At 35.5% G+C, this 109331-nt stretch carries 97 protein-coding genes, 2 other RNA genes and 1 pseudogene; 36 read left to right on the top strand and 64 right to left on the bottom strand.

Annotation, left to right across the window (positions count from 1 at the left end; translation table 11 throughout):
• Positions 1-201: 201 nt before the first annotated feature.
• Positions 202-605: a transfer-messenger RNA gene (gene ssrA, locus ACN0U3_RS09185) on the bottom strand.
• 128 nt (positions 606-733) lie between these two features.
• On the opposite strand from ssrA, the gene priA reads away from it, so the two are divergent.
• A complete protein-coding gene (priA, locus tag ACN0U3_RS09180; protein ID WP_417265978.1) occupies positions 734-3217 on the top strand; it encodes a replication restart helicase PriA in 2484 nt (827 codons plus the stop codon).
• 219 nt (positions 3218-3436) lie between these two features.
• A complete protein-coding gene (locus tag ACN0U3_RS09175) occupies positions 3437-4993 on the top strand; it encodes a serine hydrolase (RefSeq protein WP_417265977.1) in 1557 nt (518 codons plus the stop codon).
• Between the two features lie 9 nt (positions 4994-5002).
• On the opposite strand, the gene ACN0U3_RS09170 is transcribed toward ACN0U3_RS09175, so the two are convergent.
• The 18 genes and pseudogenes from ACN0U3_RS09170 to ACN0U3_RS09085 all read right to left on the bottom strand — a co-directional run bounded on the left by ACN0U3_RS09170 (position 5003) and on the right by ACN0U3_RS09085 (position 20624).
• The gene (locus ACN0U3_RS09170) at positions 5003-5482 is read right to left on the bottom strand and encodes an SRPBCC family protein (RefSeq protein WP_417265976.1); all 480 of its coding nucleotides are present in this window, start codon (positions 5480-5482) and stop codon (positions 5003-5005) included.
• Positions 5483-5531: 49 nt separating this feature from the next.
• Entirely contained in the window at positions 5532-6008 is a 477-nt protein-coding gene (locus ACN0U3_RS09165) for a hypothetical protein (RefSeq protein ID WP_417265975.1), read from the bottom strand.
• Between the two features lie 97 nt (positions 6009-6105).
• On the bottom strand, positions 6106-6261 hold the full coding sequence (locus ACN0U3_RS09160; protein WP_417265974.1) for a hypothetical protein: 156 nt from the start codon (positions 6259-6261) through the stop codon (positions 6106-6108).
• An 18-nt stretch (positions 6262-6279) separates the two neighbouring features.
• Complete coding sequence (locus tag ACN0U3_RS09155; RefSeq protein ID WP_417265973.1) at positions 6280-7401, bottom strand: DEAD/DEAH box helicase; 1122 nt, start codon at positions 7399-7401, stop codon at positions 6280-6282.
• A gap of 103 nt (positions 7402-7504) precedes the next feature.
• Positions 7505-8107, bottom strand: a complete 603-nt coding sequence (locus tag ACN0U3_RS09150; RefSeq protein WP_417265972.1) for a leucine-rich repeat domain-containing protein — start codon at positions 8105-8107, stop codon at positions 7505-7507.
• A 108-nt stretch (positions 8108-8215) separates the two neighbouring features.
• Positions 8216-8743 carry a hypothetical protein gene (locus tag ACN0U3_RS09145; protein ID WP_417265971.1) on the bottom strand — a complete coding sequence of 176 codons (528 nt, stop codon included), beginning with the start codon at positions 8741-8743 and terminating at the stop codon, positions 8216-8218.
• Positions 8744-8827: 84 nt separating this feature from the next.
• Positions 8828-9074 (bottom strand): annotated as a pseudogene (locus ACN0U3_RS09140) (TMEM175 family protein); the annotation flags it as partial.
• Positions 9075-9145: 71 nt separating this feature from the next.
• A complete protein-coding gene (locus ACN0U3_RS09135) occupies positions 9146-9376 on the bottom strand; it encodes a DoxX family membrane protein (protein WP_417265970.1) in 231 nt (76 codons plus the stop codon).
• A gap of 79 nt (positions 9377-9455) precedes the next feature.
• Complete coding sequence (locus ACN0U3_RS09130; protein ID WP_417265969.1) at positions 9456-9833, bottom strand: hypothetical protein; 378 nt, start codon at positions 9831-9833, stop codon at positions 9456-9458.
• Between the two features lie 102 nt (positions 9834-9935).
• Positions 9936-10829 (bottom strand): tetratricopeptide repeat protein, encoded by an 894-nt coding sequence (locus ACN0U3_RS09125; protein ID WP_417265968.1) that lies wholly within the window; start codon positions 10827-10829, stop codon positions 9936-9938.
• A gap of 66 nt (positions 10830-10895) precedes the next feature.
• Entirely contained in the window at positions 10896-11390 is a 495-nt protein-coding gene (locus ACN0U3_RS09120) for a hypothetical protein (protein WP_417265967.1), read from the bottom strand.
• Between the two features lie 25 nt (positions 11391-11415).
• Positions 11416-12261: a hypothetical protein gene (locus ACN0U3_RS09115; protein WP_299206085.1), complete on the bottom strand. Its 846-nt coding sequence runs from the start codon at positions 12259-12261 to the stop codon at positions 11416-11418.
• 104 nt (positions 12262-12365) lie between these two features.
• Positions 12366-13142, bottom strand: a complete 777-nt coding sequence (locus tag ACN0U3_RS09110; RefSeq protein WP_417265966.1) for a LytR/AlgR family response regulator transcription factor — start codon at positions 13140-13142, stop codon at positions 12366-12368.
• Positions 13135-14205, bottom strand: coding sequence for a sensor histidine kinase (locus ACN0U3_RS09105; RefSeq protein WP_417265965.1), 1071 nt, complete (start codon positions 14203-14205; stop codon positions 13135-13137). The genes ACN0U3_RS09110 and ACN0U3_RS09105 overlap by 8 nt, the downstream gene beginning before the upstream one ends.
• 45 nt (positions 14206-14250) lie before the next feature.
• Positions 14251-14988, bottom strand: coding sequence for a hypothetical protein (locus ACN0U3_RS09100; RefSeq protein WP_417265964.1), 738 nt, complete (start codon positions 14986-14988; stop codon positions 14251-14253).
• A 212-nt stretch (positions 14989-15200) separates the two neighbouring features.
• On the bottom strand, positions 15201-15995 hold the full coding sequence (gene nagB, locus ACN0U3_RS09095) for a glucosamine-6-phosphate deaminase (protein ID WP_417265963.1): 795 nt from the start codon (positions 15993-15995) through the stop codon (positions 15201-15203).
• 173 nt (positions 15996-16168) lie between these two features.
• Positions 16169-16840, bottom strand: coding sequence for a hypothetical protein (locus tag ACN0U3_RS09090; RefSeq protein ID WP_417265962.1), 672 nt, complete (start codon positions 16838-16840; stop codon positions 16169-16171).
• A gap of 379 nt (positions 16841-17219) precedes the next feature.
• Positions 17220-20624 carry a caspase family protein gene (locus ACN0U3_RS09085; protein WP_417265961.1) on the bottom strand — a complete coding sequence of 1135 codons (3405 nt, stop codon included), beginning with the start codon at positions 20622-20624 and terminating at the stop codon, positions 17220-17222.
• Between the two features lie 204 nt (positions 20625-20828).
• On the opposite strand from ACN0U3_RS09085, the gene ACN0U3_RS09080 reads away from it, so the two are divergent.
• Positions 20829-21074: a hypothetical protein gene (locus tag ACN0U3_RS09080; protein ID WP_417265960.1), complete on the top strand. Its 246-nt coding sequence runs from the start codon at positions 20829-20831 to the stop codon at positions 21072-21074.
• A gap of 150 nt (positions 21075-21224) precedes the next feature.
• On the opposite strand, the gene ACN0U3_RS09075 is transcribed toward ACN0U3_RS09080, so the two are convergent.
• From ACN0U3_RS09075 to ACN0U3_RS09020, 12 genes are all read right to left on the bottom strand, one after another.
• Complete coding sequence (locus tag ACN0U3_RS09075; RefSeq protein ID WP_417265959.1) at positions 21225-21911, bottom strand: hypothetical protein; 687 nt, start codon at positions 21909-21911, stop codon at positions 21225-21227.
• Between the two features lie 181 nt (positions 21912-22092).
• The gene (locus ACN0U3_RS09070) at positions 22093-22638 is read right to left on the bottom strand and encodes a DUF5063 domain-containing protein (protein WP_417265958.1); all 546 of its coding nucleotides are present in this window, start codon (positions 22636-22638) and stop codon (positions 22093-22095) included.
• Positions 22639-22735: 97 nt separating this feature from the next.
• Positions 22736-23260, bottom strand: coding sequence for a hypothetical protein (locus ACN0U3_RS09065; protein WP_417265957.1), 525 nt, complete (start codon positions 23258-23260; stop codon positions 22736-22738).
• Between the two features lie 20 nt (positions 23261-23280).
• Entirely contained in the window at positions 23281-23754 is a 474-nt protein-coding gene (locus ACN0U3_RS09060; RefSeq protein ID WP_417265956.1) for a hypothetical protein, read from the bottom strand.
• 160 nt (positions 23755-23914) lie between these two features.
• Complete coding sequence (locus tag ACN0U3_RS09055; protein ID WP_417265955.1) at positions 23915-26239, bottom strand: CAP domain-containing protein; 2325 nt, start codon at positions 26237-26239, stop codon at positions 23915-23917.
• A 218-nt stretch (positions 26240-26457) separates the two neighbouring features.
• A complete protein-coding gene (locus ACN0U3_RS09050) occupies positions 26458-26841 on the bottom strand; it encodes a hypothetical protein (protein WP_417265954.1) in 384 nt (127 codons plus the stop codon).
• Complete coding sequence (locus ACN0U3_RS09045; RefSeq protein WP_417265953.1) at positions 26838-27200, bottom strand: hypothetical protein; 363 nt, start codon at positions 27198-27200, stop codon at positions 26838-26840. Before ACN0U3_RS09045 ends, ACN0U3_RS09050 begins: the two co-directional genes overlap by 4 nt.
• Before the next feature lie 97 nt (positions 27201-27297).
• Complete coding sequence (locus ACN0U3_RS09040) at positions 27298-28155, bottom strand: hypothetical protein (RefSeq protein WP_417265952.1); 858 nt, start codon at positions 28153-28155, stop codon at positions 27298-27300.
• A 194-nt stretch (positions 28156-28349) separates the two neighbouring features.
• On the bottom strand, positions 28350-29201 hold the full coding sequence (locus ACN0U3_RS09035) for a hypothetical protein (RefSeq protein ID WP_417265951.1): 852 nt from the start codon (positions 29199-29201) through the stop codon (positions 28350-28352).
• Positions 29202-29317: 116 nt separating this feature from the next.
• Positions 29318-29626 (bottom strand): tyrosine-type recombinase/integrase, encoded by a 309-nt coding sequence (locus tag ACN0U3_RS09030; protein WP_417265950.1) that lies wholly within the window; start codon positions 29624-29626, stop codon positions 29318-29320.
• A 281-nt stretch (positions 29627-29907) separates the two neighbouring features.
• Complete coding sequence (locus ACN0U3_RS09025) at positions 29908-30384, bottom strand: hypothetical protein (protein WP_417265949.1); 477 nt, start codon at positions 30382-30384, stop codon at positions 29908-29910.
• A gap of 81 nt (positions 30385-30465) precedes the next feature.
• Entirely contained in the window at positions 30466-31065 is a 600-nt protein-coding gene (locus ACN0U3_RS09020; protein WP_417265948.1) for a class I SAM-dependent methyltransferase, read from the bottom strand.
• Between the two features lie 139 nt (positions 31066-31204).
• Between ACN0U3_RS09020 and ACN0U3_RS09015 the strand changes: the two genes are divergently transcribed.
• Entirely contained in the window at positions 31205-33088 is a 1884-nt protein-coding gene (locus tag ACN0U3_RS09015) for a B12-binding domain-containing radical SAM protein (RefSeq protein ID WP_417265947.1), read from the top strand.
• A 47-nt stretch (positions 33089-33135) separates the two neighbouring features.
• On the opposite strand, the gene trhA is transcribed toward ACN0U3_RS09015, so the two are convergent.
• From trhA to ACN0U3_RS08990, 5 genes are all read right to left on the bottom strand, one after another.
• A complete protein-coding gene (trhA, locus tag ACN0U3_RS09010) occupies positions 33136-33768 on the bottom strand; it encodes a PAQR family membrane homeostasis protein TrhA (RefSeq protein ID WP_417265946.1) in 633 nt (210 codons plus the stop codon).
• 63 nt (positions 33769-33831) lie between these two features.
• Positions 33832-34164 carry a hypothetical protein gene (locus tag ACN0U3_RS09005; RefSeq protein WP_417265945.1) on the bottom strand — a complete coding sequence of 111 codons (333 nt, stop codon included), beginning with the start codon at positions 34162-34164 and terminating at the stop codon, positions 33832-33834.
• Positions 34165-34405: 241 nt separating this feature from the next.
• The gene (locus ACN0U3_RS09000) at positions 34406-35368 is read right to left on the bottom strand and encodes a tRNA dihydrouridine synthase (RefSeq protein WP_417265944.1); all 963 of its coding nucleotides are present in this window, start codon (positions 35366-35368) and stop codon (positions 34406-34408) included.
• Positions 35369-35471: 103 nt separating this feature from the next.
• Positions 35472-36524, bottom strand: a complete 1053-nt coding sequence (locus tag ACN0U3_RS08995) for a CNNM domain-containing protein (RefSeq protein WP_417265943.1) — start codon at positions 36522-36524, stop codon at positions 35472-35474.
• Positions 36525-36830: 306 nt separating this feature from the next.
• Positions 36831-37712, bottom strand: coding sequence for a hypothetical protein (locus tag ACN0U3_RS08990; protein WP_417265942.1), 882 nt, complete (start codon positions 37710-37712; stop codon positions 36831-36833).
• Positions 37713-37948: 236 nt separating this feature from the next.
• On the opposite strand from ACN0U3_RS08990, the gene ACN0U3_RS08985 reads away from it, so the two are divergent.
• Together ACN0U3_RS08985 and ACN0U3_RS08980 are read left to right on the top strand one after the other, a co-directional pair.
• Positions 37949-39244 carry a DEAD/DEAH box helicase gene (locus ACN0U3_RS08985; protein ID WP_417265941.1) on the top strand — a complete coding sequence of 432 codons (1296 nt, stop codon included), beginning with the start codon at positions 37949-37951 and terminating at the stop codon, positions 39242-39244.
• A 45-nt stretch (positions 39245-39289) separates the two neighbouring features.
• A complete protein-coding gene (locus tag ACN0U3_RS08980; protein WP_417265940.1) occupies positions 39290-40603 on the top strand; it encodes a DEAD/DEAH box helicase in 1314 nt (437 codons plus the stop codon).
• Here ACN0U3_RS08980 and ACN0U3_RS08975 read toward each other — a convergent pair.
• The 5 genes from ACN0U3_RS08975 to ACN0U3_RS08955 all read right to left on the bottom strand — a co-directional run bounded on the left by ACN0U3_RS08975 (position 40600) and on the right by ACN0U3_RS08955 (position 46354).
• On the bottom strand, positions 40600-41499 hold the full coding sequence (locus ACN0U3_RS08975; protein ID WP_417265939.1) for a sterol desaturase family protein: 900 nt from the start codon (positions 41497-41499) through the stop codon (positions 40600-40602). The genes ACN0U3_RS08980 and ACN0U3_RS08975 overlap by 4 nt on opposite strands.
• 133 nt (positions 41500-41632) lie before the next feature.
• Complete coding sequence (locus ACN0U3_RS08970) at positions 41633-41986, bottom strand: MliC family protein (protein WP_417265938.1); 354 nt, start codon at positions 41984-41986, stop codon at positions 41633-41635.
• 223 nt (positions 41987-42209) lie between these two features.
• On the bottom strand, positions 42210-42689 hold the full coding sequence (locus ACN0U3_RS08965; RefSeq protein WP_299206036.1) for a hypothetical protein: 480 nt from the start codon (positions 42687-42689) through the stop codon (positions 42210-42212).
• A gap of 306 nt (positions 42690-42995) precedes the next feature.
• Positions 42996-44438 (bottom strand): FAD-dependent oxidoreductase, encoded by a 1443-nt coding sequence (locus ACN0U3_RS08960; RefSeq protein ID WP_417265937.1) that lies wholly within the window; start codon positions 44436-44438, stop codon positions 42996-42998.
• The gene (locus tag ACN0U3_RS08955) at positions 44438-46354 is read right to left on the bottom strand and encodes a hypothetical protein (protein WP_417265936.1); all 1917 of its coding nucleotides are present in this window, start codon (positions 46352-46354) and stop codon (positions 44438-44440) included. Before ACN0U3_RS08955 ends, ACN0U3_RS08960 begins: the two co-directional genes overlap by 1 nt.
• Positions 46355-46444: 90 nt before the next feature.
• Between ACN0U3_RS08955 and ACN0U3_RS08950 the strand changes: the two genes are divergently transcribed.
• The gene (locus ACN0U3_RS08950) at positions 46445-47302 is read left to right on the top strand and encodes an OmpA family protein (protein ID WP_417265935.1); all 858 of its coding nucleotides are present in this window, start codon (positions 46445-46447) and stop codon (positions 47300-47302) included.
• Positions 47303-47311: 9 nt separating this feature from the next.
• Here ACN0U3_RS08950 and ACN0U3_RS08945 read toward each other — a convergent pair whose 3' ends face one another.
• Entirely contained in the window at positions 47312-47926 is a 615-nt protein-coding gene (locus tag ACN0U3_RS08945; protein WP_417265934.1) for an NUDIX hydrolase, read from the bottom strand.
• A gap of 8 nt (positions 47927-47934) precedes the next feature.
• Here ACN0U3_RS08945 and pyrE point away from each other — a divergent pair, with 8 nt between their 5' ends.
• The 8 genes from pyrE to radC all read left to right on the top strand — a co-directional run bounded on the left by pyrE (position 47935) and on the right by radC (position 56482).
• Positions 47935-48579: an orotate phosphoribosyltransferase gene (pyrE, locus tag ACN0U3_RS08940; protein WP_299206026.1), complete on the top strand. Its 645-nt coding sequence runs from the start codon at positions 47935-47937 to the stop codon at positions 48577-48579.
• 6 nt (positions 48580-48585) lie between these two features.
• Positions 48586-48993, top strand: coding sequence for an SRPBCC domain-containing protein (locus tag ACN0U3_RS08935; RefSeq protein WP_417265933.1), 408 nt, complete (start codon positions 48586-48588; stop codon positions 48991-48993).
• A 106-nt stretch (positions 48994-49099) separates the two neighbouring features.
• Positions 49100-51007: a polysaccharide biosynthesis protein gene (locus tag ACN0U3_RS08930; RefSeq protein ID WP_299206019.1), complete on the top strand. Its 1908-nt coding sequence runs from the start codon at positions 49100-49102 to the stop codon at positions 51005-51007.
• The gene (locus ACN0U3_RS08925) at positions 51008-51403 is read left to right on the top strand and encodes an acyl-CoA thioesterase (RefSeq protein WP_299206017.1); all 396 of its coding nucleotides are present in this window, start codon (positions 51008-51010) and stop codon (positions 51401-51403) included.
• Between the two features lie 2 nt (positions 51404-51405).
• Positions 51406-52509, top strand: coding sequence for a toxin-antitoxin system YwqK family antitoxin (locus tag ACN0U3_RS08920; RefSeq protein WP_417265932.1), 1104 nt, complete (start codon positions 51406-51408; stop codon positions 52507-52509).
• A 23-nt stretch (positions 52510-52532) separates the two neighbouring features.
• Entirely contained in the window at positions 52533-53297 is a 765-nt protein-coding gene (locus tag ACN0U3_RS08915; RefSeq protein ID WP_299206014.1) for an NYN domain-containing protein, read from the top strand.
• Between the two features lie 95 nt (positions 53298-53392).
• Positions 53393-55660 (top strand): aconitate hydratase, encoded by a 2268-nt coding sequence (locus ACN0U3_RS08910; RefSeq protein ID WP_417265931.1) that lies wholly within the window; start codon positions 53393-53395, stop codon positions 55658-55660.
• Between the two features lie 129 nt (positions 55661-55789).
• Entirely contained in the window at positions 55790-56482 is a 693-nt protein-coding gene (gene radC, locus ACN0U3_RS08905) for a RadC family protein (RefSeq protein WP_299206010.1), read from the top strand.
• Between the two features lie 11 nt (positions 56483-56493).
• Here the strand turns inward: radC and ung are convergent, their stop codons facing one another.
• From ung to ACN0U3_RS08875, 6 genes are all read right to left on the bottom strand, one after another.
• Positions 56494-57159, bottom strand: a complete 666-nt coding sequence (gene ung / locus ACN0U3_RS08900; RefSeq protein WP_417265930.1) for a uracil-DNA glycosylase — start codon at positions 57157-57159, stop codon at positions 56494-56496.
• A complete protein-coding gene (locus ACN0U3_RS08895) occupies positions 57156-58022 on the bottom strand; it encodes a diacylglycerol/lipid kinase family protein (protein WP_417265929.1) in 867 nt (288 codons plus the stop codon). The genes ung and ACN0U3_RS08895 overlap by 4 nt, the downstream gene beginning before the upstream one ends.
• A complete protein-coding gene (locus ACN0U3_RS08890; protein ID WP_417265928.1) occupies positions 58019-59899 on the bottom strand; it encodes an LTA synthase family protein in 1881 nt (626 codons plus the stop codon). The genes ACN0U3_RS08895 and ACN0U3_RS08890 overlap by 4 nt, the downstream gene beginning before the upstream one ends.
• A gap of 93 nt (positions 59900-59992) precedes the next feature.
• The gene (locus ACN0U3_RS08885) at positions 59993-63085 is read right to left on the bottom strand and encodes an ATP-binding cassette domain-containing protein (protein ID WP_417265927.1); all 3093 of its coding nucleotides are present in this window, start codon (positions 63083-63085) and stop codon (positions 59993-59995) included.
• A 24-nt stretch (positions 63086-63109) separates the two neighbouring features.
• Positions 63110-63541 carry a hypothetical protein gene (locus ACN0U3_RS08880; protein ID WP_417265926.1) on the bottom strand — a complete coding sequence of 144 codons (432 nt, stop codon included), beginning with the start codon at positions 63539-63541 and terminating at the stop codon, positions 63110-63112.
• A 53-nt stretch (positions 63542-63594) separates the two neighbouring features.
• The gene (locus tag ACN0U3_RS08875; protein ID WP_299206001.1) at positions 63595-64506 is read right to left on the bottom strand and encodes a hypothetical protein; all 912 of its coding nucleotides are present in this window, start codon (positions 64504-64506) and stop codon (positions 63595-63597) included.
• 152 nt (positions 64507-64658) lie between these two features.
• On the opposite strand from ACN0U3_RS08875, the gene hemB reads away from it, so the two are divergent.
• The 11 genes from hemB to ACN0U3_RS08820 all read left to right on the top strand — a co-directional run bounded on the left by hemB (position 64659) and on the right by ACN0U3_RS08820 (position 77882).
• Positions 64659-65633 (top strand): porphobilinogen synthase, encoded by a 975-nt coding sequence (hemB, locus tag ACN0U3_RS08870; RefSeq protein WP_367182443.1) that lies wholly within the window; start codon positions 64659-64661, stop codon positions 65631-65633.
• 344 nt (positions 65634-65977) lie between these two features.
• Positions 65978-66565 (top strand): bifunctional phosphoribosyl-AMP cyclohydrolase/phosphoribosyl-ATP diphosphatase HisIE, encoded by a 588-nt coding sequence (gene hisIE / locus ACN0U3_RS08865; RefSeq protein ID WP_417265925.1) that lies wholly within the window; start codon positions 65978-65980, stop codon positions 66563-66565.
• A gap of 58 nt (positions 66566-66623) precedes the next feature.
• Positions 66624-68963: a TonB-dependent receptor gene (locus ACN0U3_RS08860; RefSeq protein ID WP_417265924.1), complete on the top strand. Its 2340-nt coding sequence runs from the start codon at positions 66624-66626 to the stop codon at positions 68961-68963.
• Between the two features lies 1 nt (position 68964).
• Complete coding sequence (locus tag ACN0U3_RS08855; protein WP_417265923.1) at positions 68965-69762, top strand: DUF4249 domain-containing protein; 798 nt, start codon at positions 68965-68967, stop codon at positions 69760-69762.
• 105 nt (positions 69763-69867) lie between these two features.
• Positions 69868-72195 (top strand): T9SS type A sorting domain-containing protein, encoded by a 2328-nt coding sequence (locus ACN0U3_RS08850; protein WP_417265922.1) that lies wholly within the window; start codon positions 69868-69870, stop codon positions 72193-72195.
• 99 nt (positions 72196-72294) lie between these two features.
• Positions 72295-73074: an MBL fold metallo-hydrolase gene (locus ACN0U3_RS08845; RefSeq protein WP_417265921.1), complete on the top strand. Its 780-nt coding sequence runs from the start codon at positions 72295-72297 to the stop codon at positions 73072-73074.
• 123 nt (positions 73075-73197) lie between these two features.
• Entirely contained in the window at positions 73198-73923 is a 726-nt protein-coding gene (locus tag ACN0U3_RS08840; RefSeq protein WP_299205995.1) for a hypothetical protein, read from the top strand.
• Positions 73924-74076: 153 nt separating this feature from the next.
• Entirely contained in the window at positions 74077-74541 is a 465-nt protein-coding gene (locus ACN0U3_RS08835) for an FKBP-type peptidyl-prolyl cis-trans isomerase (protein WP_417265920.1), read from the top strand.
• Between the two features lie 213 nt (positions 74542-74754).
• Entirely contained in the window at positions 74755-76185 is a 1431-nt protein-coding gene (locus ACN0U3_RS08830; RefSeq protein ID WP_299205992.1) for a tetratricopeptide repeat protein, read from the top strand.
• Positions 76172-76987, top strand: a complete 816-nt coding sequence (locus tag ACN0U3_RS08825) for a phosphosulfolactate synthase (RefSeq protein ID WP_299205991.1) — start codon at positions 76172-76174, stop codon at positions 76985-76987. Before ACN0U3_RS08830 ends, ACN0U3_RS08825 begins: the two co-directional genes overlap by 14 nt.
• A gap of 1 nt (position 76988) precedes the next feature.
• Positions 76989-77882 (top strand): WD40 repeat domain-containing protein, encoded by an 894-nt coding sequence (locus ACN0U3_RS08820; RefSeq protein WP_417265919.1) that lies wholly within the window; start codon positions 76989-76991, stop codon positions 77880-77882.
• Between the two features lie 4 nt (positions 77883-77886).
• Here ACN0U3_RS08820 and ACN0U3_RS08815 read toward each other — a convergent pair whose 3' ends face one another.
• From ACN0U3_RS08815 to ACN0U3_RS08785, 7 genes are all read right to left on the bottom strand, one after another.
• Entirely contained in the window at positions 77887-78498 is a 612-nt protein-coding gene (locus tag ACN0U3_RS08815) for an L-threonylcarbamoyladenylate synthase (RefSeq protein ID WP_299205989.1), read from the bottom strand.
• 145 nt (positions 78499-78643) lie between these two features.
• Entirely contained in the window at positions 78644-80605 is a 1962-nt protein-coding gene (gene yidC / locus ACN0U3_RS08810; protein ID WP_417265918.1) for a membrane protein insertase YidC, read from the bottom strand.
• A gap of 16 nt (positions 80606-80621) precedes the next feature.
• Entirely contained in the window at positions 80622-82235 is a 1614-nt protein-coding gene (locus tag ACN0U3_RS08805) for a CTP synthase (RefSeq protein WP_417265917.1), read from the bottom strand.
• Positions 82236-82594: 359 nt separating this feature from the next.
• The gene (gene chrA, locus ACN0U3_RS08800; RefSeq protein WP_417265916.1) at positions 82595-83704 is read right to left on the bottom strand and encodes a chromate efflux transporter; all 1110 of its coding nucleotides are present in this window, start codon (positions 83702-83704) and stop codon (positions 82595-82597) included.
• Between the two features lie 135 nt (positions 83705-83839).
• Positions 83840-83937: signal recognition particle sRNA small type (ffs, locus tag ACN0U3_RS08795), an RNA gene on the bottom strand.
• Positions 83938-83992: 55 nt separating this feature from the next.
• Positions 83993-85222 carry a 4-hydroxy-3-methylbut-2-enyl diphosphate reductase gene (locus ACN0U3_RS08790; RefSeq protein ID WP_417265915.1) on the bottom strand — a complete coding sequence of 410 codons (1230 nt, stop codon included), beginning with the start codon at positions 85220-85222 and terminating at the stop codon, positions 83993-83995.
• Between the two features lie 123 nt (positions 85223-85345).
• Positions 85346-86443, bottom strand: coding sequence for a hypothetical protein (locus ACN0U3_RS08785; RefSeq protein ID WP_417265914.1), 1098 nt, complete (start codon positions 86441-86443; stop codon positions 85346-85348).
• A gap of 172 nt (positions 86444-86615) precedes the next feature.
• On the opposite strand from ACN0U3_RS08785, the gene ACN0U3_RS08780 reads away from it, so the two are divergent.
• The 3 genes from ACN0U3_RS08780 to ACN0U3_RS08770 all read left to right on the top strand — a co-directional run bounded on the left by ACN0U3_RS08780 (position 86616) and on the right by ACN0U3_RS08770 (position 88356).
• Positions 86616-87050: a hypothetical protein gene (locus tag ACN0U3_RS08780; RefSeq protein ID WP_417265913.1), complete on the top strand. Its 435-nt coding sequence runs from the start codon at positions 86616-86618 to the stop codon at positions 87048-87050.
• Positions 87051-87192: 142 nt separating this feature from the next.
• Positions 87193-87387, top strand: a complete 195-nt coding sequence (locus ACN0U3_RS08775) for a hypothetical protein (RefSeq protein ID WP_299205981.1) — start codon at positions 87193-87195, stop codon at positions 87385-87387.
• Positions 87388-87918: 531 nt separating this feature from the next.
• Positions 87919-88356 carry a helix-turn-helix domain-containing protein gene (locus tag ACN0U3_RS08770; protein ID WP_417265912.1) on the top strand — a complete coding sequence of 146 codons (438 nt, stop codon included), beginning with the start codon at positions 87919-87921 and terminating at the stop codon, positions 88354-88356.
• An 83-nt stretch (positions 88357-88439) separates the two neighbouring features.
• Here ACN0U3_RS08770 and mnmA read toward each other — a convergent pair whose 3' ends face one another.
• Positions 88440-89621, bottom strand: coding sequence for a tRNA 2-thiouridine(34) synthase MnmA (gene mnmA, locus ACN0U3_RS08765; protein ID WP_417265911.1), 1182 nt, complete (start codon positions 89619-89621; stop codon positions 88440-88442).
• A 239-nt stretch (positions 89622-89860) separates the two neighbouring features.
• On the opposite strand from mnmA, the gene ACN0U3_RS08760 reads away from it, so the two are divergent.
• The gene (locus ACN0U3_RS08760) at positions 89861-90577 is read left to right on the top strand and encodes a hypothetical protein (protein WP_417265910.1); all 717 of its coding nucleotides are present in this window, start codon (positions 89861-89863) and stop codon (positions 90575-90577) included.
• 82 nt (positions 90578-90659) lie between these two features.
• Here the strand turns inward: ACN0U3_RS08760 and ACN0U3_RS08755 are convergent, their stop codons facing one another.
• The 3 genes from ACN0U3_RS08755 to ACN0U3_RS08745 all read right to left on the bottom strand — a co-directional run bounded on the left by ACN0U3_RS08755 (position 90660) and on the right by ACN0U3_RS08745 (position 92952).
• Entirely contained in the window at positions 90660-91061 is a 402-nt protein-coding gene (locus ACN0U3_RS08755) for an RNA recognition motif domain-containing protein (protein WP_417265909.1), read from the bottom strand.
• Between the two features lie 122 nt (positions 91062-91183).
• A complete protein-coding gene (locus tag ACN0U3_RS08750; RefSeq protein ID WP_299205975.1) occupies positions 91184-91918 on the bottom strand; it encodes a LytR/AlgR family response regulator transcription factor in 735 nt (244 codons plus the stop codon).
• Positions 91915-92952, bottom strand: a complete 1038-nt coding sequence (locus ACN0U3_RS08745) for a sensor histidine kinase (RefSeq protein WP_417265908.1) — start codon at positions 92950-92952, stop codon at positions 91915-91917. The genes ACN0U3_RS08750 and ACN0U3_RS08745 overlap by 4 nt, the downstream gene beginning before the upstream one ends.
• Before the next feature lie 140 nt (positions 92953-93092).
• On the opposite strand from ACN0U3_RS08745, the gene ACN0U3_RS08740 reads away from it, so the two are divergent.
• The 4 genes from ACN0U3_RS08740 to ACN0U3_RS08725 all read left to right on the top strand — a co-directional run bounded on the left by ACN0U3_RS08740 (position 93093) and on the right by ACN0U3_RS08725 (position 99507).
• Positions 93093-93539 carry a MarR family winged helix-turn-helix transcriptional regulator gene (locus tag ACN0U3_RS08740; protein ID WP_417265907.1) on the top strand — a complete coding sequence of 149 codons (447 nt, stop codon included), beginning with the start codon at positions 93093-93095 and terminating at the stop codon, positions 93537-93539.
• 105 nt (positions 93540-93644) lie between these two features.
• A complete protein-coding gene (locus tag ACN0U3_RS08735) occupies positions 93645-96062 on the top strand; it encodes a TonB-dependent receptor domain-containing protein (protein ID WP_417265906.1) in 2418 nt (805 codons plus the stop codon).
• A 101-nt stretch (positions 96063-96163) separates the two neighbouring features.
• Positions 96164-97405 (top strand): NAD(P)-dependent oxidoreductase, encoded by a 1242-nt coding sequence (locus tag ACN0U3_RS08730; protein WP_417265905.1) that lies wholly within the window; start codon positions 96164-96166, stop codon positions 97403-97405.
• Between the two features lie 17 nt (positions 97406-97422).
• Positions 97423-99507 (top strand): hypothetical protein, encoded by a 2085-nt coding sequence (locus tag ACN0U3_RS08725; protein ID WP_417265904.1) that lies wholly within the window; start codon positions 97423-97425, stop codon positions 99505-99507.
• Between the two features lie 54 nt (positions 99508-99561).
• On the opposite strand, the gene ACN0U3_RS08720 is transcribed toward ACN0U3_RS08725, so the two are convergent.
• The 5 genes from ACN0U3_RS08720 to ACN0U3_RS08700 all read right to left on the bottom strand — a co-directional run bounded on the left by ACN0U3_RS08720 (position 99562) and on the right by ACN0U3_RS08700 (position 103593).
• On the bottom strand, positions 99562-100749 hold the full coding sequence (locus ACN0U3_RS08720) for a vWA domain-containing protein (RefSeq protein WP_417265903.1): 1188 nt from the start codon (positions 100747-100749) through the stop codon (positions 99562-99564).
• Positions 100750-100761: 12 nt separating this feature from the next.
• Complete coding sequence (locus tag ACN0U3_RS08715) at positions 100762-101574, bottom strand: AAA family ATPase (RefSeq protein ID WP_417265902.1); 813 nt, start codon at positions 101572-101574, stop codon at positions 100762-100764.
• A 129-nt stretch (positions 101575-101703) separates the two neighbouring features.
• Positions 101704-102159 (bottom strand): hypothetical protein, encoded by a 456-nt coding sequence (locus ACN0U3_RS08710; RefSeq protein ID WP_417265901.1) that lies wholly within the window; start codon positions 102157-102159, stop codon positions 101704-101706.
• Positions 102156-102632, bottom strand: coding sequence for a DUF4442 domain-containing protein (locus ACN0U3_RS08705; protein ID WP_299205965.1), 477 nt, complete (start codon positions 102630-102632; stop codon positions 102156-102158). The genes ACN0U3_RS08710 and ACN0U3_RS08705 overlap by 4 nt, the downstream gene beginning before the upstream one ends.
• The gene (locus tag ACN0U3_RS08700; protein ID WP_417265900.1) at positions 102619-103593 is read right to left on the bottom strand and encodes an NAD(P)H-dependent flavin oxidoreductase; all 975 of its coding nucleotides are present in this window, start codon (positions 103591-103593) and stop codon (positions 102619-102621) included. Before ACN0U3_RS08700 ends, ACN0U3_RS08705 begins: the two co-directional genes overlap by 14 nt.
• A 496-nt stretch (positions 103594-104089) precedes the next feature.
• Here ACN0U3_RS08700 and ACN0U3_RS08695 point away from each other — a divergent pair, with 496 nt between their 5' ends.
• Positions 104090-105985, top strand: coding sequence for a DNA topoisomerase IV subunit B (locus ACN0U3_RS08695; RefSeq protein WP_417265899.1), 1896 nt, complete (start codon positions 104090-104092; stop codon positions 105983-105985).
• A gap of 3 nt (positions 105986-105988) precedes the next feature.
• Positions 105989-109012 carry a DNA gyrase/topoisomerase IV subunit A gene (locus ACN0U3_RS08690; protein ID WP_417265898.1) on the top strand — a complete coding sequence of 1008 codons (3024 nt, stop codon included), beginning with the start codon at positions 105989-105991 and terminating at the stop codon, positions 109010-109012.
• Positions 109013-109331 lie beyond the last annotated feature (319 nt).

The raw sequence follows: 109331 nt of genomic DNA, 5'->3' as shown, positions 1-109331 counted from the left end.
TAGGAACCCGATAGTCTTGGTTAAAACTGCTTCAAAAGTTCTTTTTCGAAATCTCAATTGATTTCACCTCTATGCTCTTGCTGGATACTCACAACTGTCTTGCTCTTGCTCAATACTCAATACTGTTTTGGTCTTGAGGGACAAAACATTTTTTCACAAGAGTAAATCGCTGTATGCTTTTTACTCTTGCTCAAAACTGTTTTGTGGAGCTGGAGGGGTTCGAACCCTCGTCCAAACAATGAAACAACTAGCTTTCTACATGTTTATTTTGTGATTTGGTTTTCGATTATGGAACGGACACAAACACCCTGACCATAACTTAGCTTCGTTTAGTTTCGCTTGCAAACAGAAGCCGTTTACAAACTATTCTCAAATTGTTGATTTCTCGTGATCCAGTGCTCATGAGACGGGAGAACTGGCGAGAAACTTGTCCCTCTTACTGTGCTTCGGAGTGGATTAAGCAAATAACCTTAGGTTATTATGCTGCAAGATTATATGACGTGTTGTCAATTATCGTTTGTGACCAGAGATTAACGAGACTCACCACATGGCTCGACATGCTTACACCAATCATTCGCAGTTGCTGTCAAATCCAGGTCAGCCCCATTGAAAATTAGTACAGCAAAGATACGGAATTTAAAAGGATTTACAATGCAGATGGAGAAAATAAATAGAACTTATTTTTATCTCTCAAAATCCACTGAAATTTGCACTTCATTCTTAACTTTGAGACGTGGATGAAAGAAAGACATATTTTGTAGACGTAATTCTACCCGTGCCCATCAATAACGCCTTTACTTATCGTGTTCCTTTTGAGATGAATGGACATATAAAAGTAGGTGTGAGGGTCGTTGTACCTTTTGGTCGCTCAAAATTACAAACAGGAATTATTGTTCGTGTACATGAAGAGGTACCCGAAGGATACCAATCGAAGTATGTTGAAGCTGTATTGGATGATGCGCCCATTATTACTGGAAAGCAGTTCAAATTGTGGAACTGGATTTCCGAATACTACATGTCGCCACTCGGTGACGTGATGAATGCGGCCTTGCCTTCGAATTTTAAGCTGGGAAGTGAAACAAAAGTGCTGCTTCATCCGGAGTACGAAGGAAATCTTGATCATTTGACAGATCGTGAATATCAAGTATTTGAAGCACTCGAAATTCAAAGTGAACTTGATTTAAAAGAAATATCTGAAATTCTTGGAATCAAAACCATTCAACCGGTAATTAAGTCACTTATTGAAAAACGAGTGATCATTACTCAAGAAGATTTAAAACAGAAATATGCGCCTAAGACACAGTTGTTTGTGGAATTGGCGAAAGACTATCAATCTGATGAACAGTTGAAAGCTCTAATTGAGGTTTTGGGAGAAGATAAACGAAAGAAAAAACAATTGGATGCTTTGTTAACCTACATGCAAATGGGGGGATTCAAACAAGGAATTTCTGTTCCCTTATTGCGCTCTGAGTTGGTGGAGAAAGGAGCTTCTGCTTCTTCATTGAACACGCTTGATAAGGACGGGATTCTATGCATAAAACGAATGGAAATATCTCGTTTAGAAGATAAGGGTGAAGCCGATTCTGAATTTAAAGACTTGTCACAAGACCAGCAAAAAGCCTTAGATGAAATTCGCGCATCTTTTGTCGAAAAGGATGTCACACTTCTGCATGGAGTAACAGGTTCTGGTAAAACAGAGATTTATGTTGAATTGATTCAAGAACAACTTGATAGAGGTAAACAGGTGTTGTTCTTACTTCCAGAAATTGCACTGACTACTCAACTGATTCAACGTTTACAACGTTATTTTGGTGATAAAATAGGAGTGTACCATTCTCGTTTTAATCAAAATGAGCGTGTTGAAATTTGGAACGCCTTGTTGAATAATGATACTTCTAAGTTCCAGATTGTGCTTGGAGCACGTAGTGCAGTGTTCTTGCCGTTTAGAAGTTTAGGATTAATCATCGTCGATGAAGAGCATGAGTCTTCATTTAAACAATACGACCCAAGTCCAAGATACAATGGACGTGATACCGCTATTGTTTTACGTGCCTTTCATGATGCAAAAGTCCTTTTGGGTTCTGCTACGCCAGCAATGGAAACTTATTTCAATGCAGAAGAAGGAAAGTATGGTTTGGTTAGCTTGGATAAACGCTTCGGTGACCTAATGATGCCAGAAATATTCACGGCGAACATTAAGAAAGAAAAGATGCAAAAAACAATGCAATCTGATTTTTCTGGGTTCTTGGTGGAACACATGAAAGAAGCTTTAAATAACAAGGAGCAAATTATTCTTTTTCAAAACAGAAGAGGGTATAATCCAGTATGGGCATGTGAGGTTTGTGGGTGGAATCCACATTGTAAAAACTGTGATGTTTCCTTGACTTACCATAAGAACAGTAATGTATTGAAATGCCATTATTGTAGTTATTTTACACCGCCTGTTGGAGCTTGTCCTAAATGTCAAAGTAACCGCCTTAAGATGATTGGTTTTGGAACGGAGAAGATAGAGGATGAATTGTCAATTATTCTGCCCGGTGTAAGGGTTCAACGTTTGGATTTAGACACAACCCGTCAGAAAAATAGCTACGAAACCATTTTACGTGATTTTGATGAAAGGAAAATAGATATTCTTGTAGGAACACAAATGGTGACGAAAGGATTGGACTTCGACAATGTGAGTCTTGTCGGAATTCTAGATGCCGATATGATGTTGAACCGTCCAGATTTTCGTGCTTTTGAACGGAGTTATCAGTTAATGTCGCAAGTTGCTGGTAGGGCAGGAAGGAAAACGAAAAGAGGAACTGTTGTGATTCAGACTTATGATCCTGATCATTGGATTATCCAACATGTCATCAACCATGATTTTATTGGAATGTATAAGAATGAGTTGATAGAACGCAAGAATTATTTCTATCCACCTTTCTACAAAATGATTAATTTGACGCTTAAGCATAGAGATCCTAATAAGCTAGATATGATGGCGGCAGATTTAGCCGATCGAATGAAAGCTGTCTTCGGGAGTCGTGTGTTGGGTCCAGAATTTCCAGTGGTAAAAAGAATTCAGAACAGCTATCTCAAGGTTATTCGTTTGAAAGTGGAAAGAGATGCATCGAATAAAAAAGTCAAAAAGTTATTGCAACAAAAGATTGATGATTTCTATAGTGTCGCTTACAATAAATCGGTCAGAATTGTCATTGATGTCGATCCGTTATAAGAATTTGAGGTTTATAATTAATTTCGTTTATTTGAGTGTTTAATATATTGTTTGTCATTGATTTTGTTTAATTCAGTTAAAGCAAAGGTTTAATCTAATTGTCTGTGTCGGAGTGGTGTTTTTTTAGTTCGAACTTAAAGTAAAGCTTTAAGATGATTCTGATGATCTTACGAAATCTGAATTGAAGAAAGTTGTTATCTTTGGGTAAAACAAATAGCTATGACACGTCTTTTTAAACGCTTACTTGTAGTAATCACTTTTTTCCTTGCTCAACCTTTCTTTTTTTATGCACAAGAAGAAAGTCGTTTACCAGAAAATATTGATGATTGGATAGAGTCAAGTCGCCAAGATTGGAATATTCCAGGAATGGCAGTTGGCATTGTAAAAGACGGTAAAGTCATTTATGCCAAAGGTTTTGGTGAAAAACAATTGGGCAGTGGGGAATCAGTAGATGCCAATACGATATTCAGTATAGCTTCTGTAAGTAAAAACATGACTGCTGCAGCATTAGGTATTTTAGTTGACCAAGGAAAAATCGATTGGGATGACAAAATCACCGATCATATACCGTGGTTTCAATTAAAAGATCCTTGGGTGACCCAAGAGTTAACTCTACGTGATGCATTGACGCACAGGGTAGGATTGGGCAGAATACTAGGGAATAGACTGCAGTTCATGACAGAGAGCTCACGTGACAGTGTATTATACCGAATGCGCTACATGGAACTAGAAAAACCATTTAGATCTGAGTTTGTGTACAATAATATTATGTATTCACTGGCAGGTCAAATCATTGAATATGTTGATGGTCGTACATGGGATGTTTTTCTAAAAGAAGAGTTATTTGAACCACTAGAAATGAACTCAACAACCACAAGTATTTCAGCAATTAAAACAGAAGATAATCAGGCTTATCCACATCAAGAAATAGAAGGAAAGGTTGTGCCGATTCAGCGCAGAAACTGGGACAATGCAGGGCCTGCTGGTGGAGTCAACGCTTCGATCAACGATTTGAATAAATGGATGCTCTTCCAATTAGGAGTTCCTGGAAATTATAACGGAAAAAGTTTAATTAGCATTGAGCAAATGAATGAAATTCACCGTCCACAAATGCTGCGATCAAACAATAACGCAAAATCCGCACAAGCCAGTTATGGGTTAGGTTGGAGCATTACCGATTATAAAGGTAAGCGCGTTATTACACACGGTGGCGCAACAGATGGATTCAATACCGCAATGTACTTGATGCCAGAATTAGAGTTGGGGATCATTGTCGTTGGAAACACCTTTAATTCCCTCGGTAATGCTGTTGCTTATCAAGTGATGGATGCTTATTTAGGTGGAAACGATGTAGATTGGAGTGAACTCTATTTAAAATCTTATCAATCGTCTTATGAACGCGCAATGAAGATCAGAAAAGAAATTCACAATGCAAGGGTTAAAAAGACCAAGTCAAGCCTAGCAATCGATGAATATACTGGAGTTTATAAATCTTCAGCTTATGGAAAAGTTGAAATAAGAAAGGAAGGGAAGAACTTAATATTAAGATTTTGGGATTCAGAAGATTTAGAAGCGCAGCTTGAACATTGGCATTTTGACACCTACCGAGCGATATGGAAAAATCCAGCACAACGCGAAGAGTTTATGCAGTTTCATTTGAATAAAGAAGGAAAAATAGAAGCGTTAGATTTTGAATTTGCTTTACGTCCAATGTTATTGCAAGTGGGAGCTTACCCATCGAATTACACACGTTCAGTGCGATTTACAAAACAATAGTTAAAGCAATCATTCAATAGGTATTACTTCTTTCCATCGTTCGGATTCAGCAAATTCTTTAATGACTTGGTTTCGTTTCTGAAGTAGCCGGGTCATGTATTTTTTTAAGAATATTTGATCTGCAATTTTACCTAGAATACCTAAGGGAGCTGTGTAATCAAAAATGTCAGTCATAATGGTACGGTGATTCTCTACGGTGAATAAGTGCTGGTGTTTAAAACTTTTAAAAATACCTTTTTGCATTTCATCAACAAAGTAATGAGGTCTTTTGTAGGCGGTGATTTTGGAGCTCAATTGTTGATATATTCCAAGATGTTTTGCCCTCCAGGTCACACTTTCATTTAGACCAATTAAACCTTCGATTTTCCCTGCAATAGCCTCTTCATTCGTGTGAACAGTAGAGATTTTATGTAAGTCAATACTTCTAGAAAGGTCAAAAACGATTTCAACTTTTGCATTAATCTCTGTATGGATTTGTATTCGAGGCATTTGGTTTAGATGAACTTATGAAATAAGATTTGCACTGTTTTGTTTACGCCTATTCATCTCTATTTGATTTGTCTAAAATCACTCCTACTGCCATCGCAAAATGTAGTGGATCATTCGGCATTATGTGTTCAATTAAATAGGTGTAAGTTCCTGTTTCTTCATACTTTTTATCTGCTTCAATCATGTGTTCACTGTCCCAAATGTCATAGCCTGGGTCACCAATGTAGTCTCCATTGTCTTTTCGAATTTTTAATTCATGATTCTTGCTGGTTTCTTTACCACTAGGACTAATTTCTGTGACTTTCAAGCGGGCTATTTGATATTGATATCCAGTAGCATATCGAAATGATAGGCTAAGGTTATAATCAATGTCTTTATTTTCAATCGGAACTTTAAATTCACGAACATCTTTGCGCAACCATTCTACATTTGGAGATAAATCTTGGTGTTGCACATAAACGCGACCTTCTTGTTGACAAGAAAAAAATAAGCAGGTCAGCAGAATTAAAGAAAGTGTTTTTTTCATGTTCGTAGTTTGAGTTATTGAAAATAAAAAGCAGTAAAGTACGCTTCAACGAACTAAATTAATTAAAAATAAGAGATGTGCATGAATTCCAATAAACTTATTGATCCACAATATTCCCTTTCGAAAGACCAATTACATCATTTCTAATCGTTTTTCGCCAACTACTGCCGTATTTTTCGTCTAAATATTTGAATATTTCTTGATTGTATTCTATTTGATTTTCTCCTGGATATCTTATACATCCTTGGCTCAAAAACTTAATGTTCTCTGTTTATCGTACTTGTTTTACTTTCGTGAACTTGATTCCTAGCGAACGTTCATAATTTTTAAGCATTTTTGCTTCGGCATTGTTGACAAAGCACATAGAAATACCTTCATTTCCAGCACGTGCAGTTCTACCGCTTCTATGGGTGTAGTACTCATCGCTTTCTGGCAGTTGGTAGTGCGCAACAAAAGTCAATCCTGAAACATCAATTCCACGCGCAGAAACATCCGTTGCAACAAGAATACGTAATGATTCATTTTTGAAGGCACGCATTACTTTATCTCGCTCTTTTTGTTGTAAATCTCCATGGATAGCATCTGCAGCAATGTTTTTGGCAATAAGCTGTTTCGCTAGTTTTTGCGTTGCAACTTTAGTTTTACAAAAAACAACACCACGATTTTTATGCTGTGATTGTAAAAAGAGGAGTAGGGCTTCCAATTTTTCTGACTCATCACAAACCAAATACTGATGCGAAATCTTTTTGTTGACAACATCTTCTTTCTTGACTTCAATGCGTTCAGCGTTTTTAGATAAGTGTTTTGAAATGATTTCCTGAATTCCACGGGGAATAGTAGCAGAGAAAAGCCATTTGTTTTCAACTGAATGCAAGGATTGAAGAATTTGATCTAATTCTTTCTGGAACCCCATGCTTAACATTTCATCCGCTTCATCTAAAACGACGGTTTTTACCTTTCTTAAATCTACTGCTTTACGGTTTATTAAATCAATTAGTCGTCCTGGAGTTGCCACAACAATTTGAGTTGGACGTTTTAACTTTGAAATTTGACGATCAATAGGTTCGCCTCCATAGACTGCCTCGATAAAGAGTCGATCTGAATATTTAATGAATTTAAACAATTGTTTGGCTACTTGTTTTGCCAATTCTCTTGTAGGACAAAGAATCAAGCCCTGAACCGCATCAGAATTCGGATCCATTTGTGCCAATAAAGGAAGTCCAAAAGCTGCCGTTTTTCCTGTTCCTGTTTGCGCTTGTGCAACAATATCTGTTTTTCTATTTAATAATATTGGAATAACCTTTTTCTGAATATCAGTGGGTTCAACAATATTTAATTCTGCGAGCCCTTTTATGATGCTTGCGTTTATGCCTAGTTTTTCGAAATTTTTCAATACAAATGTGTTATTAATCAACGCAAAGGTACATAAAAGGATAGTGAAGAACTACTGAAAGAATCAATTAGCCGGGAAATAAGCCTGAAATGTGCAGTTAGAATTACCAGTGAATACGCAAATAGGGTTTGCTTTCTAGTTCGTGTGGAATACGTTCTATATTCGTATTTTGAATAACAATTGTTTGAAGGTTATTGCAATATTTCAATTCCCAAGGCAAGGCTGAGATTGGATTAGATGAAGTATTGATGTACACCAAGTTGTCCAAATATCTAAGTTCCCAAGGCAGTCGTTCAATTTGATTTCTGCTGACATTTAATTCTCGTAGGTTTTCCATATACCTCATTTCCCAAGGCAAACGCGTGAGGTAGTTATTTTCTACATCGAGTTTTCTAAGTTGCTTTAAATATCTGATTTCCCAAGGTAAACTTTTGAGTTGATTGTTAGATAAAAGGAGTACTTCTAAATTTTGCATCTTTCTAACTTCCCACGGCAATCGCGTTAAGTTTTGATTTCTTAAGTCTAAAGTTTTTACCTTTTCTGGATGTAAAAGAGCTTGACGAAGATCGGTGAAATAACTATTGTCATACGAATCGTAATGATTGTTTTGATGCGTGCAATGCTGTTGATGCGAACAACAACTGTTTAGTTGTGCATGAATGTTTAATGTAATTAAAGCGAATAATGTGAGTAGAATTGTTTTCATAGAATTTAATTTGGAATTCATGAATACAAAACTAGAGCCAAAGTTTATTCCTTTACGCTATGCTTTTTAGTGTTTTACTAACTTTTGCAAGTCTATTTTTTAAGACTTTTATTGACCAAGAATTTTAGCATCTACATAAAATACAGAGTGGATTTCGATATGGTGATCTGAATTAATCGTCTCATCGGTTTTGGTGTTTAAACGCAGGGTAAACTTATCGGACTTGATGTATTCCTTTAAATCCGCACCTGTCAAGTCTAGCTTTAATACCTTAGCCGTTTGTGGTATGGTTTCTTTCCATGCAATTTTCACCTCATCTAGTCCGTCTGCTTTTATGTACACACTAATGGATTCAAGAAAACTAAAATCAGCATCAGAAGGAGAGGAGATAGTAAGGTCTAGCGTAGTTAGAATAATTTCTTCAATGAGGTCTTTGCGGGTGTCGTTAACTTCGAAAGTAGATTCAGAATTGGTTTCAACATCTGGAGTAAGTATGTTGAAAGGAAAGTTTACTCCTGCAGTTGCTGGTACTACAGCGGTTTCATCAAAAGTAACGTAGAATTGTGTTAATTTATCGAATTTTTTACATCCAAATAAGATGAATGCTAGACTGATGATCAATATATTTAGTTTCATTATTGTTTCGTTGTTTTTGATACGTTTTACCTTAAATAAACGTGAATATCTCCGTGTAGGTTGTGTGTGGAGTGGTGTTTTTTATAAAAAAAAAAGGGACTGTAAAGAATTTTTTCCATTAACTTTTTGAGTAATTTGAAACAAATGGTGATGGTTGTTCCATTAAATCCCTATGTAAATAAAACTAAAAATATAACTCAGAAAAATTGGGGGTAATAGAAAGAACGGCTTTTAAACTAGCTTCTTCAGGAGCCTTTAATTCCAAAACCATAATGGTGATGATAATGGCCAGTACTCCGTCACTGAATGCTTCTAATCTGCTTGTTTTCATTTGTAGTTATTTTTTATGGCTTGCCAGATTTCTTGTAAAATAAATAATCTACGGACCATTGATCCCATTCTTTAAACGGAAGCCAATGCATATAAAGCATAATTCGTTTTAAATCCAATCACAAGAAGGAATCCACCAATGAGTTCGATATACGAAGTATAGTAAGCAGTGATGTTAATCAAATAGGCGGGAAGCATGTCTTTAAAAGTTCCATTGAAGAACGGCGCATTGATTACATTCTCCATTCCCCAAGTAAAAACTTTTCCAAATCCTTGCATGAGAAAGATGAGTCCTAAAATCATTCTTACTGTAAATACACTGTCGACCTTGTTTAATTGAATAGAAGGTGAATAATGGGATTTTTTTAATCTGGCTTAAAGTTTACTTTAGTTTGATGAAAATTGCTGTTCCTCTTCCGCATTTGTTAGAAACAAAATCAGCTTCATACCTGTTCCCATCGCGACTGATAATTTTTGTTCGGATCCAATCTCCTTTATCTAAACAACCTTCTGCGTTGATGGCTTTTTTATGGGTCAAAACATAAGTTGAATCATTTTCCCATTTGATATTGGTGATTAACTTAGACTTTCCATCATTGTAAATTTCAATTTGTTTGGTTTTGGTTCTAATGATTTCCACTTCTCCCTCTTGACTCTCATAGGTAAAAGTTCCTGTTTTAAAATCATCATACCTCGCCTCTTGTGCAAAGGCAGACCCCGCTAAAAATGTAAGTGCTAATAAGGTGAATAGGTGTTTCATGGTGTAGTTATTTTGAATTAATAATTTAATGTGCAAGATAAATAAAAATGATTATTTGGACATTATTGAACCAAAAACTTCTGAGGTTACAAATTAACAGCTCTATTCTTTTAAAGTTTCGATTTGTTGCTTTGCATACTCAACCGCGTTAGGATTCTCAAGGTCAAGCATTTTTTCATAGTAGATAATTGCTTTGTCAGCGTTTCCATTTAAGTTATATGCGTGTGCAATATTACTCAAAATAACACCGTCTTTAGGAGCAAGTTGTTCTGCCTTTAGCAAAATATCAATTCCTTCTTCGTAATTTTCTTCCAGGACATATGTGATTGAAATATTGGTTAAACTTTCAATATGATTGGGATAAAACTTGATCACTTCTTCGGCAATGGAACGCATGTTTTTTAGTAGGGCATCATCTTCTGTTTCGAAAAGTGTAATTTGATAATCTTGTATTGAAGACAAAAAGAACTCTTTTCCGTTTTCTTTTTTCTTATTATTGGACCATGTCCATGAGTTGTTGTTTTCCTGAGAATAACGAATGGTTTTTTTGATTTCATTTGTAAAACTCTCCCAATCCTCAATTTGACCGAGAACATATATTTTTCCAAATCGCATGTCAAGTCTATTGGGGTACTTTTCAATTCCAATATTGATTTTATCAAGCCCTTTTTGTACAAGTTCTAAATCATATACTGTCTGACTCCCCAAGAATCCAGACACTTGTCCTGAACTATCCGAAACCTGTAGCGTTTCACCTGAAGGTTGTTCACTTGAAATGCTTATTATTTCTTGTTTTGATTTTAAGAAATAGTAATTGAAATAGCTAGGGAATAATTCCGGGTCATTAGGTGTTTCTTTTTCCCAATTGGTAAGCAACTCTATTTGCTTGCTTGTATCTCCATCTTTGAGGGACTGATTAAATTGAGATTTGTAATCTTGTCCAAAGGAATACAAAGCGATTAAAACAAAGGTTAAGCTATTGATGATTTGTTTCATTCTGATGATTTAAGAACTGTAATGAAAGACAAAATACTGATAAACTTTCTTTTATCCTCAATCTATCTAATTAATTCCAATTTTAAATTCTTTTTTTCTATCACATTGATACTGACAACTTGGGTAAGTGATGTAAATCTGTGATTCGAAATTATACTCTGCCAAATAATAGTAATTCCTCCAATTGTCGTATTCTTCTATAGATAGGCGATGTCCTTCTTCAATAAATAGTGAACTTTTATAATCTGCATATTTCTTATTAATGAAAAAAGATACATCTGTTTGTTTATGGGGTCTATACAAAGATTTTATTTCAGAAATAATGTCATTTACAAATAATGTATCATAAACAAATTGACTGTCCATAACAATGAAAATTCTGCTTAATTGGTTTCGAAAAGTATCTAAACCTACTACTTCATATTGTTTGAAAAGCTCGGTATTGACTGATGTAATAGTGTCTAAGGTTACTTTTTTAACTTCTTTTTTTTGACTTTCGGAATTGTTCATCGAAATATTTTCACTGCATGAAAAACAGATGAAGGTTAAAATGAGTGACATAATAAGCTGTTTCAACCTCCTCATTTTAATCAATATTTTCTACATAACGACTGCTGATCCATCCACATTTATAGCTTTTAATTTCATCATCAAAATCTAGTATGCGAGAATTTCTAATTCTAATAAAAGGAGGGACGGCAACAAAGTACCAAACCCTGCCAGTTTCATCAATTGATTCAGCAAGCGCAACAGCGATACTTCTTTTTGGTAATTGTGCAATAATATTTCCCAATTGTGGTTTTAATTCAAAATAATACTCTGTAGTGTTATCAATTTTAGGAGAAAGCCTCATGTTGTAATTGTCGTTTAAAATACGAACAGTTTTTGTTTCAGACCAGTATTTGGAAGGTAAGTCTGTTGTTTTTAAATACCTATAAGCTTCTATTGGCTTAAAAATGAACTTGTTATTTACATACGCTACATCGTACAATCTGTATGTTTCATTAATTCCTGCGCAACAATCCCAATCTTTGATTTGAAGTCGACTTAAGATCCCTTGATTGAATTCCATATTTGATATTTGCTGGTATTCATCAAAAACATTATCAAAATAACCACCTTTGTTTATATAAATTGAAATAAGCCTCGGTTCACCACCACTTAGACCGTCAAATATTACATCCTTTAGACCATCATTGTTGAGGTCTATAACATGTAAAGCTTCGAATAAATCAGAAAGCGTAGGAGTATACCTTTCATTTAATTTATATTGCTGAAAATCATTGGGGGTTGACGCTATAAATTCTTCAATAAACGCATCATCATCTTGTGTATTATTTGGCCAATCAAAAGTTAATTCCATGTTTATTTCTTGTCCATAAAGCAATAAAGATGATATAAAGAAAAGGCTAAACATTAAATATTTCATCATTTTGTAGTGTCAAAGGTTAAAATAAGCAGGAGGAAAGGTAGAGAAAATCATTGAAATAAGAAAACTTCTTGCATTTTTGTCCTGTTCATGATCAAGTCTGAAACCTACGCATCTAGCCAACTGTTAAAATCACTGGTTTTGTTTTGACTTGTTCTAAGGCTCACTTGTCCAGCGTTTAAAAATACTGAAATCGTGTTTTTATTGAATCTTTGGAGCTTATCTATAAACTTTCGATGAATGCATTCTCCACGGTTTATTCTAAAGAAATCTTGGGGATTGAGTTCTTCTTCAATGGCCATTAGGCTTGATTTTGACATTGTGTGCCTTTTGTTTTGATCATCAAATGCGAATACAACTCCATCTTCAGCTTGGAAGTAAACGATATGTTCAGTTTTTAAGAAATAAGTTTCTTGTGAAGACTTAATAGCCCATTGTTCCTTGTATGTTTTTGAGTTGATTGAATTGTTTTTGAGTAGTTCTTGAAGCCCTGTCATTAACTGTTGTGCATTTGGTGTTTTTGAGTTGTTTAAACGCATGAATTTATCCCAAGCTTTTTTAAAACGATCGAGGGAGTAAGGCTTTAACAAATACTCTATGCCATTGGTTTCAAAAGCATTGACTAAGAATTCATTGTATGCAGTGGCGAAAATAATGGGGCATTCAGGAGTAATTACATTGTAAATTTCAAAAGCATTACCATCTCTAAGTTCTATATCTGAAAAAATCAAGTCTAGTTCAGGTGCTTTACTCAGGAAGGCTAACGCTTCTTCTATGGTCTCCAATTCTGCTACAATTTCATATGCTGAAACTACCTCGGCAATGTACCTTTTTAGTTTTTTTCTGGCTGGTAATTCGTCTTCAATAATTAAAATTTTATGCATTTTGTTCGCTGCTTATTAATGGTAACTGAACGGTGAATTGTGTTTCGTCTTTCTTTATGAGAATGTCTTTCCCACTCAATAATTTAAACTGTGTTGAAAGATTTTTTAAAGCACGTCCACCTTCTTTCTTTTTGTGTTGTTTTGGAATGACGGTATTGCTGGTGCTTATGTTTTGATCGATCAAAATGTGTATTTCAACGGGTTTTTCCTTACGTCCAAAGTTGTGTTCTATAGCATTTTCAACCAGAACTTGTAAACAAAAAGGAGGGACCATAAACTTGCCATTGGCTTGATGGTTTTCTATCGATAAATGGTAATATCCTTTATATTTATGTTCCATTAATTCGAAGTAGTTGTTAACAAACTGAAGTTCTTCTGCTAAAGGAACAAGTTTTTTTTCGGAGGTGACCAAGGAATAACGATATAGCTCTGCGAAGTGGTGCAAAAAAGCACTGGCTTTGGCTTGGTCCTCCTCAATTAATTCGTCTAAGGTATTCAGGTTGTTAAACAAAAAATGTGGATTCAATTGGGCTTTAAGTTGTTGAATATTGCTCGCTGCCATGACCTTGTCTAGAGCATTAATTTTAGAACGGTATTGTTTATTTTCTTTAAAAAATAAATACGCTAAATAGATACTTCCGAACAGGGTGAAATCAACAGTTCTCTCGATGTTATTTGAAAGCAGGGTTGGACCATTAAAATTGACGGGAATGGTGTTGAAAAAATAGGCGACAATGAATCCAAACAAATTTGTGAACAACAGATAAACAACAAACGAAAGTACAAAATACAAAATGTAGCTTTTTGCAGCTTGAAGATTAACGCTGCTTCTTTTATTGGTATAGTTAACGGTCAGTTTGATAATAAACATGATAACAAATACACCTAAAAAGTGAATGATAGGTGCATCAGGTTGAATAACACTCAAGAAATCTTGTCCTACACTAAGTCTAGAGTTAATGCTTTGCAAATAACTCATGAAAAATAAGAAGACCACAAAATAGAAGTCAATCTTAAGAAAATTGAGCAGTTTTTTCATGCGTGCAAAATAGTATATATCCATGAAAGAATTCCAAATTTTTTCATGGATATATTTAGAAGTAATATTTTAATTCGGCCAAGTATTCGTTACGGCACCATTTTCATCGTAAGTTACTAACTTAACCTGATTGTCTTTGTCGATACTGAATTGAGCTCTTGGAACTCCGTTGTCGTCAAACAAAAACAAACCGTTATTTTCGCTTCTCGTTTTTCCTAAGAGAATACGCGGAGTTGAACCAATTAAGCCTTTGGCTTTGTATTCCTGGTATTTTCTCATGCGTTCGTTTGGATCTTTAATGGCCTCTAATTCATCTCCAATTTTTTGATTGCCTTCTTGGGTTTCGTGTTCTGCTCTATCGTTAAAAGTCAACATGCTTGAAACCACCCTTTTTTCTCCTTTTTTAGTATCTGTGGTAAGCAATTGCATTACTTGATCTCCATCATATTGGTCATAAGTCAGCGATAAGCCTGCAGAATGACCTTCCTTGTTTTTGGCTCCATCATAAATGAACCCACCACATTCTTTACCTTCTTCATTAAAGAATAGCATACCTGCTCGTTTTATACGTTCATGGTAGTTTGTACTGTTAATTACATCTCCTTTGCTTGGAAAATGCGCTTCGTTTGTGATTACCATTTTGATGGTTCCATCTTTTTCAACAACATTGATGCGTTCAACATCTATTGTCCCAAATTGTCGGTTTTCACTTGTTTTGAAATCATTCATTGCAGATAATAGCGTAACTCCTGCAACAGCAATTGCAAATGTTCTTAAGGCAAATAATTCTCTATTCAACTTTTTCATTGTCTTTGTTTTTTGATTAATACACTGCAATAATAGAGGGTAGAAATGCTTTTAGAAAGCGAAAAACAATGAGTAAAGGAATTTATTCAATGAATAAAGGAAAAAATGAATTGAGTGAATGAAGGCTTTTAAAAATAAAGGAATATTAAAACCAAACATATTATTATTTCAACGCACTTTCTTTCAATAAAAAATGAAGAGTGAAAATAATATTAAACACGATCTTCCTCTTGAATCAAAACTGCAGCTTCTTGATCTAGTATATACTCAACTTGCGACATTGTTTGAAGAATAGAAGCTGGAATATCTACAGAAATCTCTCCACTCAATGCTTTGTTCATGATCTCAGATTTTCTCTCTCCTAAGGCCAACAACAATATCCGCTTGGCTTGCATAATGGTATGAATTCCAATACTGATGGCTTGATGTGGAACTTTGTCGATGGTGCCAAATTGCGCAATGGCATCTTCTCGTGTCAGTGGATGTAAATTGACCAAACGGGTAGTGGACTCAAAACTAGAACCTGGTTCGTTAAAACCGATGTGACCATTGCGACCAATACCTAATAATTGAAGGTCTAATCCACCATATTCAGCAATCTTGTCTTCATAGGCTTGACAATATTTCGCTACTTCTTGAGGTGTGCTGTTTGTTTGCGGTATATAAATATTCTCTTGTTGAATATCAATATGGTCAAATAAATTATGACGCATAAAATAAGTATAGCTCTGGTCATTGTCGGGACCAATGGGGTAATACTCATCAAGGTTAAAAGTAATGACGTTTTGAAAACTTAAACCTTCATTTTTATGCAAACGAATGAGTTCTTGGTACACTTTTTTAGGCGTGTTTCCTGTTGCTAGTCCTAAAGTAACTTGATTTCCTTCTCGCTGTTTTTGATGAATCAATTCTGCAATCTGCTGTGCAGCATACACAGAAGCCTGATCAGCATCGGGGAACAATGTTGGAGCTTTAGTTTGGATATGTTTGCTTATTTTGATAGGCATATTTTTTAAGAAGACTTTTAATCAGCTGTTTTTGAGCAAATAATTAAGTGAAGAAAGTATTTCGACTCGACTTCGCTTTTTTCTTGTATTTCGGTTAGGGTTTTTTAATAGGGCGGAAAGATACAGATAAATTTTCAAGTAGCCTATTGGAAACCTTTATAAAATGTTAATGCCTATGCTTGAAGATACAATGCGTTCATTCCTATGCCAATGTCAAACTGATGAGGCTTCCAACCGTTATTGGATTGCGTGATGATATTTTTACCGTCATTGATGTAGATGTATTGCATCGTTGCGTTTGTTAGGGTAGGAGTGATCCATTGAATTTCTTGGGCTTTGATTATCTTTAAATAGCTTCTTGCAACATGAAGCGGACTAGGATTTTTGATTTTCAGCAGGCAACCATCTAAAAAACGAATCGTGAGCCATTGCGCTTGCTCATCAAAAATGATTGATTCAATGTGATGACGTTTTTCTAAAGATCTGCCCTCCCAATCTCCCCAAATGTTAATTTTAAGACCTTGTTGAAATTGAAAGTGTTTTTCAAAAGGGAAATGATGCAATTCTGATGGTTGGATTTTTAAAATACTGCTGTTTGGGGTGCTTTTAATTTCATCTAATTCATACGAAGAATAAGAACCTGCTAGAACTGAGATAACGCCTCTTCGCATCATCAAATTGAAAAGAAATCTGCTCATAACTAGTCCAATGATACCAATGATGATTGCAGCGATTATAGCCAAAGCAGATTGCGAACTGATCAAAATAAAAAAGGAAATTGAACCCACTCCAAAGAAGAGCAATGAGGCATAAAAAAGAGAGGTGATTACTCTAAATGATTTCATAAATAAATAGTTTTTTTGGGTTACCAAGATAAGTCGTAATTATTTAAAAAGAGATTCCTCGTCGCCCCGAGTTCTCGGGACTCCATCGGAATGACAGGTGTTTGTTGGATTTGGCGGGGTAAAATTTGCTCAAGCGAAGCTTGAGCAAATTTTACCCCGAAGACCTCCTTATGAGCTGTCATTCCGATAGTTGTTAAAATCTAATATTTTAACAACTGAGGAATCTCTTCTTCCTTTTTTTGATAAAGTTTAACACTAGATAAAATTAATTGATACAGTTCTCGGCTGTAATTATTGAAAAAACACAACCTTAAAACTAGGATTAACGACCTAGCTTGGTAGCTCAGTAGTTTTTTTTAAAATATAAATTGAAATGGTTTTATTTTAAAATCACAATAGGGAAGTCCTGACCGAAACTATAACTGGTAGGATACTGTGCACTTCCATGGAATTTTTCAGAAAGTTCTGGAACACGCTCTTCAACGTAGGTCTTCATTTCATTTACGGTTACTTTATTGTCTTTTCCTGAATGATTTGAGGCAATATCTCCATTGATAATTTCTAAAAGCGCATAAGTAAAAAGCCCATGTTTTAGGTCCCCTGATTCGCTGGCGTATTGAAAGTCTTGTGAAGCGGTTAAAAAGAATGTCCCAGTGTTTCTGGCCAATTGGGCAATGGCTTTTTCTCTTTCGTCTGCCCCTCTTGTGGCTAAAACATTCAAAGCACCACCAGAATGACAAGCATCCAAAATAAACAATTGTTTCTGTGCTGAAATTTCTCTTGAGAATTCAAGTAGTTCTGAAGCAGAAAGGCCTTCTTGCTTTAAAATATCTTCCCCATAAAAGTTCGTAACATTGTGTGTCATGATATAAAATTCTGACAAATTAGCATCAGCTGTAACACTCATTGCTCCGTGTCCTGCATAGTAAAAAATGAATACGTCTTCAGGACCAACATTAGAAACTAAGTCCTTAAAAAGCGATTGAATTTCAGCCTTTGTTGCTTGATTGTTTTCCAATGAATAGCTATAAATCTTATTGAATAAGGGAGTACCTCCTTTTGAAATGGCTTTTGAGAATTCTTTAGCATCTTTCGCAGCATAACTTAAGTTATAACTGCTGTTTTTATATTCATTAATGCCCACAGTCAGGATGTAAAGGTCAACTTTTGCTGCTTCTCCATCGAATTTTACTTTAAGCGTAACAGGATCCGATTCAACTTGTTTTTCACTTTTGGCTACAGCTTTTAAATTGTTTATTCCATCGACCAATGCTATTTCAAATGTCAATGTATTCTCTTTTGCACTTCTGAAGTTTATTTTTTGCTCACTTGTTCTGTAATCTACCAACTTTCCATTGTTGTAAAATTTCACCTCAGAAATTTTTTCCCCATTTTCAATGAGGACTACATCAATAGAAAAAGTAGCTGACTTACTGATAAGGATTGAATCTTCTTCCTTTACAGTTGCGTTTCTTTTTTGACTAGCAATTAGAAAAGTCAGTTCAGGACGATTTTGAATCAAAGACTTCATGTTTTCGCCGGTATCCATTATGCTTTCGCCTTCCATTACTTTTTTCGCAAGTCCAGGTGTGTAGTATTTATCGAATAAAGAAGAAATGGCAATCACTTCCATTCCTGAAACGTAATTCACCAATTGCAAGGCTTTTTTCGAACCATCAAAATGTCCGCTTGGCGTTTTAATGATCCAATCATTTCTATTGATGGGCAGGTAGGTGTACAATTGTTCTTTTTTGTTGAAATCCCAAACAATGACCTCACCATTCATTCCGCGAGAGACCATCAAATTCCCATTGCTTGTAAATTGAATGTCGGTCACCGCACTAATATGACCCGTCAACTGTTCTTCCAACTGTCCTGTTTCTCTATTCCAAAACTTGATGAATCGGTCACCATCCCCAGAAATGATTTGCTTTTGGTCTGGGGAAAAGTTTACGGTATAAACTGGAGCTCCTTTGTCGTTCAATTTTGCAACTTGCATTCCTGTAAGGGTATGCCAAAGTTTTATTTTTCCATCCCAACTAGAAGTGACAACATATTGACCATCTTTAGTAAATTCTATTCCAGAAATTGGTGCTGAATGTCCAATTAAGGTTCTAAACTTTGCTCTAGTATCTAACTCCCAAAAATCAATGTTTTTATTTAAATCTCCGGTGAGAATGTATAAATCGTTAGGGGAGTAGCGGACAAGATAGGGAGCACCGTCTTTTAATTCAATATATGAAGTCCATGTACCTTTTTCAATATCCCATGTTCGCATAGTCCCGTCCCAACTTGCTGATGAAATTACATTTGAATTGTTAGAAAATTGAAGGTCAAAAATCAATGCTTGATGTCCGACCAAAGTATGCTTTAAATCATAAGTTTCGGCATCGTAAATTCTTATTTTTCTATCGCCTCCAGCAACAGCAAGTAGTTTTCCGTCTTTACTGTAGGCCTGACAAAAATTAACCTTACTGGCATCTGTTAGCGTCTTGGTTTTTTTTCCGGTGTTTAAATTTAAAACGATGGTCGATGAATCCACTTTTCCTATGACAATTTCTTGATTGTTGGGGTGAATGGAGAGGTTAGTACGGTAAGAAATATACTGCAAAATACCGACATCAATCCACGAAGAATAATCGAAACGCAATCCGTCTGTTCTCGTTTGATTAAGATAACCCTTAAAATTTCGAGTGATTTTTCTGTTGTTAATTGACCATAAATCGGCACTATAATTCGCTCCAGGTAAAATGAATTGATTGTTTTGTACCTGAAGATTGTAATGGTTGATATCTGGATTTGAGATGCTGAAGATTGCTTTCCCAGAAGTGGCTGAATATATCTTTATTGCTTTACTGTAGCTAATCACCACATGTTTGTTGTCGTTGTTAAATGAAATGGTGTTTGGTAACTGTTCTGGAGTATCGAAGGTCGTAATAGTTTTTCCAGTCTTAATGTTCCATAACTTACCAAGACCTTTATTGGAGGTTGTAAAAACCGTTTTGGAATCATTCGAAATAGCAACCTTTGTTTTACATCCATCACAATCACTGTTTTTAATCAGTGAAACTGTATGCAAAGAATCTCCCGTTTCTGCATCAAAAACGGTAGCGAAAAGTTTTGACGATCCCATCACAATAAACTTCCCGTCATTACTAAAATTTAGAGTATAGGCTTTATCAAATGGAACTGTAAAAAGCGTATCTTTTGTTTTCAGCTTAACGCAAGCCACTTTTTCATAATTGATTTTGCTAAGGACTAATTCACCGTTAAAACTCACCGCATTTGCATCGTCAAAGGCAGCGTAATCTTTTGTGAAATAACCTAATAACTCTCCTGTTGCGCTTTCCCAAACTGAGAAGTGCTGTCTTTTGTCGAAAATTAAGACCTTACTTCCATCACCATTGAACATTGCATTTTGTATGTCGTATTTCGTGTGTAATAAGGTGTGTACAACTTTACCCGTTTCAATGTTGGTCAACTTTACTGTATTGTCATTGGAAGCCGATAAAATGAGTTTATCATCCTGACTAAACTGCAAAGCAGTAATACTTTTCACATGGTGATGGAGGATTCTAATTTGCTTACCAGACTTCTTTTCCCAAATAATAACCGAACGATCAATGCTTCCCGTTGCGATGTATTTTCCATTATGAGAGATGTCGGAAGCTGTAATGGTTTTAGAATGTCCCATTTGCACAATCGCTTCAATGGGCGAATTTTGTTCCTGATTCCACGCTGAAAATCCAATAAGAAAAACTAAAAAAGAGAGTAAATGCTTCATTTATAGTGTTTGTTTTGGGTAAATATAATGAAAAGGATGTTGTGTTAAAGCAAGAAACTTGAGTTGAATTCAAATCGTCTTATTATTTAACTATTGGGTAACTAAACAATAATTTAGGGGCCATAAAAAATATTTTTTTTATGTAGTTGTGCTGTTTTGAATTGATTATCAGTGTTTTTATACAAACATAAAAAACAAATAACTATGATTAAAACACTATTCATTTCATTCTTTGTGATGGCTTCAATCACCTGCTTTTCACAAAATCACCAAGGCTATATTTACGTTTTAGATCAAGCCGAATCAGGCGAAGTTTATTATATGAGTCCTTTTTTGGAATGTCCATTTTCTGGAGATCACGACCCAATCGACAGTAAAAGAAAAAGTCTTGATGAGCAGTACGAGAAAGAAGGAAATCATTCACGGGGTAGTAGAATTGAGATCGGATAATGTTTTAGTTTTTAGACCTGATATAGTCACCTTCAAAGAGTTTAATCTTGAAGTGCTTAATGATTTACTTGAAGTTTTCCTGCTAACGTTTTTCAAATAGGCACATGCGGCCTCCACGTATGAACGTTCGCCGCTTGTGATTATTAGATGTTATTGGCTGTATTTTTCATCTTTCAGGTTTATGTTTAATGTTTTTTTTGTATTGTCGTTTGTCCAGTATGTTAACTCTAAATTATTGTTTTTTAACGTCATTTCTTCAAATTGTTGTTGTGGGTATGCCATAGAAGTCAGGTTTTCTGCAAAAGGTATTTTGAGTAGTTTTTCATTGTTAATATAGTAAATAATTATGTGGTCAGTTGTATCTGATAAATAAACAATGAATTCAAAATTATAATTGTCGTCTTCTGTATCAATGCAAATGAGTTGGTCAAATTCTTTAATCTTTTCTCCTGTGAATTTGTCAATAAGGTTGTAAACACAAGGACCATTCGCGGGGCAACCACTTCGAAACAAAATAGTATTGTCAAACTCCTTGATTAAATGATAACCAAGTCTATAAGTTAATGGATATAACTCAATTTGGAGCGAGTCAAATATTTTTTTCTGGCCATTAACGTTGTCAAGAGTAAGCCAAATTCTGTCACAGTTGAACTGCCAAAAAAGTTTCGATTTATTACTTAATAGTATTGTGTCGCACTCAACAGTATAATGATTTATCAAGCTATCATTTTCGCAAAAACAAGTCTTATTTTGTGCTATTATTTTTTTATTCTCAGAAGATTTACAACCGAAAAGTAGTCCAACGGAAATTGCTAATATAAATGTTGTATTTCTCATTTGTTGTCGGTCTTAATATTGCCACTAACGTTTTGCAGCTACCCGAAGGTGGCGATTTCGAAGCACTTCACTGTCAACCAAGCAGAAACTTTGATAGAAGCACAAAGCTTGATTTAACAACTGAACCGCCACTTTTGGGTAGGTGCTGTTAGCCATAGTATTTTTCTTTATCTCGTTCATTTCACATTGCAACTTTTCCGTCATACCACAAATAATGTAATGCTCTCATTGCGTTAATGCAGTGATTTCCCCAATGGTGATTAAACCCGAATTTCAGTTGCCACAAAGCGTCTTCGATTGATTCGTCAGTATTGATTTGGTCAATCTTGGTCAATTCTTCTTTTAGGTCAGCATAAATGTCCGCAAAGTCGTCAACTAACCAACCTTGTGTCGGTTCGTTTTCTTTGTCATATGCTGGGTCGAATATTTCCCAATAGAAGCATTCTTTGCCAAGTTTCGAAATCAGACCTTTATTCATTTCTCTGAGTTCTTCTTTGTCAATTTCTTCAAATTCACTCTCAGGTCCCGAATGAATCAAGTCAACCGTTTCAAGTTCTAATGCGGTCCGGTACAATTCTGATAATGCTTTATGAGAGTCCTTATAAAATGTCTCTTGGTTTAAATCACCATTTTCTAACAACTTCACGAAATGTCGAGCAGCGTTTAAGAAGTCAGCCGTTGATTTCTTATTCAGCAATTCTGTTATTTCAGTCGATAGTTGTTTCATCGTTTTTTCATATTGTGGCCAACGTTTTTCAAATAGACACATGCGGCTACGACGTATGAACGTTCGCCGCTTGTGTTTATTTGATGTTATAGGTATTTCATTCATTGTGATAGTTTAGATTATATTTCTCGTTCAAATCAATATAATCTTCAGACCCTAAAGATCGTTGTTCAAATTCCATTTTTTGTAACTTTTTCTTAATATTTTCAATATTGTCTCCTTCATAAAGATTTAATTCGCGAATTAGATTTATACCCTCATTTTTGTTTTTGAAATAAGTTTGGGATTCAATTATAGAAGCATATGGCTCGTCATCTAAACGATTTCTTTTATAAAGTAAAACAGTTGTTCCTTTAATTACTTCACCGAATATAAATCCTTCGTTGTCATAATAATTGATTTCAAGATTTATTGAACTGGGATAGTCCATAATTACTTGTACTTTCCTTATTTGATCTGCAATAAACTCTTTTTTTGTAATTGTTCCGTTTTTTTCTTCTTCTAATTTGGTGTTTACCAAAATAGAATTATTATCAACATCGATTATCAATTCTTTAGTTTGTTCTAACCAGTCGACTTGAAGTCCGAAAGTGAAAAATATTAGAAAACATAAACTATTCATACATAATGTTTTAATCAATATTAATCATTCAAAAATCTACCAGCTTTATGAAGAACATATTTTTTTTGGTCGCTTTGGTTATCAAAGTACATACTTACTTTTCCTTCCGTAATAAGTATTATTAGCTCTTCATTCCATTTATCTACAGTTCTTGAAAACTTTATTTCATTTGTGTTTAAGAATTCAATAACACTATTCAATGTTGTTTTATTTGTCAAACCGTTATAGCTACAATTCAGAAACCCTTTTTCAGAAGGTATTGGAATTGGTTGGAACATAATTCCATTTATTTGAGCTTCTGCTGATTGATTGTTAAAATAGAACTCCAGCTTGTCATATTTATAAATTGAAGGATATTTATCTTTACGGAATGAGTAATGTTCCCAATCCGTTTTTCCCAGCATTTCGATTAATTTAGCACGGTTTAAGTTAAAACTGACGTCTTTTAGATGCCCGTTCTTTAAAAAATATTTTAGATCTTCATTTATTGTCATGCTTGAATTACCTATAACGGATGAGGCTTTGCGGCGGCCTGTTAGCTAAATGTTTTATCGAAGATACAAACTTTTAGTTTTACATGAATGTAAAAATCGAAGAGTTTTACAGGCTGACCGTTAAAGGCTGTGTTGTGTGTATCTTGTTTGTCTGGATGAATTAATTATCTCCACACTCTTTACAATATATTTTTTTTATTTCTTCGTCATCTAAAATCTGAAAATTTAAAGCTGGATTATTAAAATAATTACAAAACTCATTACCTGAATAGCGTCTTATTTTTTCAAAGTAGTTCAAATATTGATTCCGGGGGAGTTTTAAATCTGTAAGATGGATAAGTTTCAAAAAGTTAATTAAATCTTCTGGATTCGTAGTTTGGTTTATTTTTCCTTTTGTTAGATTTAATGCATACTTATATTGCCAAAAGAAGGTGTAATAGGAAGCAATTTCGAATGTTTTATCTACATCTAGTCTAGCTGGTCGAATGTAACGTTTCACTTTATTGAAATAATAACTACTTTCTGAACGTGAACCTGTAGCCAGCCAATGACCCCAATCACTTTTTGTAGCTGTATTTAATAATATTCTGGCTTGTTGAACCCTGTCTATGTATTTCCATTTTCGTATTTTATCGTAAAAGGCTACTTTTTTATTTTTATACTCACCTAAAGTATATAGGTAATAATCTATAATTGCGAGAGATGTGTTTATTACTCGATCCTTTTCTTTCAGGGTGTCTAATGCTGAAAGATGGGTGCGAAATTCTTTCAATGATTCAATGGTTATCGTATCGGTTAAATACTTCATCAAAGCACGATTATGAAGAAGTTTATAATTCTTTTTATCATAAACGATTTCTACAGATTCAATCTCTTCATAAGACATTTTATCTGCCAACGCTAATCCATATTGTATACGCTGTAGTTTAATACTTTCATTGATGTTTTTTCTTGCAATAGAACGTTTCAATTTTTCGTTTACATTTTCTGCTGTATATTTTAAATCGTATTCACGTCGTGTGATAAGCTGAATATTTACATAACGATGATTTTTTAAAATGAATTCTAATTCATTACTCAGTTCTTTTTTTGCTAATTTTTCTTTCAATAAAGAGTCGTTGAATTCGCCAAGGTTTTCATAATCGGTGCCTATGATATCTTTCCTAAAGTCCTTAAAGTTTTCTGTAGCAATAACATCTACGAGAGAAGAATCAATCCCGATATTCATTATTGCTTTAAGAAGATACTCAGCTCTCTTTTCATAAAGTGAGGCGTTGTTTTCAGCAGTCCCCTCAATACTTGCCAATCCAATTATTTTAACTTTTGTCAATATCTCTTTATTTTTATTTACCAATCCTATGATTTCTGGTAGTATGCTGTCGTTTGGAGTAACATCAGATTTGTCAAAATATAACCGTTTGGAAAGCGTGTCTATTTGATATTCTTTCATAATTGCATCAGAAGGTTGAAATGCAAAGTTTATAGGAATTTTGACCTCAAAATCAGAAGGCATAACATTATACATTGTATTTGAACAAGGACGTTTATTTTGGATAACAACTAAGTTTACTTCAAAATCTTCATTGATGAAACTAGGCACCTTACCCAAAACGATTTTTGTATGACTAAACGGAATACCCATATAATCTTTTTTATATACAGGTTCTAAAAGTAGTCCTCGTACATTACTTAATCCGTTGTGATAAGAATTACTATCACATTTATATTGTGACTTTACGATTATATCAGCGGCTAATCCATCTCTCCAAGGATTGAAGAAACGCATACGTGTTCTGTTTATTGATGGTCGAGGAAGTAAGCCCCAAAGCATTCTTGGAGAAATAAATTTGTAAATAATAGTGCTATCTTCTAAGATAATAATCTGGCCTTGTGGAGCACGTACTTTACATCTCCAGCATCTCCAAGACCGGTCTGGCTTAAATTCAATTGTATCACGTTCTTTAGCATACTTATCCTTGTATTTTGAACCTCCGAACAACTGACAAGCGTAAATATCACCCTTTCCACCGATTGCAACGGATGTGAAACTTGTTTTGAAATTGGGGTTAATCATATTCGCATAGTGCGGTGGTGAGTTTTTCCAAGCTTGAACGAGTTTTTCGGCTAGTTTTTCGTAGGTATTGATTAGAGGAGAGTTTTTGTCATCCACGGAAGAATGTAGATTCAAATTATTCACTTGAACGTTTTCTCCAACACTATTAAATTGAGCACCATAGAAATCAACTCTGTTCTTAGGTGTCTTCTTTACTTTGAGCCGCTGATTATGAGTCAGTTTTTTCTTTTTTAACATATAAGCAGAATGGTCATCCGCGGCAAAAGACAAAGCAAACTCTGTCTTTACTGGATCAACCTTTGCTCTTTTTCTAAATGAATTTAATTCTTTCTGAATAAAATTATTAAGAATTGTGGGATCAATATTGTCCTTATTAAATGGTGTTTGTGCTATGCAGAAAAAACCATTCACGAGAAAAACGAATATTACTAAGTGTCTAAAACAAAAATATGTTAAAAAGTTAGATATCATTACTTAGTAGGTTCTTCTCTAGTTACACACAACGTTCCTCGGCTATGGCTAGTGCGGATTTCGTAACTCCGTTCTTGTCTGCTCGCAGTTGCGTTTATTTTTTGCAACATCCTCATTTTTAACCAATCAGTCCGCATTAGCCATAACCGATGTTGGCACTAGTGTTTTATTTCATTAATGTACATACCAATTCCATATGTCAATTGGAAACCAAAATTCAAACTGTCTGAGCCAAAATTTACGAAGGGTTTAGGGTCATTGTCTGTTATCATTAAAAAACCTAAACGACTGTCATTGTCGTAAAGGTCAATTTGTACATCAGCTACAAATTTTCGTTGAATTGCAGGCTCGATATTTCTTTTCAAAATGTCCTTAAAGACTTCCACTTGATTATTGTCAAGTTCGATTATACTATCTGGGTTTTTAAAGTTGATTTCAATTCTTGTCGTGCGGTCTACAATTGAGTTGTACTTGTCGATTTTCGATTGAGAGCAAGCTGTCAATGTCAGGGCAATTATGAATAATAAATTAATTGCTTTCATATTTTATCCTGTCTATAGAGTAAAAGTCGGCTTGCTGGATCAATAATTATTGAAACGCTTTCACTTTTGCTCAAATTCTTGTTGAAATAGTAGTTGCCACCATCTTCTCGCCAATTGTCTGAATTTTCAGGTAACGATTTCATTAATTGCTCAAAATTTGATGAGTCAAATTCAAGTTCAACAATGATTGAATAATCAGAACCTGCAAATCCTGCAGCTTCAGAAGTGTCTTGAATCACTGTATAATTGTCTGGTAATACCAAGTCGGAATTTTGTTCTATTAAGTCTGCTCGACCATTTATCATAAGACAACTGGTCATCGTACAACTAAGAATCAATATTTGTAGTAGTAGTTTCATTTTACATTAGTGCCAACGGTTTTCAACTAGGCTTTCGAGCCGCTACCACGAATGTACGTAAAAGGCTTGAAGCTTAGCTGATGTTAGTAACCGTTCATTATTTAATTGTATAAATGTGAGACAGGCCATAAACCTGTTTAATATCAAAAACATTCTTTTCATTGGGAGTTGTCTCATTTAGTATTGGCGACAAGGAAACATTAATTGCGTACAAGTATTGACCTTTCTCTGATATAGTAATAGGGCTACACTCATTAACTTTACTTGTGTAAACCACAGTCTCTTCACCGGGAACTAACAAACTTTCTTCTTTATCTTGTGCATCACAAAATTGATAAGGGGAATGCTGAGTATATCTGCCATTACTATCTTTTTTATAAGTAATACCAAGGAAATCTGAAGCGCAACTCTGACCGTGATTAACTGTATTAAAACATAGAGAAGGATATAGAGTGTCGGAACTATTATTTATTAATCTAAACCGAGGAGATACCATTAATACAGGTTCATCCAGAATCTTTAACTCTATGTTTTCAGGTTTATTAATGATTTTTTTGATTTCAATTCTTTTTAAGACTGTTGAGTTATTTTCATTCAAACCAAAAAAACAATCAATTGAAACTGCAGTTAATTGTTCGCTTAATTGTAATTTATGTGAATATTCAAATATGCTATCTTTTGTTTTAAATGACACCGCAATATTATAAGTTGAATCTTTTAATATTTCTCCCATATAGGCGTAAATATTAGGGTTGTGTGTAGTCTTTGGTATGTTATATTTATAATTAAAATCATAAAAGAAGATATACTCTGTACCTTCGATATGAAAGCTAAAATCATTTTCATCCGAAATTTCTTCTTCTTCATAAATCGCTGTAGCAATCGTTATTTTAGTCTCTTGAGAAATGCCTGAACTTGAATAGATCAGTACAAAGATGAATAATACATATTTCATTTTTTCAATTATATTAAGATGCTTTGAGCAAACTTTGAGTCCACCATGGTTACTAACGTTTTGCAGCTACCCGAAGGTGGCGATTTCGAAGCGCTTCACTGTCAGCCAAGCACCAACTTTGATAGAAGCACAAAGCTTGATTTAACCACTGAACCGCCACTTTTGGGTAGGTGCTGTTACCTGCTGGCTTTCTTTTATCCTGCTGCATTAACTTGGATTTTGTCCTTGATGTCACGAAAAGGAACATTGATAAAAATTGTGTCACTTATAATTAGTCTTACATTATTTGTCGAACGGTCTAAAGAGTCAATTACAACGGTTGTTCCTCTTTTTATTAGATAATTGCTTCGTTCGCTTTTATCAACTAATCTATAACCGATAAAGTCTTCAAGTGCTACCGTTACATATCCTATATGTTGCTTTTCTGGTTTTCCAATCCTTACCTCATAATTGTCAAGTGAAACCGTAATAGGATAATCTTGAAAATCGTAGACAAGCTCATCTCTATCTTTAACAAACCCTGTCAATATATTTTTGTCTGCTCTTTGTAGGGCAACAGGTTGTCCAAATTCTGAAATTTCAAATAGTTTTTTAAACCTAGTGTTTCTGAATTCAATGAACTCATTTGTATAGTAGTCGCTACCCGAAGGGCTTGAAACATTAAATATTGGATTTGTAAATTTTAATTGGTTTGTAACATCTTGAATTATTAGTCCGCCTTCACAACCTTCCGCAAGTTCAATTGAATCTAAAACTGTCTTTGTCTTGTCGATAAAATACAAATAATTCCCTTGGCAATAGAAACTACTATCGTATTTTAAATTGTCAACCAAATTGTATAATGATTTAACTATTACCGAATATTCTTTGCTATCAATGTGTCCTCTAACAACTGAATGAAGTTTTCTCGTTGTTATCTTCGCAACACTCGGTATTGTGTCATTGTTAAGAGCTTTTGTAACTATCTCGTCAACTTTATTTGGAGTCTGCGAACAAGAACAAAAAAGTCCTAAGCTAAAAATCAATATAATTCTATGTCGTTTCATAAGCTTGCAGGTAACTTTTTATATATCCAATTAATCCGCACAATATCCTCTAAACCAAGAAATAGTGTACAGTTTTACTGAATAATATATTGTAAAGCTAATGAAACATTTCTATTTTACAAATCGTCAAATGGACTTTTGATTCGTTGTATGTCCCTGTTGCTGACATGTGTATAAATCTCTGTTGTCTTTGAACTGCTGTGTCCCAATAACTCCTGTATATAGCGAAGGTCTGTACCGCTTTCCAATAAATGAGTAGCATAGCTATGTCGCAACCAATGAAGTGTCACTTTTTTCTTTATTCCCGCCTTCTTTACAGATTTTTTTAATACTTCTTGAATACTGGTAGGACTATACTTTTTCCCTGCTTTTTGACCTTCAAAGAGCCATGTCTTAGGTTTCTTAATTAAGATAACTAAAAACATCTCAAACAAAAAAAGAAAATCAATCGAAATATGTTAAATGTCAACCATGAAATAAACCACTATGGACCAAAAGTACCATAGGTTCACATGAGAATAAAATTCTATGGTTATCAAAATAGTTGGACATTAGATGTTAGACATTAGACTTCTCAGTCTAACATCTATTGTCTAGCATCCAATCTTTATTATAGAGATTTTTAGAAGCTAAAGCGAGATGCACTAATCCGAGGCCTTTCGGGAGCATAGTTTAAACTCTATTTGAGACCAATAAATACAACCAACTATAATGTCAATTCCTCAATCCTCAAATTATAATCAAACTGTAAATCTTCATGCAAGCCTTTGATCTTCTTTTGAAGGGCCAGAATCTGTCGCTCGTATAAATTCGTTAATGTTGTATTGTTAAATATTGAAGGACGTAAATCCCCTAAACATTCACAGAAATAGAGGAGAAGCTCAATCTCTGTTGTTTTATTTCCAGAATAACGAATGAAAACCTTAGTTTGTTTGAGGATTTTCCGAATCGTTTTCTTCATAAAAAAATAACTACTGGTATTCATCTCTTCAAACAATTCATTTATTGTAGACTTCACATTTTCAATATATCCGTTCTCGTCATCTGCTTGAAATAGCAAATAACTTAACATTGCTTTGTTTTCTTTTTTGAATTTCCCTAAACGTATGCACAACTCCAATAGTTCTTCCTTTGGAAGATGTTTTAACTCCTTTTTTATGGTAACAATAGATTCTGTTTTCATATTTCAAAATTAAGATTTTTCTACTGAATTTTTCAGCATTAAATCTGAGGCTGATGTAATGATAAATCGACATCAGAAAGCTTACTTTTTACACTTGACAATATAAAAAGTTAAGTCTTCTTCTATTTCAACGAATTCAAAAAGACCATAAGGACCAAATTCAGCTTGTATAGATTCAGTATCGTAAAAATAAAGTTTTAACCCCTTGTGAACTTCATATCGATCTTTACTTACATATTTACCACTTCCATAATTGACAGCATTTTTCGAAACGACGACAAATACCATTATTCCTCCTTTTGAAAGTTGATTATAGCAATTTTGAACAAATACTTCACGTTCTTCGCTGTCGAGTAAGTGTATTAGTGAATAACAATAGATTCCGTCGTATTCATTCGTATCAAAAGGCATGTCTAAAACAGAGCCATGATGGATTTTAGAGTGAAAACCAAATTGTTTTCTTGCTTTTTTTATGGCTGTCTGGGAAATTTCAATTCCTGTAACATTCATACCATTTTCGATGAAAACTTGGGCGTTTCTTCCATATCCAAATCCTGGAATAAGAATGTTTTTTATACCTTTTTCAATAAAAAAGTCTTTGATCAATAGGGTGGAAGGTGTTGGTTCATGTCCCCACATTTCTTGATTGCTTCTATAAATTGATTCCCATGTTTCCGACATAAGGTATGGTTTTGAAATGCAAAAGTTAAGCATTAAAGATGAGATAATAATACTTATGTTCCGGTTCTCACTCAATTGGTCAACAATTAATTCATAGGCTATTTAGAACAATTCGCCTTATAGTTCCTATCTTTGCTTTATGCAGCAAAAACTCCTTTTAGTTACTCCTCCTTTTACTCAGCTCAACACTGCTTATCCAGCAACAGCTTATTTGAAGGGATTCCTTGAAGAACATGAGGTCCCTGTAGAGCATTGTGATTTAAGTATAGAATTATTTACCGCTATTTTTACAGGTGAATTTCTACGTGCTATTATACAGGAAGCAATAGATATGGAAAGCTTTAATCATCCCTTGGTGATTGAGAATAAAGAACATTATATTTCTCGGGTAGACGAAGTGATTAGTTTCCTTCAAAAAAATGATTTGGCATCGGCACATAAAATACTTGAAGATGGATTTTTGCCTGTAGGACATCGCTTGTCTAAGGTGAACACTACAATTCAATGGGCGGAAGGAAATATTGGAGTAATCGATAAAGCCAAACATTATGCAACACTCTATATCGAAGAAATAGGCGACTTTATTCAAGCGAATGTCGATGAGTTTTTTGCCTTTACTAAATATGCTGAGCAAATTGCTACGGCATCCTGTAGCTTTAATCAGTTGGATGAGTTTCTTCATTATGAACCGACCCTGATCGAAGATAAGATGCTTGAAATCTTTGAGCAATTACTTAAAAAGCATTCACCGACCTTGGTGTGTTTTACAATTCCTTTTCCTGGAAATTTGTTTGCTGCCTTACGTTGCGCTCAATTCATAAAACATTTTTACCCGCATATTCGTGTGGCATTAGGAGGTGGTTACTGTAATACAGAATTACGCTCTCTCGAGGATCCTCGAATTTTTGAATCGGTTGATTTCATTTCTCTCGATGATGGGGAAGGACCTGTTTTAAGATTGGTAGAATACCTTGAAGGAAAGGTTGAGGTAGACGACCTTGAACGTACTTATGTTCTGGAAGATGGGAAGGTCGTTTATAAAAACAAAGTGCCCAATAAAATATATCACCACAAAGATTTACCAGCTCCAAATTATAGGGGATTACCCTACGAGAAATATGTGTCTTTTTTAGACATTGTTAATCCAATGCACCGCATGTGGACAGATGCACGGTGGAATAAATTGACGATTTCACATGGTTGTTATTGGAGTCAATGTACTTTCTGTGATATAAGTCTAGATTATATCGCCATCTATCAGAATACAACAGCAGAAGCCTTGGTTGATAAAATTGAGAAGATTGTTCAAGATACTGGAATCACAGGCTTTCACTTTGTTGATGAAGCAGCTCCTCCTAAAGTACTGCGTGCTTTATCTTTAAAGTTAATCGAACGAAATGTGAAAATTACCTGGTGGACCAATATTCGATTTGAAAAAACATTTAGCGCTGAACTGTGTCAACTGATGGCAGATTCGGGTTGTATTGCTGTAACAGGAGGATTAGAAGTGGCTTCTGACCGTTTGTTAGCGATGATAAAGAAAGGAGTTGATGTGGCACAGGTAACACGAGTAACGCACAACTTTTCTCAAGCCAATATAATGGTGCATGCCTACCTAATGTATGGATTTCCGACCCAAAACGAACAAGAAACCATTGATTCTTTGGAAGTGGTGAAGCAATTGTTTGAAAAGAACTGTATACAGTCTGCCTATTGGCATCAGTTTACAACCACAGTTCATAGTCCAATAGGAAAGAATCCACAGGACTTCGGAATTGAAGTGATCGGACCTCTTTTCAAAGGTTTTGCCTCTAATGATTTGTACCACGTCGACCCAACAGGTGCCGATCATCCAAAATATACGGAAGGATTAAATAAGGCCTTACATGCCTTCTTAAACAATAGAGATTACGATAAACCGATGCAACATTGGTTCGATTTCCCTGTTCCTTCAACTACGCATCCAAAGGATATGATTGAAGGATTTTTAAATATGGAAAAAGAGGTGAACAAAGTTCAATAATAAGTTAATTATGTCTTGTTAGCTTATTGTGATATAGGGTTTTAGTTTTATTTTAATACGAAGTTATAAATTGAGTGAAAGTGACAATAACTACCGATTAAAACAAAGATGTGAAAGATAGCATGATTGAATTTTAATTTGTCAATGTTGTAAAGTAAAGCGCCTAACATGTAGGCAGCTCCACCCGCGGCAAGCCAGAAAAGTCCATCGGCTGATAAATTCTCCATTAGCGGTTGAACAGCAAAAACAATCACCCAAGCCATCAGCACATACATTAGAGTAGACAAAACCTTGAACCTGCCTGTGAAAAACAGTTTTAATACAATTCCGAAGAATGCAATTCCCCAAACAACGCTAAAAATAATGGTTCCGGTTGTGCCTTTGAGTGTAATCAGACTATAGGGAGCATAGGTTCCTGCAATCAATAGAAAAATTGCAGCATGATCAAATATCTTTAGCCTTTTTCTCAATTTAGGTGCCTTAGCATTGTGATATAAGGTGGAAGCAGCATAAAGCACAATTAAACTCAAGCCGTAAATCGTTACGCTTAAAGTATTTATGGTGTTGCCTTGTGGAATGGTTTTGACGAGTAATAATATGAATGCCAAAATACTTAACAAAAATCCAGTGGCGTGCGAAAGCACATTTAATCGTTCTTCTTGAGGCGAATATTGATTCATTTTTTTAGAGGTTTACTTTGCTTCTATAAAGTATCTTCGTTTTAACTTTTTTGCATCTGCAATTTATTTTTTCGAAAGTGCATCAGCAACCTTTTGTGCGTCAATAGAATATTTATCATCACCCTTTAAAGTCCATTCTCCTGTCTTTTTGATGTAATATTCAACGGTTTTTTCAACGACTGTTGCATAGCCTCCAAATGAAGTGAGCATTTGTTGCACGGCTTCCAAGTATTGACTTTTACTCAAATTTCCCGCAACGACTTTGTTCCATAGGTTGTTGATGCGTTTGGACTGTTCTAAATGTGTTGGGCTGGTTTTTTTATGGGCCATAAGGTAAAGTGAAAGCGCTTTCACTTCTGGTGATGGCTTTTCTTTGTTTTTGGTATTTTCTGTCATTTTATTGTAGATGAAATTATTTTATTTGTGTTTAAGCCCTGCTCGAATTTGTGGCAGCTCTACGCAAAAGTGTAAATATAGTTCATTATTCTTATTCCTCACTTTTTTATTGAATGTGTAGGATGAATTTGTGAGGATTTAACGGAATTCTGATGGTGGAAAGTATAGCGCACGTTTTTTGATTTGTTCCGTGGAATTTTTTCAATGGTGAAGTTGAAGAATAAGCATTTTAAGACATGGATTACCCTTCTTGAATTCTTTTCTCTGTCCTTATGATTTGACTAACAGCTTCTCTGTACTTATTGGGGTTTGTCGCTTTCTTTATGGCTTTGAAGGTCTTTTGAGGTTGTGATGTCGTTTCAGCAAAATACTTCCAAAATCCAAGCATTTTCATTCTGATGGGAGTTGGTCCTGATAAATATGCGTCATAGTCTTGATAGATTGTGTTGTGAAACGCCATGAAAATATCCCATCTGTCTTTTGGATATGTTGTGGTGTTGTTTTTAATCATGTTGGGCAAAAAAGGATCTGCAATTAGTCCTCGTCCTATTAAATAGTGATCAATTGTTGGGAAACGCCCTTCAATCTTTTTGAATGCTGCTACACTGGTGATGTCACCGTTGTAATACAGTTTATGTCGGGTTCCTGTAACGCATTTTTCGAAAGCTTCTAAATCAACAGGACCTTTATATAACTGTTTTCCAATGCGCGCATGAATGGCTATGCTTTTCAACGGAAATTGATCCAGGACAGGGAAGGTATCTAGTATTTCTGCTGCGTTTTCGTATCCCATCTGCATTTTCATAGAAACTACGATGTCTGTTTCATTATGTGCTTTGGTCAATACTTCCTGAATTCGTGCGGGTTGACAAATTAAACCTGACCCCATACCAGATTTTGTAACCATCGGATAAGGACAGCCTAAATTCCAATTCAGTTCTTTATACCCTAAACTTTGAACGTATTTCGCGACAAAGACGAACTCATCTGGGTCGTTGGTGATGACCTGCGGAATGATTGTTAAGGTGGAGTTATTTTCGGGTGCTAAATCGAGCTGGTATGAGTTTTTTATGACCATTTTCCCTTGTAAACGAATGTAAGGAGCATAAAAAGTGTCGATTCCACCAAAATAATGATGAAAAGCATTGCGAAACCTGAAGTCTGTGAATCCCTGCAATGGAGAGGAAAGTAATGTGGGCGCCATAGTTATTTATATATCGGCAAAGATAGGAGAATAGCTTAAGATGTAATTCTAAAGTTTAATTTCTTTAATGTTCGAATATTACGGATTAGAATTGTTCTTGGCTTCATTCTTCCTTGTTCAGGTACTGATATTTTTTTTGTTTTTCTTCCCATCTCTTTACAGCGTATTGCTGCATGTCAGCAATCTCATCTTTTTCATCAAGAATTTCAAAGCCTAACAAAGTTTCTATTATGTCTTCTAAGGTAGTGATTCCATCCATTCCTCCATACTGATCCACAACCAATGATATGTGTTCTTTCTGATGCAGCATTTCTTCCCAAGCGTCAAAAAGGGTTACCGTTTTAGGAAATACGATAATCTCTCTTTTGATGTCCTTCAATTTTAAGTCGAATTGATCTTCAGCTAATTTTTCAAATACCAATTCCCTCAACACATATCCTGTAATGTTGTCTTTGTTTCCTTTGTAGATTGGAATGCGTGAAAAATGTAGAAAGGCTTTGTTTTTCAAGAATTCTTGTAGGGTCATATCTTCACTTGCAGTAACAACAACAATACGCGGAGTCATAACTGTGTTGATTTTTAAACTTTTTAGTTTGATCAAGTTTTGAATGATTTTATTTTCCTTGTCTGCAAAAATACCTTCTTTGGTTCCAATGCTCGCCAAGGCCGATATTTCTTCTCTGCTGGTGGTTAACTCTACCGTGTTGCGCGAGAGTAATTTGGTTAATTTTGATGATAACCACACTAAAGGATAGGTTAGAAAGACTGATACTTTGATTAATTTCGAAACAATACCGATGAGTTCTTTGCTGTAATTGGCGCCTAGGGTTTTGGGTATAATTTCTGTCAAAACAAGTATTAAAATGGTTAAAACCGCTGAAACAACTCCAAAATAGGCATCTCCAAATACAATAGTGGCTTGGGCTCCAACTCCTGCTGCTCCAATGGTGTGTGCAACTGTATTTAAAGATAAAATAGCCGAAAGGGGCTTGTCAATATCTTCCTTTAAACCGATCATTGCTATGGCATTTTTGTTGCCCGCACCTGACTTTATTTTTAAATATGAAATGGGAACTGAGAGTAGAACAGCTTCCATTATGGAACAGATAAATGAAACGAATAAGGCCAGAAAAAGGTAAGCAAATAATAAAACCATTATTTTGTATGATAGATTTTTAAATTCAAAAGATGAACAATTTCAAGTTACAAAAATAATGAAAGCTATGAAGGTGAAATAGATAAATCCTCAATAAAATAAAAATAAGCGACGCTGAAATGAAAAAATACTGAACTCCGATAAAATCGATTTTAGTCGTCTGTATTCAAATAATGCTCAATTATATTCTCTAAAACACTCCTGTTGTTCTTGGTTTAAAGACTTTAAACTTTCTTGTTTTTGAGCAATCTAACACCTTTTGTTAAATGACTTTTGGGTCAGTTTCTAGAATGAAATACTTCTCGATTATTGTTCACTTTTTATCACCCGCTTTCTGCTGCCGTCACTATAAATGAGAATCACTGGGGTATTGGGTTTAAACTCAACTTCTCGCCCCATAAAATCAACTACCTTAATGACTTTTTTATGCTTTGTATTGTAATCTCCAAACTCATATTCATCTGTGTCTAATTCCCGCAATCGTTCTACGCGTACATCATCAATAAAGTAATAAGCTCCGTAAGTTCCTGCTTGTCCTGAGCTGGTCGGATTTGGAATTGTTGGGGTTTGATTATCTGAACTAAAGTTTCCAATGGTCAGATAGGTGTATGCTCCTGTAGCGACAATGGTATCTGCAATGCGCACCCATTTTTGTGTGTCGGTAATATAATCATTGGCCGTAACTTGTGGCGTATAGTTAAGCACGTTATTTGAATTACTACTGATGGCTTGTTCAGATAAGTACATTCCCAGTTGGTTTGTCGCAAATTCTTGTGAATCGGCTAAAGAAACATAGCATTCTACAATGTAATTGTATCCTGGTGTAAGTGCTGTGCTGAGTTGTACTTGGAGGTATTCTCTTTGTTCAAGTCCTTGGATGCTGAAAACAGATATTGCTGACATTACGTCTCCTGTTCGTGGAAGCTGTGATCCTTTGATTCCAATTGGACCATCATAAGTGCTGTTGGGCTGATGGTTGAAACAAGAGGAAGGGATTGTTGTGGAGTAAAGGTCGGGGGACCCCATGGTTGGGGTTGTCCAGTTTTGTGAGGTCGCACTGAAGTCACTGGCATACATGATTTCGCAAAAGCTTCCATTGGTGGCTTCAAAACTAGGGTTGGGGACAAGGTTTTGTGCAGTTGACTGAAAAGCCAATAGCAAAGTGAAAATAGAAATAATAGTTTTCATGTTGTTGATTTTAAATGTTCTTAATGCATTAAACGAATGGTGTTTGTAAATGGTTGGTGCATAGGTTGTTAAATCTTTATTGTTACATAATAAAAGTAAGGTAATCAATGTAGTTACTGACTCAGCAGGCGTTCTGTTTCTAAGTTTTTATTCAGTTTTTTTATTAAAATGGGGAATAACACTTGAAAACTGCGCTTTCACAAAAAACTGTGTCTATCTTTGTAGAAAAAATTACAATGTCCAAACTTTTAACCGACTTAGGAGTCAACCCTTTAATCCAACAAGCTTTAATTGAACTGAACATAACAGAAGCTACTGATATTCAGGAGCAGGTTATTCCCATGGTTCTTCAACAAAAAGAAGATATTGTTGCTTTAGCAAAAACAGGAACAGGAAAAACAGCGGCCTTTGGATTGCCATTAATTCAAAAGGTAGAAGTGAACAATGATCGTGTTCAATCCCTAATTCTTTCCCCAACACGTGAATTGAGTCAGCAGATTTACAATAGTCTTATTGACTTTGCTAAGCATTTACCTGAAGTAAAAATCACTTTACTCACAGGTGGAGCACAACTGAAAACGCAAATAGAAGAACTTAAATCTCCAAGCCATATTGTGATTGCAACTCCTGGGAGGTGTTTGGATTTAATTGAGAAAAATGCATTAGACCTTAAGGCTTTGGAAAATTTGGTTTTGGACGAAGCAGATGAGATGTTTCAAGCCTTAAAGGACGATCTGATGCCGATTTTAAAAACCTTGCCTAAAAATCGCCGCACACTTTTATTCAGTGCGACAATGCCTGGAGAGTTAAAAGATGTTGTACACAACTATATGTCGAAGAATACCATTTCTGTAAATTCAGATAGGGCAACAATTGGACATTTGGGGATTGAACATCAGTATATGGTTGTTGAACCAATAGAAAAACTAGATGTTTTGCTTCACTTTTTAAGTACACAAGAAGGTCAACGGGGAATTATCTTCTGTCGAACCAAAGCAGCTGTGAATAAATTGGCTAAAAACTTAGCCATTCGAAAGATATCTTCTGGTGCTTTGCATGGTAGTTTAACGCAAGGTATTCGCGACCGCATCATGGAACAATTTCGTACAGGGCACATCGATATTCTTGTAGCAACAGATTTAGTAGCCAGAGGAATTGACGTGAAAGGACTGGCTTACATTGTAAATTATCATCTGCCAGACACCCATGAAGCTTATGTGCACAGAAGTGGACGTACGGGTAGAGCAGGAGAGAAGGGACTGTCAATGACCATCCTTCAAAAAGAAGAAGTCCATGAAATCGCTGAATTCGAAAATGAATTAGGTATTCAATTTAAAGCCATTGAAAAGGCCAAAGAAGAAGAAATCGAATGGAATAACACTTTGGTGTGGGCCAGGAAAGTTTTCAAAACAAAACCTAATCGCGAAATTCCTGAAGAAGTTAAAAATCAAGTAAAATCTATTTTCAAGCACCTCACAAAAGATGAGTTGATTGAAAAAGCGTTGGCCAATTACAGAAACGAAAATAGTTAACAGCAGCATTTCAGTACATTCACCCAGTTTTAAACCAATAATCCAATGGCTAAGCATATAAAAACACAGCAAGATATTTTAACCAAATTGAATATCAAAGGATTGAATCCTATGCAGCAAGAAGCCAAAACGGTGATTGAGAAAAATGAAAATACCATTGTTCTATCTCCAACTGGTACAGGAAAAACATTGGCTTTTTTATTGCCTTTAGTTCAATTGCTCGATCCTAAAGTTGATGGCATTCAGGCGCTGATTGTTGTGCCGTCTCGTGAATTGGCTATACAAATTGAACAGGTGTTTAGACATATGGGAACAGGTTTCAAGTTGAACGCAGTGTATGGCGGCCGTTCGAAGTCGAAAGACCGTATGGAATTAAAACATACTCCTGCAGTTTTGATTGGAACACCTGGACGAATTTTGGACCATTTTTCGGGCGAACAAATGAATACCGATAGCATCAAGTATTTAGTGTTGGACGAATACGATAAAATTTTAGAAGTTGGTTTTGAAGATGAATTGACGCGTATTTTAGGACATATTCCAAATCTGGAAAAAAGAATTTTAACTTCTGCCACTGCTCAAATAAGTATTCCTGGATTTGTCCAGATGAATGAAGCCAAAACATTGGATTATCTCGTCGAAAAGAAAAATGACAAACTTGAACTTAAGGTGGTAGAAAGTAATGCCAATCAGAAGTTAGAAACCTTGGTCGGACTCTTAAACCATGTTGGAAATCAAAACGGAATTGTGTTTTGTAATTTTAAGGCAACCATTGATGAAGTGAGTGAATACCTGACCAAGCACCAAATCGGACACAGTTGTTTTTCTGGTGGAATGGAGCAGATGGACCGCGAACGGGCTTTGATAAAATTTAGAAATGGAAGCACACAAGTCATGGTAGCGACTGACCTTGCCGCGCGTGGATTAGATATTCCAGAATTGAGTTACATCATCCACTTTGAATTGCCACATGCTAACGAAGAGTTTACCCACAGAAATGGTCGTACAGCTCGTGTTTCAGCTAAAGGTACAGCCTATGTAATTAAAGAAGAAAATAAATCACTTCCGGAGTTTATTCATAACGCAAAGCCTTTAAATCAATTGAATAAGGCGGGAATTACCACTTCGTTTTTTACCACTTTGTTTATTTCGGGTGGACGAAAAGATAAGATTTCAAAAGGGGATATTGCAGGTGTTTTCATGAAGAAAGGAGGTTTGTCTGCTCAAGAACTTGGGGTTATTGAGTTAAAACAAGATTGCGCTTTTGTGGCTGTCCCAAAGAAAAAATCAGAAGACCTTATTGAATTGCTTAACAATACCTACTTTAAGAAAAAGAAGGTGAGAATTTATGAAATCTAAGGCTGTTCATCTTTCTGGTCTAACCAGTCTTTTTTTAAATCAGAAGACAATACACTTGTTCCGTCATGTCTCCAACCAGGTGGTTTGAAAAGGTATTTAATCCTATTTCTTAAGCTTGCCTTTGAGGTGAAGAAATCTTTAAACATGGCTACCCATTCATGAAAAGCTACTTTTATTGGATTATAAGTTTCGATGTTAACGACCAAACCATAGACGGGTTTTTCAACTTCAGGTTCAAAAGTTCCGAAGAGTTTATCCCAAATGATGAATATTCCAGCATAATTTCTGTCTAAATACTGTGGATTTGTAGCGTGGTGGGCTCTGTGGTGACTAGGAGTATTGAAAACTGCTTCTATCCATTTGGGGAGTTTATTGATCATTTCTGTGTGTATCCAATATTGATAAATTAAACTAATGGACATTTGTACGAGCACCATGATGGGATGAAAGCCTATGATAATTAATGGAACCCAAAAAATAAAGGTGTAAAAACTTCCTGTCCAAGTTTGTCTTAATGCGGTACTTAGGTTGTATTTTTCTGAGGAATGGTGAACTACATGACTGGCCCAGAAAAAACGACTTTCATGACTGATCCTATGAAACCAATAATAACAGAAATCATCCGCAAACAAAATCAATATCCATGCCCACCAGGTAAACGGAATTTCAAATAAATGAAAGACATTGTAGATGAAATAAAACAAAGCTAAAACAATCCCTTTGGTGATGAGTCCTATGGCTGTGTTCCCTAGTCCCATGAGTATAGAGGTTCCAGCATCTTTGAAGGCATATTCTTCATGTTTGATTTTGACGGTCAATACAATTTCCAGCAAGACAGTAATGGCGAAAAAGGGGATCGCATAATGAATGAGGTCTGGTATTTGTGGAATTTCCATAACTTGTTTAGAAGATTAATCCTGCTCTAAAATAGCTATAAAAAACAAGACTACCTGCAGTTCAACAGGTAGTCTTGTTTTTTTTCATCGACATGAATATTATGTGATGATTTTTCTGATTTACTTAAAAAGTTTATAAAGGGGTAGTGCTTTTATAAACAACTTCTTCACCTTTTTTCAATTCTATGGCATCACCTTTTCCTCTAAGTTCATACTCATCGTTGGTGTACCAAATTCCAGAAGCTGGACGTTCACTGCTTAACTCTTGAGTAATGCCTTCAAACTCTATTGTTACAATGTTCTTCGTGTTGTTAAAAGTCATTTCTAAAGTGTTACCTTGTTCATCTGTAGAGCTTGTTTTAACAATATCTTCTTTGATTTCTGTTTTTTCACCAGAAACTTCCGCAGTATTTGATGCTGTTTCTTCAGTGCAAGAAGTGAAGAAAAGAGCGGATAGCATTACAAAAGATAAGATTGTTTTTTTCATTTTATTTTTGAGTTTTTAAATTAATATTTTACGATTTGTATAGAGCAAATAATTCGCCATAAATCTTAGTAAATCGGAGGAAAGCTTAATTTTTGTGGAAATTATTGGACAAAGAAAAAATGCGAAATAATAAAGTCCTTGAAGAGAGTCAAGTAAGCTTTAAACTTCGCATTCAATTCTTGTAGTGAACAATTACTTTGTTGTAAAAGTACAAGGAAATGGATTAAAAGAACTTACCTAGTTTTCCTAACATTCCATCGTCTTTACCACCTTTATCTCCTCCAAGCAAACCACCCAGCGCGTCTTTCAAACCTCCGCCACCAAGCATATCCATTAGCTCAGATCCGTCTTTGGCTTGACCTGTGTCCTTGCTGCTGAACTTACTCATGATAAATGGAATAATCATGTCCGTTGCTTTTGAAGCCATGTCTTTTCCAATTCCTAATTTCGAAACCAGTCCAGAAATTAAATTATTGGCCATCCCTCCAACAATTGGGTTAGATGTAGAAGTGTCTGACTTCCCATTGAATAAATCCAATACTCCTGAAAGGTTTCCGCCCTTCACTTCGTCTTTTAAAGTGTCAACAGTGCTGTCTTTGGCTGTGTTTAATGCTGTGTCTATTTGACTCTCGTCGAATCCAACAGTTTCTTTTAATTTTCCTGAAAGAAATTCTTTCCCTTGACTGATAATTTGATCTATCATTTTTTTATTTTATTTGTTTGTAATTGAATATGTAACGTTCATAGCATTAAAATATCGTGAGTTTACACAAGAAAATCACCAACTTGTATTCCTTCAGTTTTAAGCTCAAAAGACCTATTGAAGAATATATGGGGTTAGTGTATTGCATTAATTGTGTTGATCAACTGTTTGAACGTACAGAATGAACACCATAAATATACATAAAATTGTAATTATTGATAAATTATTTCAATTTAACTGATCTTATTCCTGAATGTGATTGCTTGATCTATTTTTTGTAAAAGGCTGACATTTAGAATTGACGAGTTAAGATTTTAAACACCTGCCTCGGGGTTCGTCTCCTTTGTGCAAAACGATTTGAGAATGTAAGAATTGCGCAGCTTCGGCAGAGTCTTTTACTTTTATTGCACTTCTGCGTAACATTTCTTCCTCAAATGAATTCAAAACACTGGCCCTAATGTTTTTCTCCTTCCAGTTGGAAAGTGGTCTGCATTCTTTTTTAATGATTCGCGCTAATGATAAGGCGTCTAATAATGCTTGATTGGCACCTTGCCCCTTAAATGGACTCATAGGGTGTGCTGCATCACCGATCAATGTAATATTGTTTCCTTTTTGAAGTGATTCAGGGGAAAGAATCGCACGGTCATAAACAGGATATCCAGAAATTTTCCGCTCTGTGGTTGCGGCTATTAATTGGGGAATTGGTGTGTGCCACTGTGTACGTCGAACAGCTTCTTCTTTTAGAGCTTTTGGACCTGCAAGACTCAATGCTTTGGCGTCTTGCTCTGACATGGGAAAACTGAGTTGCCACATGATCTTTCCTGGTGAATAAGGCATAACGTATATCCTTTCCGTACCATTTGCTGTTTGAAATACAGTTTCAGAGTCTAAAAGAGGACTGTCTATTGACTTTAATTCAGATAAATCGCAAATTCCTAAAATTACAATGCAGGCTAAATAGCGTAGCGGAGTATTTTCTTCTCCTAAGAGTAAACGACGTGTAACGCTTCGAATTCCATCTGCACCAACAATAAGGTCGGCTTTGATTTGCTTGATTTCGTTGTTGATTTTAAAGTTGAGGTAAGTGTCTTTACCTTGCTTTATGTCAGTAAGTTGGTGGTTCCATTTTATTGTGTTTTTATGGTCCAGTAGTTCAATGAGTGACTTGCGTAAAGTTTGTCGTGCAATGTGAATATTGGTCCGCTTTGGTGCGTTGGACTCGTCACTGTTGAGCCATTTTTTCATTCCCCATTCTCCTATCACTTTGCCATCTGTGGTATGTACAATGTGTCTTTTCGAAACAATACTACCTTCAAGTGAAAACAACCCAAATCCTTCTATGGCTTTACTGGCTTGTTGAAGGGTCAAACCATAGCCCTGAGATCTTTCTTCGAAGCTTTTGTCTCGTTCGTATAAAGTGAAAGGAATTCCACGGTGTAAACAAGCAACAGCAAGTGCAACTCCGCCAATTCCTGCTCCAATTATTGAAACATGTGGAAAGTTTTCAGTATCCGGAATAGGATGTGCTTTGGAAGAAATCAAACCAGACCCTGCACAATGAGGACAGGTATAAAGATGACCAAGTGGACGAACTGGAGCTTTACCAATACTATTACTGGCAGTGTATAGCGATAATTCTTTTTGGTATTGAAGTCGAGCCTTCTTTCGAAGTTTACGTCTTCTTTTTCCCTGACCTTGACATTCTGGACAAGTGCTCCAACAGTTATGTTTTCTCTCTTTTACTGACACTAATCTAGGTTTACCTGATTCAATATGAGCAACATGTGTTTTACTTTGGTATGTGAAGTATCCAACTTGTGTTTTTCGCAAAACCCTTGTAGTTCAGTTAGTGTTGATTTCAATTCCTCAAAGAGGTCTTTACTTCCATGCCATTCGTATTCCTTTTTTTCATGCGAATTTAATTGATACTTCCTTGTGGATGTGTAAATGCTAATGAGGTCATAAAAACCTTCTGAATCATCAAAAACTTTGTTGAATCTTGGTTGAAATCCAGTAATAAATTTTAAGGCAGTTCCTTCATATTCATTCAAGAATTTTTCGAGTTCTTCACGATCGAATTTTATATAAAAATCAGAAATCCATGTGGCTAATTCTGTGCTTACTTCTTTGGTCGGTAGTACAGAAAGTACTTGGTCTTTTACAATTGGCGTTATTTCTTCAGCTAAGTTCGATCTTATCGTCAGGGCTGTATTGAGATAGCTCATAACCGTATAGTCGCGCCAGCCTCCCAAACCTAAAATATAACCGTCAGGAAGAGATTCAAGTGACTCAAATATACTTTCTTCTTCGTCGTCTGTCATGTATAATCGACTAATGGTGTCCAATTGAATAAGAAAGCCATTTTTACGTGTATAGTTTTCTAGCCCCAATTCTGAAAATGACATTTCATGCGTAGCATATATTGGGCGTTCAGGCTGGGAGGAAAGCACGTCATATAAGACAACAATATAACCAAATGTATAATATTCTTCTTTTTTGAGTCGATAATAAACATCACCTCTTTTGATTTCCCATTGGCCATTGACGGAAATCCAGTGGGGATGTATTGGGTCGCTGATTTTGGTTTTGTTTTCTAATGCACGATAGTCATTTCTCCAATCAGAAAAAAGGAAAGATTCTTCTCCATCAATTAAGAACAATAATGACCTCATTTCTCTTACTTCTTCGGCAGTAAATGTTGTTTTTAAGTTCTTTTGATCCATTAAATATTCCATGTACCATGAGGTTTGAGCCAGTGAAAGGTTGATCACTGTAACGTCGTTTCGGTAGTTTAGTTTTTCTTGAACATACCAAAGAGGATAGGTGTCTGTGTCGCCATTGGTAAAAAGAATTCCGTCTTGTTCACATGAGTTTAGTAATAATTTAGCGTAGCTTATGAATGATTTTGGATAATTTACAGCATCTAAATACGCTGCAGCATTCTGATGCTCGAGAAGGGTTTTAAAAATTAAAAAACCGTGCATGTATTCATTTGCAGTTTTTAAATCTAAATCGCTGATGATGTGAGGTTTATGTTCTGGATATTTTTCTTGAATTAGCTGCCAGTATTCTAGATTCTTATCATAAGCTTCTTTAAAGTTCTTCACTCTATTGGGATGTGTTTTTCCATAAGGAACACCTATAAAACTTTCGTTTTCTGCAGCTCTTAGTCCATATTGATTGGGGTGAATGTAATCGTTTGCTTTGATGTAGTAAGCGCGTGCTAAGTTTTCCAGTTCTTTTGGCGTGAGGTTTTGTTTTCCTTCTAGCTTTAGTTGTGTGTCTTCAACCCAACCTGGGTAACCATAATATATAAAGGGGACTACGTTTTTACGGTTGTACCATAATTGCCTAAAGCGCGCCGTCATCTCTGTGGTGTAATTGTATTGATAGCGATCTGTGTTGGGATAAACTGGAAGGATGAAACTGTTGGTCTTAGCATTCCAAATTTGTTGACTATCTGTGCGTTCTATTGAATTGTCCTCTCCGTAAAATGCAGTATTGACAAAGTATCCTTCTGGAGATTTAGAGATTTCAAAATGTCCATTTTGAGGATTGTATTCAATGTTGTTGTGCATGAAGTTTAAGATACTTTCATATGAAGGAACTTGTCCGGAAGCTATAGTAGAAAGCAGCAGACTTAAAAGAATGAGTGTTTTATACATGATGAATAATGTGATTTTTTGAAGTAAAAGTATATAATTCTATCATTCCATTTGCTAAATGGAACATTTTTTGAATCTTTGTCATCACTCATGAAGAAAAAACTACTTTTTATTCTTTTTCTAATTGCAACGCATGCAATGGCCCAAGATTTATCGGGATCTTGGTCGGGTGTGCTTATTTCCAATGGACAAGCCATTGAAAAAGCAGATGTCATTTATTTAAGTATTGAGGTGAACGGCAATCAAATAACAGGATTGTCAAGAGTGGAGCGATTAGATGATGTTGAGTTTGCTGTTAAATCCTTTGAAGGAAAACAAGAAGGAAGTAAATTAACCCTTTCAGAACAGTTGGGAAGACGCTCTTCCAATTCTCCGAAGTCACCAGTATGTAAACTCGATTATAGTTTAGAATACAATGATTCGACAGCCTATTTAAAAGGAACATTTATAAGTACAGACTGCAGAAATATTCAAGGTGAAGTCGTATTGTTTAGATCAGACCATAAAGTCACCACTGAAAAAGAACCTGAATCAACGCACTTGTGGAAACATCGTTTTGTTAAAGCTTACAATAAAGGGTATGCTGCTCCAGAGGTATTGAAAAAAGAACAACAAAATTTTAAGTTTCAGCCGATTTATTTTGATCATGACGAATCTGAAATTAAGCCTGAGTTTTATGCATACCTAAATAAAATGGCAAGGGTGCTGGACGGAATCCACGATTTACGTGTGGAAATTACTGGGCATACCGATGCTGTAGGTACAGACCAATACAATATTGGATTGTCTGAACGCCGAGCTAAAGCCATTCAAAATTATTTTAAAAGTCGTGGAATTGAGCCTGAAAAATTGGAGATTGACTTTAAAGGGAAACGAGAACCTGTCGACACCAATAAAACAAAAGAAGGAAAGCAAAGAAATAGACGTGTAGACTTTAAGTTTATATAATACTACCGGTTAATGCTTTCTTTCAAAGTCCTCTAATACATCTAAAATAGAGGCGAAAGTTTGTTCTTTTACTAAATCGATTTCATTGCTGTCGAACCACCTCACTTCTGTAATATCTTCTTCTAGTTGAGGTGAAACTTTTGTTTCTTGGGTTGACAAAGCGAACCAATGTGTTTTCTTGATAAAGTGTTTCCCGTACCCGAAATATACATGGAAAGTAGGGGAGAGTTCACGAACAATCTTTAATTTTTCAAGACCACATTCTTCTTGAATTTCCCTTATTGCACCTTCTTCAGGTTTTTCACCAACTTCAATCTTTCCTTTAGGAATATCCCAAAAACCATTGCGGAAAATAAACAAGAGTTTTTGTGCTTCAGTTTGTTGAACAATTCCTCCTGCCGCTTCAATCCATTCAAACTTATTGAAAAATTGTTGAATTTCCTTGAAAGGGTCTTTGCCCTTAATAAATAAGAAGTCTTCAGAATTTAGTTTCTCAACTTCAACCTTAAATTCATCGAAATGCTCAAGGCTTAGGTTGGGTAAGAATTGAGTGGGAATATTACTTTCAAATAAAGCATCTTTTTGAAAGTAAATTGGAACATTATTGACAAAAACTTTATACATTTGCGATTATGATTACTGATATAGATAATGCCGCCAAGATAGCAGAATATTTGCTACAAATAAAAGCTGTAAAACTTCAGCCTAAAAATCCATTTACATGGTCTTCTGGATGGAAGTCGCCGATATATTGCGATAATCGTAAAACTTTATCTTATCCAAATATACGTACTTTTATCCGTCAAGGTTTTACCAAAACCATTATAGATACCTATGGAAAGCCAGATATTATTGCTGGAGTAGCGACTGGTGGTATTGCCATGGGTGCACTAGTAGCACAAGAATTGGGTGTTCCGTTTATCTATGTGCGTTCTTCGGCAAAAGGTCATGGTTTAGAAAACATGATCGAAGGAGATTACAGTACAGGATTAAATGTCGTGGTTATCGAAGACTTAATCTCAACAGGAGGAAGTAGCCTTAAAGCTGTTGAAGCCTTGAAAGCAGCAGAGTTAAATGTGAAAGGTGTTGTGGCCATCTTTGATTATGGTTTTGAAACTTCGAAAAAAGCATTCGAAAAAGCCAATTGCCAATTAAATGTACTGTCTAATTATGATGTGATGATTGATATTGCATTAAAGCAAGGTACAGTAACAGAAAATGATATGAGTTCACTCCGTGAATGGAGGGTATCTCCAGATACTTGGGGTAAATATTAGAAGATAATGAAAATAGACAGCAATAAAGCAATCGTTAATGCACCTGTTGAAAAGGTGTATGAATTTTTAAGTAACGCTGAAAATATAGGGCAGCTATTACCTAAAAATGAAGTGAAAGACTTCAAAGGAACTACTGAAGAATGCTCTTTCAAAGTGCAAGGTGGTATTACAATTTCTTTGGTTCAAGACGAATTGGTTCCTACAAAGGAAATTAAAATGAATTCTGGTGAAAAATCTCCTTTTCCATTTAAATTGTCTGTTATGCTAGACGAGGTAGAAGGAAAAACAGAAGGATACATTGCATTTGATGGAGAAGTGAATGCTTTCTTGAAGATGATGGTGAAAAAACCCTTAACAAATTTGTTTAACCACATGACCAATGAGTTGAAGGAAGTGTTTGACGTTAAAGCATAAGCTTAGTTGTTAGCCTTTTTTTAATATTATGGTATTTCATAATAAATGATAAATCTTTTCTTAGAGTTCATATTTATTGTGTTATTGTAGTCATGTAAATAAACAAATGAGTAAAAACCAAAATAAATCAACAATAATAGATTTTGATAATTTTCCACGTTGGATTATTATGGTGTTGGATATTTTTATTAGTATCCTCGCTTTGGCCTTGGCTTATTTTGTTCGATTTGATTTCTATACAGAATCTTATTCTGAAATTATTCTAAAGGAGTGGGATAATATTAAAAATGCCCTTCCATTCGTTATCCTTCTGAAGTTTGCTGTTTTTTACTTCTTTAAAATTCATAAAGGATTAGTTCGCCATACTTCATTAGAAGATGTCAGACGCATATTTTTTGCTCTACTTACTTTTTCAACCCTATTATTGCTTGCCGGACTGGTGAGGGTCTTGGTTTATGACGGACGATTTATCTTGCCTACTTCTGTATTGATTGTTGAGTTTTTGGCGTCTTTGCTCTTTATGATTGGATTCAGATTTTCTGTGAAAATATTATACTTTGAACTGCATAAACCTAAAGTAGAGGACAGGAAATTTATCCTGATTTATGGCTCAGGTGTATCCGGATTAATTACCAAAAGAACCATAGAGAAAGATCCTGGTATTAGCTCTAAAATTGTAGGGTTTCTAGACGATAATCAAAAATTAGAAGGCAATAGATTAGAAGGAGTCCCTATTTATCATAGCGCTCAATTGGTAGAGTTGATAAAAAAACACAGTATCACGGAGTTGATTGTTGCCATTCAAAAACCCGAAAAGAAAAATATTACCAATGTGGTTGAAAAATGTTTGGAACATGATGTTGTCGTTACGCGTGTACCAAGCTTCCAACGTTGGATCAATGGTGAATTCAATTTGAACCAAATTCGTAAAGTCAATATCGATGACTTGTTGGGAAGAGATCCGATTAATTTGGAAGTTGAAGCGGTAAAAAGAGAGCTGAAAGATAAAGTTGTTTTAATCACTGGAGCTGCAGGCTCAATTGGTAGTGGAATAGCCCGACAGATTTTAAATTATCAACCTTCAAAAATCATTTTACTGGATCAATGGGAATCAGGTTTGTATGATTTACAAATAGATTTAATTGCCCAAGAAAAAGACGGCAATGTTGAGGTGGTAATTGGAGATGTTCGTGATTTTATTCGAATGAAACGCCTGTTTATGGCTTTAAAACCTGACATTGTGTTTCATGCTGCTGCCTATAAACACGTTCCATTAATGGAGAACAACCCCTCTGAAGCAGTGAAAACAAATGTTTTAGGAACAAAAAACATTGTTGACCTAGCCGATGAATTTAAGGTTGAAAAAATGGTGATGATTTCAACCGACAAAGCCGTGAATCCGACCAATGTTATGGGAGCTTCCAAACGTATTGCGGAGATTTATGCCCAGAATAAAAATGAAACTTCATCTACTTTGTTTGTTACCACAAGATTTGGAAATGTATTGGGCTCTAATGGCTCAGTAATCCCATTATTCAAAAGACAAATTGAACAGGGTGGACCGGTAACAGTGACAGACGAAAATGTGACGCGTTATTTTATGACCATTCCTGAAGCTTGTCAATTGGTGCTGGAGGCTGGAGCGATGGGGAAAGGTGGAGAAATCTTTGTTTTCGACATGGGAAAACCTGTTCGCATAGTTGATTTAGCAAAGAAAATGATCCGTTTATCTGGCTTAGAATTAGGAAAAGACATTGAGATAAAAATCACAGGATTACGACCTGGAGAAAAACTATACGAAGAGTTGTTAGCTGATAAAGAAAACACCCTTCCTACACATCATCCTCAAATTCTTAAAGGTAAAGTTTGTCTGACCGCAGGAAATATTGAACAAGAAATTGATGAGTTAATTTATTTGTTTGATCAACAAGATAATGAGGCCATTGTTAAACAAATGAAACAAATAGTGCCTGAATTTGTTAGTAATAATTCACAATACACAAAATTAGATTAGATGTTAAAACCAGTAAAAATTCAAGTGAGATTCGCCGATTGCGACATGATGGGACACGTAAACAACGCTGTATACTTAAGTTACTTCGAGCAAGCCAGATTGTTTTATTTTGAACAGTTAGTAGGGAAGGAGTGGGATTATCAAAAACAAGGTACATTATTGGTGAAAAACGAAGTGGTTTACTTAAAACCAGTTTTTTTACATGATTCTCCAGAAATTTCTATACATTTAATAGAAATTGGAGAGAAAAGTTTCACTTTTGGTTATAAAGTTTCTGTGAATGGAGAAATCCGTACTACAGGTGCGTCAAAATTAGTGTGTTTTGACTTTAGAACAAATTCAAGTGTAAAAGTCTTTCCAGAATTTATAGAGGCATTTAATAAACTAGACCAATAAATATGATCAAAAGCATTCCTACAGTTCTACTTCTTTTATTTACGCCATTTTTATTTGGACAAATCAATAGTAATATTGGAAATGTAAGAAGTGGACCGTGTTTTCAAAAATCTGTAGATCGCATAGGAAAGAAGTATGTTGAATGGGAATGTGATGAATTTGATAATATAGTTGACTGTAACGAAAGTTTAGAGTCAGACCCTGGGAACAATCTCGTGTTAACCCGTTCAACAGGAAGTCCTTTTACTGGAGATTGCGAAACCTGTCACATGAATGGAATTCGTGAGCGTGTTGTGCATTTTGTGAATGGAAAAACAGATGGTATTGATACTACTTTTTACCAGTCAGGTTGTCCACAAGTGGTGCGTAACCATATCGAAGGTGTCGAAAATGGTACATGGACATATTATAATGATACCAGTGGATTAGTCGCATGGAGAATCAATTACTTTAATGGTGAGCAACATGGACAGTCAATTTTCTATCGTCAACATAAAACAGGTACAGAAAGGTTGAAAATCATGCTCGATGGAGTAGAGCGTTACATCGAGTATGCTACTTATGAAAACGATACCTTAAAGATTGAACAATACAACAATGGTTTGCTCGAGGGCACAAAGAAAGAATACTGGCCTGGATCAAAAATAAAGCGCGAGGTCAATTATAAGGAAGGTGTTTTTCACGGTGCTTTTATTGAGTACGACATTGAGGGGAATATACTTCAAGAACGCAATTATGATTTGGGACAAAAAGACGGAGATTGGAAGTATTATTACAATGATGGAAGTCTGCTAAAAACTGAAACATGGAAAAAAGGAATCAAAGACGGTGAATTTAAAACCTTTTACATTCAAGGCTTTATTCAAAGTCTTGAAACCTATAGAAAAGGACAGAAGCACGGAGCCTTTATGGAGCGTTTCCCAGATGATAAAATAAAAAGAGAAGCCATATATAAGCGTGATGTTTTAATAGAAGAACATGTATACGACAAATATGGAAATGAAATAAGAACTGTAGGCGAAGATCAACCTCATGAAAACTCGGAGGACGATGAAATTCCTACCACTAAATCAAAAAAATGGTGGCAGTTTTGGAAAAAGAAATAGCGCCAACAAATCAAAGAAAGTAAATGAATAAAGATTTAAATTTAGCGGTCTTAATTGACGGCGACAACATACCTAGCAAGTACATAAAAGAAATGATGGAAGAAATTGCCAAATATGGCACTCCATCGATCAAAAGAATATACGGAGATTGGACGAAGCCTCATTTGTCCAAATGGAAAAACATTTTGTTAGAAAATGCCATTCAACCCATTCAACAATACGGTTATACCCAAGGAAAAAACGCAACAGATTCAGCAATGATTATTGATGCGATGGATATTTTGTACAGTGGAAAAACAGATGGCTTTTGTATTGTATCATCAGATTCAGATTTCACAAGATTGGCTACACGTCTGCGTGAATCTAGTCAGTTTGTGATTGGAATTGGAGAACAAAAAACACCCGAGCCTTTTATCGTAGCTTGTGATAAGTTTATCTACCTCGAAATTTTGAAGTCAGAAGAAACGGACACAGAAGTAGACGAAAAGAAAGGAAAATCGAAAAAGAAACCAAAAGAAACAGTTCAGAAATTGACTCCACAAGTTATTCGTTTGATACGTCAAACCATATACGATTGTGCGGATGATGATGGATGGGCATTTTTAGGAGATGTAGGTTCATTGATCAATAAAAAGCAACCTAATTTCGACCCTAGAAACTTTGGCTTCTATAAACTTACACCATTGATGGATTCTATTGGTACAGTAAAGATTGAAGAACGTCAAGCACCCAATAGTCGATCGAAGCATATCTTCGTAAAAAACATTTCCACAAGTAAAAGCAAGTAGTTTAAGATAAAAGCCATCTACAGCTTGTTAATACAGGCTTAAATTGCTATATTCGCATTGCTTAAGAAAATTAAATTATTTAATAAAAATATATTATGGCCTTTGATATAGATATGATAAAAGCCGTTTATGAACGATACCCAGAACGTATCGCGGCGGCAAGAAAAGCAGTAAATAAACCGCTAACACTCTCTGAGAAAATTCTCTATACTCACTTGTGGGATGGAGCAGCAACTCAAGAGTTTAGTCGCGGAGGATCTTACGTTGATTTTGCTCCAGACAGAGTAGCAATGCAAGATGCAACTGCACAAATGGCTTTGTTGCAATTCATGCAAGCTGGTAAGGAAAAGGTAGCGGTACCTTCAACTGCACACGCAGACCACCTTATTCAGGCCAAATTGGGAGCAGACAAAGATTTACAAGAAAGTTTAAATAAGAACAACGAAGTTTTTAACTTCCTAAGTTCTGTTTGCAATAAATATGGTATTGGTTTCTGGAAGCCAGGAGCGGGTATCATTCACCAAGTAGTTTTAGAAAATTATGCTTTCCCTGGTGGAATGATGATTGGTACAGACTCACACACAGTTAATGCTGGTGGACTAGGAATGGTTGCTATTGGTGTTGGTGGTGCTGATGCTGTTGATGTGATGGCAGGAATGCCTTGGGAATTGAAATTCCCTAAACTAATTGGGGTTAAGTTAACAGGTGAGCTTAACGGATGGACAGCTTCTAAAGATGTGATTCTTAAAGTGGCTGGAATTCTTACCGTAAAAGGAGGAACTGGTTGTATCGTAGAATACTTCGGTGAAGGTGCTAAATCACTTTCAGCAACTGGAAAAGGAACAATCTGTAACATGGGAGCTGAGATTGGAGCAACAACTTCAACTTTCGGTTATGACGATTCTATGCGTCGCTACCTTAAAGCAACTGGACGTGAAAATGTTGTTGAACTAGCGGACCAAGTTGCTGAACACTTGACGGGTGACCCAGAAGTTTATGCTGAACCAGAAAAATACTTCGACCAAGTGATTGAAATTAACTTGAGCGAATTGATGCCGCATGTTAACGGACCATTTACTCCAGACTTAGCAACTCCAATCAACGAATTAGGAGAAAAAGCGAAAAAAGAAGGGTGGCCTTTAGATATCGAATGGGGATTAATTGGTTCTTGTACTAACTCTTCTTACGAAGATTTAACACGTGCAGCTTCTATCGCTAAACAAGCAGTAGATAAAAAGATTCCAAGAAAATCTGACTTTGGTATTAACCCAGGTTCTGAGCAAGTAAGATATACTGCTGAACGCGATGGTTTAATCAAAGTATTCGAAGATCTAGACGCAACAATCTTTACTAATGCATGTGGACCATGTATTGGTCAGTGGGATAGAGCAGGAGCAAGTAAACAAGAGAAAAATACTATTATTCACTCATTTAACAGAAACTTCTCGAAACGTGCAGATGGTAACCCAAATACGCATGCATTCGTAACTTCTCCTGAAATTGTTGCCGCAATGGCAATCGCTGGTCGTCTTGACTTTAATCCTTTAACGGATACGCTTACCAATGCAGATGGGGAAGAAGTAAAATTAGACCCACCTACTGGAGTAGAATTACCAGAAAGAGGATTTGATGTTGAAGATAATGGATATCAAGAACCTGCGAAAGATGGTAGTGGTATTGAAGTAGTGGTTGACCCTAAATCAGACCGTCTACAACTGTTAACTCCTTTTGCTCCATGGGATGGTAAGAATATCTCTGGAATGAAGTTGTTGATCAAAGCATTCGGAAAATGTACTACTGACCATATTTCTATGGCTGGACCTTGGTTACGTTACCGTGGACACTTAGACAACATTTCAAACAACTGTCTAATTGGTGCGGTTAACGCTTATAGTAAAGCGACTAACGAAGTAGTAAACCAATTGACTGGTGAAAAAGGTGAAGTTCCTGCAACTGCTCGTGCATACAAAGCAGCTGGCATTCCTTCAATCGTTGTGGGTGACCATAACTATGGTGAAGGTTCTTCTCGTGAACATGCTGCAATGGAACCACGTCACTTAGGTGTGATTGCGGTAATCGTTAAATCGTTTGCACGTATCCACGAAACAAACTTGAAAAAACAAGGTATGTTAGGCTTGACGTTTGCAAATGAAGCTGATTACGATAAAATTAAAGAAGATGATACTTTTAACTTCTTAGATTTAGATCAGTTTGCACCAGACAAGCAAATTACTTTAGAGGTAGTACATGCTGATGGTTCGAAAGAAGAAATCAAATTGAATCATACTTATAACGCTCAGCAAATCGATTGGTTTAGAGCAGGTAGTGCACTGAACTTGATTAGAGAAAAAGCGAATGCATAATTTTCTTTAAAGAAATCAAGCTTTAAAGCGATATAAAAGTGCTGTTCCAATTGGGGCAGCACTTTTTTGTTACATCTATTTGAAACTGTAATATATTTCACTAACTTAATATTCACTAAATCAAATATTATGTATAACACAACCACCACAATCAAGACTTGGGCTGAAGAAGACAGACCAAGAGAAAAACTACAAAACAAAGGAAGAGCAGCGCTAACCAATGCTGAATTACTGGCCATAGTTTTAGGTTCGGGAACCAAAAAAAAGTCAGCTGTTGAGTTGGCCAAAGAAATCCTTAACGCCAATAAAAACAATTTATACCATTTGGGAAAAATGAGTCAATCCGAATTGATGGATTTCTCAGGTGTTGGAGAAGCTAAAGCAATTAGCATCATGGCAGTGCTTGAATTAGGCCGTAGAAGAGCAGCTGCTGAAATCCCTCCTTCTCCGAAAATCAGCCAAGCCAAAGACGTCTATAATTTTGTGAAAGGAGATTTCCAAGATTTAGAACATGAAGAGTTTAGAGTACTGGGCTTATCGAGAAGTAATAAAGTATTAGGCAATAAACTAATCTCAAAAGGAGGAAGGTCCGGAACTGTGGCAGATGGAAAATTGATTTTTAAAGAATTATTGGACATGAAAGCTTCGTCTTGTATTTTACTTCACAATCATCCTTCTGGAAAACTTATGCCAAGTGCTCCAGATATTGACTTAACAAAAAGGTTTGTACAATTTGGAAAATTAATAGACTTACCTGTCTTGGATCATTTAATTATAGCAGATACAGGATATTATAGCTTTATCGAAAATGGTAAAATGTAACCTTAAGTGAATTACCAAAGAATTGTTTTTATACCGCTTTGAGCCAGTAATGTGTTGGTTTGACTAAAATGTTTATTTCCGAACCAATATCCTCTGTTTGCACTCAATGGAGAAGGATGTCCACTCGTTAAAATTGAATGTTTTTCGGAATCGATAAGTTTTGCTTTCTTTTTGGCAAATCCACCCCAAAGCAAGAAAATTACGCCTTCCTTTTCTCTAGAAATGGATCGAATGACTTCATCCGTAAACGTTTCCCATCCTTTTCCTTGGTGTGAACCCGCTTCATGGGCACGAACTGTCAATGTTGCATTCAACAGTAGCACTCCTTGTTTTGCCCAGTGTGCTAAATCTCCATGTTCAGGAATTGGACGACCAATATCTTGTTGTAATTCCTTGAAGATATTAATTAAAGAAGGAGGAGGAGGAACTGACGCATGTACTGAGAAACATAAACCATTGGCCTGATTTACGCCATGGTAAGGATCTTGTCCAATAATGACCACTTTTACATCCTCAAATGGTGTGAGGTTAAAGGCCGAAAAAACATTTTCCTTTTTGGGGTATACCACTTGTTGATCATATTCGGTCTTTAAAAATTCCAACAGTTGATTAAAGTAAGGCTTTTCAAGTTCAGGACTTAATACTTTTTTCCAAGAAGAGGCTAATTCAAACATCATACAAGTACAGATAATGATTTAGGATGGCAATTGAATTCTACAGTTAATTCTTTTAATGCTATTGGCTCGCCATCCATATGTCCAATATCATCAGTGACTTTAATTTGTGCATGTTTCGCTTTAATACAGGTCACATATTTTGAACAGTGCAATGTGCCTCTCATTGATGCAAACAATAATCCAATAAATCCAAACGTTTTTGGCATACGAACCATAACAATCTCGAATTGTCCATCTTTTGCATCGGATTGTGGAGAAATGTAAAATCCATTCCCAAATTGCGTCATGTTGGCTACACTGCAAAAGAATAAGTTAGAATATTCTTTTTCTCCATTAACAACAACGCTGACACCTTTATATTTTCTAAATTCTTTAAGCACTAAACGGGCATAGCTTGTCAGTCCTCTCGAATGATATTCATCAAACTTTTTTGCAATATAGGCGTCAAAACCAAAGCCAGAAACTCCGATGAACTGATGTCCATTCAAAGTAAGTGTATCTACAGTTTCTATTTGATGTGCATTGATACTTTTCAAAGCCGATTTTATCCTTCTGGGTAAACCCAAGTAGCGGGCGATTCCATTTCCTGATCCGGTAGGAAGAATGGCCAAAGCTGTATTTCGACCAATAAGTGATGTCCCGGCTTCATGCACAGAGCCATCGCCACCAACTACGCATACAATGTCTATTCCTTCATCTGCGGCCTCTTTGCTGATCTCCACTGCGTGTCCTCGGTGGGACGTATAAACAATGTCGTAAGTAAATTTGGAATGGTCCAAATGCTGTTTAATTAAACCAGGCAATACCTTCTTTTTACCTACTCCAGATATGGGATTGATAATAAAACGAATGCTTTTTTTCATTTGATTTTCATTGTGTTATGAATCAAATCATGGTTGTACCGTTGAATAATTCCTTTGACTTTGTCTTCCATTTCTTTTGTGAGCACAGGATAGTCAGCAATTGAATCGTGATACATCAAAGAATCTATTTTAAAGTTGTATAAACCTGTTGCTTCGTCTTGTAAAAAGTTGAGCATATAATCGCCTTCGAAATATAAATGTGAGTTTTCAATGTAATTAACAGAATAGGGGACTGCATCGGAAAAATATGAATTTCCGTATGAATAAACATCTTTAGAATATCCCACTAAATCCAGAACTGTTGGCATAATGTCGATGTGGTTAAACAGTTTACTTTCAACTTTTGGAGACAATTGTCCTTGCGGGTCATAGAAAGCTATAGGAATTTCATACATTCCTATACGTTGCGTAAATTTCATTGTTGTACCCGCAGGTGTATGATCTGCACAAATAATGAAAACGGTATTTTCATACCAAGGTTGTTTTTTCGCGACGTCAAAAAACATGCGAAGACTCATGTCTGCATATGCCACTGATTTTGCCATTGGATGTGGACCTTCTGGTAAGTTACCTCTATGCTCTTCTGGAACAAAATAGGGGTGATGTGATGATAAGGTGAATAAACTGGCCAAAAATGGTTCTTGTAACTCGTTTGTAATTGACTCCGCGGTCCAGGGCATAAAATATTCGTCTAAAACCCCCCAAGTAGCATCTGTATGCTCTTCATTGTTATACTCTTTGCGTCCAAAATAATGGTCAAAACCTAAATGCGCAGTAAATACATCGAACTTCATAGAGCCATTCGTTGCTCCATGGTAAAAAGCAGAGCTATAGCCTTTTTCTTTTAAGAGTTGAGGGAGAGAATTTATAGCATTTGTTCCATAATGAGAAGAGATGTAAGGATTGTCTAAAAGACTTGGAATTCCAGCAAAGATAGCCGGTACCGCTTCTATAGATTTTTTTCCATTGGCAAAGGCATTGTCAAAATAAAGTGAATGGTCCAACAATGAATCCAAAAAAGGAGTGTAGTTTTTACCATTCTTTTTCCCTAGCCATTCATTTCCAAAACTTTCCATGATTAATACCATCACGTTAACATTCTCTCTTAACTGATGGTTTTTAGAACCTTTGTGAATAGGATTGTATATTTTATCACTTCCTTCAGGGAAAAAGTTGACTTCTTTTAAGGACGCTTTGCCTAAGGTTTTTATTATAGACAAAGGAGTATTGGAAACCAAAGCGGTATTTTGCGGACTGGTTAACTGCGAAGCTGTCAACATATCTGCAGGGCGATAGCCTAATCCACCACGACCGACAATAAATAACAGCCCTGAAACAACAATAAAATTCAAAATGTTGAAATGAAGTTGAGCTGGAAGTTTTACGTCTACTTTGGTTTTGTTGTACAGCCAATTGCTAATAAAAATCAAAAAGACAAACAATAAAATAAGCCACCAAAAATCAGCAATAAAAGTAGTAAGCAGCTGATTGATATCATTTCCTGTAGATACCAAAGTGAATAAATCTGCAGTACTTCTCTTGGCCGTAAATTTATAGTATTCAACATCAATTAAATTAAAGGCAAGGATGGTGGTGTTGGTAATGTGAAAAATGATTTTTAAAAAAAGTTGATATCCTTTTGTTTGGTAAAAGGGGATAGGGAGCAAAGAGAATGCATAAAACGGGATAAAAAATATTCCTATGGTTATGGCATCCATCCATATTCCCGCCATTAGATCTGAAATTCCGACAGATTTAAAAGAGTAAAGGTTCGCGAGAAGAAAAACCAAACGCGTTAAAGTCATCATTAATAACGTGATCCCTAATCGCTTAAGAAGGCTTTTGTTTTTACGAATGAGTAAAGCGTTATTTTTCATTATTCATCATTAGTTCATTCCCATAGTTAAAACCCGAAAATACTAAAATACTGACGGAGAATGGCGAAATTACAGGAAATTTAACTTTGATTTTTAGCTTCGTTTAAATCTTTGTGCAAGTCTACCGAAAAACTCGATAAGATGCCTAAAGAAGTCAAAATAAAGGGTAATAGATAGAAAAATAGTCATCCCCCATAAAACGAGAAGGTTAGCATAGAAAGTAGGTAAGTACAATCCAAACAAGTTTTTCCCTGGTGCGTAAAAGTGTGTTTCTAAAAATCCTTTACCTCTAGGAATATTGTAAATAGGATCGGCTTTTTGTATTAATTTCCCCTCTTGGATAATAATCTTATCCAGATCATTCCTATTGGTGGCAAAATCAGAGAGTGATTCATTGAAATAATCTCTTTTTAACAATCGGTATTTTTCAATTCCAATCTCTTCAAGCTTTGCTGCGTGAAGATCCATGCTTTCATTGACCTCCTTCATATAAATGCTACGCAAGACTTTGAAGTAGTCAGACATGTTTCTATTAACTTCATGATCCCATTCGTTGTTTTGTAAAGCTTCAACACAACCTTTACACGTAAAATTCAAGCTAGGGTCATAAAGTTTTTCTTCCTTTTGAATTTCATGCAGCAATATCGCTTTTGCTTGATGAACCATAGCAGATTTACTTTCATCGTTTAGATAATTGTTCATCACATTTTGTTGATTCCTCAACTCAGGTAACCAATAATCTCTTTTCCAAGAGGCTTCACTGTTCAACTGATTAACAACATAAAAAGGAGCTTCATAAGCATTGTTTTTGTACTGCGTAACAGCCAATCCTTCATAAGCCCAGCGAGAAGCCATAATGTTACCAATCCAAGGAACACTATCCTCCTTTGAAAATAATGGATGTAATTTATCGAATTTTACGATTACCCCACTAAACAATAATTGAGGAATAATCATAATAGGGATGAGGATGTATATAACTTTTGCTGTATTAAATGTAGATGAAATATTTAGACCTAAAATATTAGCAAAACATGAAGTTGAAAAGAGGATTAAGAAGTACTCAACCCACATTCCTTTTATTTCTAGGATGAAATTTCCAAGCAATACAAACATGGCCGTTTGAATTGCAGAAATAATGAACATTATCGAAATTTTTGAAAACAAATAACTGGTCCTAGATAAGTTCAGAAATGATTCACGTTTGAGTATTTTCCTGTCCTTAATAATTTCTTCTGCGGCAACTGTTAGTCCTAAAAATAAGGCTACTACAACAGCAATAAATAAAAACTGTGGAATGTTCTCGCTGGCTTCAAATGTATAGTCTGAATCGAGGCTTGATGTTCCAAAATATTTTACAAAAAATGCAAGAATTAAAGCCAATGCTGGAGCTTCAACTGTATTTAATAAAATATATTGAGTATTGGTAAGTTTAGAAAGTACATCTCTTTTGAAGTAAACTTTAAATTGCTTCCAGCGGTTGGGAATCTTATTGTGAATATGAGGCTTACCAATTACACGATCAGTTTCGTCAGCTGGTCGCGCATTAATATAACGTTTGTTCCATTCTTGCGGTGAAATTTTTCGTTTTGGAGTAAGGTTTCCAAATTCATCTACCACTTTTGCTTCGATAATATTGAAAATCTGTTCGGGATTTACATTACCACAAGTCGGACATTCTCGTTCCTCACAATTGGCATGGTCAATTTCTGTTTTGAAATGAACCACACTATCTACTGAATTCCCATAAAATATTGGATAACCTCCTTGATCTAAAATCATGAGGCGGTCAAACATTTTAAATATATCCGATGAGGGCTGATGAATCACCACAAAAACTAACTTTCCTTTGAGGGCAAGTTCTTTTAAAAGATCCATTATGTTTTCTGAATCCCTTGAACTTAATCCAGAAGTAGGTTCGTCAACAAATAATACAGATGGTTCACGAATTAACTCTAAGGCTATGTTTAAACGTTTTCGCTGACCTCCAGAGATGGTTTTTTCCAGCGGACTTCCAACCTTTAGATCTTTACTGTCATAAAGCCCAATGGCCTTCAATAATGTGATGACTTTTTTTGAAATTTGTTTGTTAGTCAATTTACTGAAACACAATTGTGCGTTAAAGTAAAGGTTTTGATAAACAGTTAATTCTTCAATCAATAAGTCATCTTGAGAGATAAAACCAATAACTCCTTCAATTTCCTCTGGGTTTTTGTGAATGTCTATTCCATTAATGGTAACACTTCCTGAATAAGGTTTATAGTTTCCATTCAGAACATTTAATAAAGTTGATTTACCCGCACCAGACCCTCCCATGATTCCAATCAAGGCGCCATTGTTCTCCGCAAAACTCACATCGTGTAGACCTATTTTCTTATTGGGAAATCTAAATTCTAAATTTTCACATTTAAACAATAGATTTTCTTGTGATCCATCGCTAAGGAACCGCGATATTACATCAGAATAATAAACAGGATTCGTTTTTGAAGTACGTATAGATGAACCGGGGTTAAAAATATGCTGCCTTTCTGTGGCAACAACTTGACCGTTGAGGATAATTTGGTCACTACCTACATACCGCAGAAAGTATAAATTCACACTGTCAACCTTAATAATAGCAATCAAACCTTGAAGCCCTTCTAAAATGATTTGTTTTGCATAGGTCCAGCGATCCGATAGGGTAGGGATGACATATAGTATATTGTGAAAATCCAGAACTTTATCAGGATCAGCCTCTACAAAACTATAAAGCGCGTTGTATTCTTCTTGATTGATATTAAATGCCTCGCCAACAGTATTAACGAACTCAATCTCTTGCTCGTTAATCACTTCGTTGGTTTGAATAAATTCAATGATACGAACAAGAACAATGATTTTTTGTCTCTGGGTAAGTTCTTGGTTTATTTCAGAACAAATCCTTAAAATTTTTACTGAATTTACTGAAGTACGTTTCCGAACTCCATCTTTTTTTCTCTTTACCCCTTGGTGAATGTTTAAATAAGTGTCAAATTCTTCTAAATACTCTTCTACTAATCCAGAACTGAGTTCTTGACCTAAAAATAACTTTACGATTTTTCGACCACGTGAACTCGTGACAACGTCAGTGTCTTCAAGATCATTTATATCATCAACCCTTGCAATAATCGCAAAGAGTTGCATAAGAGCGCGAAGTATCCTTTCACTCATAGTTAGTAGTAATAAGTATCAATTTTATTTTAAAAAGCCAATCATCATGACAATACACCCTGTGATTTTCTTGTTGGTGTCTAGCTCTGTTTGGACCTTTACAGGAATAGAATTTTGCACTTTAAAATCCCAGTAAGGACTATTTAATTGGTCTTTGTTCGTAAATAAAATATTGTCCTCCATGTCTTTGATTGTAAAAATCGCATAATCATCTTTGATTCCAGCAGAAGCAGCAATCCTATAAACAGTATTTCCATACAAAGTAGTGTTGAATTCTGCTTTTTCATTGTCTAAAAATGCCGTGTAAACCTGTCCATCTGAAACAAATGAACGACCATCGTCTGAAGTCACTAAGTAGCTTTCAACTACTCTATAAATAGAATCGCAATCCTGTGCTTTGGTTGAGAAAACAGTAAAGGCTGCGAAAATTAATCCTAGAATAATTCCTTTTTTCATTATTGTGTTTTTATCAATGTTATAATTATAATTATTTATCTAAAATAGCTTGTTTATGCAATGATTTGAGCACGTATTGCAGCTACTTTTTCAATAATTTGTTCCGCTAATTCATCAGAAATTTCAATCTTCATTTTACTTTTGATTGTCGTTGTTTTGCGCGCTTTGTCTGTCTCTGATTCAACATACTCATAAGTCGTTTTTACCTCTTCAAATAAAGTGTTTAAATCTTTAAACAAAGCAATATACTCATCATTTTGACCGTTTGTGTTGTATTTGTCTAACAACTCTAAAATGGTTTCTAAAGATTGTTTCTGTTCACCAATTCGATTGATGATTTTCACCTCTTTACTTTGACTGTACAATTGTGTAGCGAAATGCATAGATTCTAACCATCCTCCAGTTAATATTAATGCTGAATTATTCTTTTGATCGTTTTCCTTCAAAAAGTTATCCGCTTTTCTAAATCCATCAGTAAGAATAACTAACATACTGTCTTCATCGTTGCTGTTTTGCTCAAATCGTTCAATAAAATTTTTATCAAACGCTCCTGCAATTCCAAGTTTGTTTGAAAGATCTTCAACAACACTTAGGTAGTTAAGCGACTTTGCACTTTGGTCATACAGCGTTACATAACCTAAGTCAGCACCATAAATCCCCAAGTTAATCGCTTGATCTGTAGCTGAATTATAGTTCTTCACTTTCTCCAGGTTATTCATTAAGACTTCATTAAATGGAATGTCTAAAGACTTTATTAATAATGCCGTTTGAACAGGAGAGGGAACTGAAAATAATTTCCCATCAAAAGTTGTGTTAAATGAACGGTTCGGATCTAATAGGTCTTGATCAACCATTTTCTCACCTTCCTTCTTAATTTGATTGTCTTCTGCGGTATCTACACAGCTACCAAGCACTAAAACTGACGATAACACCCCAGCAAAAATTAAAGTTTTTTGTATCTTCATTGTCGTAATTATTTATTCCTTAGGCTAAAATAGTAAAATATGATGGTCACAGTCCTAAAAAATTGACTTTTTACGTTAAAAATTTTTTGAGATGCTTATTTCTCCTAATTTTGCTACCCCAATTTGAGGGTTAATTTAAATGTCCTAAAATTATGATGTATCAACGTCCACGTAGAAATAGAAAGTCACCTGCAATTAGAAAGATGGTGCAAGAAACACAATTATCTGTGTCTCATTTGATTTATCCACTTTTTGTTACCCACAATAAAAAAGATAAGTCTCCAATCGTTTCAATGCCAGGTATTCATAGGTGGGGAATGGAAGATCTTCTTCAAGAAATCGAGGAGTGCTTAGCATTAGGAGTTGAAAACTTTGTGCTGTTCCCTGTTATTCCAGAAGAGAAGAAAAGTAAAAAAGGTGAGTACAGTTACGATGAAAACAATTTCTACTTAAAAGTCGCCCAAGAAATTAAAAAAAGATTTCCGGAAGCAAATTTAATGAGTGATGTTGCATTGGATCCATACAGTACAGATGGACATGATGGAATCGTTGAAAATGGTGTGATTCTAAATGATGAAACTTTGCCTATTTTGTCTCAAATGAGTTTGGCACAAGCTCAAGCAGGCTTTGATATTATCGGTCCTTCTGATATGATGGATGGTAGAATTGCCGCTATCCGAGAAATCCTAGATGTTCACAATTATACCAACACTAGCATTATGGCCTATAGTGCTAAATATGCTAGCGCTTTTTATGGACCTTTTAGAGACGCTCTAGATTCAGCACCAAAAGCAGGGGATAAGAAAACTTATCAAATGAATCCAGCCAATAAAAAAGAAGCCATTTTAGAAGCTGTATTAGATGTGGAAGAAGGAGCTGATTTCTTAATGGTTAAACCTGCACTTTCATACTTAGATGTTATTCATTCATTGAATGAGCACTTTACAGTTCCAATTACTGCGTATAACGTGTCTGGTGAATACGCCATGGTTAAGGCTGCGGCTATGAATGGTTGGCTGGATTATGATGCAACGGTTGAAGAAACTTTGTTGAGCATGAGAAGAGCAGGTGCTAGTGCTATTCTGACTTATCACGCGAAAGATTATGCTCAATCATTAAAAAAATGAACCGCTACGAACGAAAAGTACCATAGGTTCACATGAGAATAAAATTCTGTGACGATCAAAATAGTTGAATATTAGATGTTAGACGGTAGGCATTAGACTTTTTTGTCGAAGGTCTAACATCTGATTTTTCGTATTCATACTTATAGAAGCTAAAGCAAGACACAATAATCCCGAAGCCTATCGAGAGCATATTCCTATTGAACTATTTATTTTTTTGCTTTGATGTTAATACATTATTAATGTATCGTTTACACAAAATCTGGTAAGAGTTTATACTTTTTGATTAAATTTGTTTGAGTATTTTTTTAATGAAAATGCAATTCTAACAATTTGACTGATCGACTATGAAAGTAAACTTTGGTAATGATGATGGCGTTTTGCCAGTAATTGTTCAAGATGTGGATACTTATGATGTACTCATGTTTGCCCACATGAACGAAGAGGCTTACGATATCACTTTGGAGACTAAAAAAGTGACGTTTTATTCACCTTTGAAACAAAAGTTATGGACTAAAGGGAGGGAAGAAAATATCCTTCGTTTGCATACCATAGAATTAGATTGTAAAGGTGCAGTTCTACTGGTCAAGGCAGAACCTTTGTCTGAAATTTGTGAAAAAGGTACAATGACTTGTTGGGGAGATACTTTTTCTCATCAATTTGGAGTCATTGAACAGTTAGAGAAGAAAATCAATGACCGCAAAATCAACCCGAAAGAACATTCTTATATCTCTAGTTTGTTTGCTCGTGGAACAAATCATATTGCCGAAAAAACGGGGAAAGAAGCAATTGAACTAATTGTGAAATCTATTCAAAGTGATTCAGAAGAATTCCTTAAAGGAAGCGCTGATTTGTTGTTGCATTATCTTGTTCTGTTAAAATCAAAAGGCTTTACTTTAGATGATGTATTGCTTAAGCTTAAAGAAAAAAGATAAATAATATTGAACAATATTCACAACTACTTGTAGTATAATTATAAAAAAACACACATCAATGAAACAATTGAACTTCCTGACCCTCTTATTGTTTACTTTTTTATCCTTTTCAGCTTTTTCTCAAAATATAACCATCAGTGGAAACATCACTGATGCGAGAAATGGCGAAGATTTGTTTGGTGCATCGCTCATTGTTGCGGATATGTCAAATACAGGCGCTAGGTCAAATGTCTATGGATTCTATTCTTTATCTATCCCTGCAGGTGAACATACTTTAATCTACAGAAGTTCAGGTTATGAAGAACAACGCTTTGTAATTCAATTAACAAAAGATACTTTGATAAATATTGAATTGTCTTTATCAAAAGATGTTCAGGAGCTAGAAGAAGTTGAAGTAACCTCAAAACGTTCCAATAACAACATTACCTCTTCTCAAATGGAAGTGACTCGCTTGGATCCACAGTCGATTAAAACAATCCCGATTCTATTTGGTGAACAAGATGTAATGAAAACCTTGCAATTGACTCCCGGAATTAAAGGTGGGGGTGAAGGAAGTGCTGGGTTTTATGTTCGCGGTGGAGGAGCAGACCAAAACTTGATACTCTTAGATGAATCAACAGTTTATAACGCTTCTCACTTATTGGGTTTCTTCTCAGTATTTAACTCTGATGCCATCAAAGACGTTGCTTTGTATAAGTCTGGAATTCCCGCTGAATACGGAGGTCGTGCATCTTCTGTAATGGATGTTAGAATGCGAGATGGAAACAATAAGAAATTTGGCGCTTCTGGAGGAATAGGCTTGATTTCATCAAGATTAACTGTCGAAGGTCCAATTGTAAAAGACAAAGGGTCTTTTATAGTTTCTGGACGAAGAAGTTATGCGGATGTGTTTTTAGTATTTGCTAAAGAAGAAGAAATAAAAAATACAACATTGTTCTTTTATGATTTAAATGCAAAGGCCAATTATAAAATCGGAGATAAAGACCGTGTGTATATTTCTGGGTATTTCGGACGAGATAAATTTTCCTTAGACGATCAGTTTGGTTTTGATTGGGGGAATGCGACTGGAACAGTAAGATGGAATCATTTGTTTAATGATAAGCTTTTTGTGAATACTTCTTTTATTTATAGCGAATTCGACTATCGATTTACAATCGGTCAAGGAGAAGATGGTTTTGGAATTCGCTCAAAAATAAGGGACTTCAATTTGAAACAAGATTATAATTACTATATCAACAACAACAATAGTTTGAAGTTTGGTGTGAATGCGATTCACCATACTTTTCAGCCAGGATCTTTAGAAAGCGGGGTAAATGTTGGGTTTAATGAAATCAACTTGGACGATCGTCATGCGCTTGAAGTAGGAGCTTATGTTCAAAACGAACAAAAAGTTGGAAACCGATGGGCTTTCATGTATGGTTTGAGGTATTCTGGATTCAATTATATGGGAAAAGGTACTGCCTACGAATATGATGATAATGGGTTGATTACTGATGAAACCACCTACGGTTCATGGGAGTCGATTAAGTATTACCAAGGAATTGAACCACGATTCTCCGCAAGTTTTATCCTTAATGAAAGCAATTCGATAAAAGCAGGGTACAATAGGATATTCCAATACATTCATCAATTGTCAAATACTACAACCAGCAGTCCAACAGATGTTTGGGTGCCGACTTCCAATAATGTGAAACCTCAAATTGGGGATCAAGCAGCTTTAGGATATTATAAAAACTTTAAACAAGATGAGTATCAAGTTTCTGTAGAGACCTATTATAAATGGTTGCAAAATCAAATAGATTATAAGCCCAACGCAAACTTGTTGTTAAATGGTCAAATCGAAAGAGAATTAGTTTATGGGAAAGGACGTGCTTTTGGAGTAGAATTTCAAATTAAAAAAACAAAAGGGAAGTTAACAGGTTGGTTTAACTACACCCTTTCAAGAGCGTTGAGAACCTTTGAGGATATCGATGCAGGCGCTGAGTTTTCGGCACGACAAGATAGAATTCATGACTTGAATTTAGTGTTGACCTATGAAATCAATAAAAAGTTGGTCGTGAGTACAAGTTTTGTTTATTATACAGGTGATGCAGTGACATTTCCTAGTGCTTTGTATGAAATGGATGGATATGAAGTTGCTTACGTAGGAAAAAGAAATGGAAACCGACTTCCAGATTACCACCGTCTAGATTTGGGGTTAACATGGTACTTAAAAGAGCGTAAACATTTTGAACACAACTTAAGTTTTTCGATTTATAATGTTTACAACAGAGAAAATGCCTTTTCAGTTCGTTTTACGGATAGTTTTGAGGATAATCCTACAGGACAAACGCAAGCAGTTCAAACAGCATTGTTTAAAATAATTCCATCGATTACTTATAACTTTAAAATTAAATAAGATGAAAAAGCTATATTTCCTTTTTACAATCTCTTTTTTAGTGCTCATTTCTTCTTGTCAAAAAGTGATTGATTTAGAAGTCACCGATACAGAACCAAAATTGGTTATCGAAGCCAAATACGATGCTGTAAAAGAAGAGGTGTATGTCCGACTCTCAAAATCCATTAACGTCTTTTCGAATGATGGATATACAACACTAACCGGAGCATCGGTAGAAATTACGGATGGCGATGGAATCGTTACGCCATTAGTCGATCAAGCGGATGGAACTTATTTATTAGAAAACTATTCACCTACTTACAGTGCTGAGTATACTATGAAAGTTACTGTTGATGGTGAAACCTATGAGGCATCGGATGTATTACAACCTGTAGTTCCTTTAGACTCCTTGACAACAGAATTTCAGCCTCAAACGCCATTTTTTGACGCAGGGTATGTTGTTTACATGAATGTTACAGATCCAGTAGGGGACAATTACTACAGGGCCATTAAAAAAATCAATGGCGAATACAAAAGAGAGTTGGGAGATCAGTTTATGTTTGACGACGACTTTACCGAAGGAAATATTCAAAAAGTTCCATTGTTTTCAGAGTTATACCAAGTAGGTGATACAGTACAAATTGACTTGCTCTCCTACAGTGAAAAATCATACACCTATTTTAGCGAATTAAGAGCAATAGCTGGAGGAGGATCTTCTTCTGCAGCACCGGCAAACCCTACTTCTTATTGGTCTAAGGAATGTTTAGGACATTTTTCAGTCTTTGGGTATGACACTAAAGTAATCGTAATAGAGGAGTAGAAGTCTAGAAATTGTTAATAACTATTGGACAATACTTAATGTTTTGGTAACATGATTCAGCATAACTTATCATAGTTTTGCATTAATCATTTAAAATATAATATTATGAGAAAATTTTACTTATTAATGCTGTTGTTCATCTCGACAACAGTTATGGGGCAAACTCCAATCATTACCATGATTATGGATGGGGACTGTTCTGGAGGAACACCAAAGGTAGTTGAGTTATACGCCCAAGGAACAGTTGACTTTTCAAATTTCAGCTTAGAAAAAAGCTCTAATGGAGGTGCATGGGGAAACGCATTTGATTTATCACCTTTGGGAACAGTTACTGACGAATTTGTATACATCTATAAAGATGATCCATCTTTTGCAACTGAGTTTCCGAACGTAACAAATGCTTTCCCAACCACTTCATCTGCTGTGGATTTCAATGGAGATGACGCCATTCGTTTGATTATTACAGGTGTAGGGACTGTGGTTGACCAATATGGAGCAGATAATACTGACGGTACAGGAGAGCCTTGGGAGTATAAAGATGGATATGCGAAACGAATTGACAATACAACTCCTTCGGGAGCTTGGGTTGAAGCAGATTGGGATTTCTATAATGGTTCATTAGACGGAAATGGATTATGCCAAGGTGGTGCAGATTCTTATGAAACAATTTCCAATATAGGTTCGTTTGTTATTGCGTCAGGACCAACTTTAAGTGCTACACCAACAACAGTTTCAGGATTTTTACAATTTGTTGGAACACCTTCTGCTGAACAAACTGTCGATGTTTCTGGAATGGACTTAACAGCTGATGCAGTTATCACTGTTACATCAGGTGATTATGAAATCTCTTCAACTACAGGTTCTGGATTCGGTAATTCAGTTACACTTCCGTTTGGAACAGGAACTATTGCTCCAACGACTATTTACATTCGTTTGAATGGAACGGCTGCTGCTAACCCATCAAATGGTGAGTTGACAATTACTTCTACAGGAGCTACTGATGTAACTGTGGTTTTAGAAGGTGAAATTGCTTTACCAGCACCAACAATCACTGCTTCAGAAACTGCTATCTCAGGATTCTCTCATTTTGTAGGAACTCCTTCTGCAGCTGATTCTTTTATGGTTGAAGGGTTTAACTTAACGGATGATATTACAGTCTCAGTACCGACAAATTTCGAAGTTTCAGAAACACTCGGAGGTACTTATGGTGCTTCAGTTACATTAACTCAATCTGGAGGTGCTGTAGCTTCTACTAAAGTATATGTTCGTTTGAACGGTCCAGCTAAAAACCTTAATCAGGTAGGTGATGTGACTATTTCTTCAACAGGTGCTACTGACCAAACAATTGCATTAACAGGTGAAACTTTAGACTATACAGCATATTCAATTGGTGATGTTACAGGCGTAGATGCGGATGGTGTTGCTGATTCTGTAGATGTATATGTTATTTTAACAGGTGTTGTTCACTGTGGTGACTTCAGAGGAAATGGTTATGATATCGTTGTTATTGATGATAATAATGATGGAATTACTTTGTTCAACTTTGACGATTTACCAAACTACACAGCGCCAGTAGAAGGAGATAGCTTGGAAATTAAAGGTCAAATTGGTCAATTCAATGGATTGATTCAAGTGATTCCTAATGAAATTACTGTTTTAGCGCAAGGAGCTGCAACTCAAGCACCAACTTTAGTTACAACTCTAGATGAAACGACAGAAAGTCAATATGTTATGTTTGACACTCTTTACCTTGTAAACGGTGAAGCATTATGGCCTGACCACGGTAACATTGATGTTACTAATGGAGTAGATACTTTCTTGGTACGTGTACCTGGAAGTTCTCCAATGGCGAATACACCAACACCAGTTGGACCATTTAGCTTAACAGGATTAGGAAAACAATATGACAGTAGTTCACCATATGATTCAGGATACCAATTGTTCCCATGTGCAGCAGTTCAATTATGTAATTTAGTAGTAACAACAACAGTTTCAGAAGCGACAATCACTGCTGACCAAACTGGAGTTGATTACCAATGGATTAACTGTGCTGATAGTTCTGTAATAGCTGGTGAAACAGGAATGTCATTTACGGCTACTGAAACTGGAAGTTATGCAGTTATCTTAACAGATGGTGTTTGTCAAGACACTTCAGCATGCGTTTCTATCACTGTTGATACTTCAAGTCTTAATGATTTAGATTTCGCAGGTGTATCTGTTTACCCGAACCCAGTGAAAGAAGTATTAAATATTACGAATGAAAATGGTACACTTCAGTCAGTAGAAGTAGTTTCTGCAACTGGAAGTATCGTATATTCTTCAACTATTTCTTCTAGCAACTTCACTGTAAATACAGCACAACTAAACGCTGGTGTTTACTTTGTAAATGTTCGAACTGAAAATAGTGCAAAAACATTCAAAGTGATTAAATAATTCATTTCGATTAAATTTGGGAGGCCCCGGCAATTTTGTCGGGGCTTTTTTTTGTTTTTTTCTACTGTTAAACAGATATAGTTTATATTTTTGAAAGACATGAAAAATAAGCTTCAAGTTAAAGTATTAGGAACAGGAACCTCGCAGGGTGTTCCTGTGATAGGGTGTAAATGCAAGGTATGTACCTCACCAGACCCAAAAGATAAAAGGTTGAGAAGTTCAATTCTTTTCACTTGGAATGACGAAAACTTTGTAATTGATACAGGTCCAGACTTCAGGCAGCAAATGTTAAGAGAGGATGTGGATAGTTTACGTGCAGTATTGTACACACATGAACACAAAGATCATGTCGCAGGAATGGATGATGTTCGATCTTTTAATTTCCTAGAAAAAAGAAATATGGAACTCTTCTGCAACCATGCAGTTGCAGAAACTTTAAAGCGAGAATTTCACTATGCTTTTGGAGGCAACACTTATCCAGGTGTTCCTAGGGTAAATATCAATATTATAGAGAATCAACCATTTCAATTGCCTGACGGTCCAATGGTAACCCCAATTCTTTCGTATCACTATAAAATGCCTGTTTTTGGATACCGTATAGGAGACTTTGCCTACATGACAGATGTAAAAACCATTCCAGTAGAGGAATTGAATAAATTGAAAGGAGTAGAGGTACTTCTATTAGACTGTTTGAGAGAAGAACCACATATTTCTCACCTCAACTTAGAAGAAGCCTTAGACATCATTAACTTTTTGAAGCCCAAACAAAGCTATTTAACCCATATGTCCCATTATTTTGGTACGCATGAAGAAATTCAAAAAAAGTTGCCCCTTTCAGTCGCTCCAGCCTATGATGGATTGGTAATCGATATAGATTGATATTCATGTGAATACGATTAGGTTGAAGTTATTAACAATTAAATATGGAAATATTTGAAACATTTAGTGTGATAAGTCCGTAAGACTTGTTAACTTTAGTATAAATTAATAAACTATTTAATTATGAAAAAGATTATTTTGACAGGTTGTGTAGCTCTTTCTGCATTGTTTGCAGGAAGCTTAAATGCTCAAACGTATGCAGAAGTAGAGAAGGCTACAGACGCAACACCATTCTCTATTGAGGCCCTTGTTACAGGAGGAAATACTGGTATCAATTGGAATGCTCCTTCATTGCGTGCTCGTTATTTCGTTAGTGATAACATTGCCGCTCGTGTTCAATTATCATTAGGTGATGGTTCAGGTAGTGCAATGACTGAAAAAAATCGTTTTTACGAATTTAATGATGGAACAAAAGGAGGTGAAGGACTTCAGGAGATAAAAAGAGCTGCTGTTGCACTTCAATTAGGAGGTGAATACCACTTCTTAGGAACAAAAAAGCTAGATCCATACGCTGCTTTAGGTGTGAATTTCTCAATTGGTAAACAAAATGAAACTTGGGATATGTATGATGGAACTGGATACAATAGCGCGGTTACAAGTGAGCAATCAGGTGGATACTTTGGAATTGGTGCTCAGTTGGGTCTAGGTATGGATTTCTACTTTGTAGAAAATGTATATGTAGGTTTAGAATTAGGTGTTGCAGTACATGGTACAACACATAAGGATAGAGTAGGAGAAACTACTGTGACTTCTGGTGGAACTTCTACAACTTCAACTACTGAATTTGCTGGTTATAAAGATTCTTATGTAACTAACTTTGCGTCTTTACGCTTAGGATGGAGATTCTAATCATAGCGAACAATGGATATTAAAAACAGGGACAGCGAAAGTTGTCCCTGTTTTTTTTAGCACTTAAATTACTGGTGAAGCTGTTTGTTGAAATCATTTGTGATATTTAACACTATCTTCTCTTAAGTATTCACTATTTTTGAAGAAAAAAATATGAACATTCGATTTTCACTTTTAATGATTGGATTCCTGATAATGGGTTCGGCTTGTAAAAAGGAATTAAGTCCTGAAGAGCAACTTGAAAAAGACATTGAAATCATTAAAGAATATATCGCTGATCAAAACCTAACAGCCTTGGAAACGAGTTCTGGTTTGCATTATGTGATTAATGAATTAGGAACAGGTAATCATCCTTTATCTAACGATAATGTAACTGTTAGATATAAAGGATATACGACAAATGGAAATGTTTTTGACCAAAGCGATGCAGGTGGAGCTACTTTTAATTTGCAGCAAGTTATTAAAGGATGGACAGAAGGAATTCCGAAATTTAAAGAAGGAGGTAAAGGAATTTTGCTTATTCCTTCTAAATTAGGGTATGGTGAAAAGGGTGGAGGCTCCATTCCTCCAAATACAGTGCTGATTTTTGAGGTAGATCTTTTAACTATCGTTCAATAGTTTGAAAGTGTAAAGGCTTATAATAAGCAGAATGGTTTGCTTTTATGAGCAACTTTTCTATTAAATCACTATTCTTAATGAATTAATCCAATTTACTGAAGTTTAATTTAAACTTCAAAGAAAGTCGTATTAGTGTAATAAATACTCGAATTTTGCACCTGAGATTTCCTTTGTATAGGAGGAGATTGACAAAGAAATTTTTATCTTAGCATTATGTTTGAAGAAGAGAATGATGACGATTGGTTAAACCCCGATTTTAAGAGGCAGATAGCGCATTTTGAACAAATGTATGCACTCAATGAATACGTATATATCGATTCAGACGAGGTGGAATATATTCTTGATCATTTGATGATTTCAAACCAATTGAAAAAAGCAAAATGGGCAGCTGAAAAAGCGATAGAACATTTCCCAACGAATAGTACAATTATTACACGTTATGCACAGGTGTTGTCAATGACGGGTAAAATCAATGCTGCATTAAAACTCTTGCTGAACTTAGAGCGCATGGAGGCCAATAATCTTGATGTGCTTCTTTCAATTGCAACTTGTTATAGTCAGTTAAAAGATAACGATCAAGCCATAAAGTATTTCCGAAAAGCTTTTGACTCCGCTTCTGGAGAAGAAAAGGCTGAAATTGCGATTGATCTAGCGATGGAATATGAAAACAAAGACGATTATAAATCTGCAATTGAAATTCTAAGCAATGCAATTAAAGAAGGTAGTCTGAACGATCTATTGATTTATGAACTAGCACATTGCTATGAAAAAATCAATGACTATGATAATGCAATAAAATGTTTTCTAGAGTATATTGATGAAGAACCTTATTCCTATACCACATGGTATAATCTAGGAAATGCTTATTCTAAAATAGGCAAAACAGATCAAGCAATTTGGGCCTATGAATATGCGATTTTAATTGATGATGATTTTATACCTGCTATTTATAATTTAGCCAATGCTTATTTAGATGCCAATAAAATTGAGCTAGCATTAGAACACTATAATAAATGTTTAAAACTTGACCAAGATGATCCTATGGTTTATTGTTCAATGGGAGAGTGTTATGAAGAACTTGGTGAGCTTGAGAGAGCTTATGAAATGTACCATAAAAGCACAGCACTTTTACCACAATTAGCAGACGCTTGGTTAGGAAAAGGAATCATGAGTGATTTATTGGGAAAACATACCCGCGCTGTTCAGGAGTTATTAGTGGCTGTAGATTTAGAACCAACGAAATCAGATTATTGGCGTTCATTAGGTAATGCTTATGAAAGTAAAGAACAAAATGAACAGGCAATTGCTGCTTACGAAAAAGCCATTGAGTTAGACCCAAGAGATAAGGAGGCAATTATTGATTATCTGTCGTTTATTGCTGGAATATCTATGGATATGGTTTTTGAAGCAGTTGAAAAGAATAAGGAGTTGCGTGAAAACAATGTAACGAAAATGGTCCTTTGCTATTGTCATTGGATGATAGGAAATCAGTCTGAATCAATGTTCTTTTTTGATGAAGTCCTCGAAAATGATGCTAATTTAGCAAAAAGTTTATTTTTGCACTTTCCAGAAATGAATTCCGCATCTTATTTTATAGATCGGTTAGATGAATTTGATGAAAATATAGATAATGAAGAATTTTAGTTTACCATATATTCCAGAACGTGACCAAAAACCTCGTGAAAAAGGGTTAACCATGATGATGGATAAAGGCTTAAGTCTTTCCGAAGCAGCAAATTTTATAGAAGCAAATGAAGGTCTCACAGATATTGTGAAATTTGGGTTTGGTACTGCTTTCGTAACGAATCAATTAGAGGAAAAGATAAAACTTTATAAGAAACACAATATTCGTCCTTACTTTGGAGGAACTTTATTTGAAGCGTTTTATGCAAGAGGTATGTTTGAAGATTATCTGAGATTAATTGACAAATATGATCTTGACTTGGCAGAGATTTCTGATGGTTCCATTATTATCCCTCACGATGAAAAGTGTGAACTTATTCATACAATGGCCAAAAACACTACTGTTTTATCAGAAGTAGGTTCTAAAGATTCTGGAATTCTTATTTCTCCAAACAAATGGATTAAAATGATGAGTAATGAACTTGAGGCGGGTTCTTGGAAAGTCATTGCAGAAGGAAGAGAGAGTGGAAACGTTGGTGTTTTTAGACCGAATGGAACTGCGCATACCTTCTTGATCAATAAAATTATTGCTAAAATAGACCCCAACAGTATTCTTTGGGAAGCACCTAAAAAAAATCAACAAGTTTGGTTTATTAAACTATTTGGTGCTAATGTTAATTTAGGAAATATTGCTCCTAACGAAGTTATTCCGCTGGAATGTTTACGTATTGGATTGAGAGGTGATACTTTTTTTGAAAGTTTACCGACTGATATGGCGACACGTTTAAAGCAAGTAAATTCTGACGAGGACGAAGAGGAATAAGATGGAAACGAAAGAATCATTGAAATTATTGCATTCGATAAGTGGTCACAATGGGGCTATTTATGATGTGGTTTTTAATGATGGATTTCTTTATACGACAAGTGCAGATAAGTTCGTTGCTAAATGGGATGTATCCAAAGGAGAACAGACTAATTTTACGGTGCAACTTGAACGATCCGCGTATAATCTTGACTTTTCCCCAGTTTCTAATTTGCTGGCAATTGGTACCAACAATGGAGGTATTCATGTTATTGACACCGTAAAACGAGAAGAGGTGAGGTGGCTTGCTCAACATAAAGCGGCGGTATTCGCCTTGACGTATTGTCAACATACAGAACGTTTCTACTCTGGAGATAAAGATGGTGTTTTTTGCGCTTGGGATGCAAAAACCTTTGACCTTCTAATCACTTTACCCTTCAATTGTGGTAAGATAAGAGAGATTTCAACGAGTGAAGACGGCCTTCATATTGCTATTTGTGGTCAAGATGGCTACATTAGAATATTAGAAACAGGATTTTTTAATTTAATTAAAGAATTCAAAGCCCATAAAGAAGGTGCGAATTGTGCATTATTTGATGGCGATGTTCTTTATACTGGAGGAAAAGACGCACATATCAAAAAGTGGAATTGGAAGGAAAAAGAATTACTCTTAAGCATACCGGCTCATAATTATGCTGTTTATGATTTGATCTTCATCGATGGAAAACAAAAAATGGTTTCTGTTAGCTTCGATAAGAGTATAAAATTATGGAATGCCATGGATATTTCTATTATTGAAAGAGTCGAATTCAAAAATAAAGGTCACCGCCATACTGTGAATAGGATTGCGAAAATTTCAGAACAATCCTTTGCAACAATAGGAGATGACCGTAAGATTAAAATTTGGAGTCTATAATCAATTATAGCTTTCCAACTCCTTCACGTACAACCTCTGGTTGGTCTCCAGTACAGTCAATTACCGTAGAGGCTTCCAGTTTTCCTGGCCCTCCATCAATAATGGTGTTGATTTTATCATCAAATTGTTCGTAGATTTTGTAAGGATCGATAAAGTACTCCAACATTTCATCATTCTCATTGTGAAGGGAAGTGGTCACCAAAGGATTCCCCAATGCTTCAACTATAGCCAAAACAATATTGTTGTCAGGAATCTTAATCCCTAATTCTGTACGGTTGGTATCAAATAGCTTTGTTACCTCACTTGAGGCATGTAAAATATAGGTGAAAGGACCAGGAAGTGTTCTTTTCATGACCTTAAATGTGGGCTGAGGAATGTGTTTAACATATTCTGAAACCTGACTTAAGTCTTTACAGATGATAGAGAATTTAGACTGTTTAAGTTTCAGGCCTTTAAATTTGGCCAGTTTTTCTAAGGCTTTCTTATTTTTTAAATCACACCCAATTGCATATACTGAGTCTGTAGGATAAATGATGATTTCACCATTCTTTAATTCTTTTACAACGTCATCAATCAAACGTTTGTCGATGTTGTCATTATTGATTTCTATTAACATGTATTCAGGTTTTAATTTACCCAATTAAGTTAATGAAAAAAAGCAGTTGTAAACTACTTTCTCGGTTAAAAATTACTAATCCTGGCAAAAAAAAACGTCCTGCTCATTTAGAACAGGACGTTAATCAATTAAAATGATAAAGAATTTATTTTTTCTTACTGTTTTTCAATTTTTCTTGTTGCGCTTTTTGCATTTGTTCAAGACGCTCCTGGAATTTAGATTTTCCTTTTTTTCCATCTCCTTTACTTGCAGATTGACGGGCAGCCATTTTTGCTTTTAATTTGTCTTCATTCACAAAGAAATTCTTAATCATCACCATCGTTAAGATCGACATCAAAGTAGAGATGAAGTAATAATAACTCAATCCAGATGCATAATTATTAAAGAAGAAAATCATCATAATAGGGAAGAAGTACATGATAATTTTCATGTTTGGCATCCCCGGTTGTGATGGTTGTTGCATATTACTGCTGTTTAAAACAGTATAGAACAATGTTGTAATCGCCATTAATAAAGTGAATAAACTTACATGAGATCCATAAAATGGAATGTTGAAGCTCAAGTCAAGGATAGAGTCATAACTCGATAAATCTTCTGCCCAAAGGAATCCTTCTTGACGAAGCGTAAAAGTACTTGGGAAAAAACGGAAAACCGCAAACAAAATAGGCATCTGAATCAACATAGGAACACACCCTGCAAGTGGACTAGCACCCGACTCACGGTAAAGTGTCATCATTTCCATCTGCTTTTTCATCGCATCATCCTTATTTGGATACTTTTTGTTGATTTCCTCTACTTCAGGTTTTAAAATTCTCATTTTTGCAGAAGAAGCAAACATTTTCCATTGAATAGGAGTAAGGATTAACTTTACAATAATTGTGAGGAGTAAAATAGCGATACCAGCACTCATACCGAATCCAGCCAACCAAACAAACAAAGGTTGAATGGCATAAATATTAATCCATCTAAACAATCCCCATCCATAATTAATAATGTCCTCACTACCATTTGCGTACGATTCAAGTACATCATAGTCATTAGGACCAAAGAACCATTTCATTTGGACACTACCATTCCCAGTATTGCTTAATCCAAGATTCATTGAGGAAGAATAAGCTTTAATGTGTGAAGAATCTTTTTCAGAGCCTTCTTCATAATTAACCACCTTAAAAGTTGTTCCTTCTTTCATAAATGGTTTATCTGGCATAATGATCGAAGAGAAGTAACTTTGTTTGAAAGCAACCCAGTCAACATCAGTTTTTGCTGCAAATTCATCATCTGAAAATTCAGATAAATAATCGTAAGAACCGCCCTTTTCTTTGAAAAATACCGTTGAAATACGACGTTGTTCAGACAATAGTTTTTCAGTCTTTAACATTTCAACCTCCCAATCAAGAAAGACCCTTTCTGGTGTAACTTCTCCTTCAAACCCTTTCATTTTAACTTCATAGTTAATATGATATTGATCTGGAGTTATAGAATAGATTTGTTCAATTGATTTTCCTTCGTCATAATGAGCAATAAAAGAGATGTAGTTTTCAGTTTGTCTCAACAGTTCGAAAGCAACTCCGCTTGTATATTGCTCTCCTTTGTCTGTTTTGAATTTCAGTCCGTTAGAAGCGATCTCTTCATCGAATAGTTGAAGTGGTGTAATTTCTTCCGTACCTTCATTTTTCCTAAAGTTTTCATAAGTTTGATAACCTTTTAAGAAAACACTTTTTACACCACCACCTTTATTGGTTAAAATGATTTTTAACTTCTCATTCTCCAAAACAAAAGTTTCTTCTTCTACGTCTCTGGCATTTACAATTCCAACTGTTTCAGCTTCCTCCACCATTAGGGAATCGTTAGCATAAACTGTATTTCCAAGACTGTCAAGAACAGGATTTCCGTTTTCATCCAATACAGCTTTAGGAGCAGGATTTTCAACGGTCTTTTTGGTGATCTTACTTTCTGTTTTTTCAGCAGCTTCTTTTTGTTGTTGCGCAACTAATTCTTGCTGCGCCATCCTTTCCTTAAGTTCTTCTTCTGAAGGTTGATTGAAAAAAGTAAATACAGCGAGTATTACTCCAATTAAACCTAAACCAATAATTGTATTCTTATCCATTATTTATTTTTTCTAACTATTTATTCTTGTTGTTCATAATTGCTTTAACAAAACTAGTAAAGAGTGGGTGAGGATTGTCGACTGTACTTTTATATTCAGGATGGAATTGAACTCCAACAAACCATGGATGGTCTTCAACTTCTACCACTTCAACCAATCCTGTATCTGGATTAAATCCAGTTGCTTTCATACCACTTTTCTTAAAATCATCTAAATATGCACTGTTAAATTCAAATCTGTGTCGGTGACGTTCTTTGATCACCTCAGTATTGTATGCCTCATAGATGTTTGAATTGGGTTTTAATTCACATTTATATTGACCCAAACGCATGGTTCCACCCATATCAGAAACAGTTTTTTGCTCTTCCATTAAACTAATCACAGGACGTTTGGCCTCAGGTGAAATTTCTGCTGTATGTGCATCTTCCCAACCCATAACATTTCTAGCAAATTCAATAACAGCGCACTGCATACCTAAACATATACCTAAAAAAGGAACATTGTTTTCTCGGGCATATTGAACAGCATTGATTTTTCCAGTTATTCCACGCGAACCAAATCCTGGAGCTACGAGGATACCATCTAAATCACCTAAAATTTCTTTTGCATTGGCTTTGGTGATTTTTTCAGAATGAATCCATTCGATATTAACCTTACAAAGATTTGCTGTTCCTCCGTGAATGAATGCTTCGTTAATTGATTTGTAGGAATCTTTTAATTCAACATATTTTCCTACCAATCCAATAGTGATTTCTGACGTAGGATTCTTTAAATTATGTAAAAATGAATTCCATGAAGTTAAATCAGGTTGAGATTTACGCGAAAGGCCTAATCTCTTCAATACGATTTCGTCCAATTCTTCTTCTTGCATCATTAATGGAACATCGTAAATTGTAGGTGCGTCCATAGCTTCAATAACAGCCTCAGGTACTACATTACAAAATTGTGCGATTTTCTTTCTTAGTTCTAAATCAAGTTTATGTTCTGTTCTACAACATAATATGTCAGGCTGAACACCCAATTCTAACAATTGTTTAACAGCATGCTGTGTAGGTTTTGTTTTTAATTCCCCAGCGGCTTGTAAATAAGGTACAAGTGTTAAGTGAATTACGATACAGTCATCAGCAAACTCCCATCTCATTTGACGCAAAGCCTCAACAAAAGGCAAAGATTCAATGTCACCAACTGTACCTCCAATCTCTGTAATAACGATGTCATACTCACCATCTTTACTCAGACTCTGAATATTTTCTTTGATTTCATTGGTGATGTGGGGGATGACTTGAACAGTTTTACCCAAATATGCTCCTTGACGTTCTTTGTTAATTACAGATTGGTAGATTCTACCTGTGGTTACATTATTCGCTTGAGATGTTGAAACATTCAAAAAACGTTCATAATGCCCCAAATCTAAATCCGTTTCTGCTCCATCGTCGGTGACATAACATTCACCGTGCTCGTATGGATTTAAAGTTCCAGGATCGATATTGATGTAAGGATCAAGTTTTTGAATGGTTGTTGAGTATCCTCTTGCTTGCAAAAGTTTAGCTAAAGATGCTGCGATAATTCCTTTTCCCAATGAGGATGCAACCCCACCAGTTACAAAGATGTATTTTGTTGAATTTGACATTTTTTAATTGATTTGTAACTATGGGAGGCAAAGATACAACAATACTTAGGAGTTGGATAAATTCTGTATTATTTTTTGAGGGTATTTTTAAAATGAACAGAAAAAATGAAATCTATTGATTTAAGCTTGGATGATGAGTAATTCTCTGATGTAATAAAATTGAAACAATTATAGTGTTGAAATGAAGAAGGGGGAGTGTGTGAAAAAAAACGCGAGAGGAAAAAACTGGCGTTCCTTCCTCTCGCTAATCAACCTAACTTAACCACCTAAATCATTACAAATATAAGTGCTAATATCTTAGTAACCAATTAATAAATGTTAATTTAGTGATATTCTTCACATTATTGTTAATTTATGAATTAAACCAAGGTGAGTAAATAGCCTAATCCAGCGCCACCTAACACAATAAATGCACTGTTAAGTTTTTTGAAAATAAAAACAGCGATAATGCTCAAGCTTGCAATCATAAATGTTTTCCAATCTACCAAAGCTTCAAAGCTCATTTCCACTAACACAGCAACAATTACTGCTACAGCTGCAATATTAATTGCATCCATAAAAGCAGAAATGTATGGTGACTTTCTTAGTTTAGGGATCAATGGATTCAGTAAAGCAACAAACACAAAAGAGGGGAGGAATATTCCAAGAGTAGCTGCTAGGGCGCCCCAAAATCCGTTGAGTTGCCATCCTATAAATGTAGCTGTTGATAACACAGGACCCGGAGTAAACTGACCAACAGCAACTGCGTCCATAAGTTGTTGACGGGTAAGTAATCCAGTGTTCACTAATTCTGCATCCAAAAATGCGAACAAGACATATCCACTACCATAAAGTACTGCGCCTACTTTAAGGAAAATCCAAAAGACTTTTAAGCTAGTAAGGGAGAGGGCCATGTGAAGTAATAGAAAAGGTGAAAAACTATTCAATGTGTTTTTTCTATTTCTAACTGTGTAGAGGAGTAGCCCCGCTAACCCACAGGAAAACAATGCAATAATTTCATGAACTCCTATTAAAGTAATACTTAAGGTAATCACCCCTAGTACTATTAATTCTGTTGATTTTATCGCTTTTTTAGCGAGTCTAAAAACAGCTGCTAGAATTATTGCAATAACTGCAGGTTGTATACCGTAAATGTAAGGTAGGACGGCAGGAACTTCTCCATATTTAGCATAAAGCCATGCCAAAATCATGGTGATGGTTACTGCAGGAAGAATAAAAGAAACACCAGCTACAATTAATCCTTTCCATCCTGCGCGTTCATGTCCACAATGCATGGTCATTTCTGTGGAATTGGGTCCTGGAATTAGGTTCGTAGCACCAACCAAATCTAGAAAATGTTGGGAAGTCATCCATTTTCGTTTTTTTACGATTTCGTTCTCCATCATTGCGATGTGAGCTGCTGGACCGCCAAAGGCAATACTTCCTAGTTTTAGAAATAATTTTGCTAGTTCTTTAAGTTTTATACTCATGAATAAAGTGTCATTCGATCAAAAAGACAAAATTAAACGAATTTAAGGGTTTAAATTCTTTTGAGTATTAACTAAACATTAAGCTTTTGAAAAACGAAGGGAAATTAATAGGGGGTAGGTTTTATAAAAAAAAAGTGGGGTAAGCTACTTGCATCGCACCGCTACAACCTCTTACCCTTGCTACGTTCCCGTCCTGGGGGATTCAGAGGGAGCTGGTCGTACAAGACTTACCCCAGCGCAAAAATAGTAATTAGATATGATTCTACAAGTGTTCTTGAAGAATATTTCTTAATTTTTTACTTCAATATTGGACAATACCTCCTTAACTGTCTTTGTTTCATTAAAGTAGTCCAAAAATTTATGGAGAACTCTGTCTACAACAGCGTCAGGACAAGAAGCGCCTGAGGTGAGTACAATATCAACCACTTCATGGGAAGGAATAAAATCAGTACTTTTTTTAACGACCTTTTTATGGATGTCGAAATGTGAGATCTCATTTCTATTTAGAATGTCATCTTCTGTATTGATAAAATAAGTAGGATAACTTTCTTCCAAAAGCTCGACCAAGTGTGTTGTGTTTGAACTGTTGTATCCACCGACAACAATTGCAAGGTCTGCATTCGACTTCATTAATCCGTAAGTAGAATTTTGATTATCATTTGTAGCATAACAAAGCGTATCGCGGGTGTCGGCAAAGTGATCTTTAAGATTTTCTTCACCGTACTTCTCAATCATTGTTTGTTTAACGAAGTCAGCAATTTCTTGCGTTTCTGTTGCTAACATTGTAGTTTGGTTAACAACGCCAAGTCGGTCTAAATGCTGATTTACATCGAAGTCTTCACTGTGTTTCCCGTCGAAGTAAGTATAGAACTCTTCTTTCGGTCGCTTTCCAAGTACCATATCCATTAAGACGGCAGTATCTTCAATGTCTCGCACTACAACAGAAGGAGCATTTGAAGAACTGTGAGAAAAAGTAGCACGCGTTTCTTCATGATTGTGTTTTCCATGAATAATAATACTGTGTTCTGTTTCGCCCAGTTTTTTGGAACGATTCCAAACCTTCTCAACAAAAGGACAAGTGGTATTGTAAGCTTTGACATCAACCCCTTTGGCTTCTAACTTAACAATCGTTTCAATGGGTGCACCAAAAGCAGGAACAATCACCACATCATTAGGTCTTAATTCATCAAAAGAAATTAACTCATTACCTTCTGTGTCTTGCAAGAAACGAATTCCATTGTCCAAAAGATCAGCATTAACATTAGGATTGTGAATCATCTGACTTAAAAGAAAGATACGCTTACCTCTGTTTTCTACAATAGCCTTATAAGAAATTTCAATGGCATTCTCAACGCCAAAACAAAAACCAAAGTGACGAGCGATATGGAATCGAACGGGACCAAAATCCAAAATAGTAGGAGTGAAGTCCTTCTTACGAGGATCCATTACTTTTCGCATGTTTTTAACTTTGGAAATAATCGGAGAGCGGTAAAACTTTGGGATATCAAACTCTTTCATTGTATTGCTTTGTTAGAGAAACAAAGATAAGACTTATTTGTTGAACCTCGATTAAAGTTAGTGCAAGTCGCTGTAATTATTAATTAAAAACAAAGCTTTAACTGTGTTTACATAAGTAAATAGTTAGACAACCCTAGATTTAACGATAGTCTCATCAAGATTTGCTATTGGCTTAATTGATTTTCTTGTGTTTGGCCATTTTTCAGGATATTGCTGAAGTAAATAAGAAATCTTGGTTTTGTTCTTTTTGACCGCATCAGTAATTGCAGGTGGAGTAACAGGTGGGTCAAGGTGGGCTGCTATTGTCTTACCATTAACGTTTAATCCCTTTTCTAACACATGTATTGCAGCAGCTTCGTACCGATCAAGTAAGTGATTGGTTTTGGTATCGCTTTTACGAATGGTGTTACTATGATTGACCACAGCCTTAACTTTATCCAGTTGGATATGGTCTGCTGTTATCCTTATTTGTTGTTCTGATAAGTTCAGGTTATAAGCTAGATAGATTGCGTTTTCAATTACCGCTTCAATCGCTTGAATCGAAAGACGTTCTTTAGCGAGTTTGTAAATGACTTTGTTGCTGAATATAAACTCCTTATTTAATTTTATTTCAAGTTTTTGTTTAAAGTCATTGAGTATATTACTAATGGCAGAACTATACAGTTGTTCAGTTGATTTTAAATCTTCTGTAAGTTGCTTTATTTTATGGGTTTGTTTTTTGTTAATCTGTTCAACACGCATCAAAAAATCTCTTTCCTCAACTGCTTTTTGGTGTTCGGCAGAAAGAATAGAAATCAACATGCTACTTAGAATGTGTTTTTCTTGAGTGCTTATTCCTTTAAATTGAATGTTTAAGTTTTTAAGAAAAACGTTATTGGTAAATCGAATAGTGATAATATCATTCAGTCCGTCGATTGGAGACTGGAAGTATAAACGCAGGACATTCATAGCGTCTTCATCCTCAAAAGATAGCTGAGAAGTTTCTGGTTTGTGGTTTTCAAATAGATCCTCAGTCCGAGACCATTCAATTCTTTTTTGTGCTTTGCGTAGTTCTTGAGCTTTTACTTTTAAATAGTCGCTTAGTGGCGCGGATTCATGAGAAGTGCGAAGTTGTTTATTGTAATCTAACCATAATGCACTGGTTATTGTCACACCAGGTAGGTAATGGGATAGCCTTTCGAGCAGAAAGGGAATGGGGTGATATGTACCGGCAAGTCTCATTGAATAAGCAAAAATAGAAATTCTAAACTTAATACCTTACTTAATCTAAAACTTAATTTACTTAATCGACTTAATTAAGTTAAGATTGAGTACTTAATATTAGTATACCGCTTAATGGATCAAAAAGTTACACTATTCCTTATGATATTTGCAACAAACAACAATATTAATCATGTATACAACAATTTCAGAAGAGAATAAAATCGCAGTGGAAGAACTTAAAGAGGAGTTGAAGATTGTTAAGCAACAAGTACAAGAATTAAGTTTATCACTATTAATTCAGTTGAAAACAATTCTATTTCAATTTGTGTTAAGTTACAAAGAATATTCACTGACCAACATTAGAGAATATGGGTTAGGTGAGATTTTAATGAATAGGGCATTGCGTTTTTTTAGATTAGATAACGATGGAGAAGAGAAGAATGTGAGCTCCAAAAAAGAAAAAACAGCAAGAAGAAAAGGAGCTAGGTATATCATTAAAAAAAGCTTGAAGACAATCTTGTTTCCTATCTACTTGTTGATCATTTTATTGCAGTTACTTATAAAGTCGGAATCAGGAACACGCGAAAAAAAACACAAGCAGTTAAAAAATGTATTTCGAGAGTAGTTGCTTGTAATTCAGTGGTTAACAAGTGGTCTATTTTAGAATAACTTCAGCATATTGTTTAAAAATGTCAATTATTTCTTGATTTAATGTAACCCTCTGAATGTTTGGCCGTAAGAAGGTATAGAATTCAAACGATGAAGATATGATGAATCGATATGTAATTGCACTAAACCGTGTAAACATTGCACAAGAGGAGTTAACGACTCATGCAGAAGAAAATAAAGAAAATAAATTAACGATTTACGAAGTCGCTAAGTTAATGGATAAAGTACGGAAGTACCCAGAGAATAAAATAGAACGAGAAGAGCTCTTTACTTGTGGTTTTTCCATTAATTAGTGATTAATATTTGTTTGTTATAGTTTGATGTTGTTTATAATAGTAGAAAGGGGGACGAGAGTCCTCCTTTTTTTTTATGTGGCTACTTTTAACTGATGGAAGTATTGCTGTATTGTGATGGAGGTACAGGTGGGGGATTAGGCTCAAAAGCTAAGGAAAATTTCGTCCTTCATTGATTGAGCAGTAAAGTGATTGATGGTTTATCCTAAGGGATGAAAATCTTAAGCTTATGGTGTAGGTGAATACAAATTGCTAAATAATTCTTATTCCAGGTGGTGCACTTTTTTGGTGATGTAGATCGTTTCTCTATATAAACAAATGGCTTGACTAGAGTTATTTTTGGTGAGTCATTGTGTGTGTTAACTGGGAATATAGTTTAAGTGTTGACTTTTTTGTTGGACAACTCGTTTACATAAGTAACCTAAGTGTTGTTTTGGTAGTTTACATTGTTAAACCGTATTTTTAACATATTATTTACTTATGTAACTGAATTTCAAAAATAATATTACATTTGTAGTAAACTTCAAAAAAATGTCAATAAGCGAAAGATTACAAATGGTAATTAAAATGAATGGAATGACCAACGCCTCCTTTGCAGATAAGATTGGCGTTCAACGTTCAAGCATTTCTCATGTGTTAGCCGGTAGGAATAAACCCAGTATTGACTTTATACAAAAAATATTAAATGCCTTTCCTAAAGTTGATGCAGCTTGGTTGGTAACGGGGAAGAAAGTCGGTCGCGTTGCTGAGGGTACAGATGAACAAGTGTTAAGGCCTCTGGCGGACATAGAGGTAAAAGAGGATTCGGCTCAATTTAATGATGAAGATCAAGCTCCTTATAACAAATCTAGTGTAAAAAATAATGACACAGACACATCAGTACCTGATCCAAAGGAGAGTAAGCGTAAGGTAGTGAAAGTGATTGTCTTTTATAGTGATGGGACATTTGAAGAGCTTGCTTCTCATTAAACCATTGTTGACTCAAATACCTTGAAAAGGCCGTCTGCTGCTATCTCCAGGTAAGCATTATTTTCAATGTCAACAGTTAAGGTTTATTGCTGGATAACACCTGAACCCAAGAGTTCACCGCTTTGATCGTAAAATGCACAAAACTGACCAGGAGTAATGCTACGTTGAGGCTGATTAAATAACACAAAGGTAGATTCATCTTTCGTCAAAACAGTCGCCTCTTGAAGAGGTTGTCTATACCTGATTCTTACAAGCGTTTTAATCTCTTCACCTATCTTAAACCTATTCTTTACATTGTTAAACACAAGGCTTTTGTTATCCATCTTTAAAGCACTTTTGTTTAAACCAGGATGACTATCTTTTTGGCCACTGTAAACATAATTATTTTCAGTATCAACCTGAAGCACAAAAGAAGGATTTGGTCTACCACCAATATGCAATCCCTTGCGCTGACCGATAGTGTAAAAGTGCGCACCTTGATGTTCTGCAACCTCAATTCCGTCCTCAGGTTTGAATAAGATAGGAGTAACGAGCTTGTCGATATGATCAAAATTAATAGGTGTTTGGTGATACTGCCTTAAAGCAGGGTGGTCTTCTGGAATTTCAATCACCTTTCCTTTTTTTACCTTAAGTTGTTGTTGTAGAAACTCAGGTAAGCTAACTTTTCCTACAAAACAAAGACCTTGAGAGTCTTTTTTGTCCGCGGTAATTAAATCTTGTTCTTTAGCGATTCTTCTAACCTCGTCCTTTTGCAAATCCCCAACAGGAAACAATGCCTTTTCCAGCTGTCCCTGATTTAACTGACAAAGGAAATACGACTGGTCCTTATTTTTATCAAGACCCGCAAGTAAACTAACACTCCCATCCTCATTGTCCTTTCTACGACAATAATGTCCTGTCGCGACATAGTCAACACCGAGTTCTAATGCTTTTTCTAAGAAGACATCGAATTTAATTTCTCTGTTGCATAACACATCAGGATTGGGAGTTCGGCCAGCTGCATATTCATCAAACATATATTCGACAATACGTTCTCTGTATTCCTTGCTTAAATCAATCACTTGAAAGGGGATGCCGAGTTTATTTGCAACAAGTAAAGCATCGTTAGAGTCATCAATCCACGGACATTCATCGGAGAGCGTAACGGATTCATCATGCCAGTTCTTCATGAACAATCCAATAACATCATACCCTTGTTCTTTTAAAAGGTAGGCAGCAACACTAGAATCAACACCACCGGACAGACCAACAACTACTCGCTTCATATTTTTTATTTAAAAGCGCAAAATTACGTAAGTTTTTTCGCTAAACAAAAAAGAAGGTGTGTTTACATTTGATAATGATTTTTTTAAGACAAAACTGCAATGTGATAAAACTTAGGTTTACAATAGTTAATGTGAGTCTCTGCGTGATTTACATAAGTAACAAATTAAATATGTGGCCCAACAAACTTGTTTTTACAAATGTGAATCTATGGACTTTTAAATTATATATATTTACATCAATGAAAAAGATACTATTAATAGGTGTTTTGATTACAGCTGGAGCTATTGCTTACGGGCAATGTGAAGAGATATACCTTAAGGGAAGAGTTCAAGACACAGCGATGCCACAGAGTTTTTATAATTTAATGGTGATTAATGTCACCACGCAACAAGGTGTATTTGGCCGTCCAAATGGTGAGTTTTCTGTTTATGTTCGTCCTGGGGATCGAATTGCTTTTTCTGTTAAAGGGTATAGTAAAAAGTTTATAGATATTCCACAGCAGCAAGTTTGCACGATAGACACCGTGATTACATTAAGTCCAAACATTCAGAATATTGAAGAGGTGACGGTTTATCCGATTAAGTCATTGGAGCAAATCAAAGAAGAGCGTGAAGCATTAAGTCAGCGTGAAACAAGAACCGTTACAGGGATAAATGTTCTAGAGAGTCCGATTACGGCTTTGTACGAAAGGTTTAGTCAATCAGCCCAATCTAAGCGTTTGGTTGCTCAAATGGAGCATCAGGACAATATGGATAAAGTTGTTCGTGAACTTTTACGTGCTTATGTTTCTTATGATGTTGTTTATTTAGAGGAGGAGCAGTTTACGGCGTTCATTAATTTCTTAAACATAGATGAACATTTCTTACGCACAGCCTCTGACTATGAGCTCATCGTATATATCCAAGGTAAATTAGAGCATTATAAACAGTTGCACCCAGAGTTGTTTATGAGGTAGAATTACTTCGGTAAAATAATAACCAAAAAAATAAGCTGAATTACTACGATTCAGCTTACTGTTATATTATTAGATAGAGGGATTATTCATTATCTTCTCCTGTTCTTTTTCTTCTTGGTCTTAAGACTCTACGTTCACTGGTTTTCACTTCTTTGACTTCACGGGTGCGAGGTTTAGGCTTGAACCTTTCTTTGTCTAGGTCTTTTTCCTTTGGTTTGTTCATGTTCTGAGGACGTTTATCTTTGGGGGTTGCTAGTTTAACATCTAGCACTCTTCCATTGACATCCATTCCATTTAAAGCTCCGATTGCAGCGTTTGCCTCTGAAAGATTTTCCATCTCAACATAACCATAACCTTTAGACTTTTTAGTTTTGTTGTCGTAAACTACATGGGCATAGGAAACTTCTCCAAACTGTGAAAAGGTCGCTCTTAAGTCATCTGATGTAATGCCAAAATCTAAGTTGGCAATAAATATATTTGTCATAATTATCTAATATGAATCTCCAATTGTAGGGTGCAAAATTACATTATAGATTTGAGATCACACAATAATATCAGGGTAATCATCAAATTTTTTGTTAAAAATTCATATTGAGGGGTTATCCCTTAAATCGACATAATATCTTTAAATCGTATGGCTTGTCTTCGTGATATTTCAATTTCTGTTCCATCCGATAACTTTACTTTTAATCCTCCATTAAACCAATTTTCTACACTGTCGATTTCATGAATATTAATTAGGTACTTGCGGTTGGCCCTAAAAAAATCTTCAGGTGAAAGTTTTTCCTCTAAAGCGTTCAAGCTACGTAAAATCATAGGACGCTCATCCTTAAAAAATACACGAACATAATTACCTTGACTTTCAAAAAAACGAATTTCCTCTAGGTAAGGGTAGAAGCATTTTTCTCCATCTTTGATAAAAACCCTGTCTTTTTTGTTCAGTTTTCTTTCTTCTCTAGTGTTGCTTACGGGAGAGAAAAACTCGTTTTCAGTTTCTGCTTTTATTTTTTCTAAAGTATCGGCTAAACGTGCAGGATCTACGGGTTTAAGGAGGTAGTCTAATGCATTGACTTTAAATGCATCTAATGCATAGTCATCGTAAGCAGAGATGAAAATAACTTTTGGTATTTCATCCAGTTGCTTCAGCATTTCAAATCCATCCATTTCTGGCATTTGAATGTCTAAAAAAACAATGTCAGGGGAGTGTTCTTGAATGGCTTTAATTCCTTCAATTCCATTGCTTGCTTCGGCTACAATTGTGATGGCTTCATTGTGTTTTTTTAATAAGTGCCTTAATTCTTGCCTTGCTAGTCTTTCGTCGTCAATGATTATTCCTTTCATTCTATTGTGTCCTTTAATTGATTTGTATTGATCCATATATGTGATCTTACTTTATCGTTCATGTTTTTAATGTCAAAACCGGCATTTTCACCATAAATGATTTCAAGTCTACGTTTTGTGTTGGCGATTCCAATTCCTGAATGTTCATTTTTTCGATATTCACCTGTGTTGATGACTTCCATAATAAGCTGTTCGTTGTGAATAGATATACAAATTTTGATCTCACCTGGTTTTGATGATTTAGAAATCCCATGCTTTATTGCATTTTCTGCCATGCTTTGTATTAAGAATGGCGGAATGTAAATTGTATCGGGGACTTTATTCTCTATGGTGTAGTTCAACCTCTCTTCAAACCTAATTTTCTCCAGTTCAAGGTATTCATTTACCAATTGAAGTTCTTCTTTAAGGGTGATGTATGACTTTTTACCTAAGAGTAGTGAATTTCTTAGTAGGCTAGAGAGGGTGGTGATGGATGATTTTGCCGTTTCTGGGTCAAATTCGATTAATGCACGTATGCTGTTAAGTGAGTTGAATAGGAAGTGTGGGTTTAATTGATCTCGTAAGGTTTTTAATTCGTTTTGTGTTTGACTGGTCTTTAGCTTGAGATTGTAAATTTCTTGTAATCTTGATTTTTGCATTAAATGATAGGTAAGGTATACGGCAGTCCACATGATGAAAAAGATGGAGTACATTAGAATGTTAACTAAAAACTCCATTCCTGACGCCACCTCTTCGTTAAACAATAGATAACCTGAGGTATTGTTGATGATCACTAATACTGTAGAAAGTCCAAATATTAACCCTAAGGCTCTTGGGATGAGTAGTCCTACTTTTAAATTTAGCCAATCTCTATAGATAAACACACTACGAATGGAATGGGAAGTAAGAATGAGTAGTACGAATAGCTGTCCTAGTTTAAAGAGAATTCTGTCTGAAAACTCTCCTTGAAGGACAGAAGCGATGCCTACCATCATACAAAATCCTCCCCATGCAATAAATTGGATTATCCAATACAGAAGTTTGGTTTTTTTCATTTTATAAAACTAATTATTATTTGCGATATTCTATAAGTAGTCTGTCTAGATTTTAGTTATGCTTTTCCTTTGGTTTTATTCAAAAATATTAAATAGAATTAGGTTGAATATATTACCAAGGTAGTTATCTTTGAGGCGATATGAAAAAAATTGAAGAAATTGTAACTCCTAATTTCAAAAATGAATACCACAAAGCGGTTATTAATGTGAGGTATACATCGAATTTTATTGGAGTGTATTACAATAGTCAACTGGAAACATTCGACTTGACACTTCCTCAGTTCAATATTTTAAGAATTCTTCGTGGATCAGGTGAGAAATTGAGCGTTAAAACGATAAAAGAAAGAATGTTGGAAAAGTCACCAAACACGACACGTTTAATTGATAAGTTGATTGCCAAAAAATATGTTGAACGTATCCGTGGAAATGAAGATAGGAGGTTGGTTTTTGTTAAGATTACCCAGGAAGGATTAGATGTTCTGGCGCAATTGGACCTTCAGTTTGAGGAATCTTATTTTAATGAGAATTTGACTCCTGATGAAGCCAAGGCCTTGAATGTCTTGTTGGATAAATTGAGGAATGAATAAACATCTTTCTTGTTTGTGTGTTTCAACTTCTAATTCGTTAGCAGATGGTTAAAATTTGAAGTTTTTCATTCTATATTAATTACTTTCACAACTTAATATTTTTCTATGCGTTTTATACTTACCTTTTTTATATTCTTTTTATCGTTTTTGTCTTTTTCTCAAACGCAACTTACTCTTCAGTTGGTAGACGAACAAAATAATGCTATTGAGTACGCTAATTTTAGATTGTTTTCGCCAAAAGATTCTTCTGTTGTTGCTGGTGAGTACACTGACTTGATGGGGAAGATTTCTATAAAAGGTATTGCTTATGGTGAGTATTATGCCATAATTACCTTTTTTGGATTTGAAGACAAAGTTATGAATGACTTGGTTTTCTCTGCTGATAAACGAAAGTTAGACCTCGGTACAGTTACTTTGAATAAGTTGAAAAGTCAAGAATTTGATGAAGTGGTAGTGCGTGGTGAAACAAAGCTGATGGAGTCCAGTATTGATAAACGGGTGTACAATGTAGATGAGGATATGACTTCCATAGGTGGGGGACTCACAGAAGTATTAAATAACATTCCGTCTGTCGAGGTGGATAATGATGGGAACGTTTCGCTCCGTGGGAGTGGTAGTGTGACCATACTTATAGATGGTCGTCAAAGTGCTTTATCGAGTGGGGATGGAGCTTTAGATGGAATTCCAGCCAGTGCTATTGAACGAATTGAATTGGTGACTAATCCTTCAGCTAAATATAATCCGGAAGGAACGGCTGGAATCATCAATATTATTTTAAAGAAAAAGAAGTTAAGGGGAGTTAATACCAATTTGCAGTTAACAGCCGCAAGTGAAAACTTATACAGTGGTAGCTTGGGTTTTAACGTTCGCAATGAAAAAATAAACTTCTTTGCTAATTATTCTTACAGGTACCGAGAAGGGTATAGAAATAACTTTAATGAAAGAACATCTACAAAAGGAGATTCGATTGAGTTTTTAAAGCAAAGTAGATTGGGTACTGATTTTAGAAGTTCGCATACAGGAAATATTGGTGCTGACTTTTTCATTAAATCAAACCAAGTGATTGGAGTTTCAGTAAGTGGAACTTATACCGATCGAATAAGAGAAGGTCGTCAGGACAATGCTTTGACCTATAATAATCAGCTTTTTCAAAGTTGGGACAGAATTGTATACAATCCAAGAAATAGAAATTCAATCGATTTTAATGCCAATTACAAGCTGGATTTTAAAGATGAAAATGGTAATTTAATCATTGCAGCAACACAATCTATGGGACAAGAAGATGCTGTGGGTGAGTTTGAAGAGTATTATTATTTACCCGATGGCTCGCCAATGAGTAACAATTATAGATTTCAAAATCAAGAACAAGACAATAGGAATAATAAGTTTACATTATCAGCTGACTTAGAAAGGGCCATCAATGACAAGTTGAAGTACGAAACTGGGATTCAAGTTATTGTTAACCGCCAGAATGAATCCAATTATTTGGAGTATTATGATACATTAACTGGCACTGTGATTCCAGACTACAACGTGAACAATGAGTTGGCTTTTGCAGAAAATATCTTTTCAGCTTATGGAATCTTGGGCCATAGTGTTACAGATAAGTTCAAGTATCAAGCAGGAGTGAGGCTAGAACAAGCCCTTACAGAGCCAAGATTGCTAACCACTAACGAAACTTTTAATAATGATTACTTTAGTTTTTTTCCATCTGTTCATTTGGTTTATGGAGATAAAGACAATGGCGAGATTTTCGCAAATTATAGCCGAAGAATAAACCGTCCAAGCACACGTTCTCTTAATCCTTTTCCTGTGTACAGCGATCCACTTAACTTGATGAGAGGAAATCCAGACCTTGAACCAGAATACATCAATTCTTTTGAGTTAGGTTATGAAAAAATGTGGAAGTCGGCAAGTCTGACCAGTACATTATACTTTAAGCAGACAGTAGACAGAATTCAGCGTATACGTCAATTCTATGACGACGGGGTAAGTGTAACTACCTTTTCCAATGTAGATGAAAGTTATGATTATGGAGTAGAACTAATAGGTACATATTCCCCTTTTTCATGGTGGAGAAACATGATTTCTGTAAATGCCTATGAAAGTAGACTATCTGCAAATGTTGATGGGACAACCTTAAGCAATAAAGGAGTAAGTTGGGATGCGAAATTGAACACCACCTTCTCTTTATTTGACAATACCACTTCAATTCAGATCAATGCTCAATATATTGCACCTCGATATACAGTTCAAGGGTTTTATCAGCGCAGTCCAGGAATTGATGTTGGATTCACACGAACCTTAATGAATAAGAATATGGTGATCGGATTAAGGGTTTCTGATATTTTTGACCAAAAAGAATTTTACTTCGAAGTCAACGACGGAACAGTGTTGCAAGAAACAAGATACAAATGGACAACACGAAGACTGTACCTTACGTTGTCTTATAAATTTGGAAATTTAACCACGAAAGATAGAGAGTTAAAACAAAAAATTCAAGATGCTGAAATAACAGATTAAGCATTCATGTTTTAAGCCTTTATCAATAGAGGTATTGATTTCATAAGTATCACATCAAAAAATCACTTAATTGTGCTATTTTTGTAAAAACTCGATTATTTATGCAAAAAAAACTTGGTATCATAAAGGAAGGCAAGGTTCCATCTGATGAGCGTGTGCCGTTAACACCAACACAATGTCTACGTGTTTTAGAGGAATACCCTAACATTGAAATTAAAGTTCAAAAAAGTCCTGTACGTGCATTTAAAGATGAAGAATATTCAGCTTTAGGCATAGACGTTGTGGAGGATATCAGCGATTGTGATATCATCATGGGGGTAAAAGAAGTGAATATCGAAGATTTAATTCCGAATAAACACTTTTTCTTCTTTTCGCATACTATAAAAGAACAACCGTACAATAGAAAATTATTACAAGCGGTTATTGAAAATAAAATACAACTGACAGACTACGAAGTTTTAAAGAATAAAAAAGGAAATCGTATTATCGGATTTGGGCGTTATGCTGGAATTGTCGGCTGTTACAATGCCTTTTTAACCTATGGACTAAAACATTCATTATACAACTTAAAACCAGCACATCAATGTGAAGACAGGGTTGAAATGGAAGGTGAACTTTCTAAAGTAAGCTTACTCAAAGATACAAAGATTGTTATGACCGGCTTTGGACGTGTAGGACATGGAGCACTAGAAATCATTAATAAATTACCAATTACTGAAGTTAGCCCTGAAGAATTTATTGAAGACAATTTCGACGGTCCAGTATTTACTCATTTGGCTACCTCTGATTACACTGCAAGAGACGATGGAAAACCTTTCGACCGTGATGTTTTTTATGCTGATCCTGCGGGACATCACTCAACTTTCCAAAAATATCTAAAAGCAGCTGATTTATTTATTGCTTGTCATTACTGGGAAACGGGTTCTCCATTCTTGTTTACACGTGAAGATCTGAAAGCGGATGACTTAAGACTTTCGGTTGTTGCTGATATTTCATGTGATATCGACGGCCCTGTGGCTTCTACAATTCGTCCAAGTACAATCACAGATCCCATTTATGGATATGATCCTCACACAGAGCAAGAGGTTGATTTTGAACAACAAGGTGCAATAGCTGTGATGGCTGTGGATAACCTTCCTTGTGAACTACCCAAAGACGCTTCTCAAGATTTTGGAAATGAACTGATCAAATATGTTCTTCCTGCTTTATTTGGAGAAGACCCTGATGATATTATTGCAAGGGGATCGGAAACAACCAAAGAAGGTGAATTATCGCCATATTTTGAATACTTGACAGAGTATTTAGAAGGAAAAGGGGAACTTGCAGAAGATCAACTTAATTAATTCTTGAACCAATAGAAATGACAGCGTATTTTAGCGACATTCCATTGTGGACGCTCATTGTTTGGGCTGTAATTGTTGTTGCTCTGTCTTTGTTGTTATACCGAAGAAAATCTTGGGTCAAAGAAATTTCGAGGTTTAGAAGGTTTGTTCTGATCAGTCTGCGTAGTTTGGGCCTTTTTCTTTTAGGCCTGTTGTTATTGGGAATTTTAATTAAAGGAATTGAAAGTGAAGTCGATCAACCTATGGTAATTACCATTGTGGATGATTCGCAATCCATGTTAAATTATGCAGATAGTAATTCAGTAGAAGATTTAACCAAAGCTTATCTTAATGCAGTAAATGCAAAGTTTGATTTAAAATATAATCATTTAATCTTTAATTTAAATGAGCCTGTTAAAACAGTTGATTCACTACGGTTTAAAAATAGTAAAACAGATATAGGAAAAGCCTTAAATCGTGTGTATGATAATTACTACGGACGGAATATTGGAGCTGTTGTTTTACTTTCTGATGGGAACTTTAATGCGGGAACAACTCCTCTTGTTATTGCTGAAAAATTCAAAAAAACACCAATTTATACCCTCACTGTAGGAGATACCATTCAAAAAGTTGATCACCTTGTTAAATCAATAGTCGCCAATGAAATTGCATTCTTAGGAAATAAATTCCCTGTAGAAGTAGGCATAGAAGGAAATAAAACACCCAATCAATCCATTGAATTACAGTTATTGAAAGATGGAAAACTGATTGAAAGTAAAACATTAAGTCATTCACAAGAGGAGTATAGTCTAGTGAAAACAGACTTTTTACTGGATGCAAAATCCATTGGTATGCATGAATATACGGTGAAAATTAATGCTTTACCAAACGAGTTTAATCTAGACAACAACACGAAAACTTTTTACGTTGAGGTTTTAGATGACCGCAGTAAAGTGTTGTTGGTGGCCGAGTCATTGAACCCAGACGCTGGAGCCATTAAAAGCGCATTGTACAAGGAAAACAACCTTGAGCTTACAACTGTTGCGATGTCAGAGCTTCCTCAGGAACTCGATGCTTATGACTTAATCATTTGGCATAACCCAGGAGTAAGTAAAGACAATCAAGGTTTTGAACGTGTAGTTAACGCCGGAAAACCTATGTGGTACATCATTACGCCTCAAACATCAAGATCAACTATATCTAGACTTGAATTAATGGCGAACATCAACACCACTGGACAAATGGATAATGTTAGCGCTGCTTTTAACCAAGGATTCAACCTTTTTAAACTTTCCCCAGAAGCAAGAAAAACCATTGATAACTTCCCGCCATTAAAAGCACATTATGGAAAAGTGAAGTACAGTAACATAGGTTCTATTTTAGCATTTCAAAGGGTAGGAGCAATAAACAAGCAAGACCCATTGTTTTACTTTGGAAGCAGAAGAAAAATAAAGTTTGCAGTGACTTATGGTAGTGGATTGTGGAGTTGGAAATTGGCAGACTATCAACTCAATCAATCACATACCAGTTTCAACGAGTTGATTCGAAAATCTGTCCAATACCTTATTTTGAAAGATAATACTTCTCGGTTAAGGATCACTTTACCTTCAATCGCTAGTAGTGATGAAGAATACATTATCAACGCTTCATTTTTTAACGAAAGTTACGAGCCAATAACAGAACCCACCATTGATTTTGAATTAATTCAACCGAATGGAGAATCTTTTGATTATGCTTTTTTAGCTTTGGAAAATGAATACCAATTAAACTTAGGACAATTACCAGCAGGAAGATACACTTGGAGGGCTTCCACAAATTACAACAATCAATCCTTTTCGAAAGAAGGAACGTTTGGTGTTAAAGATTTGGCATTAGAAAAACAAGCCACGAAAGCAAACCATCAATTGCTCATGCAAATGGCGGAAAACAACAATGGTAGGTTTGCATTGTTGTCAGATTACTCGTCGATTTTAGATGATATCGATCAACGGAAGGACATCGTTCCGGTTGCGTATGAGTCGAGTACTTATAATAAGCTCATCGATTATATCTGGTTATTATTAGTGATTGTTGCACTGTTCACAACAGAATGGGTGATCAGGAGGTATTCGGGAGCGTATTAAGTAAGAATAATTGTTAACGTGGAAATCATTGTTTTTTGTCTGCGCATCCCCGCATCACTTCGCTTTATGTTTCAACACTTCAACCGCTGCTTCAATTCCTCTTATCGTCAATGGGAACATCCTGTTTTTCATGATGTTTTGAATCATTCCAATGGACTGCGTATATTTCCATTCGGATTTGGCTACAGGATTCAACCAAACAAAGTAGGGGAAGTGCTCAATCATTCTTTGTAACCAAACCTGACCTGGTTCTTCGTTGTAATGTTCAACGCTTCCGCTTGGAGCAATTATTTCGTAAGGTGACATAGAAGCGTCTCCAACATAAACAACGCGGTAATCATCATTAAATGTATTAAAAATTGTCTCCGTCGGTATTTTTTCTTCCCAACGACGTTCATTTTGCTTCCACACATTTTCGTAAAGACAATTGTGAAAGTAGAAAAACTCTAAGTGTTTGAATTCATATTTAGCAGCCGAAAATAATTGCGAACATAAATCAATGTGGTCATCCATAGAACCTCCAATGTCGAAAAGCAGCAATACTTTCACTACGTTCTTTTTTGAAGGAACCATTTCTATTTCAAGCATTCCACTGTTCTTGGCTGTACTTCTAATCGTTTTGTTTAAATCAATTTCTTCTTGTCTTCCTTCACGACTCAAAATTCTCAACTTCCGTAAGGCCATTTTCATGTTTCGGGTTTCGAGCTCCTCGTCCTGACTCAAGTCTTTAAAACTTCGTTTATCCCAAACTTTTATCGCTTTTCTATGTCGACTTTCATCCTGACCTATGCGAAAACCTTCAGGATTATAGCCATAAGCACCAAAAGGAGAAGTTCCTCCTGTACCTATCCATTTATTCCCACCTTGGTGACGTTCTTTCTGTTCTTTGAGCAATTCTGCCATACGGTCGAGTAGACTTTCTAAATCGCCCTGACTTTTAATTTTCTCTAGTTCTTCTCTAGAAAACAAGCGCTCTCCATTTTTTCGTAACCAATCTTCAGGCAGATTTATAATATCAGAAGATTGAATTTGTTCTATTCCTTTGAAGAAAACGCTAAAAACTTGATCGAATAAATCTAGGTGTTCTTCGTTTTTTACTAAAATAGTGCGAGAAAGAAAATAAAAATGCTCGACATTGTATTCTGGAACATTTGCTTCTAATGCGGCCAAAAGATCCAAATACTCGCGCAGACTCACCGGAAGTCCTTTCTCTTTGAGCAGTAAAAAAAAGTCTAAAAACATAGTTTTCTAGTTTTAACGAATCAACGCCTTGTCGTGCTCATTTTTCAGTAAAGCGCCCAAATATGGAGTATTGCCTTTTCCTGCCATAACATCATCCAGTTCTTGCGCATTAATTTTTCCAACCAGCAGTAATTTTATCCAATCTATTAATTCACTCGTTGAAGGCTTCTTTTTAATGTTGCGTTGATTTCGAATAGCATAAAACAATTGCATAGCGCTTTCAATCAATTGTTCTTCCAAATCAGGATAATGAACAGCCACAATCTCTTTCAATGTTTCTCGGTCTGGGAAGGAAATATAGTGGAAGAAGCAGCGGCGCAGGAAAGCATCCGGTAACTCCTTCTCATTGTTGGAAGTGATAATGATGATGGGTCTGTGTTTAGCAATAATTTCTTCACCTGTTTCATAACAGAAGAACTGCATTTTATCTAATTCTAACAGTAAATCGTTTGGAAACTCTATGTCAGCCTTGTCAATTTCATCAATGAGCAGTATCACCCTTTGGTCTGCTTCAAAAGCTTGCCATAATTTTCCTTTGTTGATGTAATTTGCAATGTCGTCTACTTTGTCATTCCCTAGTTGCGAATCACGCAAACGAGAAACAGCATCGTATTCGTAAAGTCCTTGTTGGGCTGTCGTAGTTGATTTAATGTGCCAAGTATATAAAGGTTTGTCTAAGGCTTTTGCAATTTCGTGGGCCAACAAGGTTTTTCCAGTTCCTGGTTCACCTTTAATCAATAAGGGTTTTTCTAGTGTAATTGCAGCATTTACCGCTACGGATAAATCGTGTGAAGCAATGTAATTTGATGTTCCTTTAAATTTCATCTTGACCTATTTTCAATTTTAGTTCAAAAATAGGAAATGTTTGTAGGAATAGGGAAGAAGGTGTGTTTTTAATATAAAAAGAGAGTATTCAAGATACTCCCTTTGCAAATTCAAATACATCATGATCATTTAATGGACATCAAACACCTTTAAAATCTCCATGTGATAGGTCAGCTTTGTTCCTTGCTCATTTTCAAATTGCACTTTTGCCGATAAAGGGGCTTTGATTCCTTTTGGAATCTCTCTAACGGTGTTGCGATAGATCAAAAGATCTTTACTGCTGAAAGTGGTTTCATCAAAGACAGAATAATCTTGTCCGTCAATTTGAAAAGATGAAAGTTTCCAGTTCTGCTCGAGTTTTCCTTCATGAGGAAGAAGAGTAACGATGGCATACATATACTTTCTAGGTTCTGGTGAAGGCATTAAATTGTTTATGATTTCTATGTTGCAAGTGTATTGGTCTTCCAAGTTTTCTTTGTTGTCTTTAATTTCTTCGTAGGTCACTTCTTTCTTTGCTGCTTCCATATCTTTTGGACCAGAACAGGCAAAGAAAAAAATAGGGAGTACTAAAAACAATTTTTTCATGATTTTACTTTTACAGATATTTCCATATCAAAAATAGCAACAATTTCTCCATCTGTGTTTTTAGCTTCCACTTTTATCCATTTATTTATGCGTTCTTTGGTCGACATCGCTTCATCGAAGACCTTTTTCACCTTTTGACCTTCATCAGAGTTAAAGTAAACATCAGATGTTGCTCGTTTTAGAAATTCAGCCTTAACTGCTTTGAAAGCAAATGAAACTTTAACACCAGATTCCTCAGCGAAATAAAAAGCATGTAGTCCAGCGGCGATATCTGCACCAACGGCTAAACTCCCAAAGTACATTGATTTTAAGTGGTTTTTAGTTCGTCGTCTCAATTTGATGCGGACTTGTGAACTATTGTCGTCCAGTAACATTAGTTTTGGTCTTGTAAATGCAATCATAGGGATTTTAAACATTCCCATTAACCACAATAAACGACGCATTTTCTTCAATGAAATTTTACTTTGCTTCATGGAATTCAGTTACAAGTTGGTCAATAATATCTTTAATAGGACGAACGGTTTTTACATGTTCAATAGTTGGTCCGGCACACCATAAGGTTTTGTAAGTAGCACTAAATGCTGCTTTCTGTAGACGTTTCATTCCACGCACAAAAGTAAATGCCTTAAACCATTTCTTTAACCTACGGTTTTTGTTGAGAATTATTTCTAACCAATTTTGTTCTGTTCCAATTTTCTCAACATAAGGAGTTTTAATAACGGTACAAGGAGTTCCTGATAGTTTAGAAGTCATCACAATGTCATCCTTCCCATAGTCAACACATGCTTGTTTGTATTCTTCGCTTACATCGGACTCATCTGTAGCAATAAAAATAGATCCAATTGAAAAACCATCAGCTCCAAGGTCTTTTATGGCTTTCATTTCGTAACCATTTCCAACTCCACCCGCTGAAATAACAGGTATTTTACAGTGCTTCTTCAATTTGGGAACTAAATCCTTTATGGATACTTTTCCTGCGTGTCCACCTGCTTCTTTATTTACGGCAATTAAAGCATCCGCTCCTAAAGACTCCACTTTCTTTGCATACTTTAAGTTGGTGACATCACAAAAAACTTTAATCCCGTTTTTATGGGCTTGTTTTATGGTTTCTTCTGGCGAACCAAGACTCGTGATGATGAAATCAACTTTTTCTTCACAAATCACAGCCAATTGTTCTTTGTAAGTGAAGTTACTCTTGTTCACAATTAAGTTAATTCCAAAAGGACCGCCAGCTTCTTTTTTAATCTCTTGAATGGCTGACCTTAATTCATCAGTTGTTCGATAATTCATTGCAGGAACAGCTGCTGTAGCTCCTGCTTTAATTCCAGCGATAATCATCTTTGTATTGGATACCAAAAACATTGGGGCGATGATAATAGGGTAGCGGATGTTGAGCATCTCGCTTAATGGTGCTTTTATTTCAGTATTGTTCATGTAGCTAATTTAATAAATGTTTTTATGTGTGCATAGTAAATGTTGATTTTTTGTCGAGGAATCATGAGTTTAAGGTGGATATTCACGATTAAATGGGGGATTTATGTTGATTATTAATTATAGGGTAATTACAATTAGTGGAATTAGTGCTGTTCAAAGGTCTTCAATTATAAGTGTAATTCATACTCTTTTTGTTGAGCAGAGACAATTTGTTTTTTTAGGAGTTACCGATAGTTTATAAATAAAGTCAATTGAATATAAGATTGATAAATAAAGAGGAGATTAGCTTTACTTAAAGTAATGGTTTAATTTAATTGAAGCGTCTAGAATTTAGTCATAAAGTCTGAAAATTATTCGTATATTAGGCCATTAAAACTGAAAAATCAAACAAATATTTCTATTAACTATGCATCGTGAATAACCTTCATGTATATGGTCTAATTTACTAAGAAATAGATAGTATATTTGTTTTGATACGTAAAAACCACATTTAAACATGGCTGAAGAAAATAATTATACAGAAGACAATATACGTTCACTCGATTGGAAGGAGCATATTCGCTTGCGTCCGGGGATGTATATTGGAAAGCTGGGTGACGGAGCTTCCGCTGATGATGGAATTTATATTCTCATGAAAGAGGTCATCGATAACTGTATCGATGAGTTTGTGATGGGAAATGGAAAGCGCATTGATATCAAAGCTAAGGATGGAAAAGTTTCTATTCGTGATTATGGGCGTGGTATTCCTTTGGGTAAAGTGGTAGATGTTGTCTCTAAAATCAACACCGGAGGAAAATACGATTCGAAAGCCTTTAAGAAGTCAGTTGGATTAAACGGGGTGGGTACTAAAGCTGTTAACGCTTTGAGTAGTCATTTTATGGTTTATTCTGTGCGTGATGGAGAGAAGAAAAGTGCTACGTTTGAACGCGGTGTTTTAGTGGATGACCCAAAAATCGTTAAGACCGATGAACGCAATGGAACCTTTGTTGAGTTTTATCCAGACGAACAGATATTTAAGAAGTTTGCTTTTAAAGTTCCTTATATCGAAAAAATGATTTGGAATTACTGTTACTTAAACAGAGGTCTAGCTATTTATTTCAATGGTGAGAAATTTCAATCTAAAAACGGTCTTAAAGATTTATTGGAAAACAATCAAGATGGTGATCCTTTATATCCGATTATTCATTTGGAAGGGGAGGACATCGAGGTGGCTTTTACCCATGGACGAACTTATGGGGAGGATTATTACTCCTTCGTTAATGGTCAACACACTACACAAGGGGGGACTCACCATAGTGCTTTTAGGGAGTCTGTAGCGCGAGTGATTAAAGATTTTTACAATAAAAACTACGAAGCTTCAGATATTCGTCAGTCTATTGTTGCAGCAGTTTCCGTAAAAGTGATGGAACCGATTTTCGAATCGCAAACAAAAACGAAGTTAGGATCGCAAGAAGTCGAGGCAGGAGGAAAGTCAATGCGTGCTTTTATCAATGATTTCTTAAAAACAAAGCTGGATAACTACCTCCATAAGAATGTAGAAACAGCAGAAATCCTAGAGAAAAAAATTAAACAATCTGAAAAAGAACGTAAGGAGCTTTCGGGAATTCGTAAGATTGCACGAGAACGTGCTAAAAAATCGAGTTTACACAATAAGAAATTACGTGATTGCCGTGTTCATTTGACAGACTTGAAGAACGAACGACGTGATGAAACTACCTTATTTATTACCGAGGGGGATTCTGCATCTGGTTCGATAACTAAGTCAAGAGATGTAAATACCCAAGCTGTATTTAGTTTGCGTGGTAAACCTTTGAATACTTATGGATTAACAAAAAAGGTGGTTTACGAAAACGAAGAATTTAACCTTATTCAAGCGGCCTTAGACATTGAGGACGATATGGATGATTTGAGGTACAATAAAATTGTAATCGCAACGGATGCCGATGTTGATGGTATGCATATTCGTATGTTACTATTGACTTTCTTCTTGCGTTTCTTCCCTGATTTAGTTAAAAGGAATCATGTGTACGTTTTACAAACACCATTATTTAGGGTGAGAAACAAGAAGAAAACAAGGTATTGTTATTCCGAAGATGAGCGAAAAGAGGCTTTAGAGGAACTAGGTAAAACCGCAGAGATTACGCGATTTAAAGGATTAGGGGAGATTTCTCCAGATGAATTCAAATACTTTATTGGTGAAGATATTCGATTAGAACCAGTAATGTTGAGTAAAAACTCTTCAATTGAAGATGTACTTTCGTTCTATATGGGGAAAAACACTCCTAACCGACAAGAGTTCATTATTGAAAACTTAAGGGTAGAAAAAGACATCAAAGCAGAACTGGAAGAATCTGCAAAGGAAGAGAAAGAAAAAATAGAAAAAGCATCTTAAACTATGGCAGAAGACAAAAATCATGAGGAGGAGGAAAAAAACATTCCCGATTCAGAAAATGATGAGAAAAAGGATGTAAATGGTGTAAAGAAGGTAGATGAGAACATCATTTCTTTAGATGGGCTCTATGAAAACTGGTTTTTAGATTATGCTTCTTATGTAATCTTGGAACGTGCAGTTCCTGGTTTAAAAGATGGTATGAAGCCTGTTCAGCGTCGTATACTGCATTCGATGAAAGAAATGGAGGACGGCCGTTACAACAAAGTGGCTAATATCATAGGGAACACGATGAAGTATCACCCGCATGGAGATGCTTCGATTGGAGATGCACTGGTTCAATTGGGACAGAAAGAACTTTTGATCGATATGCAAGGTAACTGGGGGAACACCCTCACGGGCGATGGGGCAGCAGCTCCGCGATATATCGAGGCACGTCTTTCTAAGTTTGCGCTTCATGTGGCTTTCAATGCAAAAACTACAGAATGGCTTACTAGTTATGATGGACGTAACAAAGAACCGGAAGATCTTCCAATGAAATTCCCTTTGCTTTTGGCTCAAGGTGCTGAAGGAATTGCTGTGGGATTGGCTTGTAAGATTTTACCGCATAACTTTATTGAATTAATTGACAATTCAATCAATCACCTGAGAGGAAAAAAAGTCGAGATTTTTCCGGACTTCTTAACAGGAGGGATGGCTGATTTTTCTAACTACAATGATGGACTTCGTGGAGGTAAAGTCAGGGTACGTGCAAAAATCAATAAGGTTGACAACAAAACATTAAGTATAACAGAAATTCCCTTTGGAACAACCACATCATCTTTAATTGATTCTATTCTTCGTGCCAATGAAAAAGGGAAGATTAAAATCCGTAGAATTGATGATAATACAGCTGCTGAGGCAGAAATATTAATTCATTTAGCGAGCAATGTTTCGCCAGATAAACTGATTGATGCGCTTTATGCTTTTACTGATTGTGAAGTATCTATTTCTCCTAACTCTACAGTAATTGATAAAGAAACTCCTCGTTTCTTGGGGATGAGTGAAATCCTCAAAAACAATACTGACAATACTGTTCGTTTACTGAAACTGGAATTAGAAATCAGAAAGAATGAACTCGAAGAACAGTGGCACTTCAGTTCTCTGGAGAGAATTTTTATTGAAAATAAAGTTTACAGTCTCATTGAGGAAGAGGAAACCTGGGAAGGTGTAATCAGCGCCATTGACAATGGATTAAAGCCATTTATTAAGCATTTGAAACGTGAGGTGACACGTGATGATATCATTCGTTTAACAGAAATAAGGATTAAACGTATCTCTAAGTTTGATAAGTTTAAAGCTGATGAAATCATTCAAAAAATTGAAGATGAATTGGCTCAGGTAATTTATAACATTGAAAATATTATTGAATTTTCTGTGGATTACTTTAAAGACCTTAAAAAACGATTTGGAGAAGGAAAAGAAAGAAGAACAGAAATCAGAATTTTCGACAATATTAATGCTTCTAAAGTAATTATTGCTAATGAAAAGCTCTATGTAGATTACAAAGAAGGATTTATTGGTTACAAGTTAAGAAAGGCTGAATATGTTGAGGATTGCTCTGAAATTGACGATGTGATTGTCTTCTTTGATTCTGGTAAAATGATGGTCACCAAAGTGGCCGATAAAAAATTCGTAGGAAAAGGAATTATTCATGCTGCGGTGTGGAAAAGAGGGGATAAGCGAAAAATTTATCATGTGATCTACAAAGACGGTAAGTCAGGAAACTCTTACATGAAGCGATTCTTTGTGAATTCTATTACCAGAGATAAGGAGTATGATTTAACGACAGGGAAAAAAGGATCTAAATTGCACTATTTCTCTGCTCATCCAAATGGTGAAAGGGAAGTGGTGACGATTCACTTAAAAGCCAGAACGCACTTAAAGAAGCTTAAGCTTGATGTAGATTTAGGTGAACAATTGATTAAAAGTCGATCGGCCAAAGGGAATATCGTAAGTAAAGAGCCTATTTCGAAGGTGGTTCAAAAAGAGGTTGGAGGTTCAACATTGGCTGCACGTAAAATTTGGTTTGACGATATTGTAGGACGATTAAATGATGATCAAAGAGGAAAATTCCTTGGACAATTTAGAGGAGAGGATAAGATTTTAACCCTGTATAAAAATGGTGAATATCGCTTGTCTAATTTTGATTTAACGACACATTTCGAAGACGATATGATTCACATTGAAAAATGGAATCCTGAACATGCAATTTCTGCGGTGTATTATGATCCTGAAAAAGAAATTCACTATGCGAAGCGATTTGTTTGTGAAATAACAACCGACCGCAGGGTTCCTTTCTTGCCTGAGGTAGAGGGGGTTGAATTAAATGTTGTTACAACAGCTTATGAACCAGAAGTTTCTATTGTTTACAATAAGTTATTGAAAGCAACGAAAAGTTTACCTGACAGAAAGGTTCGTTTGGATGAGTTTATTGACGTAAAAGGGATGAAATCCATTGGTAATCAGTTGGAAAAACTTAAGACTAAAGAGATTATTCTTACGCATCCAATTGGAGGTGACACGCCTTGGCCTGATGAAGAAGAACCGGATGATGAGGATCAAAATCCTGACGATGGTGAAAATGGAGATGACCATCCAAATGATGGTGACGATGATAACAATGGTGGGGATGATGGCCAACCAAAAGGCGATTCACCTAAATCTGACGCTGTGAAAGAAAAACCAGTTCCAGAAAAGAAGAATTCGCCTAAAAAATTGAAAGCTAAGTCTGTTAATGAAAATAAAATTGAAACATCAGATAATTTGGAAAATTCTTCAAAGAAGAAAGAAATATCAAATTCTGATTCAATTAAGGATAATAAAGACTCTGCTGTCAGTATCACAGACATTTTACCACCAATAGAGGAAAAGCCAAAACCAGCGCCTCGAAAAAGAAGTTTGTCTAGACGGCCAATAAAAGATAAACCTGCTAGAGAGGTAACTTGGGATTTGTTTAGTTCGAACAATTCAGAGGATAAGAAGGAGTAGCTGTTAGGATATGAATAGAAGAGACTGTTTGAAAGAATGGTCTCTTTTAGTTGGAATTTTCTATTTAACATAATATTAATTATAGGGCAACCTAAGTAAATCACGTATAGCTTTGCTATTGAACATAAAATCAGATATAACGACGACAGTCTTATATCGGTAATGATTTTATGTTCAAGTGATTTACGCCTTATAAATGGATAGCTTAATTTCCTACTTCAATTTTTGTTGAAAATCGTACTGTAAATCACGTATAGCTTTGCTATTGAACATAAAATCAGATATAACGACGACAGTCTTATATCGGTAATGATTTTAT

Source organism: Brumimicrobium sp. (genome assembly GCF_048268645.1).
Taxonomy (GTDB): Bacteria; Bacteroidota; Bacteroidia; order Flavobacteriales_D; family Crocinitomicaceae; genus Brumimicrobium; species Brumimicrobium ulvae.
Note: the sequence above shows the minus strand (reverse complement) of the source record. Positions and strands in the feature narration are given on the sequence as shown.

Excerpts from the sequence above, each read along its gene's own strand:
- ACN0U3_RS09120 (WP_417265967.1), bottom strand. The coding sequence starts at position 11,390 with ATGTCACTCATTTTAACCTTCATCTGTTTTTCATGCAGTGAAAATATT.
- ACN0U3_RS08855 (WP_417265923.1), top strand. The coding sequence starts at position 68,965 with ATGAAAAAGCTATATTTCCTTTTTACAATCTCTTTTTTAGTGCTCATT.
- ACN0U3_RS08860 (WP_417265924.1), top strand. The coding sequence starts at position 66,624 with ATGAAACAATTGAACTTCCTGACCCTCTTATTGTTTACTTTTTTATCC.
- ACN0U3_RS08815 (WP_299205989.1), bottom strand. The coding sequence starts at position 78,498 with ATGTTAATAGAAATCAATAATGACAACATCGACAAACGTTTGATTGAT.
- ACN0U3_RS09175 (WP_417265977.1), top strand. The coding sequence starts at position 3,437 with ATGACACGTCTTTTTAAACGCTTACTTGTAGTAATCACTTTTTTCCTT.
- ACN0U3_RS08705 (WP_299205965.1), bottom strand. The coding sequence starts at position 102,632 with ATGAAGCAAAGTAAAATTTCATTGAAGAAAATGCGTCGTTTATTGTGG.
- ACN0U3_RS08915 (WP_299206014.1), top strand. The coding sequence starts at position 52,533 with ATGAATAAAGATTTAAATTTAGCGGTCTTAATTGACGGCGACAACATA.
- ACN0U3_RS09040 (WP_417265952.1), bottom strand. The coding sequence starts at position 28,155 with ATGAAATATGTATTATTCATCTTTGTACTGATCTATTCAAGTTCAGGC.
- ACN0U3_RS08790 (WP_417265915.1), bottom strand. The coding sequence starts at position 85,222 with ATGAAAGAGTTTGATATCCCAAAGTTTTACCGCTCTCCGATTATTTCC.
- ACN0U3_RS08690 (WP_417265898.1), top strand. The coding sequence starts at position 105,989 with ATGGCAGAAGACAAAAATCATGAGGAGGAGGAAAAAAACATTCCCGAT.
- ACN0U3_RS08730 (WP_417265905.1), top strand. The coding sequence starts at position 96,164 with ATGCAAAAAAAACTTGGTATCATAAAGGAAGGCAAGGTTCCATCTGAT.
- ACN0U3_RS08735 (WP_417265906.1), top strand. The coding sequence starts at position 93,645 with ATGCGTTTTATACTTACCTTTTTTATATTCTTTTTATCGTTTTTGTCT.
- yidC (WP_417265918.1), bottom strand. The coding sequence starts at position 80,605 with ATGGATAAGAATACAATTATTGGTTTAGGTTTAATTGGAGTAATACTC.
- ACN0U3_RS08695 (WP_417265899.1), top strand. The coding sequence starts at position 104,090 with ATGGCTGAAGAAAATAATTATACAGAAGACAATATACGTTCACTCGAT.
- ACN0U3_RS08995 (WP_417265943.1), bottom strand. The coding sequence starts at position 36,524 with ATGGTTTTATTATTTGCTTACCTTTTTCTGGCCTTATTCGTTTCATTT.
- ACN0U3_RS09170 (WP_417265976.1), bottom strand. The coding sequence starts at position 5,482 with ATGCCTCGAATACAAATCCATACAGAGATTAATGCAAAAGTTGAAATC.
- ACN0U3_RS08990 (WP_417265942.1), bottom strand. The coding sequence starts at position 37,712 with ATGAAAACTATTATTTCTATTTTCACTTTGCTATTGGCTTTTCAGTCA.
- ACN0U3_RS08850 (WP_417265922.1), top strand. The coding sequence starts at position 69,868 with ATGAGAAAATTTTACTTATTAATGCTGTTGTTCATCTCGACAACAGTT.
- ACN0U3_RS09020 (WP_417265948.1), bottom strand. The coding sequence starts at position 31,065 with ATGTCGGAAACATGGGAATCAATTTATAGAAGCAATCAAGAAATGTGG.
- ACN0U3_RS08890 (WP_417265928.1), bottom strand. The coding sequence starts at position 59,899 with ATGAAAAATAACGCTTTACTCATTCGTAAAAACAAAAGCCTTCTTAAG.
- ACN0U3_RS08760 (WP_417265910.1), top strand. The coding sequence starts at position 89,861 with ATGAAAAAGATACTATTAATAGGTGTTTTGATTACAGCTGGAGCTATT.
- ACN0U3_RS08880 (WP_417265926.1), bottom strand. The coding sequence starts at position 63,541 with ATGAAAAAAGGAATTATTCTAGGATTAATTTTCGCAGCCTTTACTGTT.
- ACN0U3_RS08965 (WP_299206036.1), bottom strand. The coding sequence starts at position 42,689 with ATGATAGATCAAATTATCAGTCAAGGGAAAGAATTTCTTTCAGGAAAA.
- ACN0U3_RS08700 (WP_417265900.1), bottom strand. The coding sequence starts at position 103,593 with ATGAACAATACTGAAATAAAAGCACCATTAAGCGAGATGCTCAACATC.
- mnmA (WP_417265911.1), bottom strand. The coding sequence starts at position 89,621 with ATGAAGCGAGTAGTTGTTGGTCTGTCCGGTGGTGTTGATTCTAGTGTT.
- ACN0U3_RS09125 (WP_417265968.1), bottom strand. The coding sequence starts at position 10,829 with ATGAAACAAATCATCAATAGCTTAACCTTTGTTTTAATCGCTTTGTAT.
- ACN0U3_RS08805 (WP_417265917.1), bottom strand. The coding sequence starts at position 82,235 with ATGTCAAATTCAACAAAATACATCTTTGTAACTGGTGGGGTTGCATCC.
- ACN0U3_RS08725 (WP_417265904.1), top strand. The coding sequence starts at position 97,423 with ATGACAGCGTATTTTAGCGACATTCCATTGTGGACGCTCATTGTTTGG.
- ACN0U3_RS08710 (WP_417265901.1), bottom strand. The coding sequence starts at position 102,159 with ATGAAAAAATTGTTTTTAGTACTCCCTATTTTTTTCTTTGCCTGTTCT.
- ACN0U3_RS08885 (WP_417265927.1), bottom strand. The coding sequence starts at position 63,085 with ATGAGTGAAAGGATACTTCGCGCTCTTATGCAACTCTTTGCGATTATT.
- hemB (WP_367182443.1), top strand. The coding sequence starts at position 64,659 with ATGATGTATCAACGTCCACGTAGAAATAGAAAGTCACCTGCAATTAGA.
- ACN0U3_RS08745 (WP_417265908.1), bottom strand. The coding sequence starts at position 92,952 with ATGAAAAAAACCAAACTTCTGTATTGGATAATCCAATTTATTGCATGG.
- ACN0U3_RS08740 (WP_417265907.1), top strand. The coding sequence starts at position 93,093 with ATGAAAAAAATTGAAGAAATTGTAACTCCTAATTTCAAAAATGAATAC.
- ACN0U3_RS08825 (WP_299205991.1), top strand. The coding sequence starts at position 76,172 with ATGAAGAATTTTAGTTTACCATATATTCCAGAACGTGACCAAAAACCT.
- ACN0U3_RS09150 (WP_417265972.1), bottom strand. The coding sequence starts at position 8,107 with ATGAAAACAATTCTACTCACATTATTCGCTTTAATTACATTAAACATT.
- ACN0U3_RS08945 (WP_417265934.1), bottom strand. The coding sequence starts at position 47,926 with ATGTATAAAGTTTTTGTCAATAATGTTCCAATTTACTTTCAAAAAGAT.
- ACN0U3_RS09060 (WP_417265956.1), bottom strand. The coding sequence starts at position 23,754 with ATGACAATAAATGAAGATCTAAAATATTTTTTAAAGAACGGGCATCTA.
- ACN0U3_RS08750 (WP_299205975.1), bottom strand. The coding sequence starts at position 91,918 with ATGAAAGGAATAATCATTGACGACGAAAGACTAGCAAGGCAAGAATTA.
- ACN0U3_RS09070 (WP_417265958.1), bottom strand. The coding sequence starts at position 22,638 with ATGAAACAACTATCGACTGAAATAACAGAATTGCTGAATAAGAAATCA.
- ACN0U3_RS09005 (WP_417265945.1), bottom strand. The coding sequence starts at position 34,164 with ATGACAGAAAATACCAAAAACAAAGAAAAGCCATCACCAGAAGTGAAA.
- ACN0U3_RS08720 (WP_417265903.1), bottom strand. The coding sequence starts at position 100,749 with ATGTTTTTAGACTTTTTTTTACTGCTCAAAGAGAAAGGACTTCCGGTG.
- trhA (WP_417265946.1), bottom strand. The coding sequence starts at position 33,768 with ATGAATCAATATTCGCCTCAAGAAGAACGATTAAATGTGCTTTCGCAC.
- ACN0U3_RS08925 (WP_299206017.1), top strand. The coding sequence starts at position 51,008 with ATGTTAAAACCAGTAAAAATTCAAGTGAGATTCGCCGATTGCGACATG.
- ACN0U3_RS09030 (WP_417265950.1), bottom strand. The coding sequence starts at position 29,626 with ATGTTTTTAGTTATCTTAATTAAGAAACCTAAGACATGGCTCTTTGAA.
- nagB (WP_417265963.1), bottom strand. The coding sequence starts at position 15,995 with ATGCCTATCAAAATAAGCAAACATATCCAAACTAAAGCTCCAACATTG.
- ACN0U3_RS09015 (WP_417265947.1), top strand. The coding sequence starts at position 31,205 with ATGCAGCAAAAACTCCTTTTAGTTACTCCTCCTTTTACTCAGCTCAAC.
- ACN0U3_RS08930 (WP_299206019.1), top strand. The coding sequence starts at position 49,100 with ATGAGTAAAAACCAAAATAAATCAACAATAATAGATTTTGATAATTTT.
- ACN0U3_RS08985 (WP_417265941.1), top strand. The coding sequence starts at position 37,949 with ATGTCCAAACTTTTAACCGACTTAGGAGTCAACCCTTTAATCCAACAA.
- ACN0U3_RS09130 (WP_417265969.1), bottom strand. The coding sequence starts at position 9,833 with ATGAAACACCTATTCACCTTATTAGCACTTACATTTTTAGCGGGGTCT.
- ACN0U3_RS08950 (WP_417265935.1), top strand. The coding sequence starts at position 46,445 with ATGAAGAAAAAACTACTTTTTATTCTTTTTCTAATTGCAACGCATGCA.
- ACN0U3_RS09085 (WP_417265961.1), bottom strand. The coding sequence starts at position 20,624 with ATGAAGCATTTACTCTCTTTTTTAGTTTTTCTTATTGGATTTTCAGCG.
- ACN0U3_RS09025 (WP_417265949.1), bottom strand. The coding sequence starts at position 30,384 with ATGAAAACAGAATCTATTGTTACCATAAAAAAGGAGTTAAAACATCTT.
- hisIE (WP_417265925.1), top strand. The coding sequence starts at position 65,978 with ATGAAAGTAAACTTTGGTAATGATGATGGCGTTTTGCCAGTAATTGTT.
- ACN0U3_RS09165 (WP_417265975.1), bottom strand. The coding sequence starts at position 6,008 with ATGAAAAAAACACTTTCTTTAATTCTGCTGACCTGCTTATTTTTTTCT.
- ACN0U3_RS08955 (WP_417265936.1), bottom strand. The coding sequence starts at position 46,354 with ATGTATAAAACACTCATTCTTTTAAGTCTGCTGCTTTCTACTATAGCT.
- ACN0U3_RS08770 (WP_417265912.1), top strand. The coding sequence starts at position 87,919 with ATGTCAATAAGCGAAAGATTACAAATGGTAATTAAAATGAATGGAATG.
- ACN0U3_RS09045 (WP_417265953.1), bottom strand. The coding sequence starts at position 27,200 with ATGAAACTACTACTACAAATATTGATTCTTAGTTGTACGATGACCAGT.
- pyrE (WP_299206026.1), top strand. The coding sequence starts at position 47,935 with ATGATTACTGATATAGATAATGCCGCCAAGATAGCAGAATATTTGCTA.
- ACN0U3_RS09075 (WP_417265959.1), bottom strand. The coding sequence starts at position 21,911 with ATGAGAAATACAACATTTATATTAGCAATTTCCGTTGGACTACTTTTC.
- ACN0U3_RS08830 (WP_299205992.1), top strand. The coding sequence starts at position 74,755 with ATGTTTGAAGAAGAGAATGATGACGATTGGTTAAACCCCGATTTTAAG.
- ACN0U3_RS08970 (WP_417265938.1), bottom strand. The coding sequence starts at position 41,986 with ATGAAAAAAACAATCTTATCTTTTGTAATGCTATCCGCTCTTTTCTTC.
- ACN0U3_RS09035 (WP_417265951.1), bottom strand. The coding sequence starts at position 29,201 with ATGAAACGACATAGAATTATATTGATTTTTAGCTTAGGACTTTTTTGT.
- ACN0U3_RS08920 (WP_417265932.1), top strand. The coding sequence starts at position 51,406 with ATGATCAAAAGCATTCCTACAGTTCTACTTCTTTTATTTACGCCATTT.
- ACN0U3_RS09110 (WP_417265966.1), bottom strand. The coding sequence starts at position 13,142 with ATGCATAAAATTTTAATTATTGAAGACGAATTACCAGCCAGAAAAAAA.
- ACN0U3_RS08715 (WP_417265902.1), bottom strand. The coding sequence starts at position 101,574 with ATGAAATTTAAAGGAACATCAAATTACATTGCTTCACACGATTTATCC.
- ACN0U3_RS08875 (WP_299206001.1), bottom strand. The coding sequence starts at position 64,506 with ATGAAGATACAAAAAACTTTAATTTTTGCTGGGGTGTTATCGTCAGTT.
- ACN0U3_RS08845 (WP_417265921.1), top strand. The coding sequence starts at position 72,295 with ATGAAAAATAAGCTTCAAGTTAAAGTATTAGGAACAGGAACCTCGCAG.
- ACN0U3_RS08775 (WP_299205981.1), top strand. The coding sequence starts at position 87,193 with ATGATGAATCGATATGTAATTGCACTAAACCGTGTAAACATTGCACAA.
- ACN0U3_RS09105 (WP_417265965.1), bottom strand. The coding sequence starts at position 14,205 with ATGGATATATACTATTTTGCACGCATGAAAAAACTGCTCAATTTTCTT.
- ACN0U3_RS08780 (WP_417265913.1), top strand. The coding sequence starts at position 86,616 with ATGTATACAACAATTTCAGAAGAGAATAAAATCGCAGTGGAAGAACTT.
- ACN0U3_RS09100 (WP_417265964.1), bottom strand. The coding sequence starts at position 14,988 with ATGAAAAAGTTGAATAGAGAATTATTTGCCTTAAGAACATTTGCAATT.
- ACN0U3_RS08975 (WP_417265939.1), bottom strand. The coding sequence starts at position 41,499 with ATGGAAATTCCACAAATACCAGACCTCATTCATTATGCGATCCCCTTT.
- ACN0U3_RS08895 (WP_417265929.1), bottom strand. The coding sequence starts at position 58,022 with ATGAAAAAAAGCATTCGTTTTATTATCAATCCCATATCTGGAGTAGGT.
- ACN0U3_RS08785 (WP_417265914.1), bottom strand. The coding sequence starts at position 86,443 with ATGAGACTTGCCGGTACATATCACCCCATTCCCTTTCTGCTCGAAAGG.
- ACN0U3_RS09050 (WP_417265954.1), bottom strand. The coding sequence starts at position 26,841 with ATGAAAGCAATTAATTTATTATTCATAATTGCCCTGACATTGACAGCT.
- ACN0U3_RS09000 (WP_417265944.1), bottom strand. The coding sequence starts at position 35,368 with ATGGCGCCCACATTACTTTCCTCTCCATTGCAGGGATTCACAGACTTC.
- ACN0U3_RS08980 (WP_417265940.1), top strand. The coding sequence starts at position 39,290 with ATGGCTAAGCATATAAAAACACAGCAAGATATTTTAACCAAATTGAAT.
- ung (WP_417265930.1), bottom strand. The coding sequence starts at position 57,159 with ATGATGTTTGAATTAGCCTCTTCTTGGAAAAAAGTATTAAGTCCTGAA.
- ACN0U3_RS08840 (WP_299205995.1), top strand. The coding sequence starts at position 73,198 with ATGAAAAAGATTATTTTGACAGGTTGTGTAGCTCTTTCTGCATTGTTT.
- radC (WP_299206010.1), top strand. The coding sequence starts at position 55,790 with ATGTATAACACAACCACCACAATCAAGACTTGGGCTGAAGAAGACAGA.
- ACN0U3_RS09135 (WP_417265970.1), bottom strand. The coding sequence starts at position 9,376 with ATGATTTTAGGACTCATCTTTCTCATGCAAGGATTTGGAAAAGTTTTT.
- ACN0U3_RS08835 (WP_417265920.1), top strand. The coding sequence starts at position 74,077 with ATGAACATTCGATTTTCACTTTTAATGATTGGATTCCTGATAATGGGT.
- ACN0U3_RS09115 (WP_299206085.1), bottom strand. The coding sequence starts at position 12,261 with ATGATGAAATATTTAATGTTTAGCCTTTTCTTTATATCATCTTTATTG.
- ACN0U3_RS08910 (WP_417265931.1), top strand. The coding sequence starts at position 53,393 with ATGGCCTTTGATATAGATATGATAAAAGCCGTTTATGAACGATACCCA.
- ACN0U3_RS09145 (WP_417265971.1), bottom strand. The coding sequence starts at position 8,743 with ATGAAACTAAATATATTGATCATCAGTCTAGCATTCATCTTATTTGGA.
- ACN0U3_RS08755 (WP_417265909.1), bottom strand. The coding sequence starts at position 91,061 with ATGACAAATATATTTATTGCCAACTTAGATTTTGGCATTACATCAGAT.
- ACN0U3_RS09090 (WP_417265962.1), bottom strand. The coding sequence starts at position 16,840 with ATGAAATCATTTAGAGTAATCACCTCTCTTTTTTATGCCTCATTGCTC.
- ACN0U3_RS09065 (WP_417265957.1), bottom strand. The coding sequence starts at position 23,260 with ATGAATAGTTTATGTTTTCTAATATTTTTCACTTTCGGACTTCAAGTC.
- ACN0U3_RS09080 (WP_417265960.1), top strand. The coding sequence starts at position 20,829 with ATGATTAAAACACTATTCATTTCATTCTTTGTGATGGCTTCAATCACC.
- ACN0U3_RS08820 (WP_417265919.1), top strand. The coding sequence starts at position 76,989 with ATGGAAACGAAAGAATCATTGAAATTATTGCATTCGATAAGTGGTCAC.
- ACN0U3_RS08935 (WP_417265933.1), top strand. The coding sequence starts at position 48,586 with ATGAAAATAGACAGCAATAAAGCAATCGTTAATGCACCTGTTGAAAAG.
- chrA (WP_417265916.1), bottom strand. The coding sequence starts at position 83,704 with ATGAGTATAAAACTTAAAGAACTAGCAAAATTATTTCTAAAACTAGGA.